This window comes from Dyadobacter sp. BE31 (assembly GCF_031457695.1).
In the GTDB taxonomy this organism is placed as follows: domain Bacteria; phylum Bacteroidota; class Bacteroidia; order Cytophagales; family Spirosomataceae; genus Dyadobacter.
Map to the genome: position 1 here is coordinate 1 of NZ_JAVDXA010000003.1, position 115,343 is coordinate 115,343.

The following is a 115,343-nucleotide window of genomic DNA, read 5'->3' on the forward strand; positions in this document are numbered from 1 at the left end:
CTGATGGAAGACAGTGTCGTTCACGCCAGCTTCGTAGCGAATTTATATAAGGACAACCTGAAAGCGGCGGGCATCGGTACCGGCAACTACGGCTTTAATGTGGCCCTTCCTGCCGCGTTGAAAGATGGTAAGCCACATGTGCTGCGCCTACGGGTAAAAGGAAGCAGCACGATAATAGGGCCTTCGAAAACGATTACTTGTGCGGTTAACCAGTACCAGGGAAAACTGGAATATGCGGACTGCGCTGTGATAATGGGTTGGGCGTGGGATCGCAATTTCCCAAACAATGCCCAAACGCTGGAAGTGGTGGAAGGTAACACGGTATATGCCACGGTACTGGCCAATTTGTACCAGGAGAGCTTGAAGACGCAAGGAATCGGAACTGGCAACTACGGCTTCCGGATTGCAACGCCGGCAGCCCTGAAAGACGGGTTGACGCATCAGTTGGGCCTTAGAGTCAAAGGAACTACGGTGCTGTTAAGCGCCCTGAAGCCGTTGAGTTGTCCTGTAAACGAATATCAGGGCAAATTTGAGCAAGCCGACTGTAATTCCGTAAGTGGTTGGGTGTGGGACAAGAACTCGCCTACAAGTTCTGTTACGGTCGAGTTGATGGAGGGTAACGTAGTTCATGCGAGTGCAGTGGCTAATATTTACAAAGAAAACTTGAAGACAGCGGGTATAGGAACTGGTAATTATGGTTTCAAAATTACGTTGCCTGCAACTTTAAAAGATGGAAAGTCTCATACGCTGAATATCAGAGTGAAGGGGAACTCGTTTGTTCTTCCAAATTCGCCTTTGACCGTTTCTTGTAGCTCCTCGGCCAGACAAGGTGGAGAAATAGATTCGCTGATTGAGTCACTTGAAATCCAGCCCGATCGTGAAGAACATAGGGAGGACTTTACCTTGTTCCCCAACCCAACTTCCGGCATAGTGACAGCACGTTTCGGTCAGATCACGGGCGTCTCAAAGCTGTCCGTTGTGAATTTGGTTGGTCGCACTGTATGGGAAATGCAGCTCTTGGAGAAGGATTACCTAGCTAAACAACAGATTGACCTTCGTGAATTCCCCTCCGGAATTTATATTGTGAAGTTGGAAAGAGGTTCGAAAACGAAATCGAGACGATTGGTTTTGGTCAAGTAAGCTCTATCGAGTTGTTTGAAAACAGAATAGCCCTTGTTGATTGCAAAGTTATAATGTGACCAACAAGGGCTAAATTATCGTTCAACAAATCAAACACGCATAGCAACCTCCTTATGTGGAAATCTGATAACAGGTTTCCCTCCGCGCGTGCCGGTATCGGGCCTATTATCGGCCGTTTCTGATTTAAGAAACCCGGGCTTTCTAGTCAGATCAATTAAATCTGCAAAATGCTTCATGTTAAACCGCTCCATCAGCATCCTGCGGTGATATTTGAGCTCGATCATCGATATTTTTAGCTGAGTAGCGATCGCTTTCGGCGGCTCTTCCCTTGATAATGCTTCCAGGATGGCGCGTTCGATACTCGACAGGTAATCCACAGATGGCGCCCCGGTGGCTATGCCGGCCGAGAGTATGTTCTGAACATCTTCCGAGAGAAACAAATTACCTTTCTGGACCTGGGCAATTGCCGTAAAAAGCTCCTGGGACAAGCAAGTTTTGGTCAGAAATGCCTTAGCACCCAGCCGCATGTAACTTCTGATCAGCCAGTCGTCATTCAGGGAGGTCAACACGATTATTTTGGTGCTGTTGTCAGTAAGGCGGAAGATGGCGTCCACGCCTTTGTCGTATTTGCCGTTAAAGCAAAGTTCGGTGATCACAAGACTTGGAAGTGTATCACGGCTCTCCGCGGTAAAAGCCTGGATCGAGCTGTAATGTTCGATCGATTCTATGGCGGGCAGCGAGTTGATCAGATTCATTCTGAGGGCTTCGGTGAAGATCTGATGGCTATCAATTAGTGCTATTCTCATTATTGGAGGGATTGTTGATAGGCCGTGCTTTGCACTGCTTATCAAATGGTTAGTTAATAGGGTTTGATAGAGAGCGTTCCAACCAAAGGGCAGGTGAATCCATGCCCACTCGAAGCCAAGCAAAGTCTGCCGGGTGACATCCGTTATAGAGATCTACCGGCTACCTGTCGGGCAGCAGCTTTCTGGTGTGATACGGTGAAAAATAAACGGGATCTGCTGGGCGATCAGCGCTGGCAATGTGCTTCTCCCCGGATTGACGGGTTAATCAATGCGGCGGTGGCTGATGATCGTTGTATGATCGGCTGGGACGCGTGGCCGCGTAGGCCGCTTGCGAGAATTGTTGCTGGTAACATCTTTCTATAATTAACGTTGAATAAAATTTACTTCATGACTACGCCTCACTAGGCGATTCTAAGATAAACGATCTCCGATCGTTTTCAGAATCCAGAAAGCCAAGGCCGGATTTTAGTGCGTGAAATGAGCTGGGACTTCATGCCCGCGTAGAATAATGAACCTGAAACTATGCAACAAAGTTTACTATCACAAATCTCAGATCGACGTATATCGTTTTAATTAGACTAATTATTTAAATAGTTATATTAATAAATAAGATAGTTTAATTTTTGCCATGACCTGTATTCCGGGGTGTTACAATGAATTGAATCCGAGTTGTTTATGTATGACCGCTTGATATTGAATACGATAGGGGTAGGTTAGGCTCAATTGGAAAAATACAAATCGGCACGTCACTATATATACGCAGGTTGACGGGGAGACTAAGCGGCCAGGTGTGACAATGTAGTATTTGTAACCGGTTATTTATTATGAGATAGAGTAGGTGAGTAATACTAATTCTACGAGTAAATAATTCTAATGAATTGCAGGTGTGGAGGCGTTTTGAAAGACTTTTACAGCTCTAACCGGTAGGTAATTATGTTGTAGAATGTCAAAGGAATTAGTATTGACCTTCGAATTAGGTTACTATTTTGCTTTCGATTTTACTCAACGATATAATGAAGGGGATCTTGCGCAATGCAGATCCCCGTTTTTGTTTTTAGTCTGCACTGGCCAGTTTCGGCCGGAATTTAACCACCTTGTTGCTCTGCGGCTTCACGCTTTGCAAATACGCGAAAATCGCTCTCAGGTCACTTTCCTTCATGCCGGCGTACATTGTCCAGGGCATAGGTGTATTCATTTCATTCGGAGCCGGCTTATAAGGTTTGTAGCTGGAATCGGCATAGGGTTTGAAGCGCTGTACGAACGCATCGGCCGTCCAGGTTCCGATGCCGTTGACTTTATCGGGTGAAATGTTTGCCGAGGTGGTAATGCCGTTGGGCATGATAAACTCCATACCGCCTCCGAATTCCGTTCCCGCTACTTTTTCGCCCTTCTCGCGCTTGCTATGGCACTCGACGCAGCTGGCCGCGGTGGCCATATAGCGTCCGTATGCGATTTGATCGGTCTCCGACGGGCGTTTGGTAAGATTGGCTTTCGCAGGCATTGTGTTGATCAGGATATTGACCGGAAAGTCGTACTGGGGAGGTGCTATGTCGTGTTTTACGGGCGCCAGGGTACGTACGTAGGAGATAAGGCTGTAAATATCCTCCTCGTCGAGCTGGCCGTAGTTCCGGTAGGGCATAATCGGGAACAGCGCCCGGCCATCCCTGCTTGTACCGGTGGTGATGGCGCGGAACACCTCGCCGTCGGTCCATTTACCGATTCCATACGGAGTGATGTTTCTGGCATAAAACACACCGGGAAAACCCATATCGCGGCTGAACAGCTCGCCCCCACCGCCGAAATTGCCGGCAGCCAGCGGAGCCGAAAACAACGTCCAGTCACGGGTACTGTGGCAGTCCACGCATACGGCGACGTGATTGGCAAGGTACTTCCCGCGTTCAATCCGTTCCGGAGTTCTTTCCACCGAAAGTACGGGAGCTTCGCCGACATCCGGAAGGGCAGTTTTTACATAGGTAGCAGCGGCCGCAGCGGCCAGAATGAGCACCACAAGGAGAATGCCCACGATTTTAAAGAGCTTTTTCATAACAGAGGGGTGACAGAAGATGGTGAATATCAGGATTGAACATAAGGTACGACAATTCCCATAAAGCTCAAATACTTAGTTATTTAGCGAAAGTTGAGGTGGGCGCTTGCAACGTTTAAATGCAACATGGTGTCTAAAATGCAAAATTCAACCAGCTATTGCCATGAAAAGAACTTTGCTTGCAAGCTGCCTGATATTGCTGATGCTCTCATGTTATCCCAGGGACTCAGAACCCTTTGTCGGCAATGTGAAATTCGACGGCACGGGCTACCGGCCGGTCTACAAAAATCCCGATGAGATATCCAAAGTGGAGGTCCAGGCGGCCCAGGCACTCAAAACGCCGGGAAAAATTTATACATTCGACCGGTATCTGTTCATTAACGAGCTCGGGAAGGGCATTCATATCATCGATAATACCGACCCCAAAAAGCCTGAAAACCTCTCGTTTGTATCGATCCTGGGCAATTACGACATTGCCGTGAAAGACAACTGGCTGTATGCCGATAACTTCTCCAACCTGCTGGTGATAGACATTGCCAATCCTAAGGTGCCGAAAGTTGTAAAAAGTATTCCCAATGCCATTCCGGTTCATAACTACCCGCCATTGCAGGGCATCTATTTCGAATGCGCCGACGAGAAAAAGGGCGTTGTAGTGGATTGGGAAAAGGTGGATATGGCCAAGCAACCCAAATGTTACCGGTAATCACTGAAAGATATTGATTTAGCTATGAAAAAGTTGATACCCCTTTTATTCCTCGGGCTGGCGGCGATCGGCCTGATGCTGCTGCTGAATGCATGCGACAGTAAGTCAGACTCGGGGCCTAGCCCGCAGACGGGAGCGGGCGGCTCTATGGCCAGGTTCGCTATTGCCGAGAACTCGTTGTATATCGTCTCAAAACAATCGCTCGAAGTTTACGATATCAATGACGCCGCAAATCCAACCAAAGCAGTAACCAAGAACATGGGCTTCGGCATCGAAACGATTTTTCCCTATCAGAAGAACCTGTTCATCGGAGCGATGGACGGCATGTACATTTATGACAATACCAAACCCAATGCCCCTGTTTTATTGTCTAAATACACCCACGTGTTTTCCTGCGATCCGGTGGTAGTGCAGGGGCGCTATGCCTACGTGACTTTGCGCGCCGGTGTGACGTGCCGGACTGGTACCGCGTTCAGCTCGCTGGATGTGGTCGATATCAGCGATCCAGCCAAGCCACAATTAGTGGGTAGCCATCGTATGGATTCGCCTTACGGATTGGGCGTGTCGGGTAATAAGCTGTTTGTATGTGAGGGCGACAAGGGCTTTCGGATGATGGATATCAGTGACCCTAAGGTTCCGATTCAAAAGTATTTCTTCCATGAAGTCCCTGCCTACGATGTGATCGTAGGGAACAACCAACTGATCGTCACCGGCAAGGGGGGGCTCTATCAATACAAATACGGCGAATCTGACAGCCTTGAATACCTCAGCAAGATCCCCGTTTTATGAAAAGCACACTGTTTACGATTTTTGCTTTCCTGTCTTCAACTTACAGCTTTGCCCAGTTCGATGTGGAGACTGCCAAACGGCATGTGATCGTCAAATACTCGCCGCTTCCGATGTTTGATTTCGACAACACCATTCAATTCGGAGTCGAAATACCTTTGGATAAAGGGAATTTTGCATTGCAGCAGGATTTAGGCTATGGAAACTCCTCGTTCAATGGCTGGTACCACAATGATAGCCGGCGGCCCGATAAGGAGATTTTCAAAAGCCGGACGCATTTTAGATGGTATTTTATGGAGAGACGCAGGATGCGCGCTTACACGGGTCCGGAGGTATTGTTTAAGAAAGTAGTCTATCGCGAAAGCCAATGGATGGGCAAGGATTGTGATTCACCATGGGGGCCATGTAGTTTTTTTCAGAACCAACAGGTAAGGATTGATAAGAATGTCGTCGCAGGGCATGCGCGATTCGGATGGCAGTTTATCACCCCCGGCCGGTTTGTATTCGACGTTTTTACCGGCGTTGGCTTCCGACATATTTTTGCCACATCCCATTCATCGGGCATAGCTGATTCGGAAATCCGCAGCGTTTATGACCATTGGGAATATGTTAGTCCCAGAAGAAACGACTTTGTTCCCAGCGCGGTAATGGGCTTCCATTTGGGCATTGTTTTAGGCAAATATCGAAGGGATTGACTACATTACCATCCAATCCCTAAACATCGGACAACCATGGATAATGCCATCAGCTGGTTTGAAATACCAACCACCGACCTTGATCGCGCCACCGCGTTCTACGAATCGATTTTTCAGATCAAATTCTTTCCGCTCGACACTCCGAACCTCAAAATGCGCATGTTCCCCGTGGACAACATGGCAACCGGGGTAGGCGGGGCGCTCGTATATAGCGGTGGGTTCCACAAACCTTCCACCACCGAAGGACCATTGATTTATCTCAATGCGAATCCGGATGTGCAGGTCGTGCTGGACCGCGTAGCAGATGCCGGCGGCAGAGTAATCGTTCCCAAAACACAGATTAGCCCCGAATACGGCTATATGGCCGCATTCATCGACTCGGAAGGTAACCGCATCGCCCTGCATTCAGCGCCGGTTGCGTAATCTTAGATTTTGACCTGCAATGTCAGGTACAAACCCCGCCCGTCGGATGGCAGGATACCCGGACCGGGATAGCCTGTCGCCCGGCGGGTAAAATACATCTGGTCAGTCAGGTTGTTGACGCTGCCCTCCAACCGGAACCGCTTCCATTCATAGGACAAGCTCACATCCATGATTTTGTAGGCAGGGATAAGTCCTACTACCGACGACACACCGCCGTCCACGGCGTTGGTGGCCTCGGAGAACTGGTTGGTAAGATGCGTGAGCTGAAATGAACCTTTCAACTTTTTATAGCCTATCCGCAAACCGGTTTTCAGGTTGATTTTAGGGACAAATTCTACCTGATTCCCCTGCACACCCGGGATTTCGCTGTGTTTGTATTCCGATTTAATGAATGCAAAGTTCCCGAACAGAACACCGCTCCAATCGGACTGCTCCGGCCTTGCGAGCCGAAGGAAATCAGCCTCCGCATAAGATTCAATCCCCATGATAATCGCCTGACCGACATTGCTTCTCAGGCGCAGCACACGGTTACTTTCGTCATAGAACTGCACCTCACCGATCCGGTTATCATAGTTCAAATAGAACAGGCTCACATCATAATTGAACAGCGAGGTCTGATGACTACGCACGCCAAGGTCGATCGAGTAGCCTTTCTCGTCCTTTAAATTCGGGTCGATGACCGAGGAAGGGTTGGCAATGCGCATATCGCTGAAGGTAATCGAGCGGTAGTTTTGAGAGATGTTGCCATAGAGCTCAACCTTTTCGAGGGGCTTATAGCCAACTCCGATGCCGGCTAGCAGGAAATGGCGGCCGTTGGTACGGTACTCGTCCGTCCGTGAGATGTTTATCACATTACCTGCCAGGTCGCGTGCGATGTTGCCATAGTAGCCATCGGCAGTCGTTTTAATGTATTCAAAACGCAGGCCGGGCGTAATCGATAGCTTGTCGTTGAGATAAAAGATATTTTCTGCAAAAAGGGCCACGTTGCGATTGGGGAAGCGGTAGTCGTAGGTAACAAACCTGTCTGGCTCTACGAACGTAAAGTCAGCGTCCTTCCCTTTGCTGCCCAGTCCCTGCAAGTTGTGGTTGTAGCCATAATAATAGCGTCCGCCCAGCAGTAATACCGACATTTTCTTGGCAACCGAGTACCTTTTCAGATAGCGGGCCTCGGCACCCCAGTTGGTGAAATCGCCTTTGATAAGATCACGTTCACTATTGTCGTCGATGGTCGCCACGCGATTGGGCCTGAAACCGAGCGAATAGCGGTTGGCGGCCAGTCCGAAAATGCGCAGGTTAAACTCGTTGCCCGCATTAAAACGGTGATCGAAATGCACGGCAGCCATATTCCAGTTAACATTAAACCAGTTGCGTTCGCGGTTGGTTTGGCGGGGATCGTCAGCAAACATCGCATCCGAAAGCCCGCCAGGCTGCTTGGCCAGGTAATGCATATGTGTGACATCGAGGCCGATTGTAGTCTTATCGGAAATCTTGTAATCCAGGTCGGTATAAAAAGTATAGTTGTTAAAACGCGAGTTTGCACGCCAGCCGTCGGCTCTTTTGTATTGGAAAAAGGTGTAGTAGCTCAACTTTCCCACAGTCCCGCTCGCGCTGGTAAAAGCATTGTAAAATCCGAATGAACCCACGCTCTGCCTTGCCACCACCTCGATCTTCTTGTCTTGAACCGGTTTTCTCATAACAAAATTGATCAGCCCACCGAACTGCGTGCCATATTGGAGCGAGGCCGCTCCACGTACGATCTGGATCTTACCAACGGCCTCGATAGGGGGCGTATAGTAGCTTTCGGGGTAGCCCAGAGCATCGGCGCTGATGTCGTGGCCGTTCTGGCGCACATTGAAATTGGCCGTCCGGTTCGGATCCAGGCCCCGACCGCCGATATTGAGCTGCAAACCACCGCCCTCGTTTTCCCAGATATTGAGCCCGGCCACACGCGAATAAACCTGCCTTGCATTGTTGGTCGATAAATTAGCTACCAGCTGTTCGGGCGTAATCACTTCTGATTTTTTTCCTTCATAAATACCCATACTCTCCACGCCGCGAAGTCGGGAGAACCCGAAGTCAGCGGCTTTTTCCCTCACGGTGAGCTCATCGAGATTTTGCTCGGAGGAGGCCAGGTAGAGCTTGAAATATAGGTCCTTCCCGCGGGCATGGAATTGCTTTTTCTCGATACGGTAACCCGATAGCGTCGTTTGCAGCGTGTAGTTTCCGTTCGGGACAGATTCGAAAACAAATTGGCCTTCCTCGTCGGTGACGGCCGTCAGGTTTTCATTCAGAAAGATGGTGCAGCCTTTGATGGCAGCGCTGTCGGATTTGGAAAAAATGTGTCCCGACAGCCGGGTTTGGGCCATGGTAATGCTACTGATCAGCAGCAGGAGGGGTAAAAATTTAAAGACCTTTAATTTCATTGTTAGATGGGGTAATCCAGGATTTGTGTTGGAACGAGTCGCATTGCTGAGCCAGGTCCACATCGGGTGCAATTAATGGCTTGCCTGTGCGCCCGTTCAGGGCTACGTACGAATCCACGTATACATGTGGCTGTACGAAGCCGCGTGCCGCGTAATAGTCGCGAAGCATATGCGCGTATTGCAGGATCATATCGGGTTGGGTCGACATCATTTTTTCCTGCAAGCGCGTGAGAAAATCATTGTTGTTGACCGTCTGTCGTTTTCCATTAGCGTCCGTGACGGTAAACTGGGTATATCCCGCTTTCTCCATCAACATAACTCTCCATGAGAACCGGTAACCTTCCTCAGTCCAGAAGAGCTCATCAGGATAAAGCAGGTACCGGAACGGGAAAAAGATTTGGAATACAAAAAACACTACGAAAACTGCCTGCACCGCCGGTAGCACCAATGCCGGAAACCGGTAACGTCCCGCGGGCTTTGTAGCGACCGGTGGTAGTTGCAGCAGACTTCCGGCATAGCTGATGAGCTTCTGATGAAATGCAGCCGGGAAAAATATGAGCGCAGTGACGATCATGATATAGGGAAACATGCCGATCGGGAAAAGCAGCGAAGTAAGCAAATGGAACACTACGACCGATAAGTAGGCAAACGGCCTGGTGCGGCGGTTCCAGAGCAGAAACCCGATGCTCAGATCATAAATGCAGCCTATCCAGCTGAAAATATAGGCCGTTTCACTATGATTGAATAGCTCGCCGATCAGCAGGGTGTCGTTTTTGGCGGGCAACCATATTTTCAATGGCAATGCTTCAAAAAGCCAGTCGCTGTTGAGCTTGGCGATGCCGGCATAGAAGTACAACATGCAAACGAGCACGCGAATGCAGTCGATGCACCAGGCCGGGATCTCTCCGGCGCGTGCGGCTTCATTATGGCGCGCATCAACGGAAAACATCGTATGGGCAGGCAGGAAGATGAGCATAAAGCAAATCAGGCTCACAAAATAGTAATGGTTCAGATACGTGCTTTTGTCCATAAGCTCGATGTAGGTGAAGCTTAGGAAAAGCGCGACGGACGCCAGCCGGTAGTACCAGCCGATGGCCAGCAGCAGTGCCGAAATGCCGCACACCGCGAAAACAAGGTAAGTCCATTCGCCAAGCGGTTTGACAAAGCCCAAACCATAAAAAGAAAAAAAGAACTGCGGGCTGATATACAGCTCTTTGACCCACCCCAAAGCAACAAAACGGACTGTGCTGATCAGCAGCAGCAATCCGAAAATGGCTCTGAATACGGCCAGGGGAGCCGCCGAGGTGTATTTTTGCAGATATGCCCGCATAGTGTACTAGTCCCCGTCGTTGTCGGTATAGGTAATGGTGATGCTCATGGCGGAGCTCATATCCACTTTCAGCATCCGTACGGCCTTTTGCATTTCGTTGTACGTGTCTTTCATCACCTGGTTATTGGTTTTAACCTCCTCATACAAATTGGGTTTCAATGCGTCGAGCCTGGCCGTTGCTGCCTGGAATTGTGTGTTGATCGTCTCGCTCAGCAATTTGCCTGTACTACTGTCTTTGGCGCCCAAGGCATCCAGGTAGGTTTTAAGTCCAGGGCCGGCTTCTGCTGTAACAGCGTGTCTTCCATTGAAAAAATCGACGTAGGCCTTGTGTGCCGTTTGGGCGAGAGCTTTGGAAATGTCTTTTTTATAAAAAGCCTCCACTTTCTCGGCTGCCGGAATACCGCTGGCCATAGCGCCCGAAGGAATCCCGAACTTGCCCGAGCGGATGTAGCGTTCATAATGCAGCACAGTAGCATTGACCATCAGCGAGGTCGATGAGCCGATGTCAAGGCCGGTTTTGCTGATAAATGTGTTGAGGTACTCGCCTTTCCAGTCGCCAATGACCTTACCCAGCAGCGATTCCATACGGGTGACAACACGGGTAATGTAAGCGAGTTTCTTGGCTGCGTCCTTGTCAGTGGTGTATTGAGCAAGAATGGCGGCATCGTTGGCTCCAAGGCCGTTGACGAGGTAATCGAGCGCGGGAAAACCCTGGGTAGGGTAGGATGCTGGTACTTCAAGGTTTGATGCCGGGTCGGCGATATTGGCGGCAATGCCTGCCTCGCTGGCGGGATAGATATTGAAAAAGTTGCGGATCGCCTGTTTTTCCCCCGGACCGAAATCGAATAATTCTACGCGCTCCCATGCTACATAAGCATCCGCCCACGCGGCGCGGAATTCGGTCAAAGTTTGCGCATCGGGCTTAGCCGTAAATGCTTTGGACTTTGCCGCCATCAGGTCAAATTTGGTTTTGAACTGGTCGTAGGAAGGAACGATCACATTTTCGGCAAGGGCTTTGAGCATCACCGACCGGTCTTTTCCTTCGTCCGTAGGCTGTGGATCGGGCTTATCGCTTCCGCCCGAACAGCCTAGGAAAAGCATTGTCAGCAGGAGCGCGAAGTACTTTTTCATTCTTATCAGAGGTTAGATTTAAAACGACAAATGGTGGACCGGCAAAATGCCGATCCACCCACTTGAAAACAGGTAATATGTGCTGTTACAGCTTGAATTTCTTGGTAATGGCCTCCGAAGCCGCGTTAATCTTGTCATTGGTCAGATCCCAGAACCCATTGGGCGAAGTCGGGCCGATCAGCCCCAACAGGATACCATCGGAGTAATTGGAATCCGCACCATTGATCGCGCAGTAACGCAGCGAGTAAATAAAGCCAAGGCCTTCTCCGATAGCATGCGCACGTGCAGCGTCGTCGGTGCCTGTTTTCCATTTGCCAAGGTAGCCGTTGGCAGCTTTCGCGATGGCCTTTTCCAGCGCTGTGCGGATGAAGGTCGCCTGTGTTTTCAGCTCGGTTTTATCGTTGTTTACAATCGCAACGCGGCCTCTGAGAAATGCAGTATGGACTTTCGCATAGTCGTCCTTGTTGTATTCCCAAAGGTACGAACCTAGAAACTGCTCGGTTGCTTTTGCGCCCTTTACACCGTCCGTTGCCCCTTCGAGCAGGATCGGGTTGGGGGTAAGCAAGCCGAACGCTTCATCCCAGTTGTGTTCCAATGCAGTGTATTTTTTGCCTGAAACCAGTGCTTTGTTATCTGCTTCCAATCCTTTGTCAAGCAGTACATTGCTGATATAATCGAGCTGCAACGCACCGATGAGGCCTTTCTGGATGATCTGGCCCATTTCAATACCTTTGGACGTAACCAAGTAGTTGCCCAATTTACCGGCCACACCTTTTGCGGCTTTTACCTTCACTGCCTTGCTGGCTTCTGCCATCTCGCCAAAATAGCCTTCAAGTGCTGTGCGGTTAGCCTCCGCTTCTGCCGATGCTTTTGATGAAGCGGTCACGTTGCGAAGTTGCACGCCGGATGCATTCAGGTCGGCACCATTCACCACAACTGCTCCTGATTTAATATCCTTGAACGGGTTACCACTATTCGCAAACAGATTTTTCATGACAGCGGCATCCAGCGTTGCCGAGTCGCGCACTGCGCCACCGATGTAGTAGTTCAATGCCTGGAACATCCGGTAACGGTCGGTACCTGATTTCAGATCAGCAGTTGTATCGCCTTTGGTGTCGATGAAAAGGCTTTTATAGGGCGTAGTGGCTGTAACTTTCGCGTAGTCGATCTTGGTGCGAAGGTCTTGTTGCGCGGGAGGTGTTGGCTCCTCGTCATCTGAGCAGGAAACAAGTCCGAATGCAGCGACAGAAGCGAACAATATAGCCCGCAACTTGAAATTGTAGTGTAGCATTTATCCAGTAAGCGTTTTTGTTGGGGATGTAACCAGGTGGTTTATTTAGATCAATTATAAATCCCGGCAAACATATGCATTATTTAGAATTGGAACAAATTATATAAGAAAGAGTGTGAAAAAAGATTTTTGGATCGAAGGGTAAAACGGACCGTGGCGTGGAAAAGGAACTTTATAGTCGAAGCTACGCGTCTAGTCCATTACCGGACAAAATATGTCCATAACCGCACATTTTATTTTATGAAAGGTGGTTACAAATGATTGAAAAGCGGTTTTGTCTTTATGGTATAGAAATTGGACTAATCTGGTTCGGAGGCTATTACCGACCCGCCTGCAACATCCTAACTGCCGATTATGCTCTATAATTATTTCAAAATCGCCTGGCGTAATTTGCGTAAGAATCAGGCTTACGCACTGATCAACATCAGCGGACTCGCGCTGGGCCTGGGTTGCGCATTATTGATCTTCGCGCTCGTCCGTTTTCACTACCAGATTGACCGGTATCACCGCAATTACGACCGGATATATCAGATCACTTCCCGCTTTACATCCTCGTCGGGCGCATTTAATATTCAGGGCATTCCTTATCCATTGGGTCAGGCTGTCCGGAACGAATATCCTGACATCGAGCGTGTGGCGATGCTGGAAGAATGGTATTCGCCGATGGTGGCCGTGCCGGTTGTCAACGGAGATGACAAGAAAATCAAGGACAAAACACACCATGGTGCGTTCGTGGAGCCAGCCTTTTTCAAGATTTTCGATTACACCTGGATAGCCGGCGGCCCCGACGAACTGAGCCAGCCGGGTACCGTGGTGATGAGTGCCGAAATGGCCCGCAAATGCTTCGGCTCCACTGCCCATGCCATAGGCCGGCTCGTGCGACTGGACGCGCGCATTCCCGCACGTGTGGTGGGTGTATTTGCCGACTACCGCGGAGACACTGACCTGGCTTATTCGATGATGGCCTGCTGGCCATTGGTGAAAGAACAGCTCAATGGCCGCCCCGAAGATCAGCCTTTTGACAATACCAATGGAAGTACCCATTGTTTCGCCCTTTTCGACGACCGGTTCACCGCCGCTGACTGGAACCGGCTGCTGCCATCATTTGTCAAAAAATACAATCCTGCGAAAGCGAAGGAAACGTCCTATCCGGCGATACTGTTTAGTGGCATGCATTTATCGCCCGAATATGGGGGAGTGAGCCGTGGGCTGCTATGGTCGCTGGCACTGATCGGCATATTGTTGATCGGTACTGCGAGCATCAACTTTGTAAATCTGGCCACCGCACAGGCACTCAACCGAGCACGGGAGGTAGGCGTGCGCAAAGTGCTGGGCAGTACCAAAACGCAGCTTTTCTGGCAGTTTATCGGGGAAACGACGCTGATAGTACTCGTGGCGCTGGTGCTTGGGATGGTAATTTTCAATTATGGTCAGATATTGGCGCAAAATTATCTGCACGGGCCGTTCCGGTTTACTTTCTATTTTTCACCGGAGGTCGCCGGGGGCCTGGTTTTGCTGGTGCTTGCAGTTATCTTGCTTGCAGGCCTGTACCCGGCATTGGTGATCGCCGGTTTCCGTCCGGTGGTCGCACTGGCCGGGCGGCTTACCACCCAGCAAGCAGGCGGGTTTTCGCTAAGGCACGGGCTGGTGGTGATGCAATTTGCCATTTCACAAATGCTTGTCATCGGGCTCATTGTGGTTGCTAACCAGCTGCATTACGTACAGACCAAGGATCTGGGTTTCCGGAAAGATGCCATCCTGACGGTAAGCCTGCCCAACGTACCCTCGCAGGACGTCGGCAAAATGCGCGCTTTCCGCAACCTCGCCAATGCACTTCCAGACGTAGCCAATGTGAGCTATTCGATGGGTGGTCCTCCACAGTCGGGCTGGACGAGCCAGACGAGCATACGCTTCGACAACCGCCCCGAGGAGGAGCCGTATGGCCCTCAACAGGCCTGGATCGATGCCGATTATGTGGGTTTATATGGTTTGAAACTGATGGCTGGCCGTAATCTGCAACCGTCCGACACCGCCCGCGAAGCACTCATCAACGAAACACTTATGAAGCGCCTGGGTTTTACCCGACCTACCGATGTGGTGGGTAGACATTTGCATAAGGCCGGTTTTGCGCCGCTCGAAATTGTAGGTGTATTAAAAGATTACAACCAGTCGGACCTGCGCCAGCGCATCAACCCGATGTTCCTGACTACCGTAGCTACCGGCTATTATTCCGCTAACATTCAGCTCCGGTCCGCCGATTACGGCCGCGCATTGAAACAATTGGAAAAAGCCTACAATCAGGTATATGCCGACAGCTTTTTCGAGCCCAAGTTTGTGGACGACCAGATTCGGGAGACTTACCAGCAAGAGCAAACAATGGGCCGGTTGATCAACTTTTTTGCCGGCGTTGCGTTGCTTATTGGCTGTATGGGTTTATACGGGCTCATCCTGTTCATGGTTGTGCAGCGCACCAAGGAGGTGGGTGTGCGTAAGGTGCTGGGGGCGAGCGTGGGCAGCATTCTCTGGTTATTCAACCGCGAGTTGCTACAACTTGTTGGCATAGCATTTCTGGTCTCTACGCCGGTGGCGTGGTGGGTGATGAAGGACTGGCTAAGCAACTTCGAATACCGTATTTCCCTCAGCCCTGCCATTTTTCTGCTGGCATTGCTGGCAACGCTCATGATCGCGTTGATCACCGTGAGTTTCCAAAGTGTGAAAGCGGCGGTGGTAAATCCGGTGAAATCGTTGCGAAGTGAGTGACATAGAGCAAAACGAACTTCACAATCCGGGCAATTATCAATCAGAGGTGCCTTTTAGTTTTTTGATCCTGTAAAGCCCTGAAACTTCCATTTCATTATCCCTCCAAAGGCTGCGGTCACTATAGTCTGTCCATCGGGCGATATGGCGATCACTTCGGGCGTCTCGTTGCGAATCTTCATTGGGTAATCGTGCCAGGCACCAGTTTCCAGCTCCCATGTACGTACCGCACCGTATACGCCTGCGGCCATCCATTTGCCATCAGGTGAAAAGAAAACACGTTTTGGAGTCTCGTTTTTGAGCGCAGTAGGGTAGTCGCGAAACTTCTCAGATTGCACATTCCAAACCCTGACGCCTCCGAAGATTCCTGCCGCTACCACCCTTCCATCGGGGGAGAATTTAGGTGAAGTGGGTGTCTCGTTCACCAGCTTCGCCGATAGGGTTGGCTTCGTGTTGCTGCACGAGGTAAACGTCGGAAGTAATGTAAGATATATTAATGTACACGTTTTAAATTTTTGGGCTTGCATACCAGGTTTCAAGTTATGTAACCTAGTGACAACGAAATGTGGGTACGCCCCAATATGTGGAGCGTGGTTGAACCAGCGTTTAATACAACAATTCTATCATCCCTCAACGTGAGAGGAATTACTCAGGCGGGATTGCCAGATTTATTTGTTGCAATAGCTGCGTAAAGATTCCCGTTTCCATACAATGATGGGCGCTCACCCAACTTCGAAACTGAGTTGTACCCGAGCTCGCTGAAGAATGTATTTAAACTTTTGAAATCGATAGGATAGGGCACCCAGGGGTTTGCCGTTAATGTGTCGTACTCAACAATCAAGAACTTTTTATTCTTTTCAAAACATTTTTCCAGGCGATGTATCAAACTTGCTTTGTCCTTGATATAGTGCAATGAATTGGCTAAAAGGATGCCATCCAGATGGAATATATCCAGTGACTCCAACTCGAAATCAGCCAGCAAAAATTCAATGGTAACCTGGTTGCCCATTTCTTTGCTGAGTAATTGCATTTTTTTGTCAACTGCGATGATACGGCTTTTTTGGGGCAACATCGTAGCCAGGGCAGCAGTGAAAGTGCCGTTGCCACAGCCCAGATCCATCCAAAGCTCGGGACGACCACCTTCGATGCCGCCGTTGATAAGTTCTTTTGCTTCTCTTTCGGTCATATGGTTAAGCGAGTAAATAAATCTGTGTTTTTCCAACGCCGATAGCCTATGCGAATTTACATTGACTTCGCAAATGTGTCCAGGAAATGAAGATAGTGATCGACACCTTTATCAATCCATTCTTTTGAAGAGTTCAGCTCGATGCCATAAAAGCCAAAGAATGGCCGGTAGTCTGCTTTGACATATTCGAAGCTGAGCTCAAAGGGGCGGGTGAGTTCTTCAACGGTGTACTTGTATTTTGCCGAATGGTTATACTCATCGTGGTCAATGCCAAAGGAAATTGCCAGGGCCACTTTTTTGCCGGCCATCTTGTATCCGCTCCGGCTTCCGTATGCCCAGCCGTAGGTCATTACTTCGTCGAGCCACTTTTTAAACAGAGGCGGGCAGTTGAACCAGTAAAAGGGAAATTGAAAGATGATCCTGTCGTGTTGCTCTATTAACCTCTGTTCAGCGGCGACATCCAGCTTCTCGTCAGGGTAGGCTTCATAGAGTTGGTGAACAGTGAATTTTTCGGGAGACCTGTTTAGCGCTTGGAGCCATTGCTTGTTGACTGTTGAATTCTGGATGTCTGGATGGATGATGATTACCAATGTCTTCATGAACGCCTGCCTTGATTTTTTTTCAAAATTATGGCAGTAACCCCGGAGATTGTAATTTAACCACCCAATGTAGGGTACTATAAAAAATGTAAGTGATGTCAAAAGTGAAGGTCAGTTCCACCAACTTTGCTAACAAGGCTGCGTTGAGCGATGAATGCTCCGAAGTTTATGCGGCTAATATCATTGGCGGACAATGGTCGCTTGCTATCATTGCCTGGTTGATGAACGGCAAATTAAGATTTGGTCAGCTGAAAAAGTTGCTGCCGGGCATCACTGAGCGTATGTTAACGCTTCAATTGAGAAAGCTCGAAGACAGCAAAATAGTTACCCGGGTCGTGCATGCCGAAGTACCGCCACGGGTCGAGTATGAGCTCACAGTGATTGGCTACGATCTCAAACCCATTATTGAGCAGCTTGCAATGTGGGGCGACAAACACAAGGAGTTGTAATCTATGACAGCGATCAAGGCCAGGACGCATGAAAAGTAGAAGTACACCAGAAATGCTGGATTTAATACTAGACGTTGCCAAAGCAGATAGTCGAATACTGGCCGTGTTGCAGGACGGATCTAGGTCGAATCCCAATGTTACGCCCGATATTTTTCAGGACTTCGACATCATTTATGTAATCGAAGATCCGGGATCATTTTTGCACGATCATAGCTGGGTAGATGTGTTCGGAGAACGGATGATCATGCAGTTGCCGGAAGATATGGAGTTATATCCACCAGACCCGGAGCTTTCACAGGCGTTCTCCTATCTGATGCTGTTTACAGATGGCAACCGGATCGACCTGGTGTTAGTGCCCTTGAAAGATCTTGCTCATTTCACGGCCGACAGCCTTTGCAAAGTACTGCTGGACAAAGCCGGTATTTTCAATAACAGCCGGCTGCCCAAGCCAAGCGAAGCAGGATATCTGGCACAAAAGCCATCGCAACGCTCTTTTACAGATTGTTGTAATGAATTCTGGTTTACTAATTCCAGCCTGGGCAAAGCCCTTTGGCGGGGCCAGGTGATTTTTGCCCAGGAGCTGACAAGCCAGGTCATAAGGGGCGCGCTGTTTCAAATGCTGGACTGGTATATAGGGTGCCGCCATAACTTCAAGGTAAACCCTGGTAAGTCAGGAAAATACTACCAGCGCTATTTGGACGCCAATTTATACAACAAGCTGCTGGCGACCTACCCGCTGGCGAGCTTGCCTGACATTTGGGATGCTACTTTTGAATGCATGGATTTATTTAGTTCCGCGGCAAGGTATATTGCTGCTGAGCTGGGATACGAATATCCCACAGAATGGGAGGGCGGTGTAAGAGCGTATCTACGGCATGTCAAAGTGCTGCCGGGTGATGCGCGGTCAATTTATGACTAAACGGCAATCGAGTAGCATTACAAATCCGAGTTTTTCAGAATGTCCCCTGGCTGGAATTCAAGGGCTTTGCAGAGCTGGATAATACGGTGCCACAGACCCCGCATTTCGTGGCAGATTGACCATCGTCTAATCTTGATTCATTTTGCGTAACTCGCTGACAAAAAGAAAAATATTGTGGTCAGTCTAGGCCGAAATGACTTGTTCAATCTAAGTAGAAATTAGGTGATCAGTTTCACCGTAATTTCTACTTAGCACTTCGAACATCTGCTGATTCATGGAATGACAGCTCTGGTTATGACTTTAAGCAGCGTTTTATTATTCGGCACGAGTAACAAACAACGGCGCCATACTGACCATTTTTACCGGAATTTTTACGATAGTCGGTCGAGGGTCATAAAAGATCAGTAAGATGCTTTCCCTGCCCGCGCATGAACTGACGGACAGACGCCTGTGGCTGCATAACCAAGCTACTGTGCAACGGCAGTACCCTGATCCTGCTCTATGATTGTATCCATTATCATATCAGTCACGATCATGACGCCCACGCTGTCCGATTTCGGACAGCGGAGCGCGGTTAAAATTCTGGCTTCCAGCGGGGTAAAAAAATGGCATGGATTTATTGAACTGTCCTTCTGACTATTAGATAACTGAAAAACATCCTGCTGAACCATCCTGACTCGCTATGCTCCATAACTATTTCAAAATCGCCTTCAGAAGCTTATGGAAATATAAAGCCAATTCGACCGCGAGTATTGCCGGGCTGTCGATCGGGATCGGCTGCTTCCTGCTGCTGGCGACTTATGTGCTCCGCGAAGTAAGATATGATCGCTTCCAGCAGTATGCTCAGCGGATGGTCCGCGTTAACCTGTTTTATCAGTCAGGAAATGGTGAACCGACTTACACGGCAGTCACACCAACGGGTATCGCCCCATTGTTTGCCCGGGAATTCGCGGAAATAGAGCGCGGGGTGCGGTTATATCCTTTAAGCAGTGGAGGCTCCGTAGCTGTGCAATATAAAGACCAGCTTTTCAACGAGCGCAGCGTGCTCTTTGCAGATTCTTCGTTTTTCCAGGTTTTCACATTTCCATTTGTGGAAGGCGACCCTAAAACGGCGCTCTCACAACCCAATGCGGTGGTGATCGATGAGACAACTGCGCGCAAATACTTCGGGCAGGAGAGCGCTATTGGCAAGACTGTCAAAATGGACGAGCGCTACACGATGCTGGTAACTGGCGTAGTGAAGGATGTGCCGTCCTATTCGCATATTAAATTTAACTGGCTTGGCAGCTACCGCACGCTGCCGCGCTCCAGAACCGAAGTATTCGACTCGGCTGACGACTATACCTATCTGTTGTTGAAAGAAAATGCGAGTCGCCAAACGCTGCAAGCAAAAATAGATGCCCTTGTCAACAAAAACTTCAACAATCCGCAAGACCCAAGTTCAAAGGTGCGGTTGATGCTGGAACCGTTCAGCGAAATACATCTGTATTCGACTGCTTCCAACGCTATGGAAGCCTCAGGTAATTATAAGTACATATATATCCTGGGCGGGATCGCCGCGCTGATCCTTCTAATTGCTTGCATTAATTTCGTCAATCTCGTAACGGCTCGTGCGAGCATCCGGGCGCGGGAAGCGGGTGTGCGCAAGGTGATAGGCGCCGTACGGAGACAGCTTTTTATACAGCACCTACTGGAAAGCGGATTGATTACCGTTGCAGCCACGGTGATTGGTTTGTTGGCCGCTATACTCTGCCTTCCCGGGCTGAGTAACCTCACCGGCAGTGCGCTTAATCTGGCTGTTTGGCCTGACTTTACATTTCCCTTGCTCATTGGAATGCTCATTGTTGTGGTCACGCTACTTTCAGGGGCTTATCCGGCAATCGTACTTTCAGGCTTTGAGCCCGTCCGTGTTTTGAAAGGCCATGCATTGACCCTTTCTGACCGTGGTCGGCTGCGCAATGGGCTGGTCGTGTTCCAATTTTCGGTATCCATGCTCTTTATCATCGCTACACTCATTGCTAACCAGCAGCTCGATTTTATCCAAAATAAAAACCTGGGTCTGAATCCTGATCAGGTGATTGTATTGGATATGGCCGCTGGAATTTCGCCTGCCAAACTCGATGCTATAAAAAGTGAGCTGCTCAGCCATGCGGGTGTTCAATCGGTGAGTGCATCCTATGATTCGCCGCTGAATGTGCAGGGGGGCTATTCCATTACCGCCGAGGACAAGCCGAATGGTTATTATATGAATATCACGGCGATCCCGGTGGAAAAGGATTTTGTACAAACGATGGGTATGAAACTGGTGGAAGGCGAAGCCTACAACGATACTGACATCGCACAGTCAACCAGGGATAGTGCCAGTCTGCGTTCTTACGCATTCTTGCTGAACGAATCGGCGGTGAAGGCACTCGGATGGACACCGGCAGCGGCCATTGGGAAAACCGTGAACATGAATGGCCGTAAGGGTAAGGTGAAGGGAGTTTTGCAAGATTTCCATTTCCGGTCTATGCACGAGAAAATCTCCTCAATCGCATTGATTCCTGAATACGACTATTTTGGCAAAGTCCTGATCAAGACACGTGGAGGAGATGCGCGGCAGACCATTGAAATATTAGCAAAAATCTGGAAAAAGAATTTCCCACTGCGTCCTTTCGACTACCATTTCATGGACCAGGAATTCGCCGATATCTATAAGGCAGAAAGTAAGGTTTCCACCATTCTTCGCCTGTTTTCCCTGGTCACTATCCTGATTTCATGCCTGGGCTTATTCGGGCTCATTGCGTTCATTTCGCAGCAGCGTACCAAGGAAATCGGCGTACGGAAAGTACTCGGCGCCTCAGTAGCAAGCATCGTGATGCTATTATCTATTGATTTTGTAAAACTTGTCCTGGTCGCAATCGTGCTGGCCTCGCCATTGGCCTGGTATTTCATGGATCAATGGCTAAGCGATTTCGCATACCGGGTGCAGATCGGACCCTGGTTGTTTATGGTGGCGGGCCTGATTGCAGTGCTCATCACATTCTTCACCATCAGTTTTCAGAGCATCAAAGCGGCATTGATGGATCCTGTAAAAGCATTGAAAATGGAGTAGTTCCTTTATGTATCGCTTTGCTCTTGTGGAAAGGTTTCTCTTGATCTGGATTATTTTTTGGAGCCGGCCTTTGGAGACACCGCTTTTAAAGGACCAGCACTAGGGTGCCGGCTAGGATCAGTGCCGCGCCCATTGCCGTTTTCCAGTCCAACCGCTTGCCCAGTATCATAGCAGACAGTGCGATAGCGATTGCGACACTGAGCTTGTCGATAGGGGCTACCTTAGAAACTGGGCCCGTTTCAAGGGCCTTGAAATAGAAAATCCACGAGAGCCCTGTCGCCACGCCGGAAGCTGCCAGAAACAAAATGTTGTTGCGGGACAAATCCTTTAAATGTTTCTGATCTCCGTAGGTAAAAACGATTCCCCAGGCCATCAAAAGCACAACCACGGTGCGTATTGCCGTGGCAAGATTCTCGTTGATGCCTTTAATGCCAACCTTGGCCAGGATCGCGGTCAAGGCTGCAAAAATCGCTGAAAACAATGCATAATATCGCCACATGTCTTTTGCCTTCTTTGAATTGAAATATAGCCGCCTTTCCTTTTGAAAAGCGGCTTGAAATCGGTAGGTGCCGTCGCTATGTAACTGGTTTCAACAGCTCAGAGCTACATATCGAATACCACAGCCGGAAGAAGTCTAGAATCCGGCTTGTGGCGCGAGTTGAGCAATATATTTCCACCTGGGTTTATAAATTGTGAATTGCTTGTTTGGGCCGATTCCCTGATCCGAATATTGAGCGTATCGTTGGCTATAAAGTAGTAAAAAAATATCTATTGATTTACTAAAACAGAACCGGAGTTTTGATCTTTCTAATCGTCAGCTCTGTACGACGCAGCAAAAAACAGCCCTACCCGTGAAGGTAAGGCTAAGGCAGACTTTTAGAATGTGTTACGAATAAGCATTCCAGCATCAAACGTAAATACCCTCATTTTTGGTGAAGGCATAACTTGTTGCCATCCGGATCCTGCAGCCAGGCAAATTGTCCCCAGGGTGTAGGGTCAATTTGCCCTGCCACGATGCCTTTTGCTTTCAATTCATCGATTTCGTTTTTGATATCGTCGGTCTCAAAGATAATCCCCTGGAATTTGGCAAGGGATAACGTAGTCAGCTGGCCGGGCAAGCCCATTTGGAGCCATGTTTCGCCATTACCCATAGAGGCTTCGGCAAGGACCTCAAATCCCAGTTTTAGATAAAAGTCTTTTGCCTGTTGCTGATCCGACACGGGGATCATGATGATTTCTGTCGTTTTCATTGTTGGTTTTTTTAAAGTTATTGTGCTGTAAAATTACGATCCGCAACACGGTCGGGGGCACGGCGGAAACGACAATCTTACGTGTTGATCGCGTCAAGGGCTTAGACTATTTTTGCTGTATGAAACATATATCCATTCTGGCATTGCACGACGCGACGATCAATTCCATAGATAGCAGTTACCAGATGCTGAGCCGGGTAAATGACTTTCTTCGGTACCAGGGGAAGCAGGCTTTCTATACCGTGGAAATTGTCGGGCTGGAAAATAGTGTAAAGCTAGGCCGTGGCCTGTATCGCGTTACTGTCGACAAAACAATACATCACGTAGCCAAAACCGATGTTGCGATAATCCCCTTATTGTGTGGTGATTTTGCAAAGGCCTTACAAAGTAACGAGGGGTATGCAGATTGGTTGATTCGGCAGTACAACATGGGTGCCGAACTGGTAACGCTGTGCGTGGGATCGTTTTTTCTGGCATCCACAGGGCTACTCAATGGCAGAAGTTGCGCGGTCCATTGGGCGGCGAAAAATGAATTTGAATCATTATTTCCGCAGGTAAGCCTGATAGAGGATAGGATCATCACAGATGAGGCCGGAATCTACACTTGTGCGGGTGGATACTCGTACCTGAACCTGCTGTTGTATGTGATTGAAAAACATCTAGGCCGGGAGATCTCTATCCTGGCATCCAAAATGTTTGAGATTGATATCGACAGAAAGAGCCAGAATCCGTTCAGAATTTTCATGGGTCAGAAAAGACATGAAGACAAGGAAATTTTAAGTGCGCAGGATTTTATCGAGCGCAACCCGACAGAACTGTTGAACATCGAGGAAATCTGCACGATGGTATCGCTGGGGCGAAGGACATTCGAAAGACGGTTCAAGAAATGTACTGGCAATTCTGTTGCGGCATATATCCAGCGTGTCAAAGTTGAATTTGCAAAGAAGCAGCTGGAATCGACAACAGACACGATCAATGAAATCGTCTATAATGTTGGTTACGACAACATAGACGCCTTCCGGAAGGTATTCAAAAAGTACACAGACCTGACGCCCCTTGATTATCGCAGAAGGTATTATACAGCGCCCTATTGATAAATAATTGCTTTTGTCATTCTGTAAGCTTTCTCGAATTCATGCCGGCGAAATTCATCGTTTTCAAGAGTGTCCACTTTGGTTAAGGTGCCAGGATAATTAAACCAGGCGACGGCGATTTCATATTTTTGAGTAAAGGTTTCAAGCTAATAATGTCTTATCCAACAATGATCAGTTGAACGAAGCCCTGAACTCCAAAATTTCTAATTCAGAGTAATAGGTTTTGCCCGGTGTAATAGCTACTTCACTGATATTCTTGGTTTGAAAACCGATATAAGAAACTGTTACGGCATAAGTGCCGGCGGGAATGTTATTGATCGTGAACATCGCCGAGGTGTCGCTGACCGCCTCGAATTGTGAATGATCGATCTGCACAGTGGCGCCGGTAACCGGCTGCTTGGTGGACTGATCCAAAATTTTCCCTTTGAAATTACCTGTCGTTTGTGCGAATGACGCCACGCTCGCTATACTGAGAAGTAGGGCCAGCACATGGGTCTTCATCTTGCTTCCTTGTTTCATTTTATCCTGATTTCGTTTGGGCAAAATTGCAGCAGGAAAAAAAGCGGAATTAGCCTAAACGCCTTTTGATGTAGCCAAAAGGAATATGATGCACCCGACCGGCCTATTGCCGCATTCATTGTCAAGACAAATTTGGCAGCAACCCCAATCGGACATAAAGAAACAGAAGTCCTCAGTCTTCCTTTCAACTACAACATCGCGACTTTTGGATACATCCGTTCACCGACATTGGATGAACTTTGCATCAACAACAACAAGAAAAATATGGACTTAAAGAATAGCACCATTCTGATCACAGGTGGAACCAGCGGTATCGGTTTGGAACTTGTCAAACAACTTACCCAGCAAGGATCAACAATCATCGTCACTGGACGTAAACAAGAGGCCTTAAATGATACGAAGAGTCGTTTCCCCCAAACACACGTCTTCCAGAGCGATGTAAGCGATCCGCAAGATATTGAGCGCCTCTATCAAGAGGTGACCCAGCAGTTCCCCGATCTGAATATGATCGTTAACAATGCAGGTGAAATGCGGTTGCTGGACGCTCTGGACGCCGGCAAGGACCTGGCAAACATCACCCGCGAGATCGATATCAATCTGACGGGAACGATCCGGATGGTTCATCAATTTTTACCGCATTTGATGGGGAGGCCTTCCGCGGCGATTGTAAATGTTTCCTCTGCCATTGCTTATATGCCTTATTCTTCGGCGCCGGTTTACAGCGCTTCCAAAGCGGGGGTTCATGCATACACCCTGGCCCTTCGGATGCAATTAGAAAGAACCAGCGTCAAAGTATTCGAACTGGTCCCTCCGGGCGTGAACACCAATCTCCAAAATGACTGGGTGCTGCCACCGAATCCAAGCCAGATGATGGATGTGGATAAGCTGGTGAATGTAGCCGTAAAGGGGTTGCTGAACGATACGCCTGAGATCAAGCCGTTCCTGGTCGGCGTAATCAAATTTTTAAGCCGTTTGATTCCCCATCAGTTGATGAAAATGGGGCACAGGGAATTTGAGAAATTCAAAAAACTGAATAGTCAATCAATGAATTAGGTTTAGCAAATCAAGATTTGTCCTTAATTGAAACACAATGAAAAACATTATTTCCGCTGTGCTGCTACTCGTTTCAGTAGCGCTCAGCTTCAAACATGCCTGGGATACCCTGCATTACAAAAACAATCCGGAGTCGGTTAAGATGATGGAAAGTTTAGGGATCAGCGAAACTTTGATTCCCTATCTGGCTTGTGTGGCCATAGCGGTCGGTGTACTTTTGCTCATCCCCGGAACCTTTTTTTGGGGCAATATGCTCAATGCGATCCTGATTGTGATGATCATGGGGCTGGCGCTCAGATCGGGAAATTACCGCATGGCGTTGATGGAGATCCCATTCTTAATCATGCCATTGGTGATGATTTGGCTTAAATATCCGTTTAAATTTAAATAACCCGCAGGATGGCAAGCAGCAAACCCTACCGGATCAGTTCTATCACGGAAATACACCGTTTGATGGGCCTCCCTAAACCCCATCACCCGCTGATCAGCATCGTGGACCTGAAAGGCATGAAAAACGATACAGGTATAGAGGCGGTCGTTTTCGACTTGTATGTGATATCCATGAAAAGAGGCTGTGACGGCTTGTATTACGGGCAACAGAAATACGACTTTGATGAAGGGCTCATGGCCTTTTTGTCTCCCGGCCAGATCTTGCGCGGCGAAGAAAACGGTGTGCCCGACGGTCTGGAGGGCTGGATGCTGTTCGTACACCCTGACTTTCTTTGGAACACATCGCTTGCCGCCAAGATCAAGCGGTACGAATACTTCAGCTATGCGACCAGCGAGGCGCTGTTTCTCTCAGACAAGGAAGAAACAGTGATCAATGAGCTGATCAAAAATATTAGAGCCGAATATTATTCCAACCTGGATAAATTCAGTCAGGACATTATTATCTCGCATCTGGAAACCTTGCTCAAATACGCCGAACGTTTTTACCAGCGTCAGTTCATCACCCGGAAAATCACCAACCACCAGGTGCTGGACAAGGTGGAGGAGATCTTGACAGCCTATCTAAACGACGAAGAGCTGCTTTCCGAAGGACTGCCGACCGTAGGCTATTTTGCCAATGCCCTGAACATATCCTCCAAGTATTTAAGTAGCCTGCTAAAACAGCTGACCGGCCAAACGATGCAGCAGATCATCCACGAGAAACTGATTGAGAAGGCGAAAGAAAAATTATCTACGACCAGGTTGTCCGTCAGTGAGATCGCCTATCAATTGGGTTTTGAGCATCCCCAGTCTTTCAATAAATTATTTAAAAGTAAGACCAAACAAAGCCCGTTGGATTTCCGGCAGTCCTTCAATTGAAATACTCATGCCTCTGCTCATTTTTTACCATATGATAAATGGATGGCCCGCGATGTGTACTATTTTTAAGTGATGGAAGCACTAGTAAATCTTATCCTGCAATTTGGCGACCTGAACAAACAGCAGATCGAGTTTTTGCTGAGCAAGGTCGAAATGCTCGAGTTAAAAAAAGACGACTACCTGTCCGAAGCGGGGAAGGTGCCCCGGTATGTGGCGTTCGTGCTGGAAGGCGTGTTCCGCTTTTGCTATTATAACAACCGGGGCGAAGAAATCACCAATTATTTTGTGGACGAAGGCAACTTTGTGGTCGATAACGAAAAATTCGAATCGCAGATCGTAGCGTCCGAATATGTGCAGGCCGTTACCGACTGCAAGGTGCTGGCTTTCAATAAAAAGAACTGGGACCAGATATCCGGCACCATTGTCGGCTGGGAGATGATGAAGGCCAACATGGTAAAAAAGTGCCTTACCCTGGCCATGGAGCGGCGCAGTCCGCTGGTTTCAGAAGACGCCACCACGCGTTACTTGTCGTTCATCGAAGCGTTCCCCAACCTGATCAACCGTATCCCGCTTTCGTACGTGGCCTCGTACCTGGGCATCACCCAGCAATCGCTGAGCCGTATACGCCGTAATATCCGCTAGCGGCGCTTTTTACCAAATGATAAATGCTTTTTTGTTGCCGTTTTCAACCTTTGCTTATTCAATAAAAAGTAAAAAAGATGAGCAAAAAGATCGTATTGATAACCGGGACAAATAGTGGTTTTGGCTGGCTTACCGCCCACAGCGTGGCTGCTTTGGGGCACCAGGTTTATGCTACCATGCGTGATACCAAAGGCCGTAATGCCGATAAAGCCCAGGCCCTTGCGGCAGTGGAAAACGTGACCGTTTTGGACGTTACCCTGACAGATGAGCAGAGCGTGAAACAGGCCGTTGAAACCATTTTGGCCAATCAAGGAGCTATTGATGTACTGGTGAACAATGCCGGTTATGGCATGACCGGCGTGGCCGAGAGCTTTACCACGGCCGATGTGCATACCACTTTTGATATCAATGTGTATGCCCCCTGGCGAATGATTAAGCAGGTGCTACCCGCGATGCGCAAACAGGCAGACGGACTGATCATCAACGTGACCAGCGGCTTCGGAAGGGTATCGTTCCCGTTCGCTACCATTTACGCGGCCTCCAAATTTGCGCTTGAAGGAATCAGCGAGGGCCTGCATTACGAGGTGAAGCGTTTAGGCATTGATGTGGCCCTTTTGGAGCCGGGCGCTTTCCCTACCGAAATGCAGCAAAAGAATAACCCCGCGTCAGACCAGGGCGTATTTGAAGGGTACGGGGCCATTGCCGACATACCCAACAAAATGGTAGCCTCGTTGAGCGGAGAGATGCAGGCTAAAAAGCCTGACCCGCAGGATGTGGCAGATGCTATTGTGAAACTGATCGGCACGCCAAAGGGAGCAAGGCCATTACGCACCGTGGTAGACCCCATCACCGGCCCATACATTGAAGCTGCCAACCAGGCCATAGCCGAACAATTTGCCAAGGGATTGACCGTGTTCGGGATGGGTGAGCTATTGTAACCAGAACAGATTTAACGGAACGGCAGTGGCGTGGGCTACTGCCGTTTTTTTTAGTAGTTGGCGGCTCAGTTAAACGTAGCGTGGTATTCCGAGGGCGTCGAGTTGCTCAGTGCGGCCCAGTTTGCGTGAAAAAGTCCACACAAATTTGCTGGCAAGTGATTTCGTGATTGCAAAGTAGAGAAAAAAGCGGCAAGTCGAACCTGCTTAAATACTTTTGGCTAGGCCTGTCAGGCTGTCCGTGGGAAAGAAGGCGGCGACTGGCATATTTATTTCTAGCAGCTGCTACGTTTCGGGGCTCGGTTCGGAGTCCCCTAAAATATCCCGCGAGATGGATGAAAAGAACTACACCGGGGCCATTCCCGGACAACAGAAAGGAGATGTGATCACAGCTGAAAGCACCTGCACATTCGTCGGGCCGGAAGAAGCGATCGGTTTTTTCAATTTGGCTAAGTCACGGTTGCTGCATGTAAACGGCTGGCAGGAGCGGGCTGGTAAGGCATTAGCCAGATTTACACTTACCGACGCGGACGGGCACCCAGTACCGGGCGCGGCGCGGGAGGGGCTGCTGATCTGCGTTGATATCCCCGGTCCCGGGGGCGAGCAAGCCGGCGGATACGACTGGGTAAAAATAGAAGAAATTAAAGAGGCGGATTCCGGGGATGTGCAGAGCGTAGCCCTCCGCGTGAGGCCCGTGGCAGCCCCGCATTCGAGCGATGCGGAGCCGACCCACTTTTACGCCCAGACTTCCACCAGTACTTTCACCGTCACACGCGAACACGCTCGCGTAACGGCGGCCGTGTATGACCGCAACATTGAACCTAATACAGAAACCGGTTCGCTGATCGACAAAGTCCGCAATGCGATTGTCGGATTTTTCGCTGAAAAAGCGTTTTCCAAGCTGCAATGGCAATCGCTCACCGACGGGCTTATGGAATTGAGCTAAAATTCCGGCCATTCACCGTCCGTAGGAGAGGGCAGAGACCATACACTATGGTATGAAATTCCGCCTCTGCCAGTCCTGTGCCGCGTCTTTTTAACTTCTGATCTCTCTTCGCATGAACAGGTAATAAGAATAGGCAAAACAAAGAAATGTTGCGGCTATTAATCCGGATAGTTGGGGCCAGACCACCATCAGGCTCTCCGTAAATGGAAGAGGCGAGGGAATAGCACCCGCCATTTGCTCCATTGTCATAGGGCCCAGGCTTCGTACAGATGGCATCAGCAGGGTGGTCGTCGCGTCAGAAAACAGCTGGCTTGGTGCCAGGCGGAGTATATTCAGCAGCATTTCATTATATCCGACCAGGTCGGTCTCTGTCAGGATAGCCTGTCGGGGAACGAGCGCCCCGACCATTAAATTGACAACAATCTGATAGAATACGGTAAAAAATAACCACACGCCGATCGCCGCGAGCGCGGAAGTGGCCGTTTGTTTGAACGCAATGGAAAACAGTATCGACAAGCTCAGCCAAAATCCGACATAAACCACGGTCAGGATGGCGAAAGTGAAGATCCGGAGCACTTCAACCGGTTCGATGCTGACACCTGTAATACACAAGCCCGCTCCTATCATAAGCAGGACGAGGGTAAAGAACAGGGTGCCAACAAGCATTAATGCACTCACAAATTTTGCCAGGATCAGATTGTCGCGATATACGGGCTGGGCCATCAGGCGAATCAAGGTGCCGTTATTCTGTTCGGAATTGATCGCGTCAAAACCCAGCGCTATCCCGAGCAATGGACCGAGAAAATTCAGAAATACATGAAACGGTGGCATCGTACCGTCTGTGGTGGTAAGAAGTTTCAGGTAAAGAAAGGTGCTATCCGGGTCCTGCATGTTGGAAACTGCGCTCCTTATATTGCTTAGCGAGACATACAAGGCCCCCAAAAATGTGAGCACCAGCAAGGCCAGCAATAGGATAAGCCGCCAACTCCGGATATGGTCCGCCACTTCTTTACCGACCACCACCCGGAATGCATTGGACGGGTCTGCGGAGGGTTTACTTTTTATTGAGGTACCTTTTGAAAATACTGCGAGACTTTTCATCGGTATTGTTTTCGATTAAATTGTTATCAAAATATTTTTGATAAATTTCGTCAAGGCCGAACTCCCTCTTGTGGACGCCCATTACGTCAAGTCCCTTGGCGACAAAGAAACGGACAATGTCGGGCGTAACATCCGAAGCGCACGCGATCTGCACAAGGTTTTCGGTAATGCGCAACTCTCGCACGTCCCGGACCTGTCGTAGTTCATCGCTGTGTTCCCACAAAGCGGGTAAAGGTTCTCGCACGGTAATGCTCACCGAGTAGGAGTCTTCGGCAAAAAGGGTCTGCGAAAGCTTGTGAATATTTCCCTCCATCTGCATTTTGCCCGCAGCGAAAATGCCGACACGGTCGCAGACCATCTGCACCTGGTGCAAATGGTGAGAAGATAATAAGACGGTCAATCCCTGTTCCCTGCTCAGCTCGCGTATCAGCCCGAGGAACTCTTTAACGCCCGCCGGATCGATGCCGAGCGTGGGTTCGTCGAGGATGATGACTTCCGGCCGTTTGATTAAAACTTCCGCCAGACCGAGCCGTTGCTTCATACCGCGGGAAAAAACAGACGTTCTTTTGTGGGCCGAATCGCCCAGGCCGACCAGATCCATCAGATCCAGCGCACGTTGGTGCGCCTCATTTCCGGGGATGCCGTTCAGCTTCCCGGTGTATACCAGGTTTTCAAGGGCTGTCATGCTTTCGTAGAAGCCGATGCTGTCGGGCATATAACCTACCTTGCGCTTTACCAGAATGGGATGGGTAGTTGCATCGATTCCGCAGACCAGCGCTTTACCCGAAGTGGGTTCGGTAAGCCCGAGCATCATCAGGATAGTGGTAGTCTTTCCTGCTCCGTTCGGCCCAAGCAAACCGAATATTTCACCTTTTTCGATTTTCAGGTTCAGATCGTCGACGGCCTTCAGAGAACCATAACATTTAGTCAACCCCTTCAAATCAATGACAGGATTTTCCATACTGTTTATCGTCTACCGTATTTTCTGATTAACCTGAATATCAAACCGATGGCAAGTAAAATGACGAGAATGCCGAGCCAGCCTGATAGTAAGGAAGTTTTAACGGTGATCCGGAAAGCAGCGTCAGCATTGGCATTCGGGTTTTTGGCCGTAAACGTGGTGAGGTAATCCCCGGCTATCGTTTTGTCGGGAACATGCACCTTGGCCGTTACCTCGATAGAACCGGAGGGGTCTATGCGCTCCACTTTGGCCGGTTCAAAGGTAACCTGCCATTTGGGTGGTGTTTGGGCTGTCAGTTCCACATCGGCAAGCGGCAGGGTGCCCGTGTTCTTGATCGTGCACACGATCTGCTCTACGCTGCCTTCGGTGACATTTCCACTGAGCCGGCCCGAAGGGGTTGTCAGTTCAATCTTGTAAGCCCCTTTGAGAACTGCTTCAAGATTGAGCCTGAGCGTGTCGACCGGCGAAACAGCCGTTACCGGAATGGCATACTTCCCCGGCTTGGAATAGGGATTTGCGGTCAATTCCACGGATACCTCCTGGGTGGCGCCGGGTTCAAGATGGACCGAGGTGACCGGGCTGCCCAAGGTGCGAAAAGATACCAGCCAGCCTGTGGGCACTTTCGCATCCAAAGCATAGATTTTTGCCTGGCCAGACCCGTTTTTCAGTGTTGCCGAATACCGGAATGGCTCGTTGGCGCTGGCTTCCAGATTAAATAAGTTGGTTTGAAAAGAAGAGGTTCCGCTTGGTTTACCCGAAGGCTGTGCCTGTGAATTTACCGAAAGCGCGGCTAAGAAAAGTAAACCGCAGATGGAATGAGTGTTGTGCTTTTTGAAAAATGGACAAAAAAGAGACATAATCTAACAAACAAAAGTTATCACTAAGTTTCATTTATTAAAGAATGGTTGCAAAGCCTGGTTCGGCCTACGCACTCTAATTGCCGCGAAAATAAAAAATGAGTGAATTTTTCAAAAACCAGTTCACAAAAATTTCTTGTTCTGCCAGCTTTGTCAGTTTTCTTCAGTCTAAATCTGTCAGAACAAGTGTCATAATCCTGAAAAAATTTCCAGCAACTCTGCTACCAGCACGACAGTGCCTTCGGTAAACATTCGTGAGACAAGCGACAACTTCGAGGTTCAAATGGCCGCTCCCGGAATGTTTTTCGGAAGCCGGAAGCTGCCCGGGGCATGCTTATTTCAGATTTTCAGTTTTTTATTTTTTAATGGCTGAGAACCAGGTTGTATCCATGATACTTGTTATTAATTGCGGCTCGTCCAGCATTCGCTTCGGCGTTTATAATATGGATGCTGATAGGCTTCTGAAAGGGAAAATCGACCACATTGGAAGTGAGGAGTCGTCCATGCGGGTTGAGGGCGCATATGCATTCGAAGGCCGTGTCCGGCTAGGGAATGCGGGGGAAGCAGCCGGGTACATTGTCCTGTATCTTGAGCAAGCCGGTTTACTGAGCGCGATCCGGGCGGTTGGTCACCGGATCGTTCATGGCCGTAATCGAAAACAGGCTGTATTGATTTATGACGCAGTGAGGGCTGAACTGGAAGGGAACAGGCTATTGGCGCCTGTCCATATGCTAGCCGCATTGACGATAATCGATAGTATGCGCCGGCTGCTGCCAGGCAAACTTCACGTGGCATGCTTTGATACCGCCTTTCATACCGATCTGCCCGAGGTGGCACGGATGATGCCGCTTCCGCGGCATCTGATCCAAAAAGGAATCGTGCGGTATGGATTCCATGGCTTATCCTGCACCTATTTGCTGCGCGCATTCGAGGAAAGAGCCGGGGAAAAGGCCGCTTCGGGGCGGTTGATCATCGCACACCTGGGTAGCGGAGCGAGCATGACCGCGGTCAAAGGCATGAAAAGCGTCGATACCACGATGGGTTTTACGCCAGAGGGCGGGCTGATGATGGGGACACGCCCGGGCGACATGGATCCCGGCATTTTAACATATCTGACCAGAGCGGAAGGGCTTGGCCTGGCGGAACTGGAACAACTAATACAGGCCGAATGCGGCTTGCTGGGCGTATCTGCCACGACCGCCGACATGGGCAGGCTACTAAAAGCCGGCCGGCAGGATACCCGGGCGAAACAAGCGGTGGACCTGTTCTGCTATCGGGCTCAAAAGGCTCTTTGCGGGCTCTGCGGAGCTTTGGGAGGATTGGATGCGGTGATCTTTTCCGGAGGGATCGGAGAGAATTTCCCGCAGATCCGGGCACAGATTTGTAAGGGGCTGGGTTTCCTCGGGATTTCCCTTGATGAAACTGGCAACATGGAAAATGCATTCAGGATTTCCCGGCCTTCCGCGTCCACACAGGTGTATGTGATCCCGACGGATGAGGAGCGGATTATAGCCGAACAGACTTTGAACGTGATCGCCAATGCAAACTGAAAGTCCTATGACCGTAGAAGCAAACCCAAATGATTTGGAGATAGTCGATGCCTGGTGGCGTGCCGCCAATTATCTGTCTGTCGGCCAGCTTTATCTGTTGGCAAATCCGCTATTGCGTGATCCGCTGCGAGCAGAGCATATCAAAAGAAATATCCTGGGACACTGGGGCACAACCCCGGGGCAGAACTTCATCTACGCCCACCTGAACCGGGTTATCAGGGCCTACGACCTGGATATGTTCTATATTTCCGGCCCTGGTCATGGCGGTCCGGCTTTGGTGGCAAACACCTATCTGGAAGGGACCTACTCGGAAATCTACCCGGAAATCGGCCAGGACGTGCAAGGGTTACAAAAGCTCTTCAAGCAGTTCTCTTTCCCGGGAGGGATTCCCAGTCATGTTTCTCCGGAGTGCCCCGGGTCTATCCACGAAGGCGGTGAGCTCGGATATTCGTTAAGCCATGCATTTGGGGCGGTGCTGGATAATCCCGGACTGATCGCGGCATGTGTGGTCGGCGACGGTGAGGCCGAGACGGGCCCGCTCGCGGCGGCCTGGCATTCCAACAAGTTCCTGAGCCCGGTTACCGACGGGGCCGTGCTGCCGATCCTGCACCTGAATGGCTACAAGATTGCCAATCCGGCCGTTCTGGCACGTATCAGCCGTCGGGAGCTTAGCGACTTTCTGTGCGGCTGCGGTTGGGCGCCACTGTTTGTGGAAGGCGCTGATCCCCCGGCTATGCACCGGCAAATGGCCTCGGCAGTGGATAATGCGATCGGGCAGATCCGCGACATCCAATCCGCAGCGCGGAGCGGTTATCAAACACAGCGCCCGATATGGCCGATGATTGTGCTCCGGTCGCCTAAGGGATGGACAGGCCCCCAAGAGGTAGACGGGAAGAAAATTGAAGGGACGTTCCGCTCTCATCAGGTTCCGTTGCCTTCTCCCGCGCTGCATCATCAGTATCTGCCTCAATTGGAAGAATGGCTGCAAAGTTACAGGCCGGCAGAGCTTTTCGATGAAACGGGCCATTTGCATGGCCATATCGCGGCGCTTGCGCCTACCGGCACAAGTAGGATGGGTGCAAACCCGCACACAAACGGCGGGTTGCTGCTCAGGGATTTGCGAATGCCGGATTTCAGGCAATATGCGGTAGTGATGCGTGCTCCGGGAGACGAAGAGGCTTCTAACACGACGGTTCTCGGCCGTTTTTTGCGCGACGTTATCCAGGCCAATGCCGGTACCCGCAATTTCAGGATCTTCGGCGCCGACGAGACAGTTTCCAACAAGCTGAATGCGGTTTTTGAAACCTCGCCGCGGCAATGGACCGCCCCGATTGACGAGCAGGACGAATTTCTTGCGCCCGACGGGCGTATTATGGAAGTTCTGAGTGAGCATTTATGTCAGGGCTGGCTGGAAGGCTACTTGCTTACGGGCCGCCATGGCCTTTTTAATAGCTACGAGGCTTTCATCCACATTGTCGATTCGATGTTTAACCAGCATGCGAAGTGGCTGAAGGTGACGCTCGGTATCCCCTGGCGGAGGAAAATCGCGTCATTGAACTACCTGCTGTCGTCACATGTATGGAGACAGGACCATAATGGTTTCACACATCAGGATCCCGGCTTTATCGATCACGTGATCAATAAAAAGGCGGAAATCGTTCGGGTATACCTACCGCCCGATGCCAACTGCCTGCTGTCGGTGGCCAACCATTGCCTTCGGTCGAAACATTATGTGAACGTTATTGTCGCCGGCAAGCACCCGGCGCCCCAGTGGCTGGATATGGAGGCGGCCGTTACACATTGCAGTATGGGCATCGGTATTTGGCAATGGGCGAGCAACGACCAGGAGCACGACCCGGACGTGGTGATGGCTTGTGCAGGCGATGTGCCCACGCTCGAAACGCTCGCGGCCGTTTCCATTTTAAGAGAGCACCTTCCCCGCCTGCGGGTGCGGGTTGTCAATGTGGTTGACCTGATGAAACTGCAATCGGGCCGCGCGCACCCGCACGGGCTCGACGACCGGGATTTTGACCTGCTTTTTACCCGTGACAAGCCGGTGATTTTCGCCTATCACGGCTATCCGTGGCTGATTCACAGGCTAACCTATAACCGCACCAATCATAACAACTTTCATGTAAAGGGATACCAGGAGGAAGGAACCATTTCCACACCCTTCGACATGACGGTCCTCAACGGGCTCGACCGTTTTCACCTCGTGCGCGAGGTCATAGAGCGATTACCTGAAACCAGCAGCGAAACGACCTATCTGGGACAATTGATGGAGGAAACGTTGATCAGGCACCGGGCTTATATCAACGAGCACGGATTGGATATGCTCGAAGTGCGCGAGTGGAAGTGGGGTGCCGAAGATTCAGGGCAGCTTCGGGATGATAAAAAGCTGGTACGGCGGATATAAATTCGTGCCATTTCCGCCTTTTCGGGTGTGCAGCCGCGGCATGGTTCTTTTACCAATTGTTACGTTAGTCTTTAAGGAGTGGCCCGATAGCTGGCTGTAAAAGCTTACTATTGGATCTGAGAACAAATCCTTAGAACTTGATCTGGACAATTCCAGCGAAAGGAAAAGGACTAATAAGAGGCTGTTTCCGTAAAAAGGAACAGCCTTTTTATGTCACAGAAAAACCATCCGTCGCAGGGGTTGGCAATACAGGAAAGCAGTGCGTATCAAATATCCGGACCGTCGGGCCGCCGATTTGTCGGGAACGGGTTCCCCAGCACCGACGGAGTTGCCCGTGATTTTCTACAACCGATGTCGTCAAACCCGGTTTCTACAAAGGCATATTTATTGATCCCTTCAATTTTTTCGCTGCGTGGAAACACGGGCGGTTTTCTATTACTAAAATCCGATTATCATGTCTGTTATAAAAGTTATCGAGGTAATGGCCAATTCCACCGAGAGCTGGGAAGATGCGGCCCAAACGGCAGTGACGCATGCCGCTCAGACGTTGAAGAATATCCGGTCTATTTACGTCAAGGAACTGACTGCGGTTGTGCAGGAAGACCGAATTACCGAGTACCGGATCACCGGGAAAATCAGCTTCGAACTGCTTGGCAGCGGTGGCCCGCAGAGTTAATGCGGTACCAGGCTTTCTGCGTACATCTGGAAACGGCCTTGCTTTCCGGTGCAAAGTGGAAAAATGCCCGAAATGCATTAAACCGATGTAGATATGGCTGGTGGGGCAAAACCTTTAAAGACAGGACCGATGCCCATTTATTCGGGCAAAGAGGTTGCCAGGCATTGCCATTCCGGTTTTATTTATGTTAAAAATTGAGTTTTAGCTTTGGGGCCGCCTGCTCTCATTCATTGCCAGGGCGCAGGAAGGAAACCGGCTGAAACATTCTGCCGACAGATGATTCAATCCGGGGAAGAGCTGGTCACGAATGCTCGTGTGCCTTAACCTTTTCTGTCAATTCCAGTATATTGCTGACGATGATCTATCTCCTTTCGAGAATATAGCTGTATTCCTCTATGGCCACCGTATCCGTTTCCGGTATCATATTAATGTAGGCCTTATCAAATTCATTGAGCAGGATTTTTGCCGAGTTGCCGGACCGATAGATCTGATCCATGTACTTTTGTGTTCTCACCCTTTTGAAATTAAAAACCGGCAGAATTACCGTCGAATAATTACCGTATCCCACCAGCCGCGCTTTCACCCTATACTTCCCATCGTACCACAGGTCCCCGAGCGGGCTTCTGTATTTGAACATGGGATAGACCCATTTGGCATAGTCCTCGGGTAATTCCATATCCCATCTTGCCGCGAAAAACAATGTATCCCCGCTTCTTTTGATCTTTAAGGAAGGATATATATTCTCAATCGAAGCGGAATCGGCCGAGTAAAATACCATCTTCTCGTTGCTTTTGAGAGTGCTGTCTTTTACACCGAAATAAGGCAATTCACGGACGAACCCGCGGATTATTGCAGGATCGGTAATCTCCGTCTTACCCGCAAACAGACGAATCCCATCTTTCTTTTTCACTTGCTTAATATACATCTCGACGGGAAATTGGGGCTGTACTTCTTTGTCCTTGTCTCTTTTGCACGATTGGCCGCCCGGAGAAAGCATTATAGCAAATACAATACACGCTATCCAGCGTGAGTGCTTCGAAATACGTGTAGTACTTGAAATCATGATAGAAGGAACCGGGTTAGAAGCGGATTATGTTTTCAGATTCTCTAAATCTACAAATGTAATTTGTAATTCGCCGTTCTTCCGCTTTATATCATCGCCGCCGTCAATCGCATTTGCGGCTGTGGAATTCTGCACACATCCATCTGTATTATGAGGTAGTCTTAAACTGGATTGCGGCGTGGTTCCGCGCGCTCGTCGCCGCAAAGCCCTTCCATGGAGGGCTTTTTCATTTGCAAAAAAAAATAGAGAAAAAATTTGACAACCATTCGGTTGTTTTTAATTTTGGCAACCAAATGGTTGTCTTATGATTGAAAGAAGAGATGTTTTCCAGGCCATAGCCGATCCTACCCGTAGGATGATCATCCATAAATTGTCCCAGGGGCCACTTAATATCACCCAGATAGGGGAGGACTTCGGCATCAGCAAACAGGCCGTCGCCAAACACATCAAGATCCTTAATGAATGCGGCTTGATCCTGATGAGCCAGAAAGGTCGTCAGCAGGTGTGCGAAGCTCGCCTGGATCAGCTAGACCAGGTTACAGACTGGGTTACCGAGTCGCGTAAACTTTGGAAGAACCGCTTTGAAAAACTTGAAACATTCCTTAATAACAATAAGAAACAACAGCTATGAACCCGGAAAGAAAGCAGCTTTTCATTACCCATTTTTTTGACGCGCCTGTCGAAACCGTTTTCCAGGCCTGGACGGATCCCGAGCAATTAAAGCACTGGTATGCGCCGGATGGTTGCAGCATCGAATTTAAGACCATCAATGTCGCGACCGGCGGCAGCTATCATTCCTGCGTAACCGACCCGGTACATGGGGAGTGCTGGATCAAGGGAACTTACCTGGAAGTGACACCAAACCGAAGGCTTGTTTTTACGATGATTATGTCAGATGCGGCCGGTAATTCGGTTAGCTCGGTTGCGGCCGGAAAAAGTCCGGACTGGCCGGAGCATCAAACGACAACGGTAACTTTTGAATCCGTGGACGCAAGAACCAAGGTCTCTATCTATCAGACCGTATCCGAAGAAGAGGCCCAAAAGACAGGCGCTTATCAGGGATGGATCAAAATGCTCGGCAGACTTTCATCGATGCTGGTTGAAATCTGACAGGGAATTAAAGGCATTATCAAATGGGAAAAATGAAAAGGACAATTCTGTGCTTGGGTTTGGTTTCATTATTAACCGGCTGTGGCGGCAGCGATACGCAAAGTCCGGACAGGAACCAGGATCTTGCTGCCGGTAAAGACACAGCTGGTTTTCAAAGCGGGCATTTGCCGGTCAACGGCATTAAAATGTATTATCAGATACACGGCAGTGGAAAGCCAATTGTGCTGATCCATGGTGGAGGCTCAACCATTGAAACTACATTCGGAAGGGTCATTCCCTTGCTTGCCAGGCACCGGAAAGTGATTGCTGTCGACCTGCAAGCTCACGGAAGGACCAGCGACAGGAATAAGGAAGAGTCATTTGAACAGGATGCAGACGACGTCGCGGCGCTTTTAGGAAAACTGAACATTGGCAGAGCGGACTTTTTCGGTTTTAGCAATGGCGGAACTACTACCCTGCAAATTGCCATACGCCACCCTGAAATCGTGGGTAAAATCGTTTTGGGTTCAGCCCTGGCTAAGCGCAGTGGTGTGCCGGTTGAATTTTGGGATTTTATGAAACAGGCAAATCTGGCTAATATGCCACAGGAGTTAAAGGACGCCTATTTGAGTGTCACTCCCGATACGGCAGGCTTGCAGACGATGCAGGATAAGGACGCAAGAAGGGTGCTCAATTTTAAAGACATTCCAGATGTGCAGCTAGGATCCATCCATGCGCCGGCGCTGATCGTCATCGCCGATAAGGATGTGATCAGGCCCGAACACGCATTGCAAATGCAAAGGCAAATTCAGCGGGCGCAGCTGGCTATCGTTCCCGGCGTGCACGGCGAGTACATCGGCGAGATTACAACGGTAGGGAAGGGCTCGGATCAGGTGAACTTTGTGATACCGATGATCGAGCAGTTCTTGGATAACGCAAATTAATATGGCAAACAAGCTCTCTCAACGACTCGCTGACATTGTCGACACCTTGCCCTTAAAGGAGGGCGTCAGGGTATTGGAAATTGGCTGCGGCCCAGGAGCTGCAGCGCGCCAGATTGCAAGCCGTATCAGCAAAGGGTACGTGCTTGGAATCGATCGCTCAGCCAAGGCCATTAACCTGGCAATCGGGGGGAGTCAAGACGAAATGGCGACGGGCAGGCTTTCGTTTCGCCAGTCGGCCATTGAATATTTTGAGCTTAGTCCAGGCGAAGAAAAGTACGATCTTGCTTTTGCAGTTCGGGTAGGCGCCCTGGACGGGCGTCACCCAGAGACGGAAAGAAGAGCGACTTTGCAAATAAAGAAGGTTCTAAAAGAAGACGGACGCCTGTTTGTTTATTTAGGTGATACCCTGAAAGAGGTTCCACTATAACTTTATAAATATTCGCCGCCGACGTTTCATTCATGTACAGACTTTTTTGCCTACATTCTGCTAACATCGATTGTTATTGCATGGCGCGTTGAGACGCCTCAAAGGCCGGTGTCACAATTCAGATTCACCCCAAAAACGGTTGCAAGGCCCTGTACACGGTTACCTTTATCACCGAGTCGGAAAACGGGAAAAATGTTTGGTGGGATTTGGTAATTGCTTTCCGGCGGTTTATCGGGCAACCGTTATTTACACTTGCAAACATTTCAAACTTCGTTACATTATGATCAAGAATGTTATTTCCCTCGCCTTGCTGGCCATCTCCGTTGTCCTCAGTCTTAAACATGGATGGGATACCTTCAATTATAAGAACAATCCTCAATCCCTGAAAATGATGACGGAACTTGGAATTAGTGAGCCGGTAATTCCGTTTCTTGGCGTTCTGACGCTATTGATAGGAATTCTGCTACTGATACCCAACACATTTTTTCTTGGCAACTTGCTTAATGCCATGTCGATTCTTATGATCATGGCATTCGCACTTCGGGCAGGGAACTACAAAATGGCGCTCATCGAGATTCCATTTCTGGCCATGCCACTGGTGATGATCTGGCTGAAATATCCGTTTAAGAACTAACGATTCGCTGAAAAGAGATTGCGACAAACTGATTTACGGACAACAGAAATACGACTTCGAGGAGGGGCTCATGGCATTGATGTCGCCCGGTCAGATTTGGCGGGGCAAAGAGAAAACTACTGACCCCGACGGCTGGTCACCACCTCTTCCAGCTTCTGCACTAACTGCGCCGGCTGCTCGCGCATCGCGTAGTGCCCACCTTCGAGCGAATAGACTTTCCAACCTCGTGCACGTGCTTTATTCAGACCCATTTTGTCATTCAACGGATTGGATTGCCCGTTTTTGGTCATGACGATGAAAGCGGACGGAATCTTTTGAACTAGCGGGTTGGCGATTTTCACAGGTTCCAAAAACGTTTTGAGCGGCTGCGGTATGTCGCCCGGAATGCGGGCTCCCGCCTGGCCAAAAGGGTATTGCATGACGCTGTCTTTTACGAAGGCGACCATCATTTTATCCCAAAGTTCGCCGCACACGTCGCGGGCGCTTTGGGCGTTGTCCGGGACCATAGCGTCGAGGTAAATGAGCTGGTCAATGCGGTCGGGAACCTGCTCGGCGACGCCCGAAATGACCATTCCGCCGAAGCTGTGGCCAACCAGGATGACATTGTACAGGTTTTCGTAGCGGATCACATTCACAATATCGGAGATATAGGTGCTCAGGTCGACATTTGCGTTCGATAAATGCACTCGCTCGCCCAAGCCGGTCAGGGTGGGGCGGTAGACTACATCGCCTTTGATCCGGAAAATGGAATCGACTTTCGCATAGTCCCAGCCTCCCGACCAGGCACCGTGCACGAGCAGGAATGTGCGTGATTTGTGGGTTTGTGCAACTGTCGCCGTGCTGAGAATGAGCGAGAAAATAAGAGCTGAATATTTCATGATTTGCTTCAATAATAGTGATCAATGAAGCAAAATTAGCTACCTTAACTTACGAAAAGATAGTTGTTACCTGTGGGTAAGTAGTTACCGACAAGTAACTAGCCCATTTAACCTGATTCATGAAAAGCACACAACCTGCCTGCCAATACGAGCTTAAAGCTGCCCGCGACGCAATGGATGTGATCCAGGGCAAATGGCGCATTCCGATCGTGATTTCGCTGTCGTACGGTACCAAACGGTTCGGTGAGATCCATCGTGATATTCCTGACATTTCGCCAAAAATGCTCTCTCAGGAGTTGAAGGCCCTGGAAGAAAACAAACTGATTACCCGCACACTTCATGACAGCATGCCGGTGACGGTTGAGTATGCGCTGACGCCGCTGGGCATGTCACTGCGCGAGCTGCTGAATGAACTGCGCAACTGGGGCAAGCATTTCCGGGAGGAAATAGTAGGAAAATGAAAGCACCAGACTTACTCGGACCTCAATGCGTTTACGGGATTGATCAGTGCCGCTTTAACCGACCGATATCCAACTGTTACAATCGCAATCATAAGTGTCATTCCGAGCGCAGCGATGAAGGTTGCCAGGTCGAGCTCGATATGGTATTGGAAATCGGCCAGGTATTTATCCACAAGCCACCATCCGATCGGAGCGGCAATAACGAAGGCGATCACCAGCAGGTGAGCGAATTGTCTGCCGAAAAGCCAGACGATACTTCCCACTCCCGCACCCAGAGTTTTGCGAACACCTATTTCTTTGGTCTTTTGGGCAACCATGAAGGAAATCAGGCCATACAGACCGAGGGAACTAATGAAGATTGCGACGCCGGCGAAAACCCACATGAGTTGCAGAATGAGCTGATCGAATTCATAAAAACGCTGCAGATGCTCGTCCAGAAACTGGTAGGAATAAATGTAATCCGGATTGGTTTCATTCCATAATTTCTGGATAGAGGCCAGCGTTGCGGCCAGGTTCCGGTTACTTACTTTCAAGGCACATTGCGCATTGTCCACAGCTCGGGTTGTCAGGCAAACCGGGTCAATTCTCTCACGAAATGACTTGCTATGAAAGTCCTTCATCACACCGACGATGATCCCGTTTCGACCATTAATATTCACATTTTTGCCGATTACTTCGTGCGGCGATTTCATGCCGAGTTTTTCAACCGCAGTTTCGTTCAGCAGATATTCCCTAGTGGTGTCGGAAGAAACCAGGTTTCGGCCCGCCACCAATTTTAGACCGAACATAGAGAGGTATTCAGGGTCACCGGTTTTATAGAAAATGGTAAATTTTTCGTTCTCGGGTCTGCCCGCATACCTGATACCAGTGTCGAAATTGTTTTCAGGCGATGCTGGCGGAGCGCTCAAAAAAGCGACTTTCTCCACCCCTGGCAATTGCGAAAACCGCGCCCGCATGGCGCTCTGCTTAGCTGGGCTTGTCTCCGGCACAGGCATTAACACGATAGCGTCTTTTTTGAAACCCATGTCGGTCTGGGTGTTGAACCGCATTTGGCTGGTGATGACGATTGTGCCGATCAGAAGGGTCTGTGAAATGGCAAACTGAGCGATGACCAGGCCCTTGCGAATGGAAAAGCCTCCAATTTGGCTCTGCGTGAGCTTCCCTTTCAATGCCGTGATCGGCTGAAAACCGGCCAGTACCAGTCCGGGGTATGAACCTGAAATGAAGGTGACAACCACGAGCAGACAGGCAGCAAAAATAGGCTGATTGATGTCTTTCAGCCAATCGAGTGTGACGCGAGTTGATAGCATCTCATTCATAAATGGCAATGCGAGATATGATAACCCGATGGCGACAATGAAGGCAATGAGGGTAACGAGCCCTGTTTCAACGATAAATTGCCAGAAAAGCTGCCCCTTCATGCTGCCCATTACTTTCCGCACGCCGATTTCTTTACTGCGGCCCAGCGCCTGGGCGGTGGCCAGGTTGATGAAGTTAACGCAAGCAGTGATGACCAGGAAAATACCGATAAGGGAAAGCGCAATGAGCTGGTTTTTTGCAATGGCGCCGCCAAATTCCAGGTTCATGTGAATGTCGGAAAGTGGTTGCAAATGAAATTTGAAAATTTTTGCATCCTTCGCATTGTAGTATTTGGTGGAAATACCGGCCATGGCTTGGTCTGTCTTCGAAGCATCCGTGCCCGGTTTGAGTAACACATATGCCTGAGTAGCGCTCAGAATACCACCCCAGGTGTTAAGCCAGGGGGTGGTTTGTTTGATGCTGGGGTAAGAGAGATATATTTCCTGGCGGATATCGGTATTTTCGGGCAAGTTTTTGAGAATGCCTGTGATGGTAAAATCGGTTTTGTTGTCCAGCCGGAAGCGCTTTCCAATCGCCTGATCCTTTTTGAAATATTTTTGGGCCAGGCGCTCGGTAATCACTGCGGTATTGGGTTGCGAGAGCGCACCTTCCGGGTCTCCGGCAAGGAAAGGGAAATCCAGGATATGGAAAAAATCGGGTTCGGCATAGGCTACCCCGTCATTGAATTTGGGATTATCGCGGCGGGAGGGAAATGAAATGTTTCCACCGAAGCTGATGAGCATCGACACTTTTTCAACAAACGGATAATCATCCCGCATCGCGGCGCCGATGGGCTGCGGCACGCTGCCATATTTGCTGACCGTTTCATTATGCAACTCGGAAGTGATCCGGTAAACACGGTCGGCATTTGCATGGAACTTGTCAAACCCGAGGTGGTAATTGACCAGCGAAAAGATCAATATTCCGCAACTCAGGCCCAGTGCCAGTCCAAGAACATTAATGAGCGTATAAGATTTATAGCGAACAATTGTTCGCTGCGCGAGGGTAAGATAGTTTTTGATCATGGCTGTACTTAATGGTTTGGGGGAATAGTGATGCACTTTCTTCTGCGTTTTTCGCCGCGAGGTCAACAGACCTGCAACACGTCTTTTCAGATAGTAAGGTTTCGCGAATTTGACCGCTTCTAATAAGTATGTTTTTCTGGCGGCCACCTCGCCTGCACGGTTTACGTCGAGTTCGAATTGCTCTTGCATGTCGCCTTCCAGTTCTTCAAACAATTCCGGTGGACAAAGCAGCCTAAACAATCTGTGAGCAAAACGTGGGGGAATGGCTTGTTTTTGCTTTTTCATCACTGTGCCGGGTTTACGATTGCATACCAGAATTGGTTTCGTATCTCCTGGATTTCAGTCAGCATGTCCCGTCCTGCCGTGGTAATCATGAAAAGCCGCTTTCTTCTTCCTCCGCGGCTTAAGGTGGCACCGCCCATTTCGGAGGTGACAAAGCCTTTTTCTTCGAGCCGGTACAATGCAATATGCACAGCGCTGAGGCTGATGGTGCGGTTGGTGCGTTGGCGAAGCTCTTCGGCTATGCTCACGCCATACGCTCCGGCGCCAAGCACGATGACGGTGAGCAGTACCAGTTCTTCAAACTCACCTAAATAGGATCTTCCCATATTAAGATAATTTTCTTAACATTTGTTAAACAAATCGTGTACCAATGAAGTTGGTCATATGTAAGGTATTGATAATAAATTGGATAGATAATTTTCTTTCCGTTTAGGATGTCCGAAATCGAACGACTAGTCGTGCGAGCGGACGAATCGCAGTACACAACACCTGACGAAAGAGTTGCCCGGGAGCTGTGTGCCCCCCTTTCTCTGCCCGCCGCATTCCATGAAAGATGTTTAACGTACGACGATTATTTTCAACTTAGCATGGCCCCGTTGGCTCTTCGCGAAAGATATCTTCGCCGACGGCTGCTAAATCGTTAATGATGCGTTTCTCATAGTTCCCGGATTTGTCTACGTGGAAGTTAATATCCCAAATTCTTCAACTAATTTTTTTGTCAGAACTGTCCGGCAGCATTACAGAATGTTCATTTACGAACGGTGTAGTCTAATAGATAAAACATCTAAGCTTTTCTTATTCAGTGTTTTGTATGTCGATTCGTCAATGGCACGTTATTTTATCTACAAAAGTTGAAGTTATGTGACTATGAAAAGAAACTACTTAGGCGAGTTTGAAGAGCTCGTGCTACTGACTGTAACTATCCTGCATCCGGGCGCGTATGGTGCTGCAATCTCGGACGAAATGCAGGAGCAGACCGGCCGGTCGGTGAGTATCAGCGCCGTTCATGCTGCCTTGCAACGGCTCGAAGAGAAAGGAATGCTTAGTTCCGCTTTTGGTGAAGCAACCCAAGAACGGGGTGGAAGGCGAAAACGACTGTTTGCAGTTACCACGCTTGGGAGCCAGACTTTGCAAAGTGTACGGGACATGCGCTCCAAACTATGGGAGTCAATTATTTCCAAGGATTTGCTCGTGCGCGGAATATGAGCTATAACAACCCACCCAAATTTGCTGATTGGCTGCTGAGTCTTTTTTGCCACCCCGAGCAAGTCGAAGAAGTGCAGGGCGACCTGCAAGAACGTTTCCAAAAGTGTGCAGCTAGATCGGGTGTCCGCAGGGCCAAATTCAGGTATACACTCGAAGTGCTGGGTTTCGCCCGGTTTATTTTCAAACAAAGGCGCAGGGCTTCTCAATATCAAACACAAATCTTTTCTTTCGGTATGCTTACTACTTATTTGCGCATTTCGTGGCGAAACTTGCTTAAAGCGAAAGGTTATGCTTTCATTAATATCACAGGGTTGATGGTCGCTATGACGGCGTCAACATTGATCTGTCTGTGGATTCAAAGCGAGTTGCAATTTGACCGGAGTTATAGCAAGGTCGACCGTATTTTCCAGGTTTATAACCGCGATATTTTTAATGATGAGAAGTCCGTTTGGTCAACGACCCCCTCACCGCTGGCCCACGAACTTAATGCATCTTATCCGGATATCGAGATGGCAACACGATACGTGCCATTGACGCTGCTTTTGTCTGTCGGAGACTTAAATAGTAACGTGAAAGGCGCCTTGGCAGATCCTGATTTTGTTCGAATTTTTGATGTTAATCTGCTTTCCGGTAGCGAAAACCGGCTTTTGGCCGACGCCGGGCGCATTATCATTTCAAGAAGGTTGGCAACGAATTTATTCGGAACCGAAAATGCGGTCGGAAAGACGATGCAAATAGACCATAAGGATCATTTTCTGGTTTCGGCGGTCATGGACAATCTGCCTGAAAGCAGCCAGTTTCAGGACATTGACTACCTTATACCGTGCGAATATATGATTAAGCCCGGTTCTGCAAGTGCTGACTGGACATCCAACAATCTCAGCACCTTTGTTCTGCTACGGCAAGGAGCGCAGCAAGCGGCAGTAAACCAAAAAATCAGGAAAGTAACGGCGCATCACCTAAAAGGTACCCTTGATAACGTCGCCAATCGGGAAATCTTCCTGCATTCAGCCCACAAGTGGCATCTATATTCCAAAATAGAAAAGGGTGAGGTCGTCGGTGGCGGGATTGTTGCTGTGAGGCTTTTTGCCCTTGTAGCCATTTTTATTTTGGTTACCGCGTGCGTGAATTTTGTCAATCTGAGCACGGCAAGAGGAGAAATGAGCGCCAGAGAGGTAGGTGTGCGCAAAGTTGCCGGGGCAGCCAAAGGCTCGCTTGTATTGCGCTTTATAAGCGAAGCAATACTGCTCGCTTTAATCGCCGGCCTGCTGGCAGCGGTGGTTATCTGGGCTGTTACACCGGCATTTAACGATCTGGTAGGCAGACACCTCCAGCCTGATTTTACTTCTCCCCGTTTTTGGGCGTCGGGCCTGGCATTTGTGTTATTAACTGGCCTGTTGGCTGGAAGCTACCCTGCATTTGTACTATCATCATTTCAACCGGCAAAAGTTCTGAAAGGGCCCTACCGATTCGGAACTGCTGCGACGCCTGCGAGAAAGTGTTTGGTTGTACTTCAATTTGCATTCGCTATTGTGCTGATTATTTCCACTTTGGTTATCCGCAATCAAATCGATCATGCCGAACGCCGTGAAAGCGGTTTTAATAAAGAACATCTGTTTTATGCGGCGCTGCCGGGAAATCTTGAAAAGCATTACCCGCTGCTGCGCGATCAGCTTATTACCAGTGGGGCAGTCGTGTCGGCCACCAGATCCCTTGGGCCGACGGTCAGCCTGAACACGCGTCAATGGGGCGTGCAATTTCCTGGAAGCGTGGAAACAGACAAGAATGTCGAATTTGATCTGTTCGGTGCCGACCGGGAATTTATCGCGACCACCGGGGTTACGTTGCTGGAAGGCAGGGAAATTGACATTTCGAAATATCCCACAGATTCAACGGCGATCGTGCTGAACGAAACGGCAGCGAAAGCCATGCGGTTGAAGACTCCTGTTGGCGCCAGCGTTCGTTTTCAGAAGACTGACTGGCATGTGGTCGGTGTGGTGAAAGACTTTATTTATGAATCACCCTATTCTCCCGTCAAGCCAGCTATTATCACCGGGCCCGCAGGGATGCTTGCCCATCAATGGGTTAATCTCCGGCTTAATCCCGCAGAGAAGCTGGAAAAAAATCTAATGATGCTGGAAGCCATTTTTAAAAAAATCGACCCGGGATATCCATTCAGTTATTCATTTGCCGATGATACCTATGAAGCGCGTTTCGCGCGTGAAAAGCAGATCGGGATTCTGACAACCACTTTCACCGGGCTCGCTATTTTTATCTCCTCCATGGGTATTTTCGGGCTGGCAGCGTTCGCAGCCCAGCAGCGTATTAAAGAAATTGGCGTCAGAAAAGTCCTCGGCGCGTCTGTCCCCAGTATCGTCGGACTGCTTACTGCTGATTTTGTCAAGTTGGCCATCATCGCCTTTGCGATCGCAGCACCTGTTGGTTGGTACATCATGGATCAATGGCTCACAGATTTCGAGTACCGCGTTCAAATCGGACCTGGCGTGTTCTTGTTTGCCAGTTGTTCTACCCTGTTAATTGTGACATCCACGGTCGTTTGGCATTCCGTAAGAGCGGCCTTAATGGATCCGGTACGTTCGCTGGCCAGCGAATAGCGTACGAAATGCTAATTTAGGTCCAAAACCGACGCTGACGGGTACTGTTTGCGTCGATTTATCTAGATAAGCCACCCGGAGCGTAATCTAACAAATTCAGAGAGCCGATAAATGTTGCTAAAAGCGGAAATTTGTCATCTCGGTTGTGGTTTTCTTAGCCTTAAAGCCAGTCAAAGTGTTCCATGAGCCGGTCTTTCTGCAAGCGGGAGACCGGGATCGTTTGTTGATTGGACATTACAAGATAGCTACCTTCTCCCTTTACGAATTTTTTGATATGGAGCAGGTTGATCAAAAATTTCCTGTGAACGCGAAGAAAATCCCGCTCTTCCAAAAGTCCCTGGATATCCCGCATTGACCTCGTGGATAGGTAATGCTGCCCGTCCTGGACGTACACCTTAGTGTAATTATCATCAGATTCGCAGTAGATAATATCCTTTAAAAGTACAAAGGCAATGCCGTTTTGGTATGAAAGCGCGATCCGGTCGGGAAAAGTCCGGGCCGGATTGTTGAATTGATCTTTTAGGTGCTCTAACTGTTGTTTCGTTGTCTTTCGCTGATTCTCAATGCGAGTGACCGCCTGGATGAGCTCCTGCGTGTCGATGGGCTTTAAAAGGTAATCGACTGCGCTGTAACGGAATGCTTTCAAGGCGAATTGGTCGTATGCGGTGACGAAGACCAAGGAAAAAGAAACATTTCCGACGGCTTCGAGAACCTGGAAACCATTCATTTGGGGCATTTCGATATCCAGAAAGACGACATCAAGATCGGTTTGATGATCGAGAATTGCCTGGACTCCTTTTTGACTGCTTGTACAGCAGGCGATCACCTCGACCTGCGGGCAGTGCTGAGCTAGCCTCAGGGATATCAGTCCCACGGCGTTGGGCTCGTCATCGATGATGATTGCTCGTATCATAACTTGCCTTTTTTAGTGAGCCTTGGAAATTAAGTTGCCTAAACCGGAATATTGAGTATCACCCTCGTGCCCAGGGCATTGCCGCTGCGGTCCTTGATGTCAATAACTTCAACGCTTGTTCGAACCTGTAAGGGCTGACTGATCATTTTGATGCGATCGGCGGTGATTTTCATACCATATGATTTATTTTTTGTCGCTGATTTACTTTTGTATTCGGATGCTTTCTGCCGGCCGATACCATCATCCTGAATAATCACCCGTAGCAAATGGTCATGGGGTTGATTTAAAAATAAAGCCACGGTTCCTCCCGCTTCTTTGTGCATCAGTCCATGCCAAATAGCGTTTTCAACGAAGGGCTGTAATAGCAATGGCGGAATTTGAATGGCATGGGTCTCGATGTGTTGATCTACATGCATTTCAAATTGAAATTTGCCGGAAAACCTCATAGATTCCATTTCGACATACAACCGCAAGGTTTCCAGCTCATTGTCCAGTGTCACCTGGTCGGATTTCGAATTTTCGAGTACAAGCCTGATTAACCGCGAAAACTTGCCTAGGTACTCAGACGCCCGTTCGCCGTCATTTTGAGCCGTGAAGAACTGGATGGAATTTAAACAATTAAAAATGAAATGGGGGTTCATTTGAGATCTTAGCGAGCTCATTTCCATTTCCGAAAGTTTGAGCTGATAAGCGACTAACTCGGCCTTATGCTCGATCTCTTTCTGTTGTATCTCCAATTCTTCTAATGCCAAACGAGCCTTCATTTTCTGATAGGACAATTGGCTGCGGTAAATTACCCCAACCACACCGGCTACTAATAAAAGGGAAAGTACGCGAAACCAAATAGTTTGGTAAAACGCGGGTGTGATCGTGAATGGAATGCTCAATTCGGACCCGGAAGCGACCCCGGTTAGCCGGGCGTGAAATGTGTATTGGCCGGGCGTCAGATTGGTGTAAAACGCCTGATGCGCATGAGCTGCATCAATCCACTTTTTTTCAAACCCTTCCAGATAATAGCTGTAATTGTTATCATTTGCTTTCCGGAAATTCAAAGCCGAGAAACTAAAGCTAACCGCATTTTCGTGTGATTTTAAAGCTACCGGTTTTGACCAATCGGCTATGCTTTCCCGGTTATTGACGCGAACATTGGTCAGGCGAATGTTGCCGCTTCCGCCGGTTTTGTCCAGACGCTTCAAGTCAAGTATGTTCCAACCTCCCAGATTACCTACCAGAAGTTTGTCGTCTCCTGCAAGCAACACGCTTACCATCGTGTTATTCGATAGCAGACCGTCATTGACGGTAAACCTTCTGAAATGATTGCGCTTTTCGTCCAAAACGTGCAGACCATCAAATGTCCCTACCCAGACCCGGTTACTGCTGTCAACAACTACTTGGCGGCATTCCAGATCATAAAGCCCATCTTTTCCTGACCAGGATTTTAAAGTTCGTCCACTGCTGTCAAGGCTGACCACGCCCGACCAGCCGACAGCCCAAATATTTCCGTCGGGACCTTCGGTTATTTGCATAAAGCCATACTTGTCATTTACTCTGCGGAAACTGCGCGCGCTCTCGTCGAAAAGAAAAATCCCCTGATAGGTTGCAAGCCATATTTGCGACCTGCTATCTTCAAATATGTGCATAATCCAGTTCCCCCCGGCAAGAAGATTGGACTGGGCCCCGTCCGACCACAGTTTTACTTCGATATTACTTTTTGCGTCGATGATATGAATGCCTTCATAGTGATTGGTAATCCAGAACCGTCCTTTGCTGTCAATCATGCCCAAAGAATAAAAGGGAACAGAAAAGAAGGTGTGATGGATGTCAAAGGGGAGGGCGTCGTAATGCCCGCTTACAGGATCAAAGTGAAAAACCCCCTCAAAACGATTGTCGGAAGGGTCACTTTTCCCGTCTTGCCAGGTTTCCCATTGATTACAGCCCACCCAAATTTTGTTGTATTTGTCTTGTATCAGCCACCTGGTCTCGGAGGTGTTTCTGTATTGCGGAAAAGGGAAAAAGGTATGGCGGTTGGTTTTGATATTGAATTTGTACAGCCCCTGGTAGGCAACCGCGATCCAAAATGTCTGCCCGGACGGGTCGGACCGGTCTTGTAACATAGCGTTGGCCGGCATCTGGCCCTGAATGCGACTGGCCTTGATAAACTGGTTCTTAGGGTCATATTTGAGAATACCTTCCGAGGTACATACCCAAAGGATGTTTGATTTTGAGCCCAATTTGAGATCATGCACCTCGAAGGGGCGCGGGCCCAGACCTTCGAAAAATGAGAACTGTTCGGTATCGGGCCTGAATATTCCCAACCCTTCGGCGGCTCCTATCCAAAGTATCGTTTTTCCCAATTCATCGGTTCCCTCACAGACTGAAAGCAAGCGAAATTTGCCGTGCTTGTAAATTTTGACTTTTCCCGTCCGGATGTCATACTTCATCAGTCCGTTGAAAGCCATGGCAATCCAAAGCTTTTGGTCTGTGTCGATAATACCTCCGTGCATTTGGTACTGATACTTTTCTCCTGATACCGGGCAGTCCAGCCCCATTTTGCAGATAAGCTTGTTAGCCTTCCTATCGAATTGGAATAAACCTACTTCCATGCCTAAAACCCAGACATTTCTTTGCTTGTCTTCTACAAAGCCGCCTTTGTGGTAGATGAAGCTCGTTTGTTTAAGGGGATAAACATATATCTTCTTTTCGGAAGGACAGTAGCGATTGACTTGTTTGCGGTCGGAGAACCAAACATCCCCGAACGAGTCGGTAAAAGTGTTGTAGCCCCCGCCTTCCTCAAATCCAGCGATAACGTGTTCTTTCATTGAACGAGGGTCCACGCGCAGCAGTTTTTCGGCTGCGGACGAGTAATAAATATCGCCCTTTCCGTTAGTAGCAACGCCGAATACCCATTTGTTCCCTATATTTTGAAAAGTATAACCATCATACCGCGTGAGTGTCTTGCGGGTACCAAACCACATAAAGCCGTCCTTGTCCTCTATGGCCCGCTCCACGGTTCGGCTGGGAAGACCTTCCGCGTCACTGATGTGCTCGAATGTAATGTTGGGTAATTGAGCATGCCCAACATTGCACATCAGCAGAAGAAGTAGAATCAGAAATTGTTTCATTATGCGTTTCAGCGGCGACTGTTAGATCATTTCTGATACATAAAGTGGTGGTGTTTCGATATAGTGTGGGAAATTAAGGGGAATCCAAAGGTATTATTTACAGCACTCTTTGTCAAAGTGTGGCGGGCCAGTGGTCGCCATTTGGTTGCCGGCTGCGGGTTGGAGCAGGTGAGTGGACAAACCTTCGTCGTTTATCCTTAAAACCTATTCGCTCACCTTATAAAACCTGCAACTGACCCCACATGAGTGGCATCGCATTCGGCTTGGCTATAAATTGACTGCATGGTCCGTGAAATCAAAGGTAGCGGCCGGTTTTAAGGCGAATAAATTAAATACGCGCTATGAAACATCTCTTGTTGATCCTGCTGGCCGGCGCTGTTTTTGCAGCTTGCCACGAATCGGACCATAGCAATTCGGACGATACGCCTATCTCGCCTAATTCTGACGGGTTACACGTTATAGATGGTAAATTTGTTGCCGATGCAGCGGGCAACAAGTTGGTATTGAGGGGTGTAAATATGGGTAGTGCTTTTGCCGACGGTTTCGGAATGGCCGAAATTCCGGAAATAGAGAAAACCGGCGCCAACGCCGTTCGCCTGGTGCTGCAGCGGCAATACGACAACAGTGGTACCGGTACAATGACCGCCGCGCAGATAGAACCCCTGATCACTTCCTGCATTGATAAAGGCATGGTTCCAGTTCTGGAACTACATGATTACACGGGTACTTCGGATGTTTCCGGTAGCCTGGGCCAGGCCACTGCCTGGTGGACCAGTGGTGATATGAAACCCATGCTGCTGAAATACCAGAAATCCATCATTATTAACATAGCCAATGAGCCAGACGACGGCAGCGCCACCAGCGACACTTATAGCGCTGCCAATATGGATGCTGTCAGAAACCTAAGGGCAGCGGGTTATAGCTGCCCGTTGATGATCGACGCGCCCGGATGGGGTAAGGACCCGGAGTTCTTTGTCCAGCATGGTAAGGAGCTGATGGACGCCGACCCGCTGCACAACCTGATATTGAGCGTACACACTTACTGGCCGACAACAGGCGCGTTTGGCAATTATTCGGATGCCCAGATCACGGCTTATCTGAACAACCTGGGAAGTTCGGGATTGCCCATTGTATTGGGTGAAATAGCTGCCATCGACGATCAGGACACGAATGGTATAAAGCCCATTAACTACAAACTTATCATGCGGCTCTGCCAGCAAAATCAGCTGGGATATCTGGTATGGTGGTGGGGCTTTGCTACCCCTGCGGGTTCCAACAATGCTGAAAGTATGACGCCCGATGGTGCTTACAGCGGTCTGCTGGGCACAGGGAAAATAATGGCTGTTACTGACGCCAATTCCATTAAAAACACGGCGCAAAGAGCAGTTGGATTAAAATAGCATCCAGTCTTACCTATTTACAGACAAAACCGGATAATGAATTCGCCGACCATTGTTTATCTCGTTCACCCGCATTCTCTGGTACGCGCCGCCGTCGCAGAGTGGTTAGTTTGTAATGCATTTATCGAGGTGACCGGAAAAAGTGGAAGTCTGGAAGAAATTGCCCATTCTTCCAAACTGGATAGAACTGAATTGCTGATCGCTTTTGCGCATTCAGCAACCGGGGGAGCTGGTCAGATAGCCAATATCAAAAAAACGCATCCATCACTGAAAATAATGATTGCTTCCGATACGTCTGCCATTAGCGATGTGCGAGAAATAGTGCACAGCGGGGTTAATGGCTACATCGATTTCAATGCCGAGATTGAAGAGTGGGAGAGGGCGATCAAGTTGGTTTCGACCGGCAAAACGTATTATGCACAGCAGGTAATGACTCAGCTCGCGAAAGTAAGCATCGGTGGCCACACCAGCCAGCATGCCGTAGAAACGAAGAACTCGCTTAGTAAAAGGGAAATCGAAGTACTACGGCTTGTGGCCAGTGAGTATACGACTAACCGCATTGCCGACGAGCTATTTATAAGTAATAAGACTGTTGAAACACACAGGCGAAATCTCTTTCAGAAGTTAGAGGTAAAAAACTCGGTAGGCCTTGTCAAGATCGCAGTAAGGCTTGGGATTATTTAGACTTTTCTCCTGTCGGCATAACCCAAGATCGAATAGCGTCACTTCCTTTGTTTTCAGGTAGATATCTAATTTAATTCTAATAGCGAACCCTCAGGAGAGCGCCTCCGTGTTTCGTTATATAAGAAATAAATCGCCGGATAGACTACCTGCCTTTCAAAGGATAACCTTTCAACCGGACAAAGCTGAAAATGCTGTTTTCGATAAGATTAGTTGGCGTGTTAGGGACCGCGTCACCGGAAAGAACATCATCTTAACCCCGAGCTGTTGGGCAATCTTGGCGCACGCTTCGTCTGTGAAGGCGGTTGCAGAGCGGAAGAAAATGGGCCGCCTGCCGGTGATAGCGGTGATTTTGCGTTCATTTGCCTCAATTTCATCGAAGGAATCCGGCACGTCGGGGGTAGGCTTAATCCCGTATTCGCTTTCGCCGTCCTCCGAGCAGGGCCTGTGGTTCAGGCCGTGGTTCTCGATTTCAAAGAGACTGTTTTTGCTTAGATTCAGGAAGGTTGCATAATTAGCATCAATCCATTTGCCGGTCACAAACAAAGTGGCAGGGATTTTCATTTTTTCCAGATAAAGGATGAGCTCCACATCATATCCGCTGCCATGCGGGCCGCCACAGGCGTCAAAGGTCAGGGCAAGCAGTTTTTTGTTGGTTGCAATGTCTTCATCAAGGCCCTTTACAAACTCTGCCCAGTGCCAGCAGGCATATGCGCGAACTCGGCTGAAACCTTGGTCTTCGTTGTCAGATAGGATGTGTCTTGATACCTTTAGGTTGTCTGCTTTGCTGACTGGAGAATACGCTGCAACAGACCACGCCATTCGGTGGCAGATTGGCCAATAATCCAAAATCTTGGATTTTGTGTAACTTCCTGATGAAGGAAGACTTGCTGGTCAATTTGGACCGAAATGACCTGGTCAGCCTAAATTGAAATGGAATGGTCACTGGCACCATAATTTCCAGGCTAGATGTTCCGGGCTTGCAATTCCTGATGCTTCAGAGACAGGAATAACAATCTCTCCGAAGCCTGTTTGCTTTCGGGCTTCAGTTAAACGAATGCCTGAATTCAAGTGGCGACAGGTTGGTCTTCGTTTTAAACATTTTGCTGAAAGACTGCAGGTGTTCAAATCCGAGCTCGTAGGCAATCTCACTGACAGTAAGATTAGTAGTAGATAGCTTTTCCTTGGCTAGCTCGATCAGTTTGTGATGCAGGTGTTGCTGCATATTTTGCCCCGTCAGCATTTTCAGCAGGCTGCTCAGATATCCCGGGGAAATGTTTAACTTCTCGGCAATATGCGTTACGCTGGGCAGGCCCTGACTTGCTAACGCACCGCTGTTAAAATAGCTGCTTAAATAATCTTCCAGACGCGTCAGCAGCTCATGACTAGCTTTTTTACGGGTAATAAATTGCCGCTGATAGAAACGCTCGGAATAGGTGAGCAATAGCTCCAGTTGCGCGATGATCACACTTTGACTGAAACGGTCGATAGCTGTGTTGTATTCCTGCTCGATCTGGCTGACGATAGCGGTGAGCATCGCCTCTTCCTTTTCGGACAGGTATAGGGCCTCATTCACCCAGTAGTTGAAAAACTCGTACTGCCTGATGTTTTTCGCCAGGGGCGTGTTCCATAAAAAATCGGGGTGGATCAGGATCATCCAGCCCTCTGGCTTTTTCATGTTCGCTGCATCTTCAACGCTTTCTACACCAAACAACTGGCCGGGCGACATAAAGAATAGCACACCTTCATCAAAGTCGCTGGTTTGCTGACCGTATCTGAATTTGACATGCTGCATTTTCTTCATCGAGATCCAGTAGAAATCAGCGACAATATTAAATGGAGCCTCGGCAATGGGCAGGCTGACGTTTTCCATGTGGACCACGCTGATCAGCGGGTGCGCCGGTTTAGGCAAGTCGGCGGCACGATGATAGTCGCTGATGGTACTGAAACGAAAAAGCGGTGAACTGCTCATAACACAAGATACTATTTTTGGCGGTATACCTGGGTAAACTCTTTGGCAAAATCGGCAAGTTTAATCTTCCCCATTCTAGGGTTATTGCGGTGGAAATTTTTGAGCGGCTTGCCGCTGTGCATGGCCGCCTGCATCTCCACTAAGGTCTGTGCCAGTTTTTCAGGCACTTTGGCCATCTTCAAAGCTTGCAGCATCGTTTTATCGCTTAGCAGCACCCATTTCAGCCAAGGCTTGCCCACCGCCGTGCCGATAATCCTGGCCGCTTCGTTACAGGTCAACTCGTCACTACCCACGTAACGGATGGTTTTGTTTTCTGGCATCAAAAGCAGCTCTTCGGCAACCGCATCGGCAATGTCTCTGGGCGAAACGAATATGATCCGGTCATCGCCGCCGCAGTTGCCCATCAGCAGGCCGGTCTTTCCTGTCAACAATGCCCAAAGGCCAGAGTAGCGCAGCGTCAGCAGTTTGCCTATCAGGCCTTTGCCCTTGATCAGGTCGATATTCTGAAAGAAGTTCGTGTAAAATGATCCGGGGCGTATGACGGTGATCGAAGCATCCAGATTGTCAAATTCGCTTTCCACGTTTTCGCTTTTGATCAGGTCGGCCACCCAACCGCTCATCACGACCACCCGTTTTACCTGGGCGGTCTTTAAAGCCTGCATATAGTTGTTAGCCATTCGCCGCAGGTAACTACCCAGGTCGGGTTCTGTAAAACTAAGCGGGATCATAGCATACACCGCATCCGCACCCTGAAAGGTGGCTGTCAGGAAATCAGCATCGGCAATCGAGCCGATGGCAGCCGAAGCGCCGAAGGCTTCAATGGCCTCTTGTTTGTTTACAGCTACGCGGTGTAGAGAACAGTTTGAAATCTACCTGGACCACCGCCTTACCAAACCAGGCCAAATGATGCATCTGAGCATTGCAATCAGGTGAATTTAAAAACCGCCAGGATGATGATCGAGAAAAATACCAGCAGTTGAACGAGGTAAAACCTGTTGAGTTTCATTATCGACGATGGGGTTGCCGTATCTGGACCGTCACCTTCAATGGACAGACTGCTTTTTAAACGTTTCATCTCCCTATTGCCTATCAGCATGCCATTTACAGGCAGCAGCAGGATGAGCGCAAGTTTGACCTGAAGCCAGAGCTGCGACAGATAGATGCCCTCGGTAACTGCCATCAGTCCGATCGCGGAAATGAGCAATAATACTCCGCCGACCGGTAAGAGCTTGCCCAAACCTGACATCAGTTTGAGCATACCGGCCACCGCTTTGTCGTGCGAGCTCAGTAGCTTCACAAACACGCGGAATACTACAAACTCCGCGACGGTCGTGCCAATCATCAGCACCATACCGGAAAGGTGGAAAACCAGGAATAGTTGTCTTAATGTGAAGATGTCCATTTTTTTGTTTTCATGTTGTTATCGTTTGACATGACAAATCTCGCGATCTCAACACGCCGGATCATTCACCCAGGTTAATTAATGCTTTTGCGCTAATCTTTTTCGAATGCGGCTTAGTGATTGGGGTTTGATGCCCACGTAGGAAGCAATGTAATATTGTGGTATGCGCTGGGCAATGTCGGGGAAATTATCAAAGAAGTTCTGGTAACGCTGCTCTGGCGAGTCGGCATAGAGTGAGCTGATCTGATGGATCGCGGTTACATAGACTTCCCCAAGCGCCAACCGGCCAAACCGGTCTCCTTCTCTCACCCGCTGATAGAGTACCTCTATATCGGACTTGCTGATGCTATATACGATAGCCTCCTCGAGGGCCTGGATGTTGGTTTGTGCAGGTTGCTGCGGCAGAAAGCTCGAATAATCACAAACGAACTCGCCCTCTTTGTTGAAGTAGCTCGTTTTTTCCTCCCCGTCAATACTGACATAATAGCGGACGAGGCCTTGTTCAATAAAAAAAATGTTTTTACAGACCTGGCCTGCCAGAAGCAGATGTTCGCCTTTGCCGAATTTTTGTTCGCGAAACAGATTTCGGATAATACCCTCTTCTTCTGGCGAAAGAGAAATATAGCGCTGAATGGTGTCGATCAATAGGTCCATTCGCAAAAGTAAAGATTGAATTTGGGCCGCAGAGCGTGATCCGAATTTAGCGCTGAACAGTTTTTTTACCTAACCCCATTAAAGCATAAGGCCCTTCTGCGTTATCTCCCGTACCGGCAATCTGCCAGCCCCGCTTTTGGTAAAATGCGATGGCGTCAGTATTGGCGATAATGCACTTTAAGGTTGCTGGTTGCCCCACTTGATCCAGGCATACCTGCATCAATGCTTTGCCAATACCAGCCTTGTGGAATTCGGATTTTATGTAAAGGCAATGAATGAAATGATCTGCTTCCCAGCATGATAGAACCTACAACAGCGTGACCGACACTGAGGGAAACCACGAAATGGGAATCATCGGCGGAGACATTGAAAAACAAATGCTTCCTCTCACACCACTGGGACGGATCGGTCAGCCGGAAGATATCGCAAAGGTTGCCGTATTCCTGGCTTCGGATGAGGCGGGCTGGGTAACAGGCGAGCGGATTACAGTTTCGGGCGGACTTTTATAACCTGGTTGGCCGTCACGAGCAGAAAGCCCGTAAATTCAACGATTTGACGGGCTTTTTGTTTCTTTTTGCAACAGGCGGCACCGGAGATTGATGCTCAGGCGTACTTTGCCATTTCAAAACCAAGTACGGAGGAATAACAAAGGAGCGTTTTATTCCCCGTGCTGGGCGCTGTTTATGAAGATTTCATCAAAGCTTAGATTCTTGTGGCATGGCTAAGCTGGCTCCCCAATATGTTTTTATCATATCTGATAACCCCCAAAGATAAAAAAGCATGAGGACGGGAATGTTTGACGGCTAAGGTTACCTCATATAAAATAAACTTTTCTTTGAACGGGCTTTGGCCCAAATTTGCTCTACAATGCAGAAATGATCTTTTACCCACTACAAAACAGTTAACAAGAATGAAAAGTAAAGCCATTTTAATGTCGTTAATTTTTACAGTTCCTTTGATTGTCTTTAATAGGTCTGGTAAAGCGGATACCGTCCATGGGACGTCAACATTGCAAACTGATGCAGCCTTGCCTGCGCGGGAAACATTACTGGAAGTACTTCCGGATTCCATTGATTTGAGCAATCTTCCATTCAGCGAAAACGAATTGACCCAGTTCCCCGTCTTTAATCCTCCGGCCGACATAGTGCCTCTGAATAAGCCACTTATCCGTGATTTCGATCGGCTGTTTTTTCCAACGCGGAAGGGTATGGTGCCTATTGAAGGAAAGGTTTACAAAGCATTTTTAACGAGTGTCACTGGGAAAGAGTGGTCTTTACCCTATTTCGAAAAGAGTTATAAAGACCTGATTATGGCGGCCGGCGGGGTGCTGTTGTTCCAGGGAAGAGTTCCGCAACAAGAGCTGGACAGAATCAAAGATGAGGCAACCTATTTTGGTGAGGAGGGCTCTATTGATTATACCAACACTTTGGTGAGAGTTTACGCAATCCGGAGAAAAGCAGGGGATCATGTATTTGTGCAGCTGTCAGGATACAGCGCCGGAGGATCAATACAGATTCTTCAATTACCTAAAAAAGAGAAATAACACGTTACGCCGGATATGAACATGTCATAGTCGTTTTTGCTCAGTTTACAGCAATTCACTGGCATTTGCTCGGTAAGAAATGCAATCTTTGCGGCGTTCATGTGAAGTACAGCGACATTGGAATTTATGTTGTTAATCAGTGAAATTGGGAATATGAAAGTACTGATCGAAAGACTGAAACAAATAGAACATGGTTTCAAGCATATTGTTGAAGCAGGGGATGAACTCCTGGAAGATTCGACTCTGAATCACTTTGGCATGGCCCTTGCGCTGTTAGATGACGAAAGCTATCAGGGAAGAATGCTGGCGACGCATATGCTTGGACAACTGAGCGCCAACGATATGAAAGCGCTGGACCTGCTGCTCACAAAAGTTGCTGCGGACCCCAATTGGCGCGTGCAGGAAATGCTGGCTAAGGCTCTTGATCATTATTGCCGGATGCTGGGTTATGGCCGGGTGTTGGGCAGTATCCAGCAGTGGATCACAAACGATCATCCCAATGTGAGACGGGCCGTTACCGAGGGGCTCAGGATATGGACGAGCCGTCCCTATTTTAAGGATCATCCTTTGGAGGCGATTCAGCTGATCGCAAGAAATAGGGCACATGAAAGCGAGTACCTTAGAAAGTCTGTGGGGAATGCGCTTCGCGATATTGCCCGAAAATTTCCTGATCTGGTCAAAAGTGAAGTTGCCAACTGGGATTTAGCTGATCGTAGGGTTGCCTTCACCTCTAAGCTGGTTGCTTCGCGATAGCCGTTTTTCAAGCCATACTAGCCAAAAAATAGAAGTCAGATGAACTTCAAAAACCTAGCAACAAAATGGATGTTGGCTACATAAGAGATCTAATCCGATTTTGGGGACTAATCATGGATGAGGGAACGCTCTGACGTCACCTGACTTGGACCTGCCGGATCTGTTAACGCATCTCAAACAGCGCAGCTAACTTCCTCAAATCTTCCAGCAAATGATTCGACTTTTGTGCCGTAGGGAGCACTTAGTTACAAGATCGATCACGCGAGGTGTCTTTGTTTGACTAGATGAAGTCTTTATTCGATCCTGTTATCGAGTTTCCTCCGTCGGATTTCGCGACGGAGGAAATCTTAGTTATGTAATGGTAACTGCGTTCGATGAACTCATCTCGATCTTCGAAAATAAAGCCAAGTAAGAAATCTGTACACAAAATGCTACATGATTGTATTTTACTTTAGGAGGGAACCTTAACCTTTTGAAGGACATTTTCATAGAGCTACCTGGGGGTAACAACTCTTGTATTTTCTAATTTCAAAGGCAATTGCCGTCGTCATTATGGTCTAATGGGAGATTTTTGTTGACGATAAGTGACATCATGTAAGTAGGTTTTCCGTACGACCACTTTTAACCGGTGGTAAGCTCATTTTTGATTTTTCCGTGTTGAATAATAATGAGCATTTCTAAACAGGCATTTTAATTAAAAGCAGATGAATAAACAATGTTTTGCTTTTATTCTGACAGCTTCTCTAACCGCGGGAGCTGCTTGGGCACAGGTGGAAAAGGCAGCTGTCAAGGACGACTTTAAGCCTTCGGAACTTAATCAGCCCGGCCAGGAATATCCTCAGGTGAATTCTCAAGGATATGTCCGTTTCCGGATCAAGGCACCACAGGCAGATAGTGTAAGGGTAAGCCTGGGACTTGGCGGAAGGGGCGGCACCAAACTCATTAAAAATCCGGAAGGCTTTTTTACAGGGACCACCGAGGGACCCATGGACGAGGGTTTTCATTATTACCATCTTAATGTAGATGGAGGAACCTTTAATGATCCGGGTACACTGAACTATTACGGCTCGGTTCGCTGGGAAAGTGGTATTGAGATCCCGGCTAACGATCAGGACTTTTATCAGCTAAAGAATGTGCCTCACGGTCATGTGCAACAAATATTGTTCCCGTCGAAAAGCACAGGTACTACCCGTCGTGCATTTGTTTATACCCCTCCCGGATATGAAAAGGGAAATAGACGTTACCCGGTACTATACTTGCAGCATGGATGGGGAGAAGACGAAACTGCCTGGAGTAACCAGGGCCGTGCAAACCTGATTATGGACAACCTGATTGCAGATGGCAAAATTGAGCCTTTCATCATTGTGATGACGTATGGTATGACCAACGAGGTTAAAATGGGAAAGATAAGGGAATTTAAGATCGAAGCTTTCCAGACCGTACTGGTTGATGAGCTTATCCCGTATGTGGAATCTACTTTCAAAACATTAGCTAGCCGCGAGAAACGCGCTATGGCAGGCCTTTCCATGGGAGGAATGGAAACACGGATGATTACGCTCAACAAGCCAGACGTTTTCGGCTACTATGCACTACTCAGCGGAGGGGTGTACTCACCTGAGGATCTGAAAGACAAAACCAAGCCCAAGCTCGTTTTCCTCAGTGCAGGTAGTAAAGAAAAACCCGACGGCGTGAGAAATGCGGCTTCTGCCCTGAAAACGGCTGGATATAATTCGGTTTCATACGTTTCCGAGGGTACAGCGCATGAGTTTCTTACCTGGCGCCGCAGCCTGTATCAGTTGGCGCCGCTCTTGTTTAAATAAAGGCAACCTTGTGAATCAGGTGTAATCCATTTCGGCTACATAAGAGCGGTAGCGTACAAAAGTCCCGCACCGCGCTAAACCAGCATGGCGCGGGACGTGTAATCAATCAATGCACTATTGCTGCAAGCACGCTAATTTTGTAGTTGCGACAATATTTCCGGCAGCGAAGTGATTCCCCAATGCTCAAAATATTTGCCATCCTTTACCCTGACAATATCAATCACATCGATGTTAATCGCCCGTCCGGTTGCCGGAATGCCCAGGAAAGTGCCGGTATGAGTACCGCCAATAGTTTTGCGTGTAGTGACTAAATCCGCTTCGGCAACCTGCTGGTGAATTGTAACATGAACGTCAGGCATACCCGGGCGAAGAATTTCATTAAAAAAGTAAATCATGCCATCCGGGCCGTTATTCATGCCTTCGGGTGCAGAGCGGTTCACAAACTGCTCGTCCATGAGCTCTTTAAAACTATCGAGGTTACCCTCGCCAATTACTTCCTGATTGAAGCGGCGTACCACTGCTTTGTTCTTTTCCGTCATTGTTTCCATAAGTACTGTGTTTATTTGATGACTCAAAAGTACTGGCACGGCCAGCGGTACAGTTAGGGATAGACAGTCAAGAACTACGGCGCGACGTTCAAATGCTTTTGCTGGAAATCGCTCGGCGTACTTCCGAAGTGATTCCGGAATGCTTCTGAAAAACTGGAATGGTTCTGATAGCCCACCTTCATATAAATGCCTGAGGGGCTTTCGTCACACGATTTGAGCAGATCCGCAGCTAATTCAAGTCTGCGGGCGAGCAGCCATTTCTGCGGGGAGGTATGATAAATCTCACGGAACTTTCTTTTGAATGTGGAAGTGCTCATGTGGCAGAGAAACGCCAGGTCGTCCACGGTAGTCGGCTGACCAATCTGGCTTTCGATAACTTTCTTAATCTGCAATTGCTGCTTGTTTCGGGTCAGAATTTCTATTGCGCGAAACCTTTCAGGATCGGATTGAAGAAGATACAATAAGAGTTCTTCAATTCGAAGCAACCGGATTTCTGCCGGCAAACTCCCGCCATTGCTAAGTACGATTTGTAAGGAGGCGATGAAGTGCTTAATGAAACTGTCTTGTCTGAAAATTAAAAAGGACTGCTTATCGCCCTTCGGAGTATTTTGTTTGAGCAGATGCTCGTACTTGATCAGAAACCGGTTGAACACCTGGTTACTAAAATAAAAGAGAATGCTTGTAAACCGATCCGTGCCAGCAAGCAGCTCGGAAGTAAGCACATTACCGGTTGATAGTACGACAAGCTCGCCCTCATTCACTACCGCCGTCGCATCGGGATAGATAATGGTTTTCTTCCCGCTCACGAGTAAATTGATCATGTTTTGGTTCAACACGATCCTGTTTCTTACCGAATCCCGATCCGAATCGTAATACCGTAAGACAACCTGGTCGGGCCCCGCCGCAGTGTCATCCAAAAGGTCATCAGGCAAATAGTAGGTATTCATTTTTCAAAGTTATATTTCTACTTCATCCGCCAATATTATCCAGGCCGGTGCATCAGGATGTCGATGTCTGATCGAATCGATCCAGCTTTGGCGCACCAATGCATTATGCGTTTTGCGAGACTCAGGGGGAAACATTGCGTGATCCGCCTATCGCTCAGTTTTGTGAACGCCTTTTCCGTCGGGATCCCGAACTCAAAATCAAAGTCATGGAAGGTTTGTAAATCAACCAAAACTAAATTAAAATAAATACCACTATGGCAGAATATCAAGCAAATCAATCAGCTCCTTATCTTTGATTTAACTCGGGGAGAATCCATTCATTGGCAAGCTTTCTTACAAAAGCTGGTTTTCTTTTACAGCGGTAATTGAAATGGCCAACCAGGAAACCTATCAAGTTGCCCCCAAAGGGTTTTGGGGCACAACCATTGAAGTAAAGGAGGCAGACCGCCAGCTCATGACATTCGCCCTGAACTAATATGGAGACGTTGTTATAGTGACACATATTGGCAATGTCGAGAGAGGTTACACTTTTAAGCACCGAGGTCTTTTCAATGAAGCGCTGATTGACCAGGAAGGGGCTGAACTCTTAGTCATGAAGCCTCATCTGAATGGCAAAATATGGCTTACGAGTATCAAATAATTACCTCCGACCGCTTAAATCCCTTTCCTGCAACAGAACTATTGCTGTTGACTTCGTTACATTGCGCTAGTTATTATATGTCAATGCTTGCAACCTGTTTAGTAGCCTAATTATCAGTTATTTGTCGATGCAGCGTGAGACCTAGCTTGAGTATCTACTTTAAGTGGACGAGACCTAATCTGAAAGCTAGATTGGCCGCTAAGACCTGCCGCCCAATGTTTTAATTCCTGCGATATTCTATGATTTTTCATTTCAGGGAACAATTCCCGCAGCTAAATGTCTACTGGGAAAAATACCTTCCCCATATGCAGCGGATGGAAGTACCGGCTAAGACCGCATTGCTGAAAGAGGGACAAGTGTCACAAAATTACATTCTGATAGAGACAGGTTGTGTCAGAGCTTATTTTGATAAAGATGGCGTCGACAAAACCGTCCAGTTCTTCTTTGAGAATTCTGGCTTGTCCTCTTTCGACAGCTTCGTTAACGAGCTGCCAAGCCTATTTACGATCGAAACGATCGAACCATCGGTCGTCTACCTGCTTTCCAGGACACACGTGCTAGAGCTGATGGACGAGCTCAGCCACGAGCCGAGCTTTGTCCAGATCATTTTGGGCATTTCTGCGGCACGGCACAAACGCTACAATGATGAGCTGGTTTCTTTTATCCGCGATACGCCGGAAGAACGTTACCTGCGTTTGCTGACCCAGCGTCCACATATCGTCAAGCGGGTGCAGCAGCATTACATTGCTTCCTATCTGGGCGTGAGCTCGGTGCATCTGAGCCGGATTAAAAGCAAACTTGCGAGGGGCAGGGAGCATTTCTGATTTAGTAACAGATGTTATCGTCGGGGCGCTGCTGCCCATCCTAATTTTGGGATAAACTAAAACAAATAGAAAATGAAAGCAGCAGTGATATATCCCAATAGCGGATTACCCCAATATGCAGAGATTCCCGAACCGCAGGTTCAAAACGAGGACGAAGTACTGGTTACAGTAAAGGCAGTGGCCGTCAAGCAACTGGATAAAAGCATTGCCTCCGGCAAACATTATAGCAGCGGGAACCAGCCTGCAACATCTCAGGTACCTGGTATCGACGGCATGTGCCTGCTTGATGATGGCAGGCGTGTGTATGGCATGGGCGTCAGCGGTATGATGGCCGAAAAAGCAATCATTCACAGGAACCGCATTGTCCAAATACCCGACGGACTGAATGATGCCATGGCGGCGGCATTGCCCAATGCGGTAATCGGGGCTGCGATGGCGCTAAAATTTAAGGCAAAAATCCAGGCCGGTGACATCGTGCTGGTCAATGGGGCAACTGGTGTTACCGGACGAATGGCCATACAATTGGCCCGGCATTATGGTGCAAAAAAGATAATCGGTACCGGCAGAAATCAAGAGTCGCTTTCCGAGCTGCTGGCGCTAGGAGCTGATGAAACGATTGCCATCACGGGAGATGACGCAGGTTTCGTTGCACAGCTGGAAGCCTTGCACAAGGCTACCCCTATCGGCGTCGTGATCGACTATCTATGGGGCCGCACGGCCGAACTTATCCTGTCTGTTCTGAAAGGCAATGGCATATTCACCAATCCTGTCAGCTATGTATCCGTGGGCAGCATGTCGGGAGACTTGATACAGCTTTCGGCTGCTATCCTGCGCAGCGTGGATTTGCAGTTGACCGGGTCAGGAATGGGTTCATGGCCAAGGCAGCATGTTGCGGCGGCGCTCACTGAAATCCTGCCCGAAGCGTTCCGTCTGGCCGCCGAAGGAAAATTGAAATTGGAGACGATCACAGCAAAGTTATCCGACATTTCCAGCGTATGGCAACTCGATGTTTCCAGCGGCAACCGCCTGGTGGTAACGGTTTAAATTTAGGCAATGACGTGGATAATTCGGAGCCACTGACCACCTCAATTCGGAATTCAATGATAGTCTATTTCGGGAGAAAGTCACTAGGGTATAATAGTCTATCGATGGTCAATCTGACACGGAATCCGATGGTCAACGACACCAATTCTCCAGATTGGAAGGTCTATCAGAATGGTCTTTTTTATGTATTAGTCTAGTATAAAATGATTATTTTATTAGTCTAATAATTATACTTTTTGTTCGACATAAGCAAATAAATGTGGTTCCGAGATTCACTAGATTGTTGTAGATTCGGTTACAACTGTTAAGTCTATTTTTGCATCTTAGTCATAGAAAATCAGTAGACTATGAAGAAGGTGTTTGCCTTTGTTTTGATTTTGGTTGTCTCTGTGCAGTGCAAGAAGGATGACTTCATGTCGTTAACCCATATTGCCCCGATTGTCGGTGAATGGCGAATAATAGCTTACACGGATACAGATGGGAAGACGACGGTACCGGATACGACAGTTCAGGGTAGATCGCTGTTAATCGAGATTCGGACTGATGGTGTCATTGTTGACGGATATGGCAGGCTGGGATGCTGTCCTCCTTCTAAATATTTTTTCAGAGATAGAGAATTCATTCCCCAGCCTACGGCTCCCATTGAGCCATCAATTTGTCCTTTCATTCTCTGCGGATCATGCCCGGAAGTGAGAATATACATGCCAGTACCCGACACTTTGCTAGTGAAGAATTGCTGGGGAGGGACATCAACATATGTTCGGGAAAAGTAGTTGTAATACCGCCCCCCACGTGTATATGGATAAAAAACAATCCGTTATGAAAAGACTTTCACTTGCCATGCTATTGTTGGTCGCATTCGATCAGTGCAAGAAAGATGATCCGGAGCCGCTACCTCAAATCGCTTCGATCGTGGGGAAATGGAGGGAGGTCGCTCATATTCGGACTGTTGGAGATTCAACCATCACAGAAGTCATACCCAAAGAGTATTCCAATGTCTACGAATTTCGCTATGACGGTGTTTTTTTGAACAAATATGGTAAGGTGCCGTGCTGTCTTCCGAAAAAATTTTTCATCGATGGAGAAGAGTTCGTTCCCAAGCCGCAAGCGCCCGCCGAGCCTGATCCTGTTTGCGCCTCGACCTATTGTGTTCCATGCCCTGAAATGAGAATAACCCGGCCTATGGCCGATGCGATTATAATAGAAACCTGTGGCGGTTCTGCTACTTCCTATACTCGGGAAAAGTAATGGATGTTACCCTTCCCGAGTATAGTTCTGTGCCGCAAGGTTTGAAATCGCTCCTATTAGCTGATCAAATTTGCCCTGGTGTTGGTTGAATGTACCGCGCCTTGCACACAGCTCCTTCGACCCTGTTCACGGCCTACTTGACTTCACGGAGTACAGAAACTGCCCCGGCGAGGGTGCCGCCGTTGTCGAGCGTGGCCGCGAGAATGTCTCGAATGGCTTTCAGCTGCGCTTTACCTTGCTTTTTGGCTTCCGCAAGAGCTGCCGAAGCTGCTGACGTAGCGCAGGTCGCTATTTCCCATCGAAACATTCCTGGCGAACTTGACACTTCGCAAATGAAGGTCAAAAGGCAGCCTGGCTACTTCAATTAGGTGACGACGAGAAGATACTGACCGATTAACCAAGTTAGATAGTTTGCCTGGTTTGAGCAGGAAAGGCTATAATGAAGCTCCATCACAACCGGATATCTACTCTTTGACAAATTCTTTGTTATCATTTCCTTGACGTAGAATCACTATTTTATGGATCAGATCGAAGTCGAATGCCGCGCTGGATGCTGGATACAAGAAACGGTGGTAGCCAAGCGCTTGTAGAGTTACCGGTTCTTGACCGGAAACCTGGACTTGTAGAGCTTTGTCCTTCCTGGTAAATTGCAGTGTAAATTGTATATCTGCATTGCGATAGGTGCCTTCATAAAGCGACACATCCAAAGTGTTCAGATCTTTGGCTAGTGAAAGTATCCGGTCAACCTGACCTGTCGCCTGGATGTTATAAGTGCTTTCTAATCGGGCCATGAGGCCCCAGCCGAAAAAGTCGTTAGCTACCCCAATCAGCAGATCATTTTCCCCCTTCTTGAGCTTGAGCGGAGCGATCACATTCTGAATCGAGATCCTTCCATCCGGATATTTACGCATATTGTATTGATAGAGGTTCTTGTCAACCAGCACCATCTGATGGTTTAGAAACACCCATATTTCATCACTAAAGCCAAGTTGCAAATTTGTATGGACTTCGTCCTGAGCGATAAGGGTGGTTTGCAGCCAGGTCACTCGCCGCGTCTTACTAGCACCATATTTGCGGCTTAAATTCACCAAACCTCGCCGTTCTGCCTGAATGCTATTGTAAGCTTACACCATCGGGCTCATCTTGGTGAACGTCCAAAATCTCATGGCCTCCAGGTACTTTGTTTTCTGCAATAGGACGGATTTTGTGAGGTTATTTTGACGTCTACAACCTGACCCGCAATCAACATTATAATGTTGCCCGCTGAGTCAGGTTGTTTGGTCAATGCTTACGATGCATATCGCAACTTGCCGGTTTTGGTAAATAGCCTATCTTTTACTAGCCCGACACTTTCGCTGATGCGAGATTTTCTCACCCGGCAATAACATAGTAGTTCCGATGGCCGAGCATTTTGCTCACGTCTTCCAACGGTACGCCGTTATTCAGCATCATATCGGCGAAGAAATGTCTGGCGTCATGGGTATCGAGCCGCCTGATTCTCCCCGAGACATCCCGAATATCACAGAGATCTGCCAGCTCCTTCAAATAGGTATTATACCTGAAATTACTGTTCACTGGGATCAGTTATCGTGGGCTACGCAGTGCGGATGCTCCTTGTATTTCTCAATCAATTCTTCTACAATTGGCAGTATGGGTACGATTTCGCCGATCTGTGTTTTTCCTCGTTTCCGAACCACGTCAATAAGCTAGTATAGACTGCTTGTGAAGTGTCGCGATGTTCATCAGACTGCCGGCATGTAAGCAGTTGCGTGGGCAACTGCAAAAGTTACGCATGCGACACATCGATCCCAATTATTGTTTTCAAAGCAGTTTCACGCTTAGAAATTTACCCGAAAACTTGATGGGGATTCACCCGTTTTCGTCTGAAACAGCCTGCTGAAATATGCTGGGTCACTATACCCGAGCTCGTAAGCAATCTCTTTTGCTGTTAGCGAAGTATGGACTAATAAGCGTTTTGCTTCCAGGATAATTCGATTTTTAATCACCTCATTAGGTTGTGGTAACCGTAATCGGTTGAATTTATGCGTGATCGTTTTGGGCGCCATGCAAAGAAAATCAGCGTAATCTGCGACGGTGTGTTTGGATTTATAATGCTGCTCTACAAGCCTGGTGAATTTGCGAAAAAATTCCAGATCGCTTTGCTGGTCAGTGACATCATGGGTCAAATGCTGACGTTTCCAGGAGCGCGTTGCGCGGATGAGGAGTTGTTTAAGGTAGGTGCGCATCATTTCTTCCAGCGAGCTGTCATTCAACTGAAATTCCCCGATCATTTCCTTAAACAAGCCTCCGAGAAAAGCGATTTCGTTTTCCAAGAGCTCTACTTTGGGCATGTTCCTGATGTTGTTGAAAAGTAAACCATCGCAGGCAACCTCCTGATCGTGAATCTGAATGCAGTAAAAATCACGGTTGTAGAAAATAAAATAGCCGCTTTCCTGACCGGCTATTTCCAGTTCAAGATATTGGTTTGGGCTGATAAAAAACAATGTAGGCTGCTGGGTATGGTAACACGCAAAATCAACCCTAAGCTTGTAGCCAGCGGGCAGATAGAGAATCTTGATGTATTCTTTATAGGCTGGCCCGTTGATAATCTCCGTTTGCTCCTTGCTTACTTGCAGCAGTCCCAGCGTTTTTAAATTGTTATTGAAAACGGTTGCACTCATGACTATATACGCTTGTGAAATGGCTTGGAACTTTTTGTCTCAAAATAGAGAAAAACCTGTGAAGCGATCATTCGCTTCACAGGGACAATTTGTTTTAATTAGTTTCTGGCAAACTTTTCAAGCTCGGAGTTGAATTTATCCATTTCTTCCAAAAACAACCCGTGTCCGCCTTTTTCAAATTTTACAATGTAAGATCCTTTGATGGCTTTGTTAAGCTGTTCAGCCTGAGCGTAGTCACACAATTTGTCATTTACACCGTGGAATATCGCAACCGGCATTTTGATTTTTCCAAGCACAGGGCGTAAGTCCAGATCACCTAATGCGCTGATAGCCTGAGTAGTAGCGTAAGGTGATGCATTCAGGTTGATGCTTTCTAACCATTTGATCGATTCCGGTGAAAGTCCGCCTTCCTGGCCTTCGAATGCTTTTCCAAATCCTGCTACCAATTGCTCCCGGTTTGTTTTGGTCTGTTTGATCAGATCGATAGCACCTTGCTCAGTGATGCCGTAAGGATGGCCTTCGCGTTGCTTCCATGATGGACCGGTCGCACCGAATAAGGCTAACTTTTTGATATGCGCCCCATTATATTTGGTTATAAAGTGCAATGTTACCGCGCTTCCCATTGAAAATCCGCCTAATGTAGCGTTCTCGATTTTCAGTTTTTCCAAAACCACCTTAATGTCGTCGGAGAAAGTATCGAAGTCGTATTTTCCGTAAGGTCTGTCCGATTTTCCGAAACCGCGGAGGGAAATGCCGATGACCCTGAACCCTTTTTCAACCAGATACTGGTATTGATATTCGTACATCTCGTTGTTCAGCGGCCATCCGTGGATGAGTACGACGGGCTGACCTTCGCCCAGGTCGATCACGTGCAGTTTTACATTTTTCTCCACTTCAATGTATTCTTCTCTTCCGAATGCTGCGGGCTTACGTGTTTGTGCAAAAAGGGATTGGCTTTGGATAAACATGAAAAGGAATGCGATAGTCAAGGCGATAGTTTTCATCCGAGTAGTAAGTTTGAGTTTTGAGTTAATCTGCTAACCATTAGTAGATTGTCATTGTGTTTTGACATTACAAAGGTGGCAGGTTAAACCGCGCAGAAGAATGGATAAAAGTCCAAGCTCCTTGTACATTTTTCCCGTAAGATGAAATTATGGCTCGTAGAAAGGCGCTAACTGCCCCAATCGCCCTTTGACCAGCGGATTTTTCATGGGTTCAAACCGGGCCACTTCCACATTATTTTTGGTAACAACCACATAAAACGGTTGCTTTAATCGGGTGGTCATGTGATAGATTGTGACCAGCTCGGCGGCATCCTCAGACCACGCAGCCATCGCATATAAGGAAGGAAAAGGCGTTTTCGAAAGCTTCGCATAAACATCCGGTGCGAGGCTGCTCGAAACCGGCTTCCCGCTCCGGAACCGAGTATGTTCCAGCAATGAATCAATGTATGGCTCGGCAGGCTTATTCATCAGCCGCCAGATATCTTTTGTGAACGCTGTCGGCTCCACCACTGCATCTGCATCTTCAAGATGCGGGGTAATCCCGGTTACCACATCGACAATGTGCGTGGCCTCGTGCAGGAGCACATAAATGATCGCGTCCAAGTTACCGCCTTCCACGCGTACCTGGTAACTCGAATCCGCAGCGGGCGTGAAGCAAGTATTCTCTTTCCACGTCGCCCATTCTGAAACATTTTCATTCAATAAGCCGCCTCGAAAAGTGATGTTAAACATTTTAATCCCGCCGACCGGATCAACTGGCGAGGTCAACGCGGTGTTGGGCATATTATCCATAAAGCTGATGCTGAACAAATGTTGTTTCAAAATCCGCTGGTGGAGCGGTGGCAACAAGGCAAACGCATTGCTCACTTTTTCTTTTTCTGCGGACGTCAGTGTCCGGTTAATTGGCTTCATGCCGGCGTCGCGGAACATTTTAAAGACACTTTCAGGGGCAATTTTGACCCTTTGAGCAATTTCCGCATTGTTCAGGGCATCTGCCTTTTGCGCAAACGTGGATGTTGAGAAACACAGCAGTACTAAACCTGCAACTGTTGATGTGAACCGCAATTTTCTGATCATGTTTTAAATTAAAATGAAATGTATACAGGATTGCTTCGCCAAGGTCCAAACTTTTGCGAAACAATCCTGCAAACTAAAGTAACAGGCTGTTACCCTGTAATTTTCAACGAACTAATCAATCCATTTTCCATAGCAAGGTGGTAATGCATCATTGCCGGACTGCCCGGAAACGTGCCGCTTGTTTCCACTGAAAGCGTTCCTTTTGTGCCGTTTTGCGTGAAATCAACGGGCGTCACTTGCATATTATACTTTTCCGTCGCCTCCTGTATCCAATGTTTGATTTCCTCTCTACCGGTGTAGGACGAGCCTTCGTCGAAAACGGTTGCGTGTGCTGTGAAATAACTGGCAAATGCTGCGCTGTCTGCTTCATTTTGTGCTTTGATAAAGCCTGCTATGTTTTCAGGAAGTTTCATGATTATGAATGGTTTATGTTGTTAAACAAATGATTTTGGTATTGAAAAAATGAGAATGGAGTAAAATGGTCAATGCTAGCTTAAATCGTGCGGACTGTGCCGCCGTCGATGATGTATTCGGTCCCGGTGAGATAGCCTGCTCTGGGCGAGACCAGGAAACCGACCAACTCGGCAACTTCCTCCGGCCAGGCTGCTCTGCCAAACGGAATGCCTCCCAATGCATCGATGACGCTTTTTTCAGCCTCCTCCGTCGTGACGCCTGAGCTTTGGGCAATGCGTTGCAGCATTCGGGTTGACGAGCTCGTCATGATCCAGCCCGGCGAAACGGTGAGCACACGTACGCCTTTTGGGGTGACTTCATTCGACAAGCTCTTGCTATAATTGACCAAGGCAGCTTTCGCTGCCGCATAAGGCAATGTGGAATCGTACAAAGGCAGCTTCGCCTGAATGGACGCGATGTGAATGATCACACCGCCGCGCTGCTCGATCATGCCGGGCAAGAAGCCGCGGTCCAGCCGCACGGGCGCTAGCAGATTGGTTTGAAAGGATTCTTCCCAATGCTGGTCGGTGAGCACGGCAAAGCCGCCGCCCGGCGTTTCCGATCCGCCCAGGTTATTGACCAGAATATCCAGGCGACCGAATCGTTTCTGAATTTCTTCCACCACTTTTTGGGTGCCTTCGGGTTTGCTTAAATCGGCCGATATAAAATGAATGCCGTTTCCATGGTCTTCGGGATTGTTTCTTGCGGTAGTGATCACCGTTGCGCCCGCTTTTAAAAGGCGGTCTGCAATGGCTTTTCCGGCGCCTTTTGATCCCCCGGTTACAAGCGCAATTTTGTCTTTTAGTTCGTTTTCGAAATTGAAATCCATGTCCTTGCTGGTTTTGTTTAGGACAAATTTCAGCACAATGCTACCTGCTGACAAGTACGGATTTACGATTCAGATAGGGCTAAATTTATCCCTATTGAACCGCCAAAGGCATATGTTTATATTTGCAGAATGTATGAAAGAAAGACAATGCCCAACCTGAATTGCGGGCTCGACCTGATCGGTGAAGTGCTATATGGCAAATGGAAAATGAGGCTTTTGTGGTTCATTCACCAGGGCTTCCAACGCCCCAGCGAGCTGCAACGGAAAATTCCGGATGCATCCCGCCGGGTGTTGAATGTGCAATTGAAAGAGCTCGAGAACCACGAGCTGGTCGGGAAAATCATTTACCCGGTCGTTCCGCCCAAAGTAGAATATTATCTTACCGATTTCGGAAAATCACTGATCCCTGTCATCGGTGCGATCGGCGCGTGGGGCGATCAGAATGACCAGCGCTTGCGGGAGCTTATCGAAAAGAACATACTGTCTTCGTAACCACATTTTCCTGACAAGCCTTTTCCAGGATTCGCCCCATTTCATCAAGCAGGCCAGGAATCGGCGTATCGCTGGTATTGGTCAAGCCAAGCGAACCATTGGTTGTCAATGCGCCGATTGTCTGCTCCATTCCCTTTCCAGACCGAACCATTGGACCATACAAGGCTTCAAGCTTCAATGGTCCGAACTCCGTTTTGTATCTCACCCGCACCAGGTTAGTAACCATAATGTGGTGGTTAAATGCTTGTTTCAAAGCATCCAGCATTTGCTGCATATCATTGTGACCGAAAACGAGATCTCGGAAAAACGAAAGATAACCGGTTGTATATTCCACAGAACCGGTCCCGCCGAGCCCGGCCTTCGCCAACCTTGCCAGATCCCAGAAGGATAAATGTCGCTGGTTTTCAAAGAACACGGACTGCGTGGTAATGTTCAGCCCAAAGTTATCGTCCAGATCAAGCGCTGCCCTGGTGCAAACAGGTGAAACCAGCTCCATTTTGATCTGGTCCCATTCTGGACGCAGTTTTCTTGAAGCTATTAGCACGGCCGCACAAATGGCGCCATGAACGCTTGTATTTTCCTGCCTTGCGCGTTCGAGAAGGTTGTGGGTTGTGGTTTCAGAAAAGCGGTGCGACGAAACCAACGGGTTAACCACAGCCGTCTTCATTTTCAGTTCGAGCACCTTCTCAACAACCTGCGCAGGCACATCTTCCGCAAGGCCGAGGGTTTCATCGTTAGACACTTGCGGCTGCATTAATTCCAGCTCTTTTCCGGTAACGGCAAGCAATATATCCCGGGTCAAATAGCTTAATGATGTGCCATCTGCCACGGTATGGTTTGCAGCCAGGATCAGGACGGTGCGGTCTGTCTTTTGAACCAAAACAACCCGTAGCAACGGGCCTTCGGCTGTATTGAACCTTATGGAAAGCTCCTTTTCAACTTCCTGTTCCCAGCGATAGTTCTGCTCTGCATGCACCACACGGAGCGGAATATGCAGGTTGTCTGCATGCTGTAAGCTTGGTCTTCCTAACCCGTCGAGCACCACCCTTACTGAAAGGTTCGGATGGCGTTGCTGGGCCATGTCAATGGCTTTCCGCCACTTTTCAACGGGTTGTGTTCCACAGATGTCGGCGGCCAGGCAGAAGTCTTTTGAATCAATCTGATCCAGCAGCCAAAACGTTTTTTCGAATGCACCTAATGTGCGGTTCTGTTGTCTTTTCATTATGCATTGAGTTGAAGTGAGGGAGTGGCACCGCGCCGCTTCCCTTAAACTGAATGCAAAATTGGCAGGCTGAAATGTGGGAGAGAATGGACAAAAGTTGATGGGACAGGTACATTTCGCCACTTCGTACCAGAAACCAATCGGTTAATTCAGTGCCTCAATTAAAACTCGCCCTGAATTCCAGGGGCGAAAAGTTTGTCTTTGATTTGAACAACTTGCTAAAAGATTGCTGGTGTTCGAAACCGAGCTGGTAGGCGATTTCTCCGACTGTCAGGTCGCTGAATGTCAACACTTCTTTGGCTTTTTCGATCAGCTTGTTGTGGATGTGTTGCTGCGTATTCTGGCCGGTCAATGCACGGAGCATGTCGCCCAGGTAACGGGGCGAAACGTGCAGCTCGTCGGAAAGATACTGGACGCTTGGCAGGCCTTTCAGCAGGGCGGTTTCGTCGTTGAAATAGTTGTTCAACAACTGGTCAAACTTTTCCAGTAATGCATTATGGATCGTTTTACGGGTGATAAACTGACGTTTGTAAAAGCGCTGACTGTAATTCAGCATCAGCTCCAACTGCGAAATGAGCACGTCCTGGCTCAGGTCGTCGATCGCCGTTTCGAGCTCGTCGCCTATATTCGCTCCAATGCCTTCGATGATCGTCCTCTCTTTAGCCGACAAATGCAGCGACTCGTTAACCGAGTAGGAGAAAAAGCCATAATGCTTTATTTTGGCGTCCAATGGATAGTTTCGTAAAAAATCAGGGTGGACCAGTAGTGTAAAGCCCCGAGGCGATTCGGGCACTTGAACGCCCGTGAGCGGCTGGCCCGGCGAGGAAAAAAACATGCCGCCTACCTGGAAATCGTAGGTGGTTTGCCCATAGCGCATCCGGCAGCCCGCCGATTCGTTGTAGGTGATGTTGTAAAAATCCATGGCAAAAGTTTCTGCCAGCATTTCGGCCGTGATCTGCACCTTTTTGTAGTCGAGCAGGCTGATCAGCGGGTGCAACGGTTGCGGCAGGCCGAACGCACGCTGCATTTCGGCGATGGAATGGTACACACGCGGTTTGAGATGTTCCCTTTTCATGATCACATAATTGACTGCCGGCGCAAATCGTTCCAACCTGCGCCGGCATGCCATTTGATTTTAAACAGCGGCTAACAATTGCTTGATCGCTCCACGAAATGCCTCGTCGCCATTGGCCAGGCGCTGCGCATACCACTCCTTGGCGTCGTCGCCGCAGACGTATCGCAACGTGTCGGCACCATCGGTAGCCGCGCCATACACCACCTCGGCAATTTGTTCTGAAGTCGTCGGGGCCTGGTCAGTTGCCAGCATCGCCGTGAATTTATTGATCAAAGATTCATAAGCCGGGTGCGGGGCAAACACCGACTTCGCCCCGATTTCCGTCGCCACCAATCCGGGTTCAATGGTTTTGATCCCGATGCCAAATTCGTTCAGTTCATAAGACAAGCTTTCTGCCCAGCCTTCCAGCGCGAATTTGCTGGCATCGTACATCGAGCTTACGGGGAAAGCCATCAGCCCAGCCGATGAGCCCGTTGTAATGAAAAGCCCGGCTTTCCGCTCCCGGAAATAGGGGATAAATGCCTGCGTCACCCGCACGACACCGAAGAAATTGGTATCCATCTGCTGCACCAGCTGTTCGTCGGTCATCGCTTCCAATGCACCGAACAACCCATAGCCAGCATTGTTGAATACCACATCAATATCGCCCAAAGCCAGTGCCTGCTGCGTCGCTTCGCGGATTTGCGCCGGGTTGGTCACGTCTAGGGGCAGCACAATTACGTTATCCAGCGCATGGAGTTCTGTTTCATTTTCGGGCCTGCGCATGGTTGCGATCACCTTCCAGCCTTTGGCCGCAAACAATTTGGCCGTAGCGCGGCCAATCCCGGTAGAAGCACCGGTAATAAAAATCGTCTTTGTCATTTGTCTCATTTGTTGTTTTCGCAGGACAAATTTCCGTGATGCGCAGCCGGCGCTTGTAGCGGATGTGGAGAATGTTGTAGCCGAAATGGTCTTGCGAGACACGACATCGCCTTTTGTTTTGAAAATGGAATCGACTTTGGCGTAATCCTAGCCGCCCGACCATGCGCCGTGGACGAGCAGGAATGTGCGGGGCTTGTGCTTTTGTGCGAATGCGGTGGTGCTGAAAGTGACTGCGAGAATAAGAATGAGATATTTCATGATTTTGCTTTGATGATGGTGATCAATGCAACAAAACTACCTACATTCACTTACCAAAAGATAGTTGTTACCTCTGGGCAAGTAGTTGCTGCAAGTAAGCAGCCGATTTGAAACCCCTATGAAAAGTACAGAACCGGTTTGCCAGTACGAGCTCAAAGCAGCGCGGGATGCCATGGAGGTGATCCAGGGCAAATGGCGCATTCCGATCGTGATTTCGCTGACTTACGGCACCAAACGTTTCGGAGAAATCCACCGAGATATTCCCGACATTTCACCGAAAATGCTGTCGCAGGAATTGAAGGCGCTGGAAGAAAACAAGCTCATAACCCGCACCCTGCATGACAGTATGCCCGTAACGGTCGAGTATGCGCTGACGCCGCTGGGCATGTCGCTGCGCGAACTTTTGGACGAGCTGCGGAACTGGGGCAAGCATTTCAGGGGCGAAATTGTGGGCAAATGAAAGCAGCCCCCATCCACAATCCCTTTATCCTCGCGCTGATCGCCCGTAACCTTACGGTCGAGATCCATCATCATTCGGCTTACCAGATTGTATTGACCAATGATACACCTTTCGATTCGACCATCGATGGGGTAAAGCATGAGAACATCCACGGGTTTTTGATCAAACCGCATGTGTCGCATTTCTGTGTGGCCGAGAAAGGCACATTGAATGTGCTCAATGTAGAGCCGTATTCTGCCATCGGGCTGGAACTGGCGGGCCGGTTTCAGACGGAACAAAGCTGTGTCGTCTTTGAAAATCCGGCAGTTTCGAACACTTTTTTCCAAACATCCACCGACAGCCTGGACGTGGGCAATGTGCTGGAAGCATTGCTGGCACGCATTCCGGCCGCTGCATATGATGAACGGGTGGTTAAAATCGTCGATTACATTACGAACAACTATTTTCAAGCCGATATTACGCCGCAGACATTTGCCGATATCGTCTTTCTTTCGCCGTCCCGGCTGGCAGCACTTTTCAAGCAGCAAACAGGCAGCAGCCTGTCCAAATACCTGCTGTGGACGCGGCTGCGGCAAGCCATTTATCTGATCCTCTCCGACGATAGCCGCACGCTCACCGATGTGGCCTACGACACCGGATTTTATGACCTGCCGCAGTTCAACAAGTACATGTACGAGATGTTCGGGATGCCGCCGAAAGCATTGAAACACAACAGTGACCTGATCCGAATCTACTAATCATCCCCATTAGCTTCTGCCATCGTTACAACAGTGATCTGATACAAGTTTGCCCGCGGACCCATCCGCACCTTTGTGATATCATTTTGAACAAAACAAAACAATATCATGAAAGCAATTATGTATCAGGCATTTGGAAATGCGGACGTGTTACAAATGGTCGAACTTCTCAAGCCAGCTATCCAATCAGGCGAGGTACTCATCAAAATCAAGGCATTGTCCATTAACCCGATGGACTGGAAGATCCGTAAAGGGGAAATGAAACTGATGTCGGGCACGAAATTCCCGAAATATACTGGTGCCGATTTCAGCGGCATAGTAGAGGAAGTTGGCAGCTCGGTTCCCGGATTCAAGAAGGGGGATGAGGTTTTCGGTGTGGTCAAAAATATGATGAAGGAAGGCGCATCTGCGGAGTACATCGCCATAGCTGCTTCCCAAATCTGGAAAAAACCTTCCAACATTACTTTCGCCCAGGCAGCTTCGCTTCCCGTGGTGGGTACCGCTGCATTGACAGCCATCGAAAAAATGGGGCGCATTGATTCAACTACAACCATTTTGGTCAATGGCGCTACCGGTGGTTTCGGCATGATCCTACTGCAACTACTGAAACAAAAAGGCGCCCATGTGACAGCAGTGACCAGCTCGAACGGCACTGCATTCGCGAAAAGGTGGGGTGCAGACATGGTGATCGATTACCGCACAGAAGAAGTGCTGTCACGCAAGGAGACTTACGACATTGTGATCGACCTGTCCGGCAAAATGGGCTATGCCGACGCGAAACAGGTCATGAAGCCGGATTCGAAATTTCTCAATCCCACGCCTAAGCCCATAGAAATCCCTGCTTCATTGATCCAAAATCTGTTCACGGGTAAAAAGCACGTGATCGTGCTCGCCGATCCATCCACAAAATACACCAATGATTTGCTGTATGCAGTCGGACAAGGGCTGGATATCGAAATTCACAAGGTGTTTCCTTTCCATGCGTTCAAAGAAGCCTATCGCTATGCCGAACGGGGTGGCTATACAGGCAAGGTAGTGATCGAACAACAGTGATCTGATACAAGTTTTTCCTCCCGCAGCGGGGGACATTTGTATCGTACCAACAAAATCAAAACGGCAAACAACATGAAAATGAACATCGTAGTACTCGGCGCCACCGGCACGGTAGGCAGTAAAATTGCACAAACCCTGATCAATGAAGGCCATCACGTGACGCTGGTGGCAAGGCATACCGAAAAACTGGAAACGTACCGTGACCAGGGTGCCGAAATCATCGCGGCGGAAATCACCGATGCGGATCAGCTCACCAGGGCTTTCGCCAGCGCGGACAGTGCATTTGTACTCTTGCCGGACAATGTAAAAGCCGAAAATACACGGGCTTACCAGCGGCAGGTCACCAGCACATTAATCGAGGCGATCCAGCGGTCTGGCATCCGGCACATTGTCAATATGAGCAGTCTGGGCTCGCATATGCACGAGGGCAATGGCATCATGGGCGGCACAGGCGAGCAGGAAGTGCGGCTCAACCAGCTGGAAGGCGTGAATGTGCTGCATATCCGTTCTGCGTATTTTATGGAAAACTTTTTGCGCACAATCGGGTTGGTGAAACAAGCGGGGATCAATGGAACCGTGGCCGCCGGTAATCATGCCATCCCGATGGTCGCCACCCGCGATGTGGCGCAAGTGGCCGCGGGGCATCTGGCCCACCTCGATTTCAGCGGCAAAAGCGTCCACGCCGTCATGGGGCCGCGGGATTACACCTATGCGGAACTGACGAGTATTGTCGGGCATGCGGTCGGCAAACCGGATATGGCCTACGTACAGCTGCCGGTGGAGAAGGTGAGAGAGGTATTTCTCGGCAATGGTTTTTCGCCCGATTTCGTGACCAATCTGATTGAAATGGGCACCGCGATTAGCACGGGTTATATGAATTATCAAAAGCGGGACGAGTCTACTACGACCGCCACTACCGCCGAAGAGTTTGCCAGGGAGGTGTATGCGCCTGCATTTCAACGATGATTTTCAAATTCTGAACCTTTGTAGCAATGAAATTACTCGAAACAACACAGCTGGGAAACCTAGCTTTGAAAAATAGAATGGTAATGTCTGCAATGACGAGAAGTCGCGCGGACAGCCACGGGATTGTTGGCCAGATGACTGCTGAGTACTACACGCAACGTGCAAGTGCAGGCCTGATCATCACCGAGGCCATCCGGATCAGTGAGGAAGCCACGGGCAGTCCGTTTACCCCTGGTATTTACACAGATGAGCAGATCCGGTCCTGGAAGAAAGTGACCCAGGCTGTGCATGAACGGGGCGGACTCATTGTCGCCCAACTCTGGCACACCGGCCGAGCCGGACATTCCATTGACCGCGGCGGCAAGTTGCCACTGGCCCCGTCGCCGCTTGCCATACAGGGCATGCAGCATTTTACCTCCCAGGGGCAAAAAGAATACGAAACGCCGCGGGAGATCACCATCGAAGAAATCCGTCGGACGATCCTGGACTACGGCCAGGCGGCTCGCAATGCCATGGAAGCGGGATTCGACGGGGTGGAGCTGCATGCGGCCAACGGCTATTTGCCCAACCAGTTCCTGGCCGAAAGCGCCAACCAACGAACCGATGAATATGGCGGCAGCATCCCGAACAAGTCGCGTTTTGTCCTGGAAGTCATGCAGGAGTTGCTCGCCGCTGTGGGCGGCGACCGCGTCGGGATTAAACTTTCGCCTTTTCACCCTTATGGCAACATGGTGCTAGATCAGCCGGTTGAAACCTATCAATACCTGATCGAAGAGCTAAATAAGTTGGATTTCGCTTATGTGGAGTTGATGAAGCGTAATCCCTATTTTCCTTCGCCGTCACATTATCCGGCTGTGGATGAAGTCGCGCTTATCGGGCGCCAGATCCGCCAGACAGTTATCGCCAACACAGGCTATGAAAAGGCCTCTGCCGAAACAGAATTGGGAAAAGGGATTGCCCAACTCATTTCTTTCGGAACATTATTCCTGGCCAATCCAGACTTACCTGCACGATTTGAATTGGGGGCAGGGCTGAACGAGCCGGATCGGGCTACCATGGTCGGCGGCGGGGCGCAGGGGTATACTGATTATCCTTTTCTTGAAGATATGGAAGCGCTTCCCAGCAACTATTAGGTTGTTCTTACACTATCTCATCCGGCCCGATGGCGTTTGCGAGTACGCCCAAATGACTGTGGTTGTCTAGGCACTTTGCCCGCCATCCACATTCAGCGTAGCACCGGTAATGTACCGGACATCGAAGCTGCTGAGAAACGCAGCAGCCGCGCCGATGTCTTGCGGTTCGCCATAATGCCCGAGTGCCACGGCTTTCAGCATTTCAGTACTGAAAACGCCATTTGCCGGATTCATGTCGGTGTCGATGAGTCCGGGCTGGATGATGTTGACAGTAATTTTCGGCCTCCTAAATCCCTGGCCCAGCTTCTGGTATAGGCTGCCAAAGCGGCTTTCGTAGCGGCGTACTCGCCGATGCCCCGATAAGGTGAGCGACTGCCACCGTCGAGCCAATGTTGATGATCCGGCCTCCGTCTTTCATAAATGGCAATGCCGTCCGGACCGTGTGAGCGACGGCAAGGACATTAACCAGGCCTGTTTTGTTTTTTAATCTTGACATTGATAGAATCAATTGTATTGAAGTTAAATGTTAGGGACGAAAAATGACCGAGCCCGTAGTTCGGCTCGCTTCCAGGTCCAGATGAGCTTTGCTGACTTCGGATAATGGATATATTGTTGGTGTGACGTTTCCTAAAATGCCGCTTTGAAAGGCATCAAATAGCTCAGCTGTTGAAAGGTTAACGCTTTCTGGATCGGGCAAATACTGCCCTAGCGATGGCTGTAAGAATTTAATTTGCCTTGCATTTAGCAAGGTGCTATCGATTTCGGGGGCACCGGAGGCAGACCCGTAAAGCACAATGGTACCGCCCGGTTTGGTAAGCGTTGCGGACTTGCTGAAAGTCGCCTTGCCAACCCCGTCAAACACCGCACCGACATCCCGGCCATTTGTGAAAGCATGAATTTTTTCAGCCAAATCCTCTTTATCCAGCGCCACCACCAGATCCAGTCTGTACGGCTCGACGATTGCTTTTTTTGCTTCGTTGCCCACCGTGCCGATGACGGTTGCGCCCAATGATTTCGCCCATCTGCTTACTAGCGAGCCAACGCCTACGGCAGCCGCGTGTACGAGTACAATATCACCAGCTTGGACGGGGTAGGCCTGTTTGACCAGCATTCGGGCAGTCAGCCCTTTGGCAAGCAATGAAGCCGTCTGATCGAAGGTAATATCATCGGGCAGCTTCACCAGCTGCCGCGGGTCGATCAGACGCTGCTGGGCATAGGCCCCGAGGGAAAAGTAGTATCCGACCCGGTCGCCGACAGTCCAGCCCGTCACTCCGCTGCCCACCGACTCGATCACACCTGCCGCTTCCACGCCGATGGTCGTAGGCAGTTGTCGCAATGGAAAGCTACCATTTCTGAATAATACGTCCACGAAATTCAATGCGATCGCCTCATGCCGGATCAGGACTTCGTGGGGCTTGGGCAGGCCAATCTGCTCGGTGGTGTATTCCAATACTGATGGTGGTCCCTGACGTGTCAGCCGGACTATGCCGTTTGCTTGTGTTGTGTTCATGATCTGTCTGTTGTTTGATATCACAAAATTGGCACAGCATCTCCGGCTATGCATTAACAAACGCAGTAGATTCATCTTGACATTTGTCAATGCAACCCGAGAGATTTACTTTTAGCGGAAAGAACTGGCAGCATGACCCACGAACCGCTTTTTGTATACATCGAATCCAAATCTTCGCACACGCTCACAGCTAATGAGAAGGTGCAAATAACAGCAGCATTTAAAGCCAGACACCTCCGGAAACGTCAGTACTTGTTACAGGAAGGCGATGTTTGTAAATACATGGCATTCATCGTGAAAGGTGCCGGGCGAATGTATACGATGAAAGAAAATAGCCAGGAGACGATTATCAGGCTCGCTGTCGAATCGTGGTGGCTTGGCGATTACGAGAGCTACAATTTGCACACGCCATCCATTTACTACATCGAAATGACCGAGGATTCCGATGTGCTGCTGGTCACGCATGAAGACATGAAGAACCTCGGCGTGGCCATTCCGGCCATCGATGAAATGGTGCGGGAAATTGACCGGAAAGGGGCCATCGCCACACAAAAGCGCATCCACGCTGCGATCAGCATGGATGCAGAAGAAAGGTATGAACTGCTAGCCAGGACGTATCCGGAATTCGTCAGGCGGTTTCCCCAAAGCATGATTGCATCATACTTGGGTATTTCCCCCGAAACGCTCAGCCGGGTGCGAAAGAAAACGATCTACAAATAGCTGCTTCTTTGTTTCATGGATTGGGAGCATCCAGGAAAAGATGTAGGGACTGAATTTTTCTGTTCTCAATAATGGCCACATCCATGCCCCTGGCGGCGGGCGGTTGTCCCGGAATGCCCAGGTTCCACGCGACGTGCTGCACCTGATGGTTTGCGCTTGCGGGCCTGGTGATTTCAAATTGGAATTCTATTGGCCATTGCGCCTGTAAATTGGAAATGACATCGTTGATCTGCTGGTAACCGACAATAGCCAAGCCGTGATCGGATTCGTAAAAGTGAATATCCGTGGCGTAAACGTTTTGCATGGCCTGCAACCTACGTTCCGCGTTTCTATCATTCCAAATAACTAAGAGGCTGTCTTCCAAAAGTTGTGCTGCATTTTCCATGTTGCTTATGTTTTGTACGATGCAAAACTATCGGTATCCGTGGCAGCTGCCTTTGATCTAAATCAAGGAATTGTGTTGATAAAAGTCAAGCGATAGACTTGCACCTTCAATTTGGCTACAACATTTCCTGTTTCGGCTACAAGCGCTGTGTCACGATGACGGAATTTTGCTGTGTAAAAATTAAAATGATATGCAGACAGAAACAAAGAAAGTGGCACTGGTTACAGGAGCAAATACCGGCGTGGGATACCAGATCGCCAAATCACTTGCTGATGAAGGCTACACCGTTTACGTTGGTGCCAGAAACCCCGACAAAGGGCAGGCTGCCGCTAATGAGATTGGAAAGCAGTCAAAAGCTATTCAATTGGATATTACCGACTCCCAATCCATCGATGCAGCAGTAAGGCAAATTCAAAGCGAAGCCGGATACCTGACGCTGCTGGTTAATAACGCGGCCATCTCGAATGCAGGGAAACCGGGACGCACAATGGAAGAAGTTCTCGGAGCTCAGCGCGCCAGTATCGCGCCTATGGACGAAATGAAAAAGGTCTGGGAAACGAATGTATTTGGTACACTTGCAGTGACACAAGCCTTTTTACCTCTATTAAGGAAAGCTCAGACAGCAAGGATTGTGACCGTGTCGAGCGCATTGGGTTCTCTCACTTTGAATGCCAATCCTGCTAATCCTTACCGCTCGGCTTTCGATGCCGTCTATGGGGCGTCCAAAACTGCGCTTAATGGCGTTTTCCTTTCACTGGCCATCGATTTGGCGAATACCAGCATCAAAGTACACCTGGTAAGTCCTGGTTTTACCGCAACGGCACTCAATAATTTCCAGGGAACCGATACAGTGGAAGAAGGGTCCATCGAGCCAATAAGGGTTGCCTTGTCAGAAGACCTGCCGACTGGAAGTTTTACAGGACCGGCCCATTATGCGGGAGCAGACAACATTGTTCCGTGGTAATAGTAACGATGCTAAAATCCCGTGGGTGGAAACAGTCACGGGGTTTTGGTACATTTATATGATGAAAAATAAGGAAGACAAATTGATACGGTTCATAACGATCCCGGAAACGCATGAGGCCTTTGGCTTGCCCAAACCTCAACATCCTTTGATCAGCCTGGTCCATTTCAACGAGCGCAACCCCTTCAATACAAGCATGGCGCCGATCTATGACATGCTTAGCTTTTATAAGATCACCTTCATCACCGATAACAACGGAAGGCTAAAATATGGACGCGATTATTATGATTACGATGAAGGAAGCATGCTGTTCCTGGCGCCTAACCAATTGGTAGGCAGCACGGATTATAATAGCAGGACCTATTGTTACATCCTGCTCATACACCCCGATTTTTTACGGGGCTATCCTTTGGCAAGTAAGATCAGGCAGTACGGTTATTTCGCATATTCAGCGAATGAAGCACTGCATTTATCCGAAACTGAAAAGGAAAATATCCTTTCGATTTACAGGAATATGGAAAAGGAATTCAACAGTCGTGTGGATGAATTCAGTCAGGAGGTCATGATCGCCCATATCGAATTGCTATTGAGCTATGTCAACCGATATTACAAACGGCAGTTCATCACCCGCAAAGTAGTCAACGATGATATCCTGTCGAAAACAGAGGCCATATTGGATGATTATTTCAACAGCCAGCAATCGCTGCATGACGGGGTTCCTACCGTTCAGTTTCTCTCTGAAAACCTGAACCTTTCGCCAGGTTACCTAAGTGATATGCTCCGTTCGCTGATCGGGCTGAGTGCCCAGCAGTACATCCATGAAAAATTAATCGAGAAAGCCAAAGAGCGGCTGACCACGACACAGCTAAGCATGTCCGAAATTGCCTATGAGCTCGGATTTGAACATTCGCAAAGTTTCAGCAAGCTCTTCAAAAACAAAACCAATCAATCTCCAATGGAGTTTAGGGCTTCGTTCACGTAAAAACATTCGTTTGGGGTAAAACAATTTTAGGATTGGTAAAGGATTGATTTTATTAACTTTGCCATATGCTAAGTGAAGAAAGAACTGGAATACCCGGGCTGAATGAAGTGGACCTTCGACTTAAAGGTTTTAAAGTTCACGTCCTTCCGGAATCAACAGATCTGCCGGTCAAAGCCGGTCGGCGCGACTTCTATAAAATGGGTTTGGTCAATGGCGAGATGACCATTAATTATGGTGGCCAGCTACTGGACATCAAAGGGACCGCACTTTTTTTCGTCAATCCGCAAGTACCGCACGCGCTTGTTCGCCGTATCAACCGTACCAGTGGTTACGCCTGTATCTTTACCGAAACCTTCCTCAATGGTCGCGATTTACAGGATTCTCCGCTTTTCAGGGTCGGCGAAAATCCGGTTGTAACGCTGAATGCAGAACAGGCTGCATTTATGACTGGCCTTTTTGAGAAAATGCTGTCAGTATACGATGGAGACTATCTTTATAAGGGAGATCTGATCAAAAACTACATGGCGCTCATCATCCACGAGGCCCTGCGAATACAGCCCGCGCAGCATAGCTCTACCTTCCGAAATGGGGAAAGCCGGCTTACACACCTATTCATTGAGCAGCTCGAAAAGCAGTTCCCGATAGAGCGCAGCGACGAACCGCTCCGATTACGGAGTCCGCAGGACTATGCCAGGCATTTAAATGTACATGTCAATTACCTGAACCGGTCTGTGAGGGAAACGACGGGCAAAACCACTTCGGCGCATATATCCGCACGGATTATTGCCGAGGCAAAAGCGCTGTTGCAGCATAGTGATTGGGCCGTGGCCGAGATCGCCTACGCGCTCGGGTTTGAGTACCCTGCCTATTTTAATAACTATTTCAAGCGCCTGACAGGCAGCACCCCGAACATTTTCCGAAAGGTTTGAAAATCATAGTTATTGGTTTGATATTGATTGGCTGTCCGCCGGGCTGCGGCCTAATTTTGCCTTATCATTATTAAATCATCTACCAATGAAAATTTTAGTAACAGGAGCGACAGGAAAAGTAGGTAGCCGTTTAGTGCCACGCCTGATAGCCAAAGGCTATGACGTATCGATATTGGTCAGGGACATTGCAAAGGCCGGCGGTTTGATAGAACTTGGCGCGGCACCTATAACCGGCGACCTATTTGAGCCAGCGACCCTGCCAGCGGCGGTAGCTGGCATGGACGCCGTGATCCACCTTGCCGCGCTCTTCCGGACCTTTAAGGATAATGAAGGTATCATGAAAACCAACCGCGAGGGAAGTATCGCATTGGCGCAGGCTGCATACGAAGCCGGTGTCAAACGATTTGTTTTTACCAGCACCTCCAATGTGTACGGTTCGGGTTACCACCGCCCGGCAAAAGAAGACGAACAGGTAGATATCAACGATCCACGCGCATACTCGTCCAGCAAGATCGCCGCAGAAAGGGAATTGATCGAAATGCAGCAAACCCGGGAATTTGACGTCCGTATCTTGCGCCTTGGCTTTGTTTACGGTGATAAAGACCCGCACATCGCCGAAATTATCCCATATATTAAAAAGCTGAACATGCATTCAGGATCACGCATGCATATGGTGCATCACCTGGATGTTGCGCAGGCTCTGGTCCTGCTGCTCACTATCGAAGGGTTGGATGGAGAGATCTTCAACGTAGCCGACGACGCACCAATCACTTTGTATGAACTGGCTGAGTCTGTCGGAAAAGCAGCAGGTACCTTTGAGGAAACAGAAGGCCCCCTAAACGACCCGTTCCAGGGCGTTCAGGATACTTCCAAACTTCGAAGGCAAACCGGCTTCCGTCCATTAGTGCCAAGCTACTATGTGGCCCGCGATCTTGATATATTGTAACCATAACCCCTAGGCTTAGCAGCATTGAAAAATTCGGATACCTTTTACCCGGATTTGGATAACTGCGGCCGCAAGCCGCTTTCCTAAGTTTGCATCATAAAATGATATTATGATAACAGCAAAAGGATATGCGGCGCAAACGGCAGAGAGGCCACTAGCGCCTTGGCAATTTGAAAGACGCGAGGTCGGCGCGCACGATGTGCCGATCGAAATACTCTACTGCGGTTTTGCCATACCGATATTCACCTGACCCGTAACGAATGGTTTGAAGGGATCTTTCCGATGGTCCCAGGCCATGAGATCGTTGGTCGTATGAAAACCCTGTAACTTCAATCAGTGAACAAGCCATACCTCATCCATTCCATATCCGAGCAGCACAGGCTGCTCGGATTGTCTAAGCCTAAACATCCGCTAATCAGCGTATTCCGACATGAACATGCTGATTACGCCAGACTGGTCGATTTGCAGTATTTTACCCTCAATTTTTACTGTATATCCATCAAAACGGATTATGACGGCAGGCAGAAGTACGGGCACCAGCACTACGACTTCGATGAGGGAATGATGGCCTTTGTCTCACGTGTGTCGTTTTTAGGAGTCACTTCGGCTTATCGATGAGTCGATGTGTCCCGATTTTATTTCGTCTTATCAAATCATTTTATTGTTGAAGTGTTTTAATGGATATAGCTTGTCAAATAGGTTAATTTTTTTGCCAAGTAGTTTCTTAGTCCCTTGACCTTACACAGATAATGGAGACATGCATAACATAGACCGGCGTATATAGGAGACCGACGAAAGCTTTGAATCAGCAGCAGAGTACTTTGGCAGAACCAACTATCAATACATTCCCGAAAATTGGCTTGGCGGATAACCATATTGTTTTTTAAATGCAAATGAAAAGTGAGAAAGATCTTCAAAGCCGGTATCCAGGTAAATTTCCGAAGGTTTTCTTCTTTGTTCAACAATTAGATAGTGCGCCAGTTCAAGGCGTTTATGCGTAAGCCAACGGCCCGGTGATGTATGGAACGCATTCCTGAAATCTTTTTTGAAGGTTGTCAGGCTTCTGCCAGTTAAATAGCCGAATTTTTCCAACGGCAGGTTAAACCGGAAGTTATGTTCCATAAAAGTGACCAGATCAAGCTTCCCGGGCGCTTCAAAATATCCTAACAAGCCGTCCGCCGCAGGATTGATCGCTTTTAAAATGCGGATAGCTTCTTCCACCTTAAATGCGGCAATATCGGCGGGTAGCGCATCTGCCAAAACGAAGTAAGGCTGCAAAGAGTTAAACAAGCTTTGCAGCAGGGGGTGATCTGCAAAGATCAGCGGCTCATGGCTGCGTTCTGCCGCAGGTTTAATCTCCTTATAGTATTGTTCCAGTCTATCCTGGCGGAAGATTACAGAGACGGCCACGCAAGGCTCGCCTTTCAGCGGCAGCTTGCTCATTCTGCCCAGTTGGTCACGCGGGAACAGGATTGTATCGCCGGCAAAGAAACGGTAGCTGCGTTCGGCTGCTGCAATCCGCACCTCGCCCGAGATCACGCGTACCAATGCAGGCCAGCGGAGCATTAGCTCCCGGCTGTAATGGGCTTCCTTTTTACAGGATATAAAAACTTCGGCGACTTCCTGCATAACTCAATTTACAACAAATTTAAGCGGATCAGGCTTTCGGCAGCGGCCAATATCGCATCTTTCGGCGAACGGGGCGACCAGCCCAGTAGCTCAATCGCTTTGGCGCTGGTCAGGTTCATTTGCATACCCAATAAAGGTACCATGCTTTTGACCATCGGATCCTTTAGTGCTGCAATACGCAGGACAATATTCGGTAGTTGCATCGCCTTCACCTTGCCTGCTTTATCGCCCAGATTGGCTTTCAGCATCTTTGCCACTTCCGCCAGCCAGATGCTTTCGCCGCCGGTAGCAATAAAGCGTTCTCCATTGGCCTTAGGATCAAGCATAGCGCGCAAGTGCAGGTCAGCAACATCGCGCACGTCGACAAAACAGGAGTTGATCTTAGGGCACCCCGCCATTTTACCGGTCAGCAGGTTTTTGACCAGGTAAATGGAGTGCGAGTAATCCGGCCCTAACACCGGCCCCATTACCGCTGCCGGGTTCACGACTGCCAGTTCCAGATTTCCACCTTCACTTTTCATAAATTCCCAGGCTGCTCTTTCTGCCAACGTTTTGGACTTTTGGTAAGCCGGGGCATGGGTAGTGTCCGTCCAGACGGCTTCATCGTAAGGTGCAGTTTGCTTAGGATGGCCATAAACGATGGCACCGATCGCCGAGGTCAATACCATTCTTTTTACGCCCGCATCCTTGGATGCGCGTAACACCCGCAGTACACCCTCCCGGGCAGGAATGATCATTTCATCCTCGTGCTTGAAATTCAGCTTCGGTGTCGGCGAAGCGACATGCAACACGTAAGTGCAGTCCTTTACCGCTTCATCCCAATGTGCATCGCTTGACAGGTCGGCCTTTATGAAGGTTAGCCTTTCACCTGCCTCCACGCCACCTTCTCGCAGCATTGCTCTTACCGCCGGTTCCCGGTTTAGATCGCGAAGGGTGGTCCTTACCCGATATCCGGCATTTAATAATTGCAGGATGCAGTGTACGGCGATAAAGCCCGCGCCACCGGTTACCAGTACTGATTTTTCTGTATTTGAATTTGTGTTCATCATCTATTAATGTTTGGATGATGCAAAATTCATTTTAAACCTGTCATTGTGTTTTGTTCAAAAGGCGCAATATACTTTGTTTAAAAGGCGGATAGAATAGGGGGTACTGCTCCTAACATGATCTCTTCGATCACAGTGTACATGAACAAGACCGCCGGACCATTGGCAAGGGCTTATCCGGGTAAACGAACTTGAAGCACCATTCATGTTTTGACTAATCATCGCCCTGATTTGGCTTGTTACAGGTTTTTGATTCTTTGGACATTTGTCATGTAGTTAAATGTCCAACAATTAAAAATCTCGGAAATGAACAAAACAGTACTGATTACGGAAACATCTTCAGGTTCGGCAATTCGGAGAACGTCTTTGTCACCATGTTGGATGTGGAAGATTCTGCATCCATCAAAAATGCCATCCAAACGGGTATCGATCGTTTCGGCAAAATAGTTAATAATGCGAGTTATGGTCTTTTCGGGGTCTTTGCGAGCATTGGCACAAAGGCTATCCATAATCAATTCGCGGTAAATTTGTTGGGGCAATGTGCCACCCTGTCCATCAATTGTATCCACCAGCTATCTTTGCGTAGCCAATCAAAACTGCTCCCGAAACCAGCATTGGTCGCTATTTCAGAGTCGACTACCAATGTTGCATACTTAATGGCCAAATCGACATTGTGATTGTGACTGGCGAAGGTCGCTGCATTCAAATAGCGCCAATATTTCTCAGAAGGATCAGCCTCTGCCGCCTTCAACGCCTAATGAATTGCTCTTTCCCGATTCTGTCTGCCCATATTAGCGCCCATGCTATCCAGTGCAGTACTTTTTGATTGAGCTAAACAAAGCACTGGTATCAGAATTTTGATTACAGTAACCGCGGAAACGCAAATACTATTTTTCATTCGAATATGTATTTGCAGTAGGGAACAGTCAACATCCATTTAGTTTTCAATCGGAGTTGGATAGTCGAAAGAGACAATTTTAATAACAAAGTTGCATTGCTTTTTGCCCCGAAGTTCAAAATTGGCATGAGGCTAACTATCTAGAACAACGTAAGGCCTATACATAACCGTTCGTCGAATATTTATATCTATTGGTCGAAAATAACACCAATACAATATGGAATAGTGTTATATGTAACCGTTATAATATAGTTTTACTTTGAACGAACAAAAGCTATAAAACATGAAAAAAACAATGAGAACAGCATTCTTTTTTACCGGCTTAGCAATCGGTATCACGTCTTGTAATGAACCGGAAGTTGGCACAACAAATGAATACGAAATCTCTAAAAAGGTAGTCGTTGAATTTAGAGGAGAAAAGGCAATCATTCCATCAAATTTCCCTAAGGAACTACTTAGCAACTCTCAGGAAGAATTTGATCGATATTTCGACGCTGTTTCAAAAAAAAGTTCATCACGAACATCCTCGGAAGAGACTACCCTTACTTATGAAAGTTTGTACGATATTTTGAAGCAACACACTCAGAGTATACCTGAAGTTAGCTACGAGAAAGATTTTTCTGAGCATGACCTAAAAAGGATTTATCTTGATTTCCCCGAGATCAAAACTGCCGAGGATGCTAATAGCAAAAAGGAAATAATCTACGATTATTATCAAACGTTGATAAAGCCAGCCCTTATCGAAGATGTGATAACTTTTGAAAGCAATAATGCCAACAAAAGATCCCTGGGAGGTATTTCTCCTGAAACTTTAACAGTTCCAGAGCGAAATCACTTGCTTTCAAATCCAGGATATGGGCAACATTATACTTTTGCCGCACAGGAGTCAAACCACTGGACTGTGGTGGTTTATCAAAGAGATGCAGATAACGAAGCTAATAATGCGTTTAAGCATGCTATTTGGAACGCGCTGTCAATCAGATACATACTTAAGGGGGCTCCGGCTAGTGAGAATCAAGCAGTCGATTTTACGCAGGATGGAACTTCAAAACATGAACAAGACGACAATGGCAATCAGATTAGAACTAATGCGTCGGCGATGGACCTCTTCAACAACATGGCCGCAAGAACTTGGATGAAAGAGGAAACTAGCTGGGGTATTGGACCATTTAGATCGATGCCATCTTTCGAAGATATCATCAATAATATGAAAGGTAAAGCAGATGCTAGTACGGTCCATACTCGGGCGCAAATATTAGCGCCACATGGCGGCGATAGTGATTATGTTTGGAACAAACTATTTGACTTACAGACCGGAGTTCAGCAATATCTGGTCCGCCTCCAATAATGCTTTTACAACTGAGTTCAGAGATATAACGAAAAAGGCGCTTATTTAAGCGCCTTTTTCGTTATATACTTTATCGAGGACTTCCATTGGTTTTTACTTCAATAAAAGGGTCTGTTTCAATTAAGATTGAGTTGTAAGAACTATCCAAGTCGTTATCCAAAGTTCCAAATCTAGACACTTGATCAAAAGTCACACCGTCATCTACAAACTTTTTCAAGTCTGACTCGTCAATATCTTTATATTGACTCAACCAACCGCTACCTTGGTCTGCACATATCGTCAAAAGTTGCCCCTTCGGATAGTAATTTAATATAAAGTCGCCTTTGGAAATTACTTCGTAGTACTCTTTGTTCTTTGAACTAGCTACATAGTAATTATATAGATTCGGGAATGCCTTTTCCCTTTCAACTTCGTACCCTCCGTAAACACTAATTGTTTCAACCGCTGGATCAACGCCATCGTTTGTGCATGCCCCAAAAAGAGAAACCCCTAGAAAAAATAGAACATTTTTAACTTTCATAACAAATTATTTACGTGTTAAATTTACTACCAATCAGGAGGGCTTGTCCCATGTGCTTAATTATTTGATTAATGCAATGTATTAATTTCTTTATAAGAGATCAAGATGCGGGATCAAAATCTGTTTAAGGTGTGCTAATTTAATCACTGAATTCGCCCTGACGCACTAATATTTACCTGGCGGTACTCCGTCTCGATGAAATTAAAATACTATTTACATAGCTACCTACGTATCAATGCCTCCACCATTCTTTGCATCGACCCCTCAGGCCTAAGCCAAGCCTTAGCAGACGTCCGTCAATGGGCGAGTGGCTCAACAGCCCAGGAAACAGGGGCGTATGTTTCTGCATCCAAAAATTGATTCCCGTCTGAATACGACCAATATTTCAAGGCAGACGCGGAGCCCACTCATCGAATTGTTCGCGTCTTACTGCGCCTGTATAGGGATTTTTGGCTATGTCAAGCCGGTAAACTTGATTTATGAAATAGCAGACGTCTTCTCAATGCTTCATCTCGAAAACTTAAGCCTTTCGCCATGTTCAGTCAAATTACCTTGACCCACCGTTTCAACCCAAAAGACATATTTAATTGGGAAAGGTACGAGATATGCTTCTCGTTTGTTGTTTCACCTTTGTACGGACGCCTGTGGCTTGGTAGGCAACCAAACTTTGTACGTAAGGAAGGTTACCGAAAAGGTTACCAGACATTTTGACCGGAATTGGACCGGAATAATATGCTTATCTGTTTAAAAACTCGCAAAAACGAGTTCTTTGAATAAAAAAGCGCCTTTTGAGGCGCTTTAAGTGATCCCGCTGGGATCATCACCCAGGACTCCTACCTTTTTGAATGAGATTAAAAGTTCAGTTCAGGATATAGGTGAAGTGGAGATTATCAACTGCCGCTTTCCGCTTTCTTTTTGCTATTGAATTTCTTCTCGGCTGTTTTGGCTTTTTCAAAATCCAGTACTACGCCGTTGATGCAATACCGCAGGCCGGTAGGAGGTGGGCCGTCGTCGAAAACGTGTCCCAGGTGCGACTTGCAGCGGCCGCACATGACTTCGATGCGGTGCATTCCGAGACTGTTGTCGGCAGCCTCGACAATGGATTTCTTGCTGATCGGCTCAAAGAAGCTCGGCCATCCGCATCCGCTTTCGTATTTAGCGTCGCTTTTGAAAAGGGGATTGCCGCAAACGGCGCAGTAGAATGTGCCGATCTCCTTTGAATGCTCGTACTCACTCGTGAACGGCCGCTCTGTGCCTTTCAGGCGTGCTACGCGGTACACTTCCGGCGAAAGGACCTTTTGCCAGTCGTCATTGCTTTTTTTGACGGGTGCCGTCTCGGTATGCGAATATTCGGGTGCTTTTGCTGCCGGCTTGCCGTGGTCGGCAGAGGATTGCCCGTAGCAATTCTGCAGCGTGAGGACAAGAACTCCGGCGATCGCGGCCATAATGAAGTTTTTCATGCGCTTATGATCTGTTTTTTCAAGATATACGATTAAAACGCTTGCACAGGTCAAACAAATTCCCCGAATTTTATAACAAAAGTATCACAACGTGGGTCAGATGAACACCGACAGGTCGCGTACGCCCAGCTTGCGGGCGGTTGTGAAGCCTTCGCCGTATTTCACGCCGATCGCGTGACCCATTTCCTGCGCACGTGCGATGATGAATTCCAGAAACTCGGGAGACGAAATGTAGCTCTGGGGCTCACCTTCTCCTTTGTATTCGGGCACGTGGAACTGGCTTTTGAACGCCTTGACGGCCTCGATCTTTTTATCGTGAAAATCAGTGATGTCGACGATGAAATCGGGGGTGATATACCGGTCCTGAATGGAGTGGAAGACATGTTTCGGGCGCCATGCCTCCTGCTCATTGCCCTGCTCGTCGTACGTTTTGACCATACGCAAGCCTGAATAGAAGCTGGCTTCGGCCACAAGTGCACCACCACGCCCGTGGTCGGGATGGCGATCATCTATGGCATTAGTGATGACGATTTCAGGTCGGTATTTGCGGATGAATGGGATGATTGCTTTCTGGTGCGCTTCGTTATTTTTGAAGAAACCATCGGCCAAACCTACGTTTTCACGAACTTCCACGCCGAGAATGCGGGCGGCATCGAGACCTTCCTGAATACGGCCCTCGGGCGTGCCGCGGGTACCCAGCTCGCCTCTTGTCAGGTCAACAATACCAACTTTTTTACCCAGCGCGATTTGCGCGAGCAACGTACCGGCGCAGCACAGCTCCACGTCGTCGGGGTGGGCTGTGATGGCAAGAATATCTAGTTTCATGATAGATTCGGATTATTTAATGCGCAGTTTCTGTCCGATCCGCAATGTAGTACGGGTCGACATACGGTTTTTGCGGGCAATGGATGAAATGCTCACGCCATAACGTGAAGCGATAGAGCCCAGGGTGTCACCCGAGCGTACTTTGTGCAAAATAGAGCGGGAATAGGCCTTGGGCGCATCGCCGGCTTCAAATTCACTTTTGGTCGATTTGCCGCGAATATGGCTCCAGGCTGCACTGGTGAGCAGGAAGTGGTCCGACTTGATGGCAGCACTTGGCCAATCGAATATATGCTCGGGATCGAACGGGTTACCTTCGTAGCGGTTCTCGTAATGCAAATGCGAACCGGAGCTGCGGCCTGTGTTTCCTCCCAAACCGATCACTTCGCCGGCTTTTACCAGCTGGCCCGATTCTACCATTTGTTTGGAGAGGTGACCATACAGCGTTTCCAATCCATTATAATGCCTTACGACCACAAAACGGCCATATCCGCTGCCATCCCAGGCTACGATACGGACCATTCCGTCGTAAGTACTTTTTACCGAATCACCTGTTTCCAGGTCGAGGTCGGTACCGTTGTGCCAGCGGCCCCAGCGGTAGGCAAAATGGGAAGTTACGGGCGTACGGTCCATCGGCGCCGACCACATGCGGTTGGCCGCCTGGTCGTACAATTTAAGATCTACCGGCTCATCGAAATCTTCTGCTTTGAGGCCGTAGGGGTTGATTGTGCGGGCATCCCAGATCACGTAATACTCGGCAGCCTTTACCCATTCATCCGCAACAAGCACAGAATCTTCGGCGATCACTACTTCGGTTTCCCCTTCGTCAATGGTGGTGGTATCTTCATTCACGACGGGGTTCAGCGGCTTGACCGGCTCGAACTGGCTTTGGAATTTCAGGTTGGAAGTTTCTACCTCGTATTCGTCCTCAGGCTGAGGTGTTGCTTTGGTGGTCGGGCCATCGTTGGCATTATTGCCCGACTGGTTGATCTTGGGATTTCTTCGGAATTTTCCTCGCTCTTGCGCTTGCGTGTTCCAGGAGATCAGACACACGGCCATTAGCAAACAGACAATAAGCTTTACTTTCATAAGTATAATACCAAATCAGACTACGCTGGTGCTTATTATTCAGCGTAGCCTGATCCTTTTAGGGGTTGTGCGATTGATTTTAAGCTGTTTCTTCTTCGATAATAACGTCCACTTCCCGCTCTACCAGGAATCGCTCAGCATCCAGCGCAGCCATACAGCCTGTTCCCGCAGCGGTGATCGCCTGGCGGTAAACATTATCCTGGGCATCACCGCAGGCGAATACGCCTTTGATATTGGTGCAGGAGCTTCCTTTGATGGTCTGGATATATCCGGTTTCGTCCATATTGACATAACCTTTGAAAATATCCGTGTTGGGTTTGTGGCCAATCGCAACAAAGAAACCGGTTGCTTCCAAAAGTTGCTCCTCGCCCGTTTTATTATTTTTAACCAACACCGATTCAAGCCCTTCTTCGCCGTTTAGTTTGACTGTTTCGGTGTTCCAGAGAATTTCGATGTTAGGGAGTGTTTCCAAACGCTTCTGCATGATCTTCGACGCGCGCATTTCGTCGCGGCGAACAAGCAGGTACACTTTGCGGCAAAGTTTTGCCAGATAACTCGCTTCTTCGGCGGCTGTGTCGCCGGCACCTACTACCACTACGTCCTGGTTACGAAAGAAGAAACCATCACAAACCGCGCAGGCAGAGACGCCGCGTCCGTTCAAACGTTCTTCACCTTCCAGGCCGAGCCATTTGGCAGAAGCACCTGTTGAAATAATAACTGCATCGGCGATGATCTCATGTTTGTTGTCGATGATCACTTTATGCGGGTAACCTGTGAAATCAACCGAGGTAGCAAGGCCGTAACGGACGTCAGTGCCGAAACGTTTGGCCTGTTTTTCGAAATTGATCATCATTTCAGGACCGGTAATGCCATCGGGATAGCCCGGGTAGTTGTCAACTTCTGTGGTGATCGTCAGCTGGCCACCCGGCTGGGCACCTTGGTAAAGTACAGGATTCAATCCCGCGCGGGACGCATATATGGCGGCAGTGTAACCGGCAGGGCCGGAGCCGATAATTAAGCAAGAGACTTTCTCGGATGACATGTTAATATAAAACTACTGTTAATGACGAATGTTCTACGTTTTGACTGGAAATTCCAGCGGCGCCAGACAAGGCAAATACGTGTGTGCGAACTTGGATTTTACCTTATTGTACCTATCAGTACAACACAGGCAGACTGACAAAAGTGCAAAATTTCAGCCCGTTATGCAAATGCATTTAAAGGATACGCCACTCGATTCTTCGGTTTTTTTGCCTGTTTTCATCGGAATCATTGGGCGCCATGGGTTTTGTTTCGCCATAACCTTTGGCCAAAATCCGGTCGGCCGCAATTCCCGACTGTTGCAGATAATATTGTACCGATTGCGCCCGGCGTTGCGAGAGTGCCATATTCTCGGTGTCAGAACCTACGTCGTCGGTGTGCCCGGATATTTCAATTTTAATGGCTTTATTCTTGTTCAGAAAGTCGGTCAGCTTGTCGAGCTCTACTTTCGATTTATCGTCGAGAATATATTCTCCTGTTTTAAAGAAGATATTGTTCAAAACCTCCGCCCGGTCTTTCTCGATCGCCTCCAGCGGAATTTCCAGGTCTACAAACGACTGATCGTTATTGACCGAAAATGAAAGGCTTTTGAACAGATACCCGGATTTCGAGACGTAGAATGCATACTCACCACCACTATTTAAAACCGCCAGAAAGGAGCCGTTCTGGCTATCGGAAGTAAAAGAGCCTACTTTGGTCTGGGTTTTCAGGTCAAAAAGGTCGATGTCGGAAGCCAGTACCGTTCCTGTTTTTTTATCAAACACCTTGCCCTTCGCATAGCGCGTCGGCGTGATGATCTTTTGCAGCGACTCGGGGACCTTGAAGGTGTATAACAGCGAGCGGCCTCCGCCTTTTTCCGTATTATCATCGGTATAATAGGCATTCTCACCGTTGGAGGCTATAAATAACCCCACCTGGTCGGAGATCGTGTTGATAGGGTAGCCAATGTTGGCCGGCGCTGCCCATACCGTGTCTGTTTTTTGAGTAATGAAAATATCAAATCCACCCATTCCCGGCAGGCCGTTGGAGGAATAGAACAGCGTGCGGCCATTCGCATGAATGAAAGGCGCATTCTCGTCGTCGGGCGTGTTGATGGCCGGGCCCAGGTTTCTGGGAGCGGTCCACTGTTTCTTGTCGTCCAGGTGCGTCATCCAGATGTCGCGCTTGCCGACGCCGCCTTTGCGGTCGGATGCGAAATAGAGGGTATGCCCATCCGCCGAAAGCGAGGGCTGCGATTCCCATTCACGGGAGTTGACCTCGTGTCCCAGGTTTACCGGTTGGCTCCATTCCTTTCCCACTTTATGGGAAATGTACAAATCGCAGCTGCCCAGCCCGTCCGGGCGGTTGCAGGCCGTGAAAACAAGCGTACGACCGTCGGCCGAAACCGTACAGGTGCCTTCGTTGTTGGTCGTGTTGATGGTCTTGGAGATTTCCTCGGGCACGTCCCAGCGGTCACCCTTGATGCGGCGCGTGGAATAGATGTTTTCGTCCCGGTTTGCCGTCAGACCAGTGAAAATCAACGTCTCATCATCGGCGGTCAGCACCGGGAAATACTGAGTTCCCAGGAAATTCACCGTATCACCCATTGATTTCTTCTCAATGGAAAGCGGATTCTTGACGGCCTGCTGCGCGAAACGGGCAGATGCGATCGATTTTTCGGCCAACCTTCCCAGGCTTGACCGGGCAGGGAACAATGCGAATGCCTTTTCGAAATAAAACTGCGCCGAGTCGTACCGTTGCACATTGAAATGATCACGGCCTATCCATTGAAAAGCCGCTGCGGATTGCGGCGCATCCGGTTTGAGATTGACAGCCTTGTAGTAATGCTTGCGGACGAGCTCTGGCTTCCGTTGCAGCTCATACACCTGTGCAAGGCGCAAATGCGTATCGTAGCTGTTTGGCTCAATTTCGAGCACTTTTTCAAACAACTCTGTGGCCTCGGGGAGCTTCCTTTCTTGCCATGCTTTTTGTGCCTTGTCGTATACTTCTCTCGCTTTTCTGGATAGTGTAACGTCCTGAGCGGAAGCGTTTTGTAGGGTGATAGTGGCGAGCGCGAAACAGAAAAGAAGAACCCGGTGCATTATGGAATGTTCATAAACTTGTGAGTTTGTAACGACATTTTCCATTTGGGATTGTCTTTGATATAGTCAATTATCAAAGGCAGCATCACGTCCTGCTTACTCCATTCAGGTTGGAGCAGCAATGTGCAATCGGGCGAAACTTGTGCGGCATGTTCTTCCGCAAATTCAAAATCACTTTTATTGTAAATGATCGCTTTCAGCTCGTTGGCATTCTTGTAAATGTCGGGATGAGGTGTTTTGAATTTTTTGGGAGAGAAACAAACCCAGTCCCAATGCCCTGTAAACGGGTACACACCGGAGGTTTCGATATTGGTCTTAAAACCCGCGGCCTGCAATGCGGCCGTGAGCTCGTCGAGATTGTACATCAATGGCTCCCCTCCGGTAATTACTGCCAACCGACCGGGAAACTGCAATGCGCCGTCCACGATCGAATCGATGCCGAATTTGGGATGGATACTCGCATCCCATGACTCCTTTACGTCACACCAGTGGCAACCCACATCGCAGCCGCCGAGGCGGATGAAATACGCGGCACGACCGCTGTGCTGGCCTTCACCCTGCAAGGTGTAAAAGGCTTCCATCACCGGAAGTTCAGAGGTAACGATGGGCAAAGTTTCGGTAAGCAAAATCTTGATAATCTTAATGTTGAAAAAAGTGTAACACGCCGGAGCACGGGAAAAATCCCGTAAAGGTACAAAATTCAAACTTCCCGCGGCGGTTAATGGTTCTCTTTAAAAGTAGCATATTTGCAATTATGAATACAGAAGTAATCCATCAGCAGGAAGTGATTTGCGCGCTCGCAACGCCCTCAGGCGTAGGTGCGATCGGTGTTATACGCGTGTCGGGCCTTGGCGCGATCAGCATGGTCAACAGCGTTTTCAAAGGTAAAAACCTCGAAAACGCCGAATCGCACACCGTGCATTTCGGTACCATTAACACCGGAGATGAAATCATCGACGAAGTGCTCGTGTCCGTTTTCAAAACGCCGCGTTCGTTTACCAAAGAGGATTCGGTCGAAATTTCCTGCCACGGCTCCGACTATATTATCCGCCAGCTATTAAAGCTGCTTATCACCAAAGGAGCCCGCATCGCCAAACCCGGCGAATTCACCCAGCGCGCCTTCATGAACGGCCAGTTCGACCTGGTGCAAGCCGAAGCCGTCGCCGACCTCATCGCAGCCGACTCGCAGGCCAGCCATAAAACTGCATTGAATCAGCTCCGCGGAGGTTTCTCCAAAAAGCTCGCCTTGTTGCGCTCCGAGCTCATTCATTTCGCCTCGATGATCGAGCTCGAACTCGATTTTGGCGAAGAAGACGTGGAATTCGCCCAACGCGACGATCTCCGCCGCCTCATCGACGCATTGCTTTCGACCATCGAGCCACTCATCAGCTCGTTCGACTTCGGTAATGCCATTAAGGAAGGCGTGCCGGTAGCTATCATCGGCTCGCCCAACGTGGGCAAATCCACATTGCTGAATGCATTACTAAATGAAGAGAAAGCCATCGTTACCAGCATCGCGGGCACCACACGCGATGTGATTGAAGATACCATCGTGCTCGACGGCCTCAAATTCCGCTTTATCGACACCGCCGGCATCCGAGAAACGACCGATGTGGTCGAATCCATCGGTATCGAGCGCTCGAAAGCCGCGATGGATAAGGCTGATATTGTGATTTTTCTCTTCGACAGCGCGGAGACGCTGGCAGAGAACCGTGCATTGGCTGCATTGCTGCCTGCTAATAAGGAAGTGTTGTTTGTTTTGAACAAGACGGATATTAATCCTTCACTGGCTTCGGAACTGGCTGTTGATTCGTTGGAAATCATCCCCATTTCCGCGCATACGCAGCAGAACTTACCTGCATTGACCTCGAAGCTCGTTTCGCTCGTGCACGGGCAGGCGGCCGGGGATACTGTGGTCACGAATTTGCGGCACTATGAGCATTTGATGAAAACTTCTGATTCATTGACGGATGTTTTGAATGGGCTGTCCTTGGGCGTTACCGGGGACTTCCTGGCCCAGGATATCCGGTTGGCGCTGCATCATTTGGGGGAGATAACGGGGACTATTGTTACGGATGAGCTGCTGGATAATATATTTTCGAAGTTTTGTATCGGGAAGTAATAGCCTATAAGTACCGATAAGAACCTATAATTGAAATTAACAAAAACCGCATTTAGAGCAATCTGGTGCGGTTTCTTTCTTCTATCGGGAGTGCGGAAAAAAATTACTGCGCGCACGACTGAGACGCGGCTATCATGTCCTACTTGTTTCCATGTTTCCTAAACGCAGTAATCAATTGAACTATGAGGTATGGCATTGCGACAATATCATTTAAGAACACAATCAATTTCGACTTAGTGGAGAGCGATGAGAATGTGCCATCTTGACCAGAATTAATTTCTTTAAGAAAGAGGAATTTGTCCTTCGAGGGATATAGGTACCCCGGAATTAGGAAATCGAGGTAGTTTTTCCATATTAGTTTAAAGTTTATAAACCCTTCCGGTGAACAATCGAATCGGTACCCCACATTGAAAATAAAAGCAGAAAACAATATGGGACCAACTGCGAAAAGTATTAGAAAAGCTGTTCGAAGCCAGTTCATCCCATGTTTATTTGAAATTTTGTTTGCATTTAGTACCAAAATGTCCGCAAGATTTGTTCGAAGTTTTAAGCTTGCTAAATGTGCATTAAGTTCTTTGGATCTGTAAAAATTTGCTTGCTCTTTATTGCTGTTCCTCTCTGATATTAGTTTTAGTTGCCTGTATCCTTCCATTTGTTTTGTCTTTGCAGTGTTTCCAGGTAATAGCCCGTAAACTACTACGTTGGTCGGCATTTGGGTGCCCAAGAACTTCATTTCTTCAATATTGGATCCATCTATTTCCATAGTATTTCCAATAGAGGAATTAAATAGAGCAAACCTTCCTAATACGGAGTTTTTACAGATCATTCGTCCTCGCACATTGACGTATTCAAAACTAAAATCCCCGTAGTTAATGAAGTGCTCAAACGAGATGTTACGGTTTACATCAAAGTTCGCGACTTTGCCCGTGAAATTTTTCTGTAGTGAGCAATGTGTCAGGGTAATCGATTCCACATTACAATCGGGAATGGATGTCGGGCACCAGATTTTGAAAAACTCTATTGACCTGACTTCGTCGAAGGTTACTGGGCCACATGTGTCGGTCATTAAACGAATTTGAGACTCTTTTATCGACGCCGAGCTAACACTCAGTGATCTTAGCTCCGCATGCGAAACAACATTTAGATTTTCTACTTTTCCTTCATCATAGATGCTAAGCTCACATTCGGCGGTTGAAGTTATATCGAGCCTCGATATTTGGGGTGCCTTAACCTTAATTTTAGCAACACTGTCATTGGGTTGTTCCGCTTCAATTACTATGTATTCAGAGCTAACTCCAAGCAAATGGATTTGACTAAATGACCCTCTTATCGAATATCTATTTTGCAGTATGGTGGTATTGTTAAGTTGATTTATTTCGAACTTGTTACAACCTTGTATGCCTCGACTGATGAACCTTCGGATGTTTCCAATGACCATTATATTCTTAATTTCAGAATCGTAAACTCTGATCGAAACAAGCTCATCATCAACAAATTTTTCGGTGAGATATCTCGATACTTCAATGTCTTTACCAATACAATCATCTATAATTACATCCTTTGGGAATCGACTGTCAATTCTTAGAACTTCGAAGTTTCCAGTTATTTTTATTTTAAAGTCGAACCTCTCGAAGTCATATTTTATATCTTCATTTTTTGGCGCTTTGCGAAATGCCTCCATTAGAATTTCTGAAAGATTGATGTTCCCTTCCAGGTTATCCGATAGTTCGATCCAATCTGGTTCCGGTTTTCCTGACCAGGTGAAGTGGTCAATTTCAGTAAGTAGCTTGTTAAATAACTCGTCCCTATTCATGGGGTGAAGTAACTGATACTGGGGTTGTCGACTGATTTTGATGCTAAGATATGAATCATGTAAGATTGTATACAACATAGACAAGAGTCTATTGTATCGGATGGTATACTGAGTGGGCGCATGGTGCAGACCCGTTTCGGAAGACCTTTATGATGTAGGAAGGTCAGCAGGTATCTTGGAAGCCACTCCGGCTTTATTAATCCAAGTTCAATGTTGTCGGGAGAATCACATATCTTTGCTCCGCAAACTTAAAGGAACACTTATGAGAATTTTGAACAAATCCAGGCCGAAAATGGCCTTGGAGAGGCATACGGGTGCAAGTCCCGAGACCTGGACGAAGTGTTCCTTCGTTGGAGTTTGCGGTGACCTCTCCTAATTCATTCATCCAAATCCATTTAAAATGCAAACTCCAAATGGTCAAGGTGTTGTCATGAATGCACATTCAGCCAGCACAACGAATGATGCACGTCACGCATCAAATGTCGGCTCGCCGCTGACAACTTCACAGGCAGAATTCCTGTACTTGGTTGAATGCCAAGGTTGTCAGGAGTTGTCGAGCTCTTTAAAAATGATTCACGATCTGGCATTGTATCACTCGGACGTTCCGCTGGATCAGGTCGAAAAGTCAGCGCTGTTCGATCTGAAAGTGCTTTGGGAAGGCTTCGAGCGAATGGCTGAGAGTGCTTAGAATTTGGGACTGTCGTTTGGCAGTCCTTTTTACGTTTTGTCGTCGCAGTGGCGGAATGCCCCCGCACAACCTTACCCTGGACGTTGATTAAGCTTCTCTCGATCTATTCCCCGCATCAAATCAATTAGATCTGTTGTCAAATCATCGGCCGGTCGAAGCCGTTCCGGTTGAAGTCGCTGGTACATTTTACCGTATCTGTCCAGATGTGCTAGTTCAATAGGCTCTCGATTTGACAGTATGTCGAAGCGCGTCTCTGTTTGCCAGACTTGTATATTGACGATGTTGAAGATTTGCGTCAACTCGTCGAGTATTAGCCAACCTGCTTCATGAGTGAGAGACACGATGTGAACTTATCGCGTAGGGTTCGAAGAGTAGTGATGTGTGTGCTTTCTAAAACTTCGATGCGCGCAAAGGCAGTCTCGATTTTCTGTTTGGCATTGTTATCATTCCATTTCACAGAAGGGTCTTTTAATAGTTCCCGAATGAGAACGGCAAGGCTGTGATGCTCCTTCGAACTGGTTCATTGAGCAGCTTGTAAGGATAAGCATAAACAGTGGAAGAAACTTTGTCATGTTGGAGAGTTTATGTCGAGGATTTCAAAACTTTCTACTTGAAAGCCTGGCATTTTTGTAGATATACTTTGTGGGTCATGTTATTATTGCGATTTATTATTATTCGGGTATAAACCGTGTTATCGTTCATCGTATTGTCGATCTGGTATGGTTATTGTCACGCCCCAAGCACTTGTTAAAAACATTTTGCTATCTGATGACACGAAAAGCCGAGCAAAAAAAGAACTATCAAATGCTGCTGGATTGGTACCAGTACCGTGCGGAAGAGAATAAGGGGTCGCATAAAAAGTTGCTCGACCTGCTGGCCAAGCTAAATAAGAATTTAGAGGCAGACGAGTCGTACGACAAGGACATTGACGATCTGGAATCCCTCAAAATCATCTACGAAACCGGAATCCGAAGATTCGAAAGCCAGGTGGAAAAGTACCAGAGGCTTATTGACGATTTGGAGTGATCAATTGAAATGTATAAACCTTCCCGGGAAATCTTTGGCGAAGACGGACACCGCGCTGATCTGATCGATTGCACCCGTTTGGAGGCGTTGCCGGTAACAAATGCGCCCTCTACCAATATCCCATGGCCCTGGGTGTTTGAAATCACAACGTCCCTCACTTTCACGTCCCACGCACCGGCAACCCGAACGCCGGCTCCGTAATGGGAGTCGTTCGCATGCGACAATTGTCCGCCGGTGATAGAGATTTGCTTGGCAACGGTGCCGCTATGCCCTGTAACTTCGCTGTTGATCCCGTAACAGTCGTCGCGAACATCCCAGATGAGATTGTTAGAATAGGTTACATTCTCCGAATTACACCAGGTTGAAATGCCATCCCGCATAGTGTCAGATACCTTATTAGAGACTATGGCACCTTGACATTAAAAAACATCATTCCCGCACAGGGCATGTTCTTTATGAGTCGGCCCTGTACTTGCCAACTTTGCATCAATCAATTCAACAAGCCAAAATGGCCAAACAATAGGCCCCTTCGCCAAGTCAGCAAGCTTCCAGTATACGCCGCTCAATAAGTTACCTTAAGTGTTAATAGCCAAAAACGATACCTTGTGAATGTACAAGTAGTTTGATTAAAGAATTAAACTACATCTAACCTTCACTCTAAATTTTCTCCAATGGCTTTCAAACCCAGACCAGATCAGCAGTACTATCTTATTCCTAAGCACAGTGAAAAAGAAAAGGAAGTAATGGCGCTTGGCGTTGACAACGGCGACCGTGGCACGCGGTTGCGGCTGAAAAAATTTAATCCTGAATCGCCAAAACAAAAATTCAGGTTCGACAGGTCGCCCGGCTTTTGCTGGATCAAGCTGCCTGCCTATGATCTCTACATGGACGTAGCTTCCGAATCTCAGGCAGATGGTGCCGATGTCGTAGCATGGGCATGGTTTCCCAGAGGCCAGAATCAAATGTTCGAGCTTGTCCCGGCCGGGGACGGCTATTACCGTATCATGGCCAGGCACAGCCGGAAATACATGGATGTTTACGGTGCAGATAAAACAGAAAACGGTGTTTTGGTGCAGCACCGGCTGATGGGATCGGATAACCAGCTATTCAAGCCTGTTCTGGTGGCGAACCAGCCCGTTGGTGCAAGTCCCGTCTCATTTAAGGAATCCAATGAGCTTTTGCGGACCGGCGTGCTGGGCGTGATAGGGCTTGTCCCCGAGGTAGGCGCGGGATTAAAGTTCATTGTAGGTTATTTCTGGAAAGAAGAAAATAAACTGGCCGCCATTTGGGAACAGATGAAGAGCTATGTTGACAGCCGGATTGTTGAATTTATCATGGCCGACAAGCTCAAATCCATGGGTGAAGAACTGGTTGGGAAAATCAATTCCATCAAACAGATTCACGAATCAAAAAGTACTGACAAGGGCATCAGGTTGATGGGCGTCCTTGACCGTTTAATCGAAATGGAGCCGCGTTATGTTAACCAATCGCACGAAGTATTGCCTTATCTGGTCGGATTTGGAACAATCGTAATTACGCTGTGTCATACGATAGCAACAGAGTTCGAAACGCTTTACCACCGGAAGCCGACCGAGGACGAGAAAGAGGAAAACCTCAAAAAGTTGCTAGAAAAAATCAGCTATTATTCCACGAAAGTCGCGGAAAACAGGACCCGTATTATGGCACTCCGGATGGAGAAGATTCCGGAGGTATCTCTATTTAGGGTAGGGAACGACAATGATTCGACGGGTAAAATGCGGTGGGAAGACAATGATACTATTCAAAGGGAAATAGCGGACTTTGAAAGCAGGGAGTGCCCGTTGCTCAATGATTCAGAAGGCCAGACAGCCGAACAGTTCTTCTCAGATGAAACCGGTGAAATTATCAGGACCGGCGACACTGCCCAACCCAATGCGCGTGATTGGTCAAGGGCCGATGATTATTACGATGGGTGGCAGCTGTACTGGGACCGCTATTGGTCCAAAGAGCACCCCTATGTTTTCACCGACCATAAAGAACGCGCGGACTTCGCCTTGAAGCAACGCAGGAAACAGATCGAAGTCCAGTATAGTGCCGAGCTTGATGAGTTCCTTTCGGCAGCCAGGTTCTGGAAATATTTTGATTCTTCTGTACCGCGCTATCAGGAAGTTAAAATATCGAAATCTGTCGGCAAGTTTGGTGGGATGGATGCCAATACATCATTTGAGGGTATTGAAAACAAATCGATCACGTCAGTTAAATTCTTCTCAAACGACGGTAAAATTTGTGGAATAGAGGTCTTCTATGACCGTGCCTCCGATGGATTGAAGGGTGGTAGAGGAAATGCCGAAACAACCTTGGAATTAGGTGCAGGCGAGTATATCAGCTCTGTCTATGGATTCGCATGGAATAAAATTTCGGGGCTATATTTTTCAACCAATAAAGGCAATGTAAAAGGTACGGGAAGGCTTGATACCTGGTACGCTGGCTATAAAGACGATAGCCATTTCTTTACCGCGGATTTACCGGACACGCTGAACGCAAAGCTGGTGCGGGTTTCGGGAGCCCACAATGGCGACGTGCTGCAACAACTTACTTTTCATTGGGAATATATGTACTAACGCAGTTGCGGTTTTTACTACTTGTAGAGGCACCAGTGGGAGCACTGGTGCCTCTCAATGGACGCTGAGAAACCACATCATCCGTTTAACTTAATCGGAAGCTGATACACCCGTTTCCCGGTCGCTGCGTAAACAGCGTTACAGAGTGCCGGAGCGAAGGGCGGAACGGGTGGTTCACCGACACCTGTCGGCTTGTCTTCGCTGTCGATAATGTGTACATGAATCTCCTTGGGCGACTCGGGCATGCGGATGATTTCGTAACCATCAAAGTTGTTCTGCTCTACGCGGCCGCTCTTGAATGTGATCGCGCTTTTTAGTGCAAAGCTTGCAGCAAACTGTGCCCCACCTTCAAACTGGGATTTGACCCGGTCGATGTTCACTGCCGTCCCGCAATCAACCGCGTAGTGAACGTGGGGAATGGAAATCTTGCCCGATGCGTCTACCGTCACTTGTACAACGCATGCGACATAAGTCAGAAAGCTTTTATGCGCGGCAAAGCCAAGTCCATAGCCTTTGGGGAGCTTTTTACCCCATTCTGATTCTTTGGCGACGCGCTCGATGACCGCTTTCATTCGCCGCGTCTCCCACGGATAGTTGGCAATGTCTTCGCCGTAATTGGGGTAAGTGCCTTTTACAATTTCTTCGTTGAAGGTGATGTTCCGGTCCGCACCAAGCAAATCGAGTGCGTGCGAGACGGGGTCCATACCCCTGGCTTCGGCAATCTCGTCGAGCATGGTAGCGATCGCGAAAACCTGTGGAATATTCCTGACCGATCTTAGCCAGCCTACACGCAGCTGCGTTTTGGCATCATGGGTTTCAATCCGGATCGCCGGCACATCGTAGGGAAAGTCAACCGCGCCGAGCATCATTTCACCATCGTCGGGTTGCATAACGGAGATGTCGGAAGTGGCCGAAATAGATGGATATGCAATGTGGTGGTTCCAGCCCGAAAGTTTGTTGTCCTTGTCAATAGTGGCTATCACATGCTGAACGCTCAGTGCATGGAAGTAGTCGTGATGGATATCGTCTTCTCTGGTCCACTGCACCTTAATAGGCAGGCCGGTCTGTTTGGCCAGCATCGCAGCTTCCACAATAAAGTCGGGTTTGGATTTACGGCCGAAGCCTCCGCCAAGCAAGGTCACATTGACTTTGACCTTCTCCACAGCAAACCCCAGCACCTCGGCCACCACATCACGGGCGCCCTGCGGATTCTGGGTACAGGCCCAGATTTCACAAAAGCCGTCCTTGACCACCGCCAATGCGCAGGGTGGTTCCATCGTTGCATGGGCCAGGTGCGGGGCGATGTAAGTCCGCTCTATAATTTTCTTTGCGTTGGCACTGGCGGATTTGAAATCCCCGCGGCTACGACGCGGCGTGCCCTCTCCGCCCGACACCTTTTCGACCAGTTCCTTAATTTGCTGATTGGAATCGTAAGACGCATTCGGGCCCAGATCCCAATTTACTTCCAGCAGATCGCGTCCTTTAATCGCAGCCCATGTATTCTCAGCGATTACCGCCACCCCGGCCAACGGTTTGTTCAGCGTCGCAGGCAGGCCTGCGCCTTTGATGGAAACCACTTGGAGTACGCCGGGAACAGCCCGTGTTTTTTCATCGGTAAAAGACTTGACTGATCCTCCCACGACCGGACAGCGCTTAATGACGGCTACCTTCATACCCTCAACTGCTGCATCGATGCCGAAAACTGCCTGGCCGCTGGTGATTGCAGGTAAGTCGATGATGGAAGTGGCTCTGCCAATTATACTGAACTGCTCGCGGCTTTTGAGCTTAATGTCTTTTGCGGCGGGAACGGGCAGTTCGGCGGCTTCTCCTGCCAATTCTCCGAAGCCAATCTTCCGGCCGGATGCTTTGTGAATGACCTGGCTGCTTTCCGTCTCGCATTCGGATACAGGCACGTCCCATCGCTTCGCAGCTACCTGTATGAGCAACTGTTTGGCGACAGCACCAGCCTCGCGCATAGGTTTATAAAACATCCGGATAGAGAATGAACCGTCCGTGTTCTGGTTGCCGTACTTTTTCTCATCCCCCTCGGCTTGCACGATTTGCACTTTGCCCCAGTCGGCACCCAGCTCGTCGGCCACCACAAGGGGGAGTGATGTGCGGATACCCTGACCCATTTCAGACCGGTGGGCGATAATGATGACCTGGCCGGAGTCAGATATTTTCAGATATACGTTCGGGGCGAATGAGCCTTTCTTGTTGCCTTTACTATCACAGCTAAAAAGGCTGACGCCCAGCACAAAGCCTCCGGCAAGCGCGCTGCCCGCCTTTAAAAAATCCCTTCTGGTGGCCTTGAAAACTTCCGAAGCTACCCGCTGCTGTTTCTTTTTTGGGAAAGCCAAATATTTCATAGGATTGCTTATTAAGAAGTTAAGACTTTGAACCGGAAGAAGCGGTCAGTATCGCAGCCTTGATACGGTTGTAGGTGCCGCAGCGACACAGATTCCCTGCCATCGTCTGCTCGATTTCGTCTTCGGAGGGTTTGGGATTAGATTTTAGCAGCGCGGCTGCATTCATGATTTGCCCTGTTTGGCAATAGCCGCATTGCGGCACAAGGTACTTTTGCCAGGCGAGCTGCAAAGGGTGGTCGCCGTGTTCGGAGAGGCCTTCAATGGTGGTGATCTTATTCTCACCCACGGCTGAGACAGGCACACTGCACGAGCGGACGGCCGTGTCATTCAGGTGAACGGTACACGCCCCGCACTGGGCAACACCGCAGCCGAATTTGGTGCCTTTTAATCCGATCAGGTCCCGCAGTACCCACAGTAGCGGCATGTCTTCCAGCGCCTCTACCGTGTGTTGTTTTCCATTCACAGAAATTGAATAGTTCGCCATATGATAAACTATTAGAGGTTACAAAAGATGGGTTTGTCATATTTTAGCATACGTAAAAGCAAACCATCTGATATCGTCTGTAATATAATTATTTATTAAATAAATTTAATTTTTCAATGTGAATGGCGAATGTCACCAGATTGCCGGGAAACGCAACCTGGTGACAAAGATACCCCTAGCCGGAACGAAGCGGATAAAGACAATCAAACCAAATATTAAGAAAATCAAACCGGTTTTTGGATGAATGTTGCAGCAGACCTGATTCAGCGTCAGATGCACTCCCCGCGGAATTAGTTCTGGATCTGCCTCATTTTGCATCCGGATATTTTCCCAGGATTTGCATTGCCTCTTTCGCAAATTGTCTGCTGAGACTGCCTGCATCGTTCACAGGATTCTCCATGGATCCGCGCCAGAGCAGCTCGTTGTTTTTGGCGTCGATGACATCGATAATCAGCGTGCCGTCAGTATAATGTTCCTGATGATAACCCGTGTTCCAGGGGTTGTAGTAGCCCGCATAGGCTATCGGTACCAACTGGCCATGAAAGTAGTAGGCGCGTGGGCCGAAACCATAGCCATAATAGGGGTAGACGGGCGGGTTGGGGACATTCTCGGTTTTTTGGCTGGTGAAAATGTGGTACATCAACAGCAGGTCAGGATGCTGGTCATCTTCGACAATGCCTTTTTTGGCAAACTCGTTTTTCACTGCCGAATGGATGTTTTCTTCGGTGATCGTGTTGGAGATCTGGGGAAGCTGCGAAGTTTTTTCTTCGGGTTTTACCCAGGTGTATTTTTTATAGTTGGCAAGATGGGCCGAATCTACCTGATCTACTTTCACCGAGGCGCAGCCGGCCAGGGCAAACAGCGTAGTGACTAGCAATGCATGGATGCTGGTTTTCATAACAATGTTGGTTTAAAGTTTGAAATGGAAATGCTTTGCGCGGTCAGATGTTTTTTTTGATATAAGCTTTCAGCTTCGCGGTTTGATGTTTCAAATCTTCTTTGGCTTTTTGGACATCTGCCCCTGCGCCGTGCTCTGCTGTTTGTAGAAGTGCCCGCGTTTCGCTGACTAGCTTTTTGCCCTCTTGTTTTACAGACGCTTCGCTGTCGGCCGTTTTTCTTTCCAGGCCGTCGACCGTTACCCGCAGGTGGTCATTGGATTTGACTTCAAACTCGGGCAGGCTTTCCCATTTTTCGATCGCGTAGTGCGTCACCATCATTTCGGCCGGCCAAAAACCTTTTTTGAGCTCGGCAGACGTTAGTTTTCCTTCCCCGGCAAGCTTTTGCAGTTGTTCAAGGTGTTTGACAGATTTGGAGAATTCGATTTTCAGCTCACCTTTGTCCAGGGCTCCTTCGGCCCGGATAGCGGTAATGCCTTCGCCGATTTCGGTGGCTGCATGTTTGTAATCTTTACCATCCAGGTATTTTACAGCTGCGTCAAAATGCTTCTCTGATGCTGCCAACACGGGTTCAGCGATTTCTTCGCTTTTGTAGGTGGTATCGTAAGCAACTTTGTCGTCTTTTAGCGAATCGGCCTCGTATTTGGCTTCGGCTTTTTTTCTGCTTTCGCACCCTGTTTGCAGAATACCGATGCCCAAAGCTGCTATCGCTGCGGAAAAAATGAATTTCGTTTTCATGATTTCAAATTTTGATTGAATAGATCTTGCGTTGCTTCGGTGAGAACCGAACTGAAACGAATGTAGAAGGTGCAGCTGCAACCGGCAATGCAGGATCGGCCGAAAGCCGAAAAGTGTCGTTGAAATCACCTTACGAATCGTTAAGCTCAACGCTCGGATGTGCGTCAGGCGGATTCGGGCTTGCCAAGGTAAAATGCAGCGGGAAAATCAAGAAAACGATGCTACCTTCACAGGAATGAATCGGTGGGTAATCAATTGGTGGCTGATCCTCATAGGGATTGTTGGTTGGGTGAGAAGTGGTGCCGCCCAGCCTGACGCGGCGCGGCCGGCGGACTATCAATTCATTCGCTACAACACCGAAAAAGGACTTTCTCATAATCAGGTCAATTGTTTTTTGAAAGACAGCCGTGGATTCGTGTGGATCGGTACGGCTAATGGGCTCAACCGCTTCGACGGCTATTCTTTCAGGGTGTTCAAGCACGATCCGGCCGATTCCACGAGCATTTCCGACCATCAGGTGAATGCACTGTTTGAAGATCCGCAAGGGTATATCTGGATAAGCACCCTGTTGGGCTTCAATATTTACGACCCGGTTACCGAAACAATCGATCGCAATGCGAACCGCGCAGCAAAGCGTTTCGGGCTGCCGGACGCCGGTTTCAACCGCATTATCAAGACCCGTTCGGGCGATTACTGGATTAGTCACAGCAAATTGGGCTTGCTGAAATATCGTACAGCTTCAAAGCAGCTCATCAAGGTAAGGTTCGGGCCTACCCAGGATGCGCCGGGCACGCGTGCGATTTCGGATTTCGATGAGGACGCACAGGGGAATCTCTGGGTCGTATGCGACGACGGTTTGCTCGCCCGGGTGAATGCCCGCACGCAGGGGGTTGACATCCGAAGCGCGTTGTTGCAGCGCCGTAACCTGGGCAAGCTCTCTAATCACAAGGTTTTTGTAGATGAACAGGGCGAGCCCTGGGTGTACATCGTCAAAGCGGCTGTCGGGGCATTTAATTTCGATTTTAAAAAGAACACGCTCCGCATTGCTGGAACGTCCGGGCCCGATTTCAGGCTCAGTAACAATGCCGTAAGCGCGATGATCTCTGGTCCCGACGGTCGGATCTGGATCGGCACCGACCATGGAGGTATCAATATCCTCGACAAGCAAACCGGTCGGGTCTCCACGCTGCGCTCCAATCCCGGCGATTCCCGGACAATCAGCCAGAACAGCATCCAGGCATTGTACAAGGACGCTACCGGAATGATCTGGGCGGGCACCTTTAAGCAGGGCTTTTGTAATTACCACCAACATATCTTCCGTTTTTCGCTTGTACGCCATCTGCCCGGCGATGCAAGCA

At 48.6% G+C, this 115,343-nt stretch carries 111 protein-coding genes, 1 pseudogene and 1 riboswitch (1 of these 113 running past the window's edge); of the genes and pseudogenes, 54 read left to right on the top strand and 58 right to left on the bottom strand.

Annotated features, from left to right (window positions below; translation table 11 throughout):
• Positions 1-1,140, top strand: a 1,140-nt coding sequence (locus J2Y43_RS15660) for a T9SS type A sorting domain-containing protein (protein ID WP_309984287.1), incomplete at its 5' end; no start/stop codon positions are given.
• An 89-nt stretch (positions 1,141-1,229) separates the two neighbouring features.
• Here the strand turns inward: J2Y43_RS15660 and J2Y43_RS15665 are convergent.
• Entirely contained in the window at positions 1,230-1,946 is a 717-nt protein-coding gene (locus J2Y43_RS15665; RefSeq protein ID WP_309984290.1) for a response regulator, read from the bottom strand.
• A gap of 1,054 nt (positions 1,947-3,000) precedes the next feature.
• Positions 3,001-3,990 carry a c-type cytochrome gene (locus J2Y43_RS15670; RefSeq protein WP_309984292.1) on the bottom strand — a complete coding sequence of 330 codons (990 nt, stop codon included), beginning with the start codon at positions 3,988-3,990 and terminating at the stop codon, positions 3,001-3,003.
• A 163-nt stretch (positions 3,991-4,153) separates the two neighbouring features.
• On the opposite strand from J2Y43_RS15670, the gene J2Y43_RS15675 reads away from it, so the two are divergent.
• The 4 genes from J2Y43_RS15675 to J2Y43_RS15690 are packed head-to-tail and all read left to right on the top strand — an operon-like array spanning position 4,154 to position 6,597.
• Positions 4,154-4,693 carry a hypothetical protein gene (locus tag J2Y43_RS15675; protein WP_309984294.1) on the top strand — a complete coding sequence of 180 codons (540 nt, stop codon included), beginning with the start codon at positions 4,154-4,156 and terminating at the stop codon, positions 4,691-4,693.
• 24 nt (positions 4,694-4,717) lie between these two features.
• Positions 4,718-5,482, top strand: coding sequence for a hypothetical protein (locus J2Y43_RS15680; RefSeq protein ID WP_309984296.1), 765 nt, complete (start codon positions 4,718-4,720; stop codon positions 5,480-5,482).
• Positions 5,479-6,174, top strand: coding sequence for a hypothetical protein (locus J2Y43_RS15685; RefSeq protein ID WP_309984298.1), 696 nt, complete (start codon positions 5,479-5,481; stop codon positions 6,172-6,174). Before J2Y43_RS15680 ends, J2Y43_RS15685 begins: the two co-directional genes overlap by 4 nt.
• A 36-nt stretch (positions 6,175-6,210) precedes the next feature.
• On the top strand, positions 6,211-6,597 hold the full coding sequence (locus J2Y43_RS15690; protein ID WP_309984300.1) for a VOC family protein: 387 nt from the start codon (positions 6,211-6,213) through the stop codon (positions 6,595-6,597).
• Between the two features lie 2 nt (positions 6,598-6,599).
• On the opposite strand, the gene J2Y43_RS15695 is transcribed toward J2Y43_RS15690, so the two are convergent.
• The 4 genes from J2Y43_RS15695 to J2Y43_RS15710 all read right to left on the bottom strand — a co-directional run bounded on the left by J2Y43_RS15695 (position 6,600) and on the right by J2Y43_RS15710 (position 12,772).
• Positions 6,600-9,020, bottom strand: coding sequence for a TonB-dependent receptor domain-containing protein (locus J2Y43_RS15695; protein ID WP_309984302.1), 2,421 nt, complete (start codon positions 9,018-9,020; stop codon positions 6,600-6,602).
• Positions 9,001-10,350, bottom strand: a complete 1,350-nt coding sequence (locus J2Y43_RS15700) for an HTTM domain-containing protein (RefSeq protein WP_309984304.1) — start codon at positions 10,348-10,350, stop codon at positions 9,001-9,003. Before J2Y43_RS15700 ends, J2Y43_RS15695 begins: the two co-directional genes overlap by 20 nt.
• Positions 10,351-10,356: 6 nt before the next feature.
• Entirely contained in the window at positions 10,357-11,481 is a 1,125-nt protein-coding gene (locus tag J2Y43_RS15705; protein ID WP_309984306.1) for an imelysin family protein, read from the bottom strand.
• Between the two features lie 85 nt (positions 11,482-11,566).
• The gene (locus J2Y43_RS15710) at positions 11,567-12,772 is read right to left on the bottom strand and encodes a DUF4856 domain-containing protein (RefSeq protein WP_309984308.1); all 1,206 of its coding nucleotides are present in this window, start codon (positions 12,770-12,772) and stop codon (positions 11,567-11,569) included.
• Positions 12,773-13,126: 354 nt separating this feature from the next.
• Between J2Y43_RS15710 and J2Y43_RS15715 the strand changes: the two genes are divergently transcribed.
• Positions 13,127-15,532, top strand: a complete 2,406-nt coding sequence (locus J2Y43_RS15715) for an FtsX-like permease family protein (protein ID WP_309984310.1) — start codon at positions 13,127-13,129, stop codon at positions 15,530-15,532.
• A 53-nt stretch (positions 15,533-15,585) separates the two neighbouring features.
• On the opposite strand, the gene J2Y43_RS15720 is transcribed toward J2Y43_RS15715, so the two are convergent.
• The 3 genes from J2Y43_RS15720 to J2Y43_RS15730 form a co-directional block, all read right to left on the bottom strand.
• Positions 15,586-16,056: a hypothetical protein gene (locus J2Y43_RS15720; RefSeq protein ID WP_309984312.1), complete on the bottom strand. Its 471-nt coding sequence runs from the start codon at positions 16,054-16,056 to the stop codon at positions 15,586-15,588.
• Positions 16,057-16,178: 122 nt separating this feature from the next.
• Positions 16,179-16,715, bottom strand: a complete 537-nt coding sequence (locus J2Y43_RS15725; protein ID WP_309984314.1) for a class I SAM-dependent methyltransferase — start codon at positions 16,713-16,715, stop codon at positions 16,179-16,181.
• A gap of 56 nt (positions 16,716-16,771) precedes the next feature.
• Positions 16,772-17,314, bottom strand: a complete 543-nt coding sequence (locus tag J2Y43_RS15730) for an NAD(P)H-dependent oxidoreductase (protein WP_309984317.1) — start codon at positions 17,312-17,314, stop codon at positions 16,772-16,774.
• A 95-nt stretch (positions 17,315-17,409) separates the two neighbouring features.
• On the opposite strand from J2Y43_RS15730, the gene J2Y43_RS15735 reads away from it, so the two are divergent.
• From J2Y43_RS15735 to J2Y43_RS15745, 3 genes are all read left to right on the top strand, one after another.
• A complete protein-coding gene (locus J2Y43_RS15735; protein ID WP_309984319.1) occupies positions 17,410-17,763 on the top strand; it encodes a helix-turn-helix domain-containing protein in 354 nt (117 codons plus the stop codon).
• Positions 17,764-17,791: 28 nt separating this feature from the next.
• A complete protein-coding gene (locus J2Y43_RS15740; RefSeq protein WP_309984321.1) occupies positions 17,792-18,682 on the top strand; it encodes an aminoglycoside 6-adenylyltransferase in 891 nt (296 codons plus the stop codon).
• A gap of 682 nt (positions 18,683-19,364) precedes the next feature.
• Positions 19,365-21,776, top strand: a complete 2,412-nt coding sequence (locus J2Y43_RS15745) for an ABC transporter permease (RefSeq protein WP_309984323.1) — start codon at positions 19,365-19,367, stop codon at positions 21,774-21,776.
• An 85-nt stretch (positions 21,777-21,861) separates the two neighbouring features.
• Here J2Y43_RS15745 and J2Y43_RS15750 read toward each other — a convergent pair whose 3' ends face one another.
• Positions 21,862-22,275: an EamA family transporter gene (locus J2Y43_RS15750; RefSeq protein WP_309984325.1), complete on the bottom strand. Its 414-nt coding sequence runs from the start codon at positions 22,273-22,275 to the stop codon at positions 21,862-21,864.
• A 424-nt stretch (positions 22,276-22,699) separates the two neighbouring features.
• Positions 22,700-23,026, bottom strand: a complete 327-nt coding sequence (locus J2Y43_RS15755; protein ID WP_309984327.1) for a VOC family protein — start codon at positions 23,024-23,026, stop codon at positions 22,700-22,702.
• Between the two features lie 119 nt (positions 23,027-23,145).
• Here J2Y43_RS15755 and J2Y43_RS15760 point away from each other — a divergent pair, with 119 nt between their 5' ends.
• Entirely contained in the window at positions 23,146-24,120 is a 975-nt protein-coding gene (locus J2Y43_RS15760) for a helix-turn-helix domain-containing protein (protein ID WP_309984329.1), read from the top strand.
• A 171-nt stretch (positions 24,121-24,291) separates the two neighbouring features.
• On the opposite strand, the gene J2Y43_RS15765 is transcribed toward J2Y43_RS15760, so the two are convergent.
• The gene (locus tag J2Y43_RS15765; protein ID WP_309984331.1) at positions 24,292-24,639 is read right to left on the bottom strand and encodes a carboxypeptidase-like regulatory domain-containing protein; all 348 of its coding nucleotides are present in this window, start codon (positions 24,637-24,639) and stop codon (positions 24,292-24,294) included.
• A 132-nt stretch (positions 24,640-24,771) separates the two neighbouring features.
• Between J2Y43_RS15765 and J2Y43_RS15770 the strand changes: the two genes are divergently transcribed.
• The 6 genes from J2Y43_RS15770 to J2Y43_RS15795 all read left to right on the top strand — a co-directional run bounded on the left by J2Y43_RS15770 (position 24,772) and on the right by J2Y43_RS15795 (position 29,523).
• Positions 24,772-25,692: an SDR family NAD(P)-dependent oxidoreductase gene (locus J2Y43_RS15770; protein ID WP_309984333.1), complete on the top strand. Its 921-nt coding sequence runs from the start codon at positions 24,772-24,774 to the stop codon at positions 25,690-25,692.
• Between the two features lie 37 nt (positions 25,693-25,729).
• Positions 25,730-26,083: a hypothetical protein gene (locus tag J2Y43_RS15775; RefSeq protein ID WP_309984335.1), complete on the top strand. Its 354-nt coding sequence runs from the start codon at positions 25,730-25,732 to the stop codon at positions 26,081-26,083.
• An 8-nt stretch (positions 26,084-26,091) separates the two neighbouring features.
• Positions 26,092-27,000 (top strand): helix-turn-helix transcriptional regulator, encoded by a 909-nt coding sequence (locus J2Y43_RS15780; RefSeq protein WP_309984337.1) that lies wholly within the window; start codon positions 26,092-26,094, stop codon positions 26,998-27,000.
• Between the two features lie 72 nt (positions 27,001-27,072).
• Positions 27,073-27,642: a Crp/Fnr family transcriptional regulator gene (locus tag J2Y43_RS15785; protein ID WP_309984339.1), complete on the top strand. Its 570-nt coding sequence runs from the start codon at positions 27,073-27,075 to the stop codon at positions 27,640-27,642.
• Positions 27,643-27,719: 77 nt separating this feature from the next.
• Positions 27,720-28,580, top strand: coding sequence for an SDR family oxidoreductase (locus J2Y43_RS15790; RefSeq protein ID WP_309984340.1), 861 nt, complete (start codon positions 27,720-27,722; stop codon positions 28,578-28,580).
• Positions 28,581-28,908: 328 nt separating this feature from the next.
• On the top strand, positions 28,909-29,523 hold the full coding sequence (locus J2Y43_RS15795; protein ID WP_309984342.1) for a hypothetical protein: 615 nt from the start codon (positions 28,909-28,911) through the stop codon (positions 29,521-29,523).
• 90 nt (positions 29,524-29,613) lie between these two features.
• Here J2Y43_RS15795 and J2Y43_RS15800 read toward each other — a convergent pair whose 3' ends face one another.
• From J2Y43_RS15800 to J2Y43_RS15810, 3 genes are read right to left on the bottom strand one after another with little or no spacing between them, the layout of a single operon-like run.
• Positions 29,614-30,624: an ABC transporter permease gene (locus J2Y43_RS15800; protein WP_309984344.1), complete on the bottom strand. Its 1,011-nt coding sequence runs from the start codon at positions 30,622-30,624 to the stop codon at positions 29,614-29,616.
• Positions 30,578-31,585, bottom strand: coding sequence for an ABC transporter ATP-binding protein (locus tag J2Y43_RS15805; protein WP_309984346.1), 1,008 nt, complete (start codon positions 31,583-31,585; stop codon positions 30,578-30,580). The genes J2Y43_RS15800 and J2Y43_RS15805 overlap by 47 nt, the downstream gene beginning before the upstream one ends.
• A 5-nt stretch (positions 31,586-31,590) precedes the next feature.
• On the bottom strand, positions 31,591-32,442 hold the full coding sequence (locus J2Y43_RS15810; RefSeq protein WP_309984348.1) for an NEW3 domain-containing protein: 852 nt from the start codon (positions 32,440-32,442) through the stop codon (positions 31,591-31,593).
• Between the two features lie 389 nt (positions 32,443-32,831).
• Between J2Y43_RS15810 and J2Y43_RS15815 the strand changes: the two genes are divergently transcribed.
• The 3 genes from J2Y43_RS15815 (at position 32,832) to J2Y43_RS15825 (ending at position 37,084) form a co-directional block, all read left to right on the top strand.
• Positions 32,832-33,992, top strand: a complete 1,161-nt coding sequence (locus J2Y43_RS15815; RefSeq protein WP_309984351.1) for an acetate/propionate family kinase — start codon at positions 32,832-32,834, stop codon at positions 33,990-33,992.
• 7 nt (positions 33,993-33,999) lie between these two features.
• Positions 34,000-36,408 carry a phosphoketolase family protein gene (locus J2Y43_RS15820; RefSeq protein WP_309984354.1) on the top strand — a complete coding sequence of 803 codons (2,409 nt, stop codon included), beginning with the start codon at positions 34,000-34,002 and terminating at the stop codon, positions 36,406-36,408.
• Positions 36,409-36,472: 64 nt separating this feature from the next.
• Positions 36,473-36,589, top strand: a riboswitch (TPP riboswitch).
• 273 nt (positions 36,590-36,862) lie between these two features.
• Positions 36,863-37,084: a dodecin family protein gene (locus tag J2Y43_RS15825; protein ID WP_309984356.1), complete on the top strand. Its 222-nt coding sequence runs from the start codon at positions 36,863-36,865 to the stop codon at positions 37,082-37,084.
• 361 nt (positions 37,085-37,445) lie between these two features.
• On the opposite strand, the gene J2Y43_RS15830 is transcribed toward J2Y43_RS15825, so the two are convergent.
• Positions 37,446-38,009, bottom strand: a complete 564-nt coding sequence (locus tag J2Y43_RS15830) for a hypothetical protein (protein WP_309984358.1) — start codon at positions 38,007-38,009, stop codon at positions 37,446-37,448.
• A 442-nt stretch (positions 38,010-38,451) separates the two neighbouring features.
• Between J2Y43_RS15830 and J2Y43_RS15835 the strand changes: the two genes are divergently transcribed.
• From J2Y43_RS15835 to J2Y43_RS15855, 5 genes are all read left to right on the top strand, one after another.
• Positions 38,452-38,778, top strand: a complete 327-nt coding sequence (locus tag J2Y43_RS15835) for a metalloregulator ArsR/SmtB family transcription factor (RefSeq protein ID WP_309984360.1) — start codon at positions 38,452-38,454, stop codon at positions 38,776-38,778.
• The gene (locus J2Y43_RS15840) at positions 38,775-39,257 is read left to right on the top strand and encodes an SRPBCC domain-containing protein (protein ID WP_309984362.1); all 483 of its coding nucleotides are present in this window, start codon (positions 38,775-38,777) and stop codon (positions 39,255-39,257) included. Before J2Y43_RS15835 ends, J2Y43_RS15840 begins: the two co-directional genes overlap by 4 nt.
• A gap of 32 nt (positions 39,258-39,289) precedes the next feature.
• Positions 39,290-40,180 (top strand): alpha/beta hydrolase, encoded by an 891-nt coding sequence (locus tag J2Y43_RS15845; RefSeq protein ID WP_309984364.1) that lies wholly within the window; start codon positions 39,290-39,292, stop codon positions 40,178-40,180.
• 1 nt (position 40,181) lies between these two features.
• The gene (locus tag J2Y43_RS15850) at positions 40,182-40,607 is read left to right on the top strand and encodes a methyltransferase domain-containing protein (protein ID WP_309984366.1); all 426 of its coding nucleotides are present in this window, start codon (positions 40,182-40,184) and stop codon (positions 40,605-40,607) included.
• A 280-nt stretch (positions 40,608-40,887) separates the two neighbouring features.
• Entirely contained in the window at positions 40,888-41,241 is a 354-nt protein-coding gene (locus J2Y43_RS15855; protein WP_309984368.1) for a hypothetical protein, read from the top strand.
• Between the two features lie 116 nt (positions 41,242-41,357).
• Here J2Y43_RS15855 and J2Y43_RS15860 read toward each other — a convergent pair whose 3' ends face one another.
• Positions 41,358-42,119, bottom strand: a complete 762-nt coding sequence (locus tag J2Y43_RS15860; RefSeq protein WP_309984370.1) for an alpha/beta fold hydrolase — start codon at positions 42,117-42,119, stop codon at positions 41,358-41,360.
• A 119-nt stretch (positions 42,120-42,238) separates the two neighbouring features.
• Between J2Y43_RS15860 and J2Y43_RS15865 the strand changes: the two genes are divergently transcribed.
• Positions 42,239-42,580 (top strand): helix-turn-helix domain-containing protein, encoded by a 342-nt coding sequence (locus tag J2Y43_RS15865; RefSeq protein ID WP_309984372.1) that lies wholly within the window; start codon positions 42,239-42,241, stop codon positions 42,578-42,580.
• A gap of 11 nt (positions 42,581-42,591) precedes the next feature.
• Here J2Y43_RS15865 and J2Y43_RS15870 read toward each other — a convergent pair whose 3' ends face one another.
• Positions 42,592-45,249: an ABC transporter permease gene (locus J2Y43_RS15870; RefSeq protein ID WP_309984374.1), complete on the bottom strand. Its 2,658-nt coding sequence runs from the start codon at positions 45,247-45,249 to the stop codon at positions 42,592-42,594.
• Complete coding sequence (locus J2Y43_RS15875) at positions 45,249-45,572, bottom strand: helix-turn-helix transcriptional regulator (RefSeq protein WP_309984376.1); 324 nt, start codon at positions 45,570-45,572, stop codon at positions 45,249-45,251. Before J2Y43_RS15875 ends, J2Y43_RS15870 begins: the two co-directional genes overlap by 1 nt.
• A gap of 541 nt (positions 45,573-46,113) precedes the next feature.
• On the opposite strand from J2Y43_RS15875, the gene J2Y43_RS15880 reads away from it, so the two are divergent.
• Together J2Y43_RS15880 and J2Y43_RS15885 are read left to right on the top strand one after the other, a co-directional pair.
• The gene (locus J2Y43_RS15880; protein ID WP_309984378.1) at positions 46,114-46,452 is read left to right on the top strand and encodes a helix-turn-helix transcriptional regulator; all 339 of its coding nucleotides are present in this window, start codon (positions 46,114-46,116) and stop codon (positions 46,450-46,452) included.
• Positions 46,407-49,067 (top strand): ABC transporter permease, encoded by a 2,661-nt coding sequence (locus J2Y43_RS15885; RefSeq protein ID WP_309984379.1) that lies wholly within the window; start codon positions 46,407-46,409, stop codon positions 49,065-49,067. The genes J2Y43_RS15880 and J2Y43_RS15885 overlap by 46 nt, the downstream gene beginning before the upstream one ends.
• A 160-nt stretch (positions 49,068-49,227) precedes the next feature.
• Here J2Y43_RS15885 and J2Y43_RS15890 read toward each other — a convergent pair whose 3' ends face one another.
• Together J2Y43_RS15890 and J2Y43_RS15895 are read right to left on the bottom strand one after the other, a co-directional pair.
• Complete coding sequence (locus J2Y43_RS15890) at positions 49,228-49,980, bottom strand: LytTR family transcriptional regulator DNA-binding domain-containing protein (RefSeq protein WP_309984380.1); 753 nt, start codon at positions 49,978-49,980, stop codon at positions 49,228-49,230.
• A 38-nt stretch (positions 49,981-50,018) separates the two neighbouring features.
• A complete protein-coding gene (locus J2Y43_RS15895; RefSeq protein WP_309984382.1) occupies positions 50,019-53,102 on the bottom strand; it encodes a histidine kinase in 3,084 nt (1,027 codons plus the stop codon).
• A gap of 341 nt (positions 53,103-53,443) precedes the next feature.
• Here J2Y43_RS15895 and J2Y43_RS15900 point away from each other — a divergent pair, with 341 nt between their 5' ends.
• Both J2Y43_RS15900 and J2Y43_RS15905 read left to right on the top strand, forming a co-directional pair.
• The gene (locus J2Y43_RS15900; RefSeq protein WP_309984384.1) at positions 53,444-54,502 is read left to right on the top strand and encodes a cellulase family glycosylhydrolase; all 1,059 of its coding nucleotides are present in this window, start codon (positions 53,444-53,446) and stop codon (positions 54,500-54,502) included.
• Between the two features lie 36 nt (positions 54,503-54,538).
• Complete coding sequence (locus tag J2Y43_RS15905; RefSeq protein ID WP_223410535.1) at positions 54,539-55,186, top strand: response regulator transcription factor; 648 nt, start codon at positions 54,539-54,541, stop codon at positions 55,184-55,186.
• A gap of 168 nt (positions 55,187-55,354) precedes the next feature.
• Here the strand turns inward: J2Y43_RS15905 and J2Y43_RS15910 are convergent, their stop codons facing one another.
• The 6 genes from J2Y43_RS15910 to J2Y43_RS33590 all read right to left on the bottom strand — a co-directional run bounded on the left by J2Y43_RS15910 (position 55,355) and on the right by J2Y43_RS33590 (position 59,488).
• Positions 55,355-56,005, bottom strand: coding sequence for a polysaccharide deacetylase family protein (locus tag J2Y43_RS15910; protein WP_309984386.1), 651 nt, complete (start codon positions 56,003-56,005; stop codon positions 55,355-55,357).
• Positions 56,006-56,228: 223 nt separating this feature from the next.
• On the bottom strand, positions 56,229-57,155 hold the full coding sequence (locus J2Y43_RS15915) for a helix-turn-helix transcriptional regulator (protein WP_309984388.1): 927 nt from the start codon (positions 57,153-57,155) through the stop codon (positions 56,229-56,231).
• An 11-nt stretch (positions 57,156-57,166) separates the two neighbouring features.
• The gene (locus J2Y43_RS15920) at positions 57,167-58,024 is read right to left on the bottom strand and encodes an NAD(P)H-binding protein (RefSeq protein ID WP_309986655.1); all 858 of its coding nucleotides are present in this window, start codon (positions 58,022-58,024) and stop codon (positions 57,167-57,169) included.
• A 56-nt stretch (positions 58,025-58,080) separates the two neighbouring features.
• A complete protein-coding gene (locus J2Y43_RS15925) occupies positions 58,081-58,557 on the bottom strand; it encodes a DUF2214 family protein (RefSeq protein WP_309984390.1) in 477 nt (158 codons plus the stop codon).
• 78 nt (positions 58,558-58,635) lie between these two features.
• Positions 58,636-59,211: a Crp/Fnr family transcriptional regulator gene (locus tag J2Y43_RS15930; RefSeq protein WP_309984393.1), complete on the bottom strand. Its 576-nt coding sequence runs from the start codon at positions 59,209-59,211 to the stop codon at positions 58,636-58,638.
• A gap of 46 nt (positions 59,212-59,257) precedes the next feature.
• Positions 59,258-59,488 carry a GNAT family N-acetyltransferase gene (locus tag J2Y43_RS33590; protein WP_409014457.1) on the bottom strand — a complete coding sequence of 77 codons (231 nt, stop codon included), beginning with the start codon at positions 59,486-59,488 and terminating at the stop codon, positions 59,258-59,260.
• A 40-nt stretch (positions 59,489-59,528) separates the two neighbouring features.
• Between J2Y43_RS33590 and J2Y43_RS15935 the strand changes: the two genes are divergently transcribed.
• The 4 genes from J2Y43_RS15935 (at position 59,529) to J2Y43_RS15950 (ending at position 63,327) form a co-directional block, all read left to right on the top strand.
• Positions 59,529-59,720 carry an SDR family oxidoreductase gene (locus J2Y43_RS15935; protein WP_309984395.1) on the top strand — a complete coding sequence of 64 codons (192 nt, stop codon included), beginning with the start codon at positions 59,529-59,531 and terminating at the stop codon, positions 59,718-59,720.
• Between the two features lie 401 nt (positions 59,721-60,121).
• On the top strand, positions 60,122-60,754 hold the full coding sequence (locus tag J2Y43_RS15940; protein WP_309984397.1) for a hypothetical protein: 633 nt from the start codon (positions 60,122-60,124) through the stop codon (positions 60,752-60,754).
• 153 nt (positions 60,755-60,907) lie between these two features.
• On the top strand, positions 60,908-61,507 hold the full coding sequence (locus J2Y43_RS15945) for a HEAT repeat domain-containing protein (protein ID WP_309984399.1): 600 nt from the start codon (positions 60,908-60,910) through the stop codon (positions 61,505-61,507).
• A gap of 704 nt (positions 61,508-62,211) precedes the next feature.
• Positions 62,212-63,327 (top strand): alpha/beta hydrolase-fold protein, encoded by a 1,116-nt coding sequence (locus J2Y43_RS15950; protein WP_309984401.1) that lies wholly within the window; start codon positions 62,212-62,214, stop codon positions 63,325-63,327.
• Positions 63,328-63,458: 131 nt separating this feature from the next.
• On the opposite strand, the gene J2Y43_RS15955 is transcribed toward J2Y43_RS15950, so the two are convergent.
• Entirely contained in the window at positions 63,459-63,875 is a 417-nt protein-coding gene (locus J2Y43_RS15955; protein ID WP_309984404.1) for an ester cyclase, read from the bottom strand.
• 74 nt (positions 63,876-63,949) lie between these two features.
• Positions 63,950-64,822 (bottom strand): AraC family transcriptional regulator, encoded by an 873-nt coding sequence (locus tag J2Y43_RS15960; RefSeq protein ID WP_309984406.1) that lies wholly within the window; start codon positions 64,820-64,822, stop codon positions 63,950-63,952.
• A gap of 879 nt (positions 64,823-65,701) precedes the next feature.
• Between J2Y43_RS15960 and J2Y43_RS15965 the strand changes: the two genes are divergently transcribed.
• The 3 genes from J2Y43_RS15965 (at position 65,702) to J2Y43_RS15975 (ending at position 68,578) form a co-directional block, all read left to right on the top strand.
• Positions 65,702-66,286 (top strand): Crp/Fnr family transcriptional regulator, encoded by a 585-nt coding sequence (locus J2Y43_RS15965; RefSeq protein WP_309984408.1) that lies wholly within the window; start codon positions 65,702-65,704, stop codon positions 66,284-66,286.
• Positions 66,287-66,358: 72 nt separating this feature from the next.
• Complete coding sequence (locus tag J2Y43_RS15970; RefSeq protein ID WP_309984410.1) at positions 66,359-67,330, top strand: zinc-binding alcohol dehydrogenase family protein; 972 nt, start codon at positions 66,359-66,361, stop codon at positions 67,328-67,330.
• 819 nt (positions 67,331-68,149) lie between these two features.
• A complete protein-coding gene (locus J2Y43_RS15975; protein ID WP_309984414.1) occupies positions 68,150-68,578 on the top strand; it encodes a hypothetical protein in 429 nt (142 codons plus the stop codon).
• 133 nt (positions 68,579-68,711) lie between these two features.
• Here J2Y43_RS15975 and J2Y43_RS15980 read toward each other — a convergent pair whose 3' ends face one another.
• The 8 genes from J2Y43_RS15980 to J2Y43_RS16015 form a co-directional block, all read right to left on the bottom strand.
• Entirely contained in the window at positions 68,712-68,885 is a 174-nt protein-coding gene (locus J2Y43_RS15980; RefSeq protein ID WP_309984416.1) for a hypothetical protein, read from the bottom strand.
• A gap of 157 nt (positions 68,886-69,042) precedes the next feature.
• On the bottom strand, positions 69,043-69,624 hold the full coding sequence (locus tag J2Y43_RS15985; RefSeq protein ID WP_309984418.1) for a hypothetical protein: 582 nt from the start codon (positions 69,622-69,624) through the stop codon (positions 69,043-69,045).
• 325 nt (positions 69,625-69,949) lie between these two features.
• Positions 69,950-70,153, bottom strand: a complete 204-nt coding sequence (locus J2Y43_RS15990) for a tyrosine-type recombinase/integrase (RefSeq protein WP_309984421.1) — start codon at positions 70,151-70,153, stop codon at positions 69,950-69,952.
• Between the two features lie 263 nt (positions 70,154-70,416).
• Positions 70,417-71,259 carry a helix-turn-helix domain-containing protein gene (locus J2Y43_RS15995; protein ID WP_309984423.1) on the bottom strand — a complete coding sequence of 281 codons (843 nt, stop codon included), beginning with the start codon at positions 71,257-71,259 and terminating at the stop codon, positions 70,417-70,419.
• A 98-nt stretch (positions 71,260-71,357) separates the two neighbouring features.
• Positions 71,358-72,263, bottom strand: coding sequence for an alpha/beta hydrolase (locus J2Y43_RS16000; protein WP_309984425.1), 906 nt, complete (start codon positions 72,261-72,263; stop codon positions 71,358-71,360).
• Between the two features lie 147 nt (positions 72,264-72,410).
• Positions 72,411-73,340, bottom strand: coding sequence for a hypothetical protein (locus J2Y43_RS16005; RefSeq protein ID WP_309984427.1), 930 nt, complete (start codon positions 73,338-73,340; stop codon positions 72,411-72,413).
• A gap of 89 nt (positions 73,341-73,429) precedes the next feature.
• The gene (locus J2Y43_RS16010) at positions 73,430-73,753 is read right to left on the bottom strand and encodes a nuclear transport factor 2 family protein (RefSeq protein WP_309984429.1); all 324 of its coding nucleotides are present in this window, start codon (positions 73,751-73,753) and stop codon (positions 73,430-73,432) included.
• An 80-nt stretch (positions 73,754-73,833) separates the two neighbouring features.
• A complete protein-coding gene (locus tag J2Y43_RS16015) occupies positions 73,834-74,622 on the bottom strand; it encodes an SDR family oxidoreductase (RefSeq protein ID WP_309984431.1) in 789 nt (262 codons plus the stop codon).
• 129 nt (positions 74,623-74,751) lie between these two features.
• Between J2Y43_RS16015 and J2Y43_RS16020 the strand changes: the two genes are divergently transcribed.
• Complete coding sequence (locus tag J2Y43_RS16020; RefSeq protein WP_309984433.1) at positions 74,752-75,114, top strand: helix-turn-helix domain-containing protein; 363 nt, start codon at positions 74,752-74,754, stop codon at positions 75,112-75,114.
• Here the strand turns inward: J2Y43_RS16020 and J2Y43_RS16025 are convergent.
• The 3 genes from J2Y43_RS16025 to J2Y43_RS16035 all read right to left on the bottom strand — a co-directional run bounded on the left by J2Y43_RS16025 (position 75,086) and on the right by J2Y43_RS16035 (position 78,272).
• Positions 75,086-76,336 (bottom strand): phthiocerol/phthiodiolone dimycocerosyl transferase family protein, encoded by a 1,251-nt coding sequence (locus tag J2Y43_RS16025; RefSeq protein ID WP_309984435.1) that lies wholly within the window; start codon positions 76,334-76,336, stop codon positions 75,086-75,088. The two genes, J2Y43_RS16020 and J2Y43_RS16025, sit on opposite strands and share 29 nt — an antisense overlap.
• Positions 76,337-76,493: 157 nt before the next feature.
• Complete coding sequence (locus J2Y43_RS16030; RefSeq protein WP_309984437.1) at positions 76,494-77,411, bottom strand: helix-turn-helix transcriptional regulator; 918 nt, start codon at positions 77,409-77,411, stop codon at positions 76,494-76,496.
• 60 nt (positions 77,412-77,471) lie between these two features.
• Positions 77,472-78,272, bottom strand: coding sequence for an SDR family oxidoreductase (locus J2Y43_RS16035; RefSeq protein ID WP_309984439.1), 801 nt, complete (start codon positions 78,270-78,272; stop codon positions 77,472-77,474).
• Positions 78,273-78,648: 376 nt separating this feature from the next.
• Between J2Y43_RS16035 and J2Y43_RS16040 the strand changes: the two genes are divergently transcribed.
• From J2Y43_RS16040 to J2Y43_RS16060, 5 genes are all read left to right on the top strand, one after another.
• Positions 78,649-78,990: a helix-turn-helix domain-containing protein gene (locus tag J2Y43_RS16040; RefSeq protein ID WP_309984441.1), complete on the top strand. Its 342-nt coding sequence runs from the start codon at positions 78,649-78,651 to the stop codon at positions 78,988-78,990.
• Positions 78,987-79,727 carry an AraC family transcriptional regulator gene (locus tag J2Y43_RS16045; RefSeq protein ID WP_309984443.1) on the top strand — a complete coding sequence of 247 codons (741 nt, stop codon included), beginning with the start codon at positions 78,987-78,989 and terminating at the stop codon, positions 79,725-79,727. The genes J2Y43_RS16040 and J2Y43_RS16045 overlap by 4 nt, the downstream gene beginning before the upstream one ends.
• Before the next feature lie 108 nt (positions 79,728-79,835).
• Positions 79,836-80,780: an NAD(P)-dependent alcohol dehydrogenase gene (locus J2Y43_RS16050; protein ID WP_309984445.1), complete on the top strand. Its 945-nt coding sequence runs from the start codon at positions 79,836-79,838 to the stop codon at positions 80,778-80,780.
• Between the two features lie 72 nt (positions 80,781-80,852).
• Positions 80,853-81,746, top strand: a complete 894-nt coding sequence (locus J2Y43_RS16055) for an SDR family NAD(P)-dependent oxidoreductase (RefSeq protein ID WP_309984447.1) — start codon at positions 80,853-80,855, stop codon at positions 81,744-81,746.
• 26 nt (positions 81,747-81,772) lie between these two features.
• Entirely contained in the window at positions 81,773-82,879 is a 1,107-nt protein-coding gene (locus tag J2Y43_RS16060; RefSeq protein ID WP_309984449.1) for an alkene reductase, read from the top strand.
• 66 nt (positions 82,880-82,945) lie between these two features.
• Here the strand turns inward: J2Y43_RS16060 and J2Y43_RS16065 are convergent, their stop codons facing one another.
• Positions 82,946-83,269: an SDR family oxidoreductase gene (locus J2Y43_RS16065; protein ID WP_309984451.1), complete on the bottom strand. Its 324-nt coding sequence runs from the start codon at positions 83,267-83,269 to the stop codon at positions 82,946-82,948.
• 136 nt (positions 83,270-83,405) lie between these two features.
• Positions 83,406-84,389, bottom strand: a complete 984-nt coding sequence (locus J2Y43_RS16070) for a quinone oxidoreductase (RefSeq protein ID WP_309984453.1) — start codon at positions 84,387-84,389, stop codon at positions 83,406-83,408.
• A 132-nt stretch (positions 84,390-84,521) separates the two neighbouring features.
• On the opposite strand from J2Y43_RS16070, the gene J2Y43_RS16075 reads away from it, so the two are divergent.
• Entirely contained in the window at positions 84,522-85,109 is a 588-nt protein-coding gene (locus tag J2Y43_RS16075) for a Crp/Fnr family transcriptional regulator (RefSeq protein WP_309984455.1), read from the top strand.
• 13 nt (positions 85,110-85,122) lie between these two features.
• Here J2Y43_RS16075 and J2Y43_RS16080 read toward each other — a convergent pair whose 3' ends face one another.
• Entirely contained in the window at positions 85,123-85,494 is a 372-nt protein-coding gene (locus tag J2Y43_RS16080; protein WP_309984456.1) for a nuclear transport factor 2 family protein, read from the bottom strand.
• Positions 85,495-85,684: 190 nt separating this feature from the next.
• Between J2Y43_RS16080 and J2Y43_RS16085 the strand changes: the two genes are divergently transcribed.
• The 5 genes and pseudogenes from J2Y43_RS16085 to J2Y43_RS33595 all read left to right on the top strand — a co-directional run.
• Positions 85,685-86,458 carry an SDR family NAD(P)-dependent oxidoreductase gene (locus J2Y43_RS16085; RefSeq protein ID WP_309984458.1) on the top strand — a complete coding sequence of 258 codons (774 nt, stop codon included), beginning with the start codon at positions 85,685-85,687 and terminating at the stop codon, positions 86,456-86,458.
• A gap of 61 nt (positions 86,459-86,519) precedes the next feature.
• Positions 86,520-87,440, top strand: a complete 921-nt coding sequence (locus tag J2Y43_RS16090; RefSeq protein WP_409014458.1) for a helix-turn-helix domain-containing protein — start codon at positions 86,520-86,522, stop codon at positions 87,438-87,440.
• 65 nt (positions 87,441-87,505) lie between these two features.
• Positions 87,506-88,369: a helix-turn-helix domain-containing protein gene (locus J2Y43_RS16095; RefSeq protein WP_309984462.1), complete on the top strand. Its 864-nt coding sequence runs from the start codon at positions 87,506-87,508 to the stop codon at positions 88,367-88,369.
• Between the two features lie 85 nt (positions 88,370-88,454).
• A complete protein-coding gene (locus J2Y43_RS16100) occupies positions 88,455-89,315 on the top strand; it encodes an NAD(P)-dependent oxidoreductase (protein ID WP_309984464.1) in 861 nt (286 codons plus the stop codon).
• 109 nt (positions 89,316-89,424) lie between these two features.
• Positions 89,425-89,630, top strand: a pseudogene (locus J2Y43_RS33595) (alcohol dehydrogenase catalytic domain-containing protein); the annotation flags it as partial.
• Positions 89,631-90,152: 522 nt separating this feature from the next.
• On the opposite strand, the gene J2Y43_RS16110 reads toward J2Y43_RS33595, so the two are convergent.
• From J2Y43_RS16110 to J2Y43_RS16120, 3 genes are all read right to left on the bottom strand, one after another.
• Complete coding sequence (locus J2Y43_RS16110; RefSeq protein ID WP_309986660.1) at positions 90,153-90,854, bottom strand: AraC family transcriptional regulator; 702 nt, start codon at positions 90,852-90,854, stop codon at positions 90,153-90,155.
• A gap of 98 nt (positions 90,855-90,952) precedes the next feature.
• Positions 90,953-91,993: an aldehyde reductase gene (locus J2Y43_RS16115; protein WP_309984466.1), complete on the bottom strand. Its 1,041-nt coding sequence runs from the start codon at positions 91,991-91,993 to the stop codon at positions 90,953-90,955.
• A gap of 236 nt (positions 91,994-92,229) precedes the next feature.
• Positions 92,230-92,559 (bottom strand): hypothetical protein, encoded by a 330-nt coding sequence (locus tag J2Y43_RS16120; protein WP_309984468.1) that lies wholly within the window; start codon positions 92,557-92,559, stop codon positions 92,230-92,232.
• Positions 92,560-93,171: 612 nt separating this feature from the next.
• Between J2Y43_RS16120 and J2Y43_RS16125 the strand changes: the two genes are divergently transcribed.
• On the top strand, positions 93,172-94,236 hold the full coding sequence (locus tag J2Y43_RS16125) for a DUF6973 domain-containing protein (RefSeq protein WP_309984470.1): 1,065 nt from the start codon (positions 93,172-93,174) through the stop codon (positions 94,234-94,236).
• Positions 94,237-94,306: 70 nt separating this feature from the next.
• On the opposite strand, the gene J2Y43_RS16130 is transcribed toward J2Y43_RS16125, so the two are convergent.
• From J2Y43_RS16130 to J2Y43_RS16160, 7 genes are all read right to left on the bottom strand, one after another.
• Entirely contained in the window at positions 94,307-94,756 is a 450-nt protein-coding gene (locus J2Y43_RS16130; RefSeq protein ID WP_309984473.1) for a hypothetical protein, read from the bottom strand.
• A gap of 890 nt (positions 94,757-95,646) precedes the next feature.
• Positions 95,647-96,216, bottom strand: a complete 570-nt coding sequence (msrB, locus tag J2Y43_RS16135; RefSeq protein ID WP_309984475.1) for a peptide-methionine (R)-S-oxide reductase MsrB — start codon at positions 96,214-96,216, stop codon at positions 95,647-95,649.
• Between the two features lie 96 nt (positions 96,217-96,312).
• Positions 96,313-97,041, bottom strand: coding sequence for a bacillithiol biosynthesis deacetylase BshB1 (gene bshB1 / locus J2Y43_RS16140; RefSeq protein ID WP_309984477.1), 729 nt, complete (start codon positions 97,039-97,041; stop codon positions 96,313-96,315).
• 12 nt (positions 97,042-97,053) lie between these two features.
• Positions 97,054-98,127 (bottom strand): M23 family metallopeptidase, encoded by a 1,074-nt coding sequence (locus J2Y43_RS16145; RefSeq protein ID WP_309984479.1) that lies wholly within the window; start codon positions 98,125-98,127, stop codon positions 97,054-97,056.
• A 79-nt stretch (positions 98,128-98,206) separates the two neighbouring features.
• Positions 98,207-99,169 carry a thioredoxin-disulfide reductase gene (gene trxB, locus J2Y43_RS16150; protein WP_223400549.1) on the bottom strand — a complete coding sequence of 321 codons (963 nt, stop codon included), beginning with the start codon at positions 99,167-99,169 and terminating at the stop codon, positions 98,207-98,209.
• 175 nt (positions 99,170-99,344) lie between these two features.
• On the bottom strand, positions 99,345-101,249 hold the full coding sequence (locus tag J2Y43_RS16155; protein ID WP_309984481.1) for an OmpA family protein: 1,905 nt from the start codon (positions 101,247-101,249) through the stop codon (positions 99,345-99,347).
• Entirely contained in the window at positions 101,249-101,830 is a 582-nt protein-coding gene (locus J2Y43_RS16160; protein WP_309984483.1) for a 7-carboxy-7-deazaguanine synthase QueE, read from the bottom strand. The genes J2Y43_RS16155 and J2Y43_RS16160 overlap by 1 nt, the downstream gene beginning before the upstream one ends.
• A 173-nt stretch (positions 101,831-102,003) precedes the next feature.
• On the opposite strand from J2Y43_RS16160, the gene mnmE reads away from it, so the two are divergent.
• Positions 102,004-103,371 (top strand): tRNA uridine-5-carboxymethylaminomethyl(34) synthesis GTPase MnmE, encoded by a 1,368-nt coding sequence (gene mnmE, locus J2Y43_RS16165; RefSeq protein ID WP_309984485.1) that lies wholly within the window; start codon positions 102,004-102,006, stop codon positions 103,369-103,371.
• Positions 103,372-103,510: 139 nt separating this feature from the next.
• Here mnmE and J2Y43_RS16170 read toward each other — a convergent pair whose 3' ends face one another.
• A complete protein-coding gene (locus J2Y43_RS16170) occupies positions 103,511-105,184 on the bottom strand; it encodes a hypothetical protein (protein WP_309984487.1) in 1,674 nt (557 codons plus the stop codon).
• Between the two features lie 1,456 nt (positions 105,185-106,640).
• On the opposite strand from J2Y43_RS16170, the gene J2Y43_RS16175 reads away from it, so the two are divergent.
• The 3 genes from J2Y43_RS16175 to J2Y43_RS16185 all read left to right on the top strand — a co-directional run bounded on the left by J2Y43_RS16175 (position 106,641) and on the right by J2Y43_RS16185 (position 109,498).
• The gene (locus J2Y43_RS16175; RefSeq protein ID WP_309984489.1) at positions 106,641-106,898 is read left to right on the top strand and encodes a hypothetical protein; all 258 of its coding nucleotides are present in this window, start codon (positions 106,641-106,643) and stop codon (positions 106,896-106,898) included.
• A gap of 9 nt (positions 106,899-106,907) precedes the next feature.
• Complete coding sequence (locus tag J2Y43_RS16180; protein ID WP_309984491.1) at positions 106,908-107,099, top strand: hypothetical protein; 192 nt, start codon at positions 106,908-106,910, stop codon at positions 107,097-107,099.
• 470 nt (positions 107,100-107,569) lie between these two features.
• Complete coding sequence (locus J2Y43_RS16185) at positions 107,570-109,498, top strand: RICIN domain-containing protein (RefSeq protein WP_309984492.1); 1,929 nt, start codon at positions 107,570-107,572, stop codon at positions 109,496-109,498.
• Between the two features lie 77 nt (positions 109,499-109,575).
• Here J2Y43_RS16185 and J2Y43_RS16190 read toward each other — a convergent pair whose 3' ends face one another.
• The 4 genes from J2Y43_RS16190 to J2Y43_RS16205 all read right to left on the bottom strand — a co-directional run bounded on the left by J2Y43_RS16190 (position 109,576) and on the right by J2Y43_RS16205 (position 113,985).
• Positions 109,576-111,867, bottom strand: a complete 2,292-nt coding sequence (locus tag J2Y43_RS16190; RefSeq protein WP_309984494.1) for a molybdopterin cofactor-binding domain-containing protein — start codon at positions 111,865-111,867, stop codon at positions 109,576-109,578.
• A 19-nt stretch (positions 111,868-111,886) separates the two neighbouring features.
• The gene (locus tag J2Y43_RS16195; protein WP_309984496.1) at positions 111,887-112,351 is read right to left on the bottom strand and encodes a 2Fe-2S iron-sulfur cluster-binding protein; all 465 of its coding nucleotides are present in this window, start codon (positions 112,349-112,351) and stop codon (positions 111,887-111,889) included.
• Positions 112,352-112,658: 307 nt separating this feature from the next.
• Positions 112,659-113,249: a DUF4136 domain-containing protein gene (locus J2Y43_RS16200; RefSeq protein WP_309984498.1), complete on the bottom strand. Its 591-nt coding sequence runs from the start codon at positions 113,247-113,249 to the stop codon at positions 112,659-112,661.
• Between the two features lie 43 nt (positions 113,250-113,292).
• The gene (locus tag J2Y43_RS16205; protein WP_309984501.1) at positions 113,293-113,985 is read right to left on the bottom strand and encodes a hypothetical protein; all 693 of its coding nucleotides are present in this window, start codon (positions 113,983-113,985) and stop codon (positions 113,293-113,295) included.
• 235 nt (positions 113,986-114,220) lie between these two features.
• On the opposite strand from J2Y43_RS16205, the gene J2Y43_RS16210 reads away from it, so the two are divergent.
• A protein-coding gene (locus J2Y43_RS16210) for a two-component regulator propeller domain-containing protein (RefSeq protein WP_309984503.1) crosses the window boundary here: on the top strand, positions 114,221-115,343 show its start. 2,996 nt of this gene lie beyond the right edge of the window; only the first 1,123 of its 4,119 coding nucleotides appear in the window; its start codon is at positions 114,221-114,223; its stop codon lies off the right edge, out of view.

Coding starts and splice junctions, on each gene's coding strand:
- J2Y43_RS15955 (WP_309984404.1), bottom strand. CDS start 63,875: ATGGAAACAATGACGGAAAAGAACAAAGCAGTGGTACGCCGCTTCAAT.
- J2Y43_RS15725 (WP_309984314.1), bottom strand. CDS start 16,715: ATGACCGAAAGAGAAGCAAAAGAACTTATCAACGGCGGCATCGAAGGT.
- J2Y43_RS15940 (WP_309984397.1), top strand. CDS start 60,122: ATGAAAAGTAAAGCCATTTTAATGTCGTTAATTTTTACAGTTCCTTTG.
- J2Y43_RS15840 (WP_309984362.1), top strand. CDS start 38,775: ATGAACCCGGAAAGAAAGCAGCTTTTCATTACCCATTTTTTTGACGCG.
- J2Y43_RS16060 (WP_309984449.1), top strand. CDS start 81,773: ATGAAATTACTCGAAACAACACAGCTGGGAAACCTAGCTTTGAAAAAT.
- J2Y43_RS16050 (WP_309984445.1), top strand. CDS start 79,836: ATGAAAGCAATTATGTATCAGGCATTTGGAAATGCGGACGTGTTACAA.
- J2Y43_RS15690 (WP_309984300.1), top strand. CDS start 6,211: ATGGATAATGCCATCAGCTGGTTTGAAATACCAACCACCGACCTTGAT.
- J2Y43_RS15980 (WP_309984416.1), bottom strand. CDS start 68,885: ATGTTTCGATGGGAAATAGCGACCTGCGCTACGTCAGCAGCTTCGGCA.
- J2Y43_RS15670 (WP_309984292.1), bottom strand. CDS start 3,990: ATGAAAAAGCTCTTTAAAATCGTGGGCATTCTCCTTGTGGTGCTCATT.
- J2Y43_RS15950 (WP_309984401.1), top strand. CDS start 62,212: ATGAATAAACAATGTTTTGCTTTTATTCTGACAGCTTCTCTAACCGCG.
- J2Y43_RS15780 (WP_309984337.1), top strand. CDS start 26,092: ATGGCAAGCAGCAAACCCTACCGGATCAGTTCTATCACGGAAATACAC.
- J2Y43_RS15915 (WP_309984388.1), bottom strand. CDS start 57,155: ATGAGCAGTTCACCGCTTTTTCGTTTCAGTACCATCAGCGACTATCAT.
- J2Y43_RS15895 (WP_309984382.1), bottom strand. CDS start 53,102: ATGAAACAATTTCTGATTCTACTTCTTCTGCTGATGTGCAATGTTGGG.
- J2Y43_RS16180 (WP_309984491.1), top strand. CDS start 106,908: ATGTATAAACCTTCCCGGGAAATCTTTGGCGAAGACGGACACCGCGCT.
- J2Y43_RS15705 (WP_309984306.1), bottom strand. CDS start 11,481: ATGAAAAAGTACTTCGCGCTCCTGCTGACAATGCTTTTCCTAGGCTGT.
- J2Y43_RS15790 (WP_309984340.1), top strand. CDS start 27,720: ATGAGCAAAAAGATCGTATTGATAACCGGGACAAATAGTGGTTTTGGC.
- J2Y43_RS16020 (WP_309984433.1), top strand. CDS start 74,752: ATGTATGAAAGAAAGACAATGCCCAACCTGAATTGCGGGCTCGACCTG.
- J2Y43_RS15735 (WP_309984319.1), top strand. CDS start 17,410: ATGTCAAAAGTGAAGGTCAGTTCCACCAACTTTGCTAACAAGGCTGCG.
- J2Y43_RS15785 (WP_309984339.1), top strand. CDS start 27,073: ATGGAAGCACTAGTAAATCTTATCCTGCAATTTGGCGACCTGAACAAA.
- bshB1 (WP_309984477.1), bottom strand. CDS start 97,041: ATGAAACTAGATATTCTTGCCATCACAGCCCACCCCGACGACGTGGAG.
- J2Y43_RS16115 (WP_309984466.1), bottom strand. CDS start 91,993: ATGATGAACACAAATTCAAATACAGAAAAATCAGTACTGGTAACCGGT.
- J2Y43_RS16155 (WP_309984481.1), bottom strand. CDS start 101,249: ATGCACCGGGTTCTTCTTTTCTGTTTCGCGCTCGCCACTATCACCCTA.
- J2Y43_RS15960 (WP_309984406.1), bottom strand. CDS start 64,822: ATGAATACCTACTATTTGCCTGATGACCTTTTGGATGACACTGCGGCG.
- J2Y43_RS15815 (WP_309984351.1), top strand. CDS start 32,832: ATGATACTTGTTATTAATTGCGGCTCGTCCAGCATTCGCTTCGGCGTT.
- J2Y43_RS16170 (WP_309984487.1), bottom strand. CDS start 105,184: ATGAATAGGGACGAGTTATTTAACAAGCTACTTACTGAAATTGACCAC.
- J2Y43_RS15740 (WP_309984321.1), top strand. CDS start 17,792: ATGAAAAGTAGAAGTACACCAGAAATGCTGGATTTAATACTAGACGTT.
- J2Y43_RS16145 (WP_309984479.1), bottom strand. CDS start 98,127: ATGAAAGTAAAGCTTATTGTCTGTTTGCTAATGGCCGTGTGTCTGATC.
- J2Y43_RS15685 (WP_309984298.1), top strand. CDS start 5,479: ATGAAAAGCACACTGTTTACGATTTTTGCTTTCCTGTCTTCAACTTAC.
- J2Y43_RS15855 (WP_309984368.1), top strand. CDS start 40,888: ATGATCAAGAATGTTATTTCCCTCGCCTTGCTGGCCATCTCCGTTGTC.
- J2Y43_RS15870 (WP_309984374.1), bottom strand. CDS start 45,249: ATGAAAAAGCAAAAACAAGCCATTCCCCCACGTTTTGCTCACAGATTG.
- J2Y43_RS15850 (WP_309984366.1), top strand. CDS start 40,182: ATGGCAAACAAGCTCTCTCAACGACTCGCTGACATTGTCGACACCTTG.
- J2Y43_RS16195 (WP_309984496.1), bottom strand. CDS start 112,351: ATGGCGAACTATTCAATTTCTGTGAATGGAAAACAACACACGGTAGAG.
- J2Y43_RS15680 (WP_309984296.1), top strand. CDS start 4,718: ATGAAAAAGTTGATACCCCTTTTATTCCTCGGGCTGGCGGCGATCGGC.
- J2Y43_RS15970 (WP_309984410.1), top strand. CDS start 66,359: ATGAAAGCAGCAGTGATATATCCCAATAGCGGATTACCCCAATATGCA.
- J2Y43_RS15825 (WP_309984356.1), top strand. CDS start 36,863: ATGTCTGTTATAAAAGTTATCGAGGTAATGGCCAATTCCACCGAGAGC.
- J2Y43_RS16055 (WP_309984447.1), top strand. CDS start 80,853: ATGAAAATGAACATCGTAGTACTCGGCGCCACCGGCACGGTAGGCAGT.
- J2Y43_RS15875 (WP_309984376.1), bottom strand. CDS start 45,572: ATGGGAAGATCCTATTTAGGTGAGTTTGAAGAACTGGTACTGCTCACC.
- J2Y43_RS16040 (WP_309984441.1), top strand. CDS start 78,649: ATGAAAAGTACAGAACCGGTTTGCCAGTACGAGCTCAAAGCAGCGCGG.
- J2Y43_RS15925 (WP_309984390.1), bottom strand. CDS start 58,557: ATGGACATCTTCACATTAAGACAACTATTCCTGGTTTTCCACCTTTCC.
- J2Y43_RS16100 (WP_309984464.1), top strand. CDS start 88,455: ATGAAAATTTTAGTAACAGGAGCGACAGGAAAAGTAGGTAGCCGTTTA.
- J2Y43_RS15835 (WP_309984360.1), top strand. CDS start 38,452: ATGATTGAAAGAAGAGATGTTTTCCAGGCCATAGCCGATCCTACCCGT.
- J2Y43_RS15885 (WP_309984379.1), top strand. CDS start 46,407: ATGGGAGTCAATTATTTCCAAGGATTTGCTCGTGCGCGGAATATGAGC.
- J2Y43_RS15880 (WP_309984378.1), top strand. CDS start 46,114: ATGAAAAGAAACTACTTAGGCGAGTTTGAAGAGCTCGTGCTACTGACT.
- J2Y43_RS15865 (WP_309984372.1), top strand. CDS start 42,239: ATGAAAAGCACACAACCTGCCTGCCAATACGAGCTTAAAGCTGCCCGC.
- J2Y43_RS16085 (WP_309984458.1), top strand. CDS start 85,685: ATGCAGACAGAAACAAAGAAAGTGGCACTGGTTACAGGAGCAAATACC.
- J2Y43_RS15945 (WP_309984399.1), top strand. CDS start 60,908: ATGAAAGTACTGATCGAAAGACTGAAACAAATAGAACATGGTTTCAAG.
- J2Y43_RS15695 (WP_309984302.1), bottom strand. CDS start 9,020: ATGAAATTAAAGGTCTTTAAATTTTTACCCCTCCTGCTGCTGATCAGT.
- J2Y43_RS16080 (WP_309984456.1), bottom strand. CDS start 85,494: ATGGAAAATGCAGCACAACTTTTGGAAGACAGCCTCTTAGTTATTTGG.
- J2Y43_RS16025 (WP_309984435.1), bottom strand. CDS start 76,336: ATGAAAAGACAACAGAACCGCACATTAGGTGCATTCGAAAAAACGTTT.
- J2Y43_RS16030 (WP_309984437.1), bottom strand. CDS start 77,411: ATGAAAAGGGAACATCTCAAACCGCGTGTGTACCATTCCATCGCCGAA.
- J2Y43_RS15750 (WP_309984325.1), bottom strand. CDS start 22,275: ATGTGGCGATATTATGCATTGTTTTCAGCGATTTTTGCAGCCTTGACC.
- trxB (WP_223400549.1), bottom strand. CDS start 99,169: ATGTCATCCGAGAAAGTCTCTTGCTTAATTATCGGCTCCGGCCCTGCC.
- J2Y43_RS15995 (WP_309984423.1), bottom strand. CDS start 71,259: ATGAGTGCAACCGTTTTCAATAACAATTTAAAAACGCTGGGACTGCTG.
- J2Y43_RS16010 (WP_309984429.1), bottom strand. CDS start 73,753: ATGAAACTTCCTGAAAACATAGCAGGCTTTATCAAAGCACAAAATGAA.
- J2Y43_RS15910 (WP_309984386.1), bottom strand. CDS start 56,005: ATGGCGTGGTCTGTTGCAGCGTATTCTCCAGTCAGCAAAGCAGACAAC.
- J2Y43_RS16075 (WP_309984455.1), top strand. CDS start 84,522: ATGACCCACGAACCGCTTTTTGTATACATCGAATCCAAATCTTCGCAC.
- J2Y43_RS15900 (WP_309984384.1), top strand. CDS start 53,444: ATGAAACATCTCTTGTTGATCCTGCTGGCCGGCGCTGTTTTTGCAGCT.
- J2Y43_RS15760 (WP_309984329.1), top strand. CDS start 23,146: ATGAAACATATATCCATTCTGGCATTGCACGACGCGACGATCAATTCC.
- J2Y43_RS15745 (WP_309984323.1), top strand. CDS start 19,365: ATGCTCCATAACTATTTCAAAATCGCCTTCAGAAGCTTATGGAAATAT.
- J2Y43_RS15965 (WP_309984408.1), top strand. CDS start 65,702: ATGATTTTTCATTTCAGGGAACAATTCCCGCAGCTAAATGTCTACTGG.
- J2Y43_RS16175 (WP_309984489.1), top strand. CDS start 106,641: ATGACACGAAAAGCCGAGCAAAAAAAGAACTATCAAATGCTGCTGGAT.
- J2Y43_RS15765 (WP_309984331.1), bottom strand. CDS start 24,639: ATGAAACAAGGAAGCAAGATGAAGACCCATGTGCTGGCCCTACTTCTC.
- J2Y43_RS15930 (WP_309984393.1), bottom strand. CDS start 59,211: ATGGACCTATTGATCGACACCATTCAGCGCTATATTTCTCTTTCGCCA.
- J2Y43_RS15700 (WP_309984304.1), bottom strand. CDS start 10,350: ATGCGGGCATATCTGCAAAAATACACCTCGGCGGCTCCCCTGGCCGTA.
- J2Y43_RS15805 (WP_309984346.1), bottom strand. CDS start 31,585: ATGGAAAATCCTGTCATTGATTTGAAGGGGTTGACTAAATGTTATGGT.
- J2Y43_RS15720 (WP_309984312.1), bottom strand. CDS start 16,056: ATGCAAGCCCAAAAATTTAAAACGTGTACATTAATATATCTTACATTA.
- J2Y43_RS16015 (WP_309984431.1), bottom strand. CDS start 74,622: ATGGATTTCAATTTCGAAAACGAACTAAAAGACAAAATTGCGCTTGTA.
- J2Y43_RS15800 (WP_309984344.1), bottom strand. CDS start 30,624: ATGAAAAGTCTCGCAGTATTTTCAAAAGGTACCTCAATAAAAAGTAAA.
- J2Y43_RS16095 (WP_309984462.1), top strand. CDS start 87,506: ATGCTAAGTGAAGAAAGAACTGGAATACCCGGGCTGAATGAAGTGGAC.
- J2Y43_RS16160 (WP_309984483.1), bottom strand. CDS start 101,830: ATGGAAGCCTTTTACACCTTGCAGGGTGAAGGCCAGCACAGCGGTCGT.
- mnmE (WP_309984485.1), top strand. CDS start 102,004: ATGAATACAGAAGTAATCCATCAGCAGGAAGTGATTTGCGCGCTCGCA.
- J2Y43_RS15665 (WP_309984290.1), bottom strand. CDS start 1,946: ATGAGAATAGCACTAATTGATAGCCATCAGATCTTCACCGAAGCCCTC.
- J2Y43_RS16205 (WP_309984501.1), bottom strand. CDS start 113,985: ATGAAAACGAAATTCATTTTTTCCGCAGCGATAGCAGCTTTGGGCATC.
- J2Y43_RS15775 (WP_309984335.1), top strand. CDS start 25,730: ATGAAAAACATTATTTCCGCTGTGCTGCTACTCGTTTCAGTAGCGCTC.
- J2Y43_RS16035 (WP_309984439.1), bottom strand. CDS start 78,272: ATGACAAAGACGATTTTTATTACCGGTGCTTCTACCGGGATTGGCCGC.
- J2Y43_RS15820 (WP_309984354.1), top strand. CDS start 34,000: ATGACCGTAGAAGCAAACCCAAATGATTTGGAGATAGTCGATGCCTGG.
- J2Y43_RS16005 (WP_309984427.1), bottom strand. CDS start 73,340: ATGATCAGAAAATTGCGGTTCACATCAACAGTTGCAGGTTTAGTACTG.
- J2Y43_RS16070 (WP_309984453.1), bottom strand. CDS start 84,389: ATGAACACAACACAAGCAAACGGCATAGTCCGGCTGACACGTCAGGGA.
- J2Y43_RS16190 (WP_309984494.1), bottom strand. CDS start 111,867: ATGAAATATTTGGCTTTCCCAAAAAAGAAACAGCAGCGGGTAGCTTCG.
- J2Y43_RS16200 (WP_309984498.1), bottom strand. CDS start 113,249: ATGAAAACCAGCATCCATGCATTGCTAGTCACTACGCTGTTTGCCCTG.
- J2Y43_RS15830 (WP_309984358.1), bottom strand. CDS start 38,009: ATGTATATTAAGCAAGTGAAAAAGAAAGATGGGATTCGTCTGTTTGCG.
- J2Y43_RS15810 (WP_309984348.1), bottom strand. CDS start 32,442: ATGTCTCTTTTTTGTCCATTTTTCAAAAAGCACAACACTCATTCCATC.
- J2Y43_RS16130 (WP_309984473.1), bottom strand. CDS start 94,756: ATGAAAGTTAAAAATGTTCTATTTTTTCTAGGGGTTTCTCTTTTTGGG.
- J2Y43_RS15860 (WP_309984370.1), bottom strand. CDS start 42,119: ATGAAATATTCAGCTCTTATTTTCTCGCTCATTCTCAGCACGGCGACA.
- J2Y43_RS16090 (WP_409014458.1), top strand. CDS start 86,520: ATGAAAAATAAGGAAGACAAATTGATACGGTTCATAACGATCCCGGAA.
- J2Y43_RS15905 (WP_223410535.1), top strand. CDS start 54,539: ATGAATTCGCCGACCATTGTTTATCTCGTTCACCCGCATTCTCTGGTA.
- J2Y43_RS15710 (WP_309984308.1), bottom strand. CDS start 12,772: ATGCTACACTACAATTTCAAGTTGCGGGCTATATTGTTCGCTTCTGTC.
- msrB (WP_309984475.1), bottom strand. CDS start 96,216: ATGAAAAACTTCATTATGGCCGCGATCGCCGGAGTTCTTGTCCTCACG.
- J2Y43_RS15890 (WP_309984380.1), bottom strand. CDS start 49,980: ATGATACGAGCAATCATCATCGATGACGAGCCCAACGCCGTGGGACTG.
- J2Y43_RS16000 (WP_309984425.1), bottom strand. CDS start 72,263: ATGAAAACTATCGCCTTGACTATCGCATTCCTTTTCATGTTTATCCAA.
- J2Y43_RS16045 (WP_309984443.1), top strand. CDS start 78,987: ATGAAAGCAGCCCCCATCCACAATCCCTTTATCCTCGCGCTGATCGCC.
- J2Y43_RS15675 (WP_309984294.1), top strand. CDS start 4,154: ATGAAAAGAACTTTGCTTGCAAGCTGCCTGATATTGCTGATGCTCTCA.
- J2Y43_RS16125 (WP_309984470.1), top strand. CDS start 93,172: ATGAAAAAAACAATGAGAACAGCATTCTTTTTTACCGGCTTAGCAATC.
- J2Y43_RS15975 (WP_309984414.1), top strand. CDS start 68,150: ATGAAAAGACTTTCACTTGCCATGCTATTGTTGGTCGCATTCGATCAG.
- J2Y43_RS16185 (WP_309984492.1), top strand. CDS start 107,570: ATGGCTTTCAAACCCAGACCAGATCAGCAGTACTATCTTATTCCTAAG.
- J2Y43_RS15795 (WP_309984342.1), top strand. CDS start 28,909: ATGGATGAAAAGAACTACACCGGGGCCATTCCCGGACAACAGAAAGGA.
- J2Y43_RS15845 (WP_309984364.1), top strand. CDS start 39,290: ATGAAAAGGACAATTCTGTGCTTGGGTTTGGTTTCATTATTAACCGGC.
- J2Y43_RS15715 (WP_309984310.1), top strand. CDS start 13,127: ATGCTCTATAATTATTTCAAAATCGCCTGGCGTAATTTGCGTAAGAAT.
- J2Y43_RS15755 (WP_309984327.1), bottom strand. CDS start 23,026: ATGAAAACGACAGAAATCATCATGATCCCCGTGTCGGATCAGCAACAG.
- J2Y43_RS15730 (WP_309984317.1), bottom strand. CDS start 17,314: ATGAAGACATTGGTAATCATCATCCATCCAGACATCCAGAATTCAACA.